General features: G+C 69.8%; 96 protein-coding genes, 1 tRNA gene, 1 other RNA gene and 2 pseudogenes (1 of these 100 only partly in view). 38 read left to right on the top strand and 62 right to left on the bottom strand.

Translation table 11 applies throughout. From position 1 onward, the window contains the following. The first annotated feature begins 99 nt into the window (after positions 1-99). From AB0G04_RS30470 to lepB, 6 genes are all read left to right on the top strand, one after another. The gene (locus AB0G04_RS30470) at positions 100-882 is read left to right on the top strand and encodes a prepilin peptidase (RefSeq protein WP_360989503.1); all 783 of its coding nucleotides are present in this window, start codon (positions 100-102) and stop codon (positions 880-882) included. Between the two features lie 38 nt (positions 883-920). Further along, positions 921-1,946: a type IV pilus assembly protein PilM gene (gene pilM, locus AB0G04_RS30465; RefSeq protein ID WP_360989500.1), complete on the top strand. Its 1,026-nt coding sequence runs from the start codon at positions 921-923 to the stop codon at positions 1,944-1,946. After that, positions 1,943-2,638: a PilN domain-containing protein gene (locus AB0G04_RS30460; RefSeq protein WP_360989498.1), complete on the top strand. Its 696-nt coding sequence runs from the start codon at positions 1,943-1,945 to the stop codon at positions 2,636-2,638. The genes pilM and AB0G04_RS30460 overlap by 4 nt, the downstream gene beginning before the upstream one ends. Then, positions 2,638-3,216, top strand: a complete 579-nt coding sequence (locus AB0G04_RS30455; RefSeq protein WP_360989495.1) for a hypothetical protein — start codon at positions 2,638-2,640, stop codon at positions 3,214-3,216. The genes AB0G04_RS30460 and AB0G04_RS30455 overlap by 1 nt, the downstream gene beginning before the upstream one ends. A gap of 129 nt (positions 3,217-3,345) precedes the next feature. Further along, complete coding sequence (locus AB0G04_RS30450; RefSeq protein ID WP_360989493.1) at positions 3,346-3,732, top strand: response regulator; 387 nt, start codon at positions 3,346-3,348, stop codon at positions 3,730-3,732. Between the two features lie 450 nt (positions 3,733-4,182). Further along, entirely contained in the window at positions 4,183-4,674 is a 492-nt protein-coding gene (gene lepB / locus AB0G04_RS30445; protein ID WP_360989492.1) for a signal peptidase I, read from the top strand. 418 nt (positions 4,675-5,092) lie between these two features. Here the strand turns inward: lepB and AB0G04_RS30440 are convergent. Beyond that, a tRNA-Ala gene (locus tag AB0G04_RS30440) sits at positions 5,093-5,165 on the bottom strand. Between the two features lie 77 nt (positions 5,166-5,242). Then, positions 5,243-5,791, bottom strand: a complete 549-nt coding sequence (locus tag AB0G04_RS30435; RefSeq protein ID WP_360989490.1) for a YqgE/AlgH family protein — start codon at positions 5,789-5,791, stop codon at positions 5,243-5,245. 121 nt (positions 5,792-5,912) lie between these two features. On the opposite strand from AB0G04_RS30435, the gene AB0G04_RS30430 reads away from it, so the two are divergent. Then, a complete protein-coding gene (locus AB0G04_RS30430; protein WP_360989488.1) occupies positions 5,913-6,719 on the top strand; it encodes an S-methyl-5'-thioadenosine phosphorylase in 807 nt (268 codons plus the stop codon). 69 nt (positions 6,720-6,788) lie between these two features. Here AB0G04_RS30430 and AB0G04_RS30425 read toward each other — a convergent pair whose 3' ends face one another. Further along, complete coding sequence (locus AB0G04_RS30425; protein ID WP_360989485.1) at positions 6,789-8,117, bottom strand: PHB depolymerase family esterase; 1,329 nt, start codon at positions 8,115-8,117, stop codon at positions 6,789-6,791. A 248-nt stretch (positions 8,118-8,365) separates the two neighbouring features. Between AB0G04_RS30425 and AB0G04_RS30420 the strand changes: the two genes are divergently transcribed. Beyond that, entirely contained in the window at positions 8,366-9,058 is a 693-nt protein-coding gene (locus tag AB0G04_RS30420) for a lytic transglycosylase domain-containing protein (RefSeq protein WP_360989483.1), read from the top strand. 277 nt (positions 9,059-9,335) lie between these two features. Here the strand turns inward: AB0G04_RS30420 and AB0G04_RS30415 are convergent, their stop codons facing one another. The 6 genes and pseudogenes from AB0G04_RS30415 to AB0G04_RS30390 form a co-directional block, all read right to left on the bottom strand. Then, on the bottom strand, positions 9,336-9,848 hold the full coding sequence (locus tag AB0G04_RS30415; RefSeq protein WP_360989481.1) for a hypothetical protein: 513 nt from the start codon (positions 9,846-9,848) through the stop codon (positions 9,336-9,338). Positions 9,849-10,159: 311 nt separating this feature from the next. Then, the gene (locus AB0G04_RS30410; protein WP_360989479.1) at positions 10,160-10,411 is read right to left on the bottom strand and encodes a Txe/YoeB family addiction module toxin; all 252 of its coding nucleotides are present in this window, start codon (positions 10,409-10,411) and stop codon (positions 10,160-10,162) included. Beyond that, entirely contained in the window at positions 10,408-10,713 is a 306-nt protein-coding gene (locus tag AB0G04_RS30405; protein WP_360989477.1) for a type II toxin-antitoxin system prevent-host-death family antitoxin, read from the bottom strand. The genes AB0G04_RS30410 and AB0G04_RS30405 overlap by 4 nt, the downstream gene beginning before the upstream one ends. Positions 10,714-10,960: 247 nt before the next feature. Next, positions 10,961-11,965 (bottom strand): hypothetical protein, encoded by a 1,005-nt coding sequence (locus AB0G04_RS30400; protein WP_360989524.1) that lies wholly within the window; start codon positions 11,963-11,965, stop codon positions 10,961-10,963. A 117-nt stretch (positions 11,966-12,082) separates the two neighbouring features. After that, a pseudogene (locus AB0G04_RS30395) lies at positions 12,083-12,229 on the bottom strand (zinc ribbon domain-containing protein); the annotation flags it as partial. 16 nt (positions 12,230-12,245) lie between these two features. Continuing rightward, positions 12,246-13,502, bottom strand: coding sequence for a M48 family metalloprotease (locus tag AB0G04_RS30390; RefSeq protein WP_360989475.1), 1,257 nt, complete (start codon positions 13,500-13,502; stop codon positions 12,246-12,248). Positions 13,503-13,652: 150 nt separating this feature from the next. Between AB0G04_RS30390 and AB0G04_RS30385 the strand changes: the two genes are divergently transcribed. From AB0G04_RS30385 to AB0G04_RS30375, 3 genes are all read left to right on the top strand, one after another. Beyond that, complete coding sequence (locus AB0G04_RS30385; protein ID WP_360989472.1) at positions 13,653-14,117, top strand: hypothetical protein; 465 nt, start codon at positions 13,653-13,655, stop codon at positions 14,115-14,117. A 330-nt stretch (positions 14,118-14,447) separates the two neighbouring features. Then, the gene (locus AB0G04_RS30380) at positions 14,448-14,699 is read left to right on the top strand and encodes a type II toxin-antitoxin system prevent-host-death family antitoxin (protein WP_360989469.1); all 252 of its coding nucleotides are present in this window, start codon (positions 14,448-14,450) and stop codon (positions 14,697-14,699) included. Next, positions 14,696-15,070, top strand: coding sequence for a type II toxin-antitoxin system VapC family toxin (locus AB0G04_RS30375; RefSeq protein ID WP_360989466.1), 375 nt, complete (start codon positions 14,696-14,698; stop codon positions 15,068-15,070). Before AB0G04_RS30380 ends, AB0G04_RS30375 begins: the two co-directional genes overlap by 4 nt. A gap of 322 nt (positions 15,071-15,392) precedes the next feature. Here AB0G04_RS30375 and AB0G04_RS30370 read toward each other — a convergent pair whose 3' ends face one another. Continuing rightward, entirely contained in the window at positions 15,393-16,028 is a 636-nt protein-coding gene (locus AB0G04_RS30370) for a hypothetical protein (RefSeq protein ID WP_360989464.1), read from the bottom strand. Between the two features lie 155 nt (positions 16,029-16,183). Between AB0G04_RS30370 and AB0G04_RS30365 the strand changes: the two genes are divergently transcribed. Both AB0G04_RS30365 and AB0G04_RS30360 read left to right on the top strand, forming a co-directional pair. Continuing rightward, positions 16,184-16,396 carry a type II toxin-antitoxin system HicB family antitoxin gene (locus AB0G04_RS30365; protein ID WP_282766798.1) on the top strand — a complete coding sequence of 71 codons (213 nt, stop codon included), beginning with the start codon at positions 16,184-16,186 and terminating at the stop codon, positions 16,394-16,396. Further along, entirely contained in the window at positions 16,393-16,617 is a 225-nt protein-coding gene (locus AB0G04_RS30360; RefSeq protein ID WP_360989461.1) for a type II toxin-antitoxin system HicA family toxin, read from the top strand. The genes AB0G04_RS30365 and AB0G04_RS30360 overlap by 4 nt, the downstream gene beginning before the upstream one ends. Before the next feature lie 642 nt (positions 16,618-17,259). On the opposite strand, the gene AB0G04_RS30355 is transcribed toward AB0G04_RS30360, so the two are convergent. From AB0G04_RS30355 to AB0G04_RS30315, 9 genes are all read right to left on the bottom strand, one after another. Further along, on the bottom strand, positions 17,260-18,657 hold the full coding sequence (locus tag AB0G04_RS30355; RefSeq protein WP_360989458.1) for a stress response protein: 1,398 nt from the start codon (positions 18,655-18,657) through the stop codon (positions 17,260-17,262). A 452-nt stretch (positions 18,658-19,109) separates the two neighbouring features. After that, positions 19,110-19,491, bottom strand: a transfer-messenger RNA (tmRNA) gene (gene ssrA / locus AB0G04_RS30350). Positions 19,492-19,516: 25 nt separating this feature from the next. Continuing rightward, complete coding sequence (locus AB0G04_RS30345; RefSeq protein WP_360989455.1) at positions 19,517-20,194, bottom strand: cellulose binding domain-containing protein; 678 nt, start codon at positions 20,192-20,194, stop codon at positions 19,517-19,519. A gap of 85 nt (positions 20,195-20,279) precedes the next feature. Beyond that, positions 20,280-20,756, bottom strand: a complete 477-nt coding sequence (gene smpB / locus AB0G04_RS30340; protein ID WP_360989452.1) for an SsrA-binding protein SmpB — start codon at positions 20,754-20,756, stop codon at positions 20,280-20,282. 22 nt (positions 20,757-20,778) lie between these two features. Continuing rightward, entirely contained in the window at positions 20,779-22,032 is a 1,254-nt protein-coding gene (locus AB0G04_RS30335) for a M23 family metallopeptidase (RefSeq protein ID WP_360989449.1), read from the bottom strand. Positions 22,033-22,150: 118 nt separating this feature from the next. Then, positions 22,151-23,026 (bottom strand): permease-like cell division protein FtsX, encoded by an 876-nt coding sequence (gene ftsX / locus AB0G04_RS30330; RefSeq protein ID WP_360989446.1) that lies wholly within the window; start codon positions 23,024-23,026, stop codon positions 22,151-22,153. A gap of 66 nt (positions 23,027-23,092) precedes the next feature. Then, the gene (ftsE, locus tag AB0G04_RS30325) at positions 23,093-23,773 is read right to left on the bottom strand and encodes a cell division ATP-binding protein FtsE (protein ID WP_106315361.1); all 681 of its coding nucleotides are present in this window, start codon (positions 23,771-23,773) and stop codon (positions 23,093-23,095) included. Between the two features lie 141 nt (positions 23,774-23,914). Next, positions 23,915-25,027 (bottom strand): peptide chain release factor 2, encoded by a 1,113-nt coding sequence (prfB, locus tag AB0G04_RS30320; RefSeq protein WP_360989442.1) that lies wholly within the window; start codon positions 25,025-25,027, stop codon positions 23,915-23,917. 50 nt (positions 25,028-25,077) lie between these two features. Beyond that, positions 25,078-25,593, bottom strand: a complete 516-nt coding sequence (locus tag AB0G04_RS30315) for a PadR family transcriptional regulator (protein WP_360989439.1) — start codon at positions 25,591-25,593, stop codon at positions 25,078-25,080. A 358-nt stretch (positions 25,594-25,951) separates the two neighbouring features. Here AB0G04_RS30315 and AB0G04_RS30310 point away from each other — a divergent pair, with 358 nt between their 5' ends. Then, positions 25,952-27,031: a hypothetical protein gene (locus tag AB0G04_RS30310; RefSeq protein ID WP_360989436.1), complete on the top strand. Its 1,080-nt coding sequence runs from the start codon at positions 25,952-25,954 to the stop codon at positions 27,029-27,031. Here AB0G04_RS30310 and AB0G04_RS30305 read toward each other — a convergent pair. Beyond that, positions 26,983-27,444 (bottom strand): hypothetical protein, encoded by a 462-nt coding sequence (locus tag AB0G04_RS30305; RefSeq protein WP_360989522.1) that lies wholly within the window; start codon positions 27,442-27,444, stop codon positions 26,983-26,985. The genes AB0G04_RS30310 and AB0G04_RS30305 overlap by 49 nt on opposite strands. Positions 27,445-27,660: 216 nt before the next feature. Between AB0G04_RS30305 and AB0G04_RS30300 the strand changes: the two genes are divergently transcribed. Further along, entirely contained in the window at positions 27,661-27,891 is a 231-nt protein-coding gene (locus AB0G04_RS30300) for a helix-turn-helix domain-containing protein (protein WP_360989433.1), read from the top strand. Positions 27,892-28,036: 145 nt separating this feature from the next. Then, the gene (locus tag AB0G04_RS30295) at positions 28,037-28,594 is read left to right on the top strand and encodes an Rv3235 family protein (RefSeq protein ID WP_360989520.1); all 558 of its coding nucleotides are present in this window, start codon (positions 28,037-28,039) and stop codon (positions 28,592-28,594) included. Positions 28,595-28,737: 143 nt separating this feature from the next. Here AB0G04_RS30295 and secA read toward each other — a convergent pair whose 3' ends face one another. After that, on the bottom strand, positions 28,738-31,644 hold the full coding sequence (gene secA / locus AB0G04_RS30290; protein ID WP_360989430.1) for a preprotein translocase subunit SecA: 2,907 nt from the start codon (positions 31,642-31,644) through the stop codon (positions 28,738-28,740). Between the two features lie 186 nt (positions 31,645-31,830). Between secA and AB0G04_RS30285 the strand changes: the two genes are divergently transcribed. Continuing rightward, on the top strand, positions 31,831-32,775 hold the full coding sequence (locus AB0G04_RS30285) for a GNAT family N-acetyltransferase (protein WP_360989428.1): 945 nt from the start codon (positions 31,831-31,833) through the stop codon (positions 32,773-32,775). On the opposite strand, the gene raiA is transcribed toward AB0G04_RS30285, so the two are convergent. The 13 genes and pseudogenes from raiA to nfi all read right to left on the bottom strand — a co-directional run bounded on the left by raiA (position 32,764) and on the right by nfi (position 46,813). Next, positions 32,764-33,381, bottom strand: a complete 618-nt coding sequence (gene raiA, locus AB0G04_RS30280; protein WP_106315367.1) for a ribosome-associated translation inhibitor RaiA — start codon at positions 33,379-33,381, stop codon at positions 32,764-32,766. The two genes, AB0G04_RS30285 and raiA, sit on opposite strands and share 12 nt — an antisense overlap. Before the next feature lie 277 nt (positions 33,382-33,658). Next, complete coding sequence (locus tag AB0G04_RS30275; RefSeq protein WP_360989425.1) at positions 33,659-34,369, bottom strand: phosphoribosyltransferase family protein; 711 nt, start codon at positions 34,367-34,369, stop codon at positions 33,659-33,661. Between the two features lies 1 nt (position 34,370). Further along, a complete protein-coding gene (locus AB0G04_RS30270; RefSeq protein ID WP_360989421.1) occupies positions 34,371-36,182 on the bottom strand; it encodes an LpqB family beta-propeller domain-containing protein in 1,812 nt (603 codons plus the stop codon). Continuing rightward, positions 36,182-37,747: an MtrAB system histidine kinase MtrB gene (gene mtrB / locus AB0G04_RS30265; RefSeq protein ID WP_360989517.1), complete on the bottom strand. Its 1,566-nt coding sequence runs from the start codon at positions 37,745-37,747 to the stop codon at positions 36,182-36,184. Before mtrB ends, AB0G04_RS30270 begins: the two co-directional genes overlap by 1 nt. Positions 37,748-37,863: 116 nt before the next feature. Continuing rightward, a complete protein-coding gene (gene mtrA, locus AB0G04_RS30260; protein WP_360989419.1) occupies positions 37,864-38,553 on the bottom strand; it encodes an MtrAB system response regulator MtrA in 690 nt (229 codons plus the stop codon). Between the two features lie 134 nt (positions 38,554-38,687). Beyond that, positions 38,688-38,897 carry a DUF397 domain-containing protein gene (locus AB0G04_RS30255; RefSeq protein WP_360989415.1) on the bottom strand — a complete coding sequence of 70 codons (210 nt, stop codon included), beginning with the start codon at positions 38,895-38,897 and terminating at the stop codon, positions 38,688-38,690. A 44-nt stretch (positions 38,898-38,941) separates the two neighbouring features. Beyond that, positions 38,942-39,790: a helix-turn-helix transcriptional regulator gene (locus tag AB0G04_RS30250; RefSeq protein WP_360989413.1), complete on the bottom strand. Its 849-nt coding sequence runs from the start codon at positions 39,788-39,790 to the stop codon at positions 38,942-38,944. Between the two features lie 55 nt (positions 39,791-39,845). Continuing rightward, positions 39,846-41,297 (bottom strand): adenosylhomocysteinase, encoded by a 1,452-nt coding sequence (gene ahcY, locus AB0G04_RS30245; protein ID WP_360989410.1) that lies wholly within the window; start codon positions 41,295-41,297, stop codon positions 39,846-39,848. A 549-nt stretch (positions 41,298-41,846) separates the two neighbouring features. Beyond that, a complete protein-coding gene (gene manA, locus AB0G04_RS30240) occupies positions 41,847-43,028 on the bottom strand; it encodes a mannose-6-phosphate isomerase, class I (RefSeq protein ID WP_360989515.1) in 1,182 nt (393 codons plus the stop codon). Positions 43,029-43,070: 42 nt separating this feature from the next. After that, on the bottom strand, positions 43,071-44,297 hold the full coding sequence (locus AB0G04_RS30235) for an SIS domain-containing protein (RefSeq protein ID WP_360989407.1): 1,227 nt from the start codon (positions 44,295-44,297) through the stop codon (positions 43,071-43,073). 191 nt (positions 44,298-44,488) lie between these two features. Next, positions 44,489-44,650: pseudogene (locus AB0G04_RS30230) on the bottom strand (Trm112 family protein); the annotation flags it as partial. A gap of 44 nt (positions 44,651-44,694) precedes the next feature. Further along, positions 44,695-46,074: a phosphomannomutase/phosphoglucomutase gene (locus AB0G04_RS30225; protein WP_360989404.1), complete on the bottom strand. Its 1,380-nt coding sequence runs from the start codon at positions 46,072-46,074 to the stop codon at positions 44,695-44,697. Between the two features lie 85 nt (positions 46,075-46,159). Further along, positions 46,160-46,813 (bottom strand): deoxyribonuclease V, encoded by a 654-nt coding sequence (nfi, locus tag AB0G04_RS30220; protein ID WP_360989401.1) that lies wholly within the window; start codon positions 46,811-46,813, stop codon positions 46,160-46,162. 47 nt (positions 46,814-46,860) lie between these two features. Between nfi and AB0G04_RS30215 the strand changes: the two genes are divergently transcribed. The 4 genes from AB0G04_RS30215 (at position 46,861) to AB0G04_RS30200 (ending at position 51,146) form a co-directional block, all read left to right on the top strand. Beyond that, a complete protein-coding gene (locus AB0G04_RS30215; RefSeq protein ID WP_360989512.1) occupies positions 46,861-48,129 on the top strand; it encodes a GAF domain-containing protein in 1,269 nt (422 codons plus the stop codon). Between the two features lie 38 nt (positions 48,130-48,167). After that, positions 48,168-49,691 carry an aldehyde dehydrogenase family protein gene (locus tag AB0G04_RS30210; protein ID WP_360989398.1) on the top strand — a complete coding sequence of 508 codons (1,524 nt, stop codon included), beginning with the start codon at positions 48,168-48,170 and terminating at the stop codon, positions 49,689-49,691. Positions 49,692-49,694: 3 nt separating this feature from the next. Then, positions 49,695-50,072, top strand: a complete 378-nt coding sequence (locus AB0G04_RS30205) for a DUF779 domain-containing protein (RefSeq protein WP_360989395.1) — start codon at positions 49,695-49,697, stop codon at positions 50,070-50,072. A gap of 270 nt (positions 50,073-50,342) precedes the next feature. Beyond that, positions 50,343-51,146: a polysaccharide deacetylase family protein gene (locus AB0G04_RS30200; protein WP_360989392.1), complete on the top strand. Its 804-nt coding sequence runs from the start codon at positions 50,343-50,345 to the stop codon at positions 51,144-51,146. Positions 51,147-51,311: 165 nt separating this feature from the next. Here the strand turns inward: AB0G04_RS30200 and AB0G04_RS30195 are convergent, their stop codons facing one another. Then, complete coding sequence (locus AB0G04_RS30195; protein WP_360989389.1) at positions 51,312-51,674, bottom strand: DUF3499 domain-containing protein; 363 nt, start codon at positions 51,672-51,674, stop codon at positions 51,312-51,314. Positions 51,675-51,970: 296 nt separating this feature from the next. Here AB0G04_RS30195 and AB0G04_RS30190 point away from each other — a divergent pair, with 296 nt between their 5' ends. Beyond that, complete coding sequence (locus AB0G04_RS30190) at positions 51,971-52,336, top strand: metallopeptidase family protein (protein WP_183223054.1); 366 nt, start codon at positions 51,971-51,973, stop codon at positions 52,334-52,336. Here the strand turns inward: AB0G04_RS30190 and AB0G04_RS30185 are convergent. From AB0G04_RS30185 to AB0G04_RS30175, 3 genes are all read right to left on the bottom strand, one after another. Then, on the bottom strand, positions 52,333-52,593 hold the full coding sequence (locus tag AB0G04_RS30185; protein WP_106315381.1) for a WhiB family transcriptional regulator: 261 nt from the start codon (positions 52,591-52,593) through the stop codon (positions 52,333-52,335). The two genes, AB0G04_RS30190 and AB0G04_RS30185, sit on opposite strands and share 4 nt — an antisense overlap. Positions 52,594-52,970: 377 nt before the next feature. Further along, a complete protein-coding gene (locus AB0G04_RS30180) occupies positions 52,971-55,472 on the bottom strand; it encodes a bifunctional FO biosynthesis protein CofGH (protein WP_360989387.1) in 2,502 nt (833 codons plus the stop codon). A gap of 90 nt (positions 55,473-55,562) precedes the next feature. Further along, on the bottom strand, positions 55,563-56,486 hold the full coding sequence (locus tag AB0G04_RS30175; RefSeq protein ID WP_360989384.1) for a hypothetical protein: 924 nt from the start codon (positions 56,484-56,486) through the stop codon (positions 55,563-55,565). Between the two features lie 91 nt (positions 56,487-56,577). Between AB0G04_RS30175 and cofD the strand changes: the two genes are divergently transcribed. From cofD to AB0G04_RS30160, 3 genes are read left to right on the top strand one after another with little or no spacing between them, the layout of a single operon-like run. Next, on the top strand, positions 56,578-57,528 hold the full coding sequence (cofD, locus tag AB0G04_RS30170; protein ID WP_360989382.1) for a 2-phospho-L-lactate transferase: 951 nt from the start codon (positions 56,578-56,580) through the stop codon (positions 57,526-57,528). Next, positions 57,525-58,610, top strand: a complete 1,086-nt coding sequence (locus AB0G04_RS30165) for a coenzyme F420-0:L-glutamate ligase (RefSeq protein WP_360989379.1) — start codon at positions 57,525-57,527, stop codon at positions 58,608-58,610. Before cofD ends, AB0G04_RS30165 begins: the two co-directional genes overlap by 4 nt. Next, the gene (locus tag AB0G04_RS30160; RefSeq protein WP_360989376.1) at positions 58,607-59,164 is read left to right on the top strand and encodes an NUDIX domain-containing protein; all 558 of its coding nucleotides are present in this window, start codon (positions 58,607-58,609) and stop codon (positions 59,162-59,164) included. The genes AB0G04_RS30165 and AB0G04_RS30160 overlap by 4 nt, the downstream gene beginning before the upstream one ends. 76 nt (positions 59,165-59,240) lie before the next feature. Here the strand turns inward: AB0G04_RS30160 and AB0G04_RS30155 are convergent, their stop codons facing one another. Further along, positions 59,241-60,341: a sugar phosphate nucleotidyltransferase gene (locus AB0G04_RS30155; RefSeq protein ID WP_360989510.1), complete on the bottom strand. Its 1,101-nt coding sequence runs from the start codon at positions 60,339-60,341 to the stop codon at positions 59,241-59,243. A gap of 40 nt (positions 60,342-60,381) precedes the next feature. Beyond that, a complete protein-coding gene (locus AB0G04_RS30150) occupies positions 60,382-61,527 on the bottom strand; it encodes a glycosyltransferase family 1 protein (RefSeq protein WP_360989372.1) in 1,146 nt (381 codons plus the stop codon). 181 nt (positions 61,528-61,708) lie between these two features. Between AB0G04_RS30150 and AB0G04_RS30145 the strand changes: the two genes are divergently transcribed. Beyond that, positions 61,709-62,434 carry a TIGR03089 family protein gene (locus tag AB0G04_RS30145; RefSeq protein WP_360989369.1) on the top strand — a complete coding sequence of 242 codons (726 nt, stop codon included), beginning with the start codon at positions 61,709-61,711 and terminating at the stop codon, positions 62,432-62,434. Here AB0G04_RS30145 and AB0G04_RS30140 read toward each other — a convergent pair. Together AB0G04_RS30140 and AB0G04_RS30135 are read right to left on the bottom strand one after the other, a co-directional pair. Then, entirely contained in the window at positions 62,415-64,379 is a 1,965-nt protein-coding gene (locus AB0G04_RS30140) for an acetoacetate--CoA ligase (RefSeq protein ID WP_360989366.1), read from the bottom strand. The two genes, AB0G04_RS30145 and AB0G04_RS30140, sit on opposite strands and share 20 nt — an antisense overlap. 20 nt (positions 64,380-64,399) lie before the next feature. Beyond that, on the bottom strand, positions 64,400-64,924 hold the full coding sequence (locus AB0G04_RS30135) for an acyl-CoA thioesterase (protein ID WP_360989364.1): 525 nt from the start codon (positions 64,922-64,924) through the stop codon (positions 64,400-64,402). Between the two features lie 45 nt (positions 64,925-64,969). Between AB0G04_RS30135 and AB0G04_RS30130 the strand changes: the two genes are divergently transcribed. Next, a complete protein-coding gene (locus AB0G04_RS30130) occupies positions 64,970-66,325 on the top strand; it encodes a hypothetical protein (protein WP_360989361.1) in 1,356 nt (451 codons plus the stop codon). Positions 66,326-66,416: 91 nt separating this feature from the next. Here AB0G04_RS30130 and AB0G04_RS30125 read toward each other — a convergent pair whose 3' ends face one another. The 5 genes from AB0G04_RS30125 to AB0G04_RS30105 all read right to left on the bottom strand — a co-directional run bounded on the left by AB0G04_RS30125 (position 66,417) and on the right by AB0G04_RS30105 (position 71,803). Continuing rightward, entirely contained in the window at positions 66,417-67,472 is a 1,056-nt protein-coding gene (locus AB0G04_RS30125) for a hypothetical protein (RefSeq protein ID WP_360989358.1), read from the bottom strand. Between the two features lie 50 nt (positions 67,473-67,522). Next, complete coding sequence (locus tag AB0G04_RS30120) at positions 67,523-69,364, bottom strand: RICIN domain-containing protein (protein WP_360989356.1); 1,842 nt, start codon at positions 69,362-69,364, stop codon at positions 67,523-67,525. A gap of 118 nt (positions 69,365-69,482) precedes the next feature. Continuing rightward, the gene (locus AB0G04_RS30115) at positions 69,483-70,475 is read right to left on the bottom strand and encodes a LacI family DNA-binding transcriptional regulator (RefSeq protein WP_360989353.1); all 993 of its coding nucleotides are present in this window, start codon (positions 70,473-70,475) and stop codon (positions 69,483-69,485) included. A gap of 101 nt (positions 70,476-70,576) precedes the next feature. Beyond that, positions 70,577-71,371 (bottom strand): endonuclease/exonuclease/phosphatase family protein, encoded by a 795-nt coding sequence (locus tag AB0G04_RS30110; RefSeq protein ID WP_360989351.1) that lies wholly within the window; start codon positions 71,369-71,371, stop codon positions 70,577-70,579. A 165-nt stretch (positions 71,372-71,536) separates the two neighbouring features. Further along, on the bottom strand, positions 71,537-71,803 hold the full coding sequence (locus tag AB0G04_RS30105) for a hypothetical protein (protein ID WP_360989349.1): 267 nt from the start codon (positions 71,801-71,803) through the stop codon (positions 71,537-71,539). Positions 71,804-71,998: 195 nt separating this feature from the next. Here AB0G04_RS30105 and AB0G04_RS30100 point away from each other — a divergent pair, with 195 nt between their 5' ends. Beyond that, complete coding sequence (locus AB0G04_RS30100) at positions 71,999-72,376, top strand: DUF2809 domain-containing protein (RefSeq protein ID WP_360989346.1); 378 nt, start codon at positions 71,999-72,001, stop codon at positions 72,374-72,376. A gap of 13 nt (positions 72,377-72,389) precedes the next feature. On the opposite strand, the gene AB0G04_RS30095 is transcribed toward AB0G04_RS30100, so the two are convergent. Then, positions 72,390-73,964: an MFS transporter gene (locus AB0G04_RS30095; protein ID WP_360989344.1), complete on the bottom strand. Its 1,575-nt coding sequence runs from the start codon at positions 73,962-73,964 to the stop codon at positions 72,390-72,392. Positions 73,965-74,208: 244 nt separating this feature from the next. Between AB0G04_RS30095 and AB0G04_RS30090 the strand changes: the two genes are divergently transcribed. The 5 genes from AB0G04_RS30090 to AB0G04_RS30070 all read left to right on the top strand — a co-directional run bounded on the left by AB0G04_RS30090 (position 74,209) and on the right by AB0G04_RS30070 (position 78,864). Further along, positions 74,209-75,795: an FAD-dependent monooxygenase gene (locus AB0G04_RS30090; protein ID WP_360989341.1), complete on the top strand. Its 1,587-nt coding sequence runs from the start codon at positions 74,209-74,211 to the stop codon at positions 75,793-75,795. Further along, positions 75,792-76,745, top strand: coding sequence for an aldo/keto reductase (locus AB0G04_RS30085; RefSeq protein WP_360989338.1), 954 nt, complete (start codon positions 75,792-75,794; stop codon positions 76,743-76,745). Before AB0G04_RS30090 ends, AB0G04_RS30085 begins: the two co-directional genes overlap by 4 nt. Before the next feature lie 11 nt (positions 76,746-76,756). Continuing rightward, on the top strand, positions 76,757-77,281 hold the full coding sequence (locus AB0G04_RS30080) for an isochorismatase family cysteine hydrolase (RefSeq protein ID WP_360989335.1): 525 nt from the start codon (positions 76,757-76,759) through the stop codon (positions 77,279-77,281). 69 nt (positions 77,282-77,350) lie between these two features. Continuing rightward, entirely contained in the window at positions 77,351-77,800 is a 450-nt protein-coding gene (locus AB0G04_RS30075; RefSeq protein WP_360989332.1) for a MarR family transcriptional regulator, read from the top strand. Positions 77,801-77,838: 38 nt separating this feature from the next. Beyond that, on the top strand, positions 77,839-78,864 hold the full coding sequence (locus AB0G04_RS30070; RefSeq protein WP_360989329.1) for a hypothetical protein: 1,026 nt from the start codon (positions 77,839-77,841) through the stop codon (positions 78,862-78,864). 179 nt (positions 78,865-79,043) lie between these two features. On the opposite strand, the gene AB0G04_RS30065 is transcribed toward AB0G04_RS30070, so the two are convergent. Continuing rightward, positions 79,044-79,805: an AfsA-related hotdog domain-containing protein gene (locus tag AB0G04_RS30065; RefSeq protein ID WP_360989326.1), complete on the bottom strand. Its 762-nt coding sequence runs from the start codon at positions 79,803-79,805 to the stop codon at positions 79,044-79,046. 368 nt (positions 79,806-80,173) lie between these two features. Between AB0G04_RS30065 and AB0G04_RS30060 the strand changes: the two genes are divergently transcribed. Then, entirely contained in the window at positions 80,174-81,205 is a 1,032-nt protein-coding gene (locus tag AB0G04_RS30060) for a ketoacyl-ACP synthase III (RefSeq protein ID WP_360989323.1), read from the top strand. Beyond that, a complete protein-coding gene (locus tag AB0G04_RS30055; protein ID WP_360989320.1) occupies positions 81,202-81,906 on the top strand; it encodes an HAD-IB family hydrolase in 705 nt (234 codons plus the stop codon). The genes AB0G04_RS30060 and AB0G04_RS30055 overlap by 4 nt, the downstream gene beginning before the upstream one ends. 190 nt (positions 81,907-82,096) lie before the next feature. Here AB0G04_RS30055 and AB0G04_RS30050 read toward each other — a convergent pair whose 3' ends face one another. Continuing rightward, entirely contained in the window at positions 82,097-85,465 is a 3,369-nt protein-coding gene (locus AB0G04_RS30050) for a CARDB domain-containing protein (protein ID WP_360989316.1), read from the bottom strand. Between the two features lie 370 nt (positions 85,466-85,835). On the opposite strand from AB0G04_RS30050, the gene AB0G04_RS30045 reads away from it, so the two are divergent. Beyond that, entirely contained in the window at positions 85,836-86,993 is a 1,158-nt protein-coding gene (locus AB0G04_RS30045) for an acyl-CoA desaturase (RefSeq protein ID WP_360989314.1), read from the top strand. Here AB0G04_RS30045 and AB0G04_RS30040 read toward each other — a convergent pair. The 6 genes from AB0G04_RS30040 to AB0G04_RS30015 form a co-directional block, all read right to left on the bottom strand. Next, positions 86,953-87,330: an ANTAR domain-containing protein gene (locus tag AB0G04_RS30040; protein ID WP_360989311.1), complete on the bottom strand. Its 378-nt coding sequence runs from the start codon at positions 87,328-87,330 to the stop codon at positions 86,953-86,955. The genes AB0G04_RS30045 and AB0G04_RS30040 overlap by 41 nt on opposite strands. Positions 87,331-87,480: 150 nt before the next feature. Beyond that, the gene (locus AB0G04_RS30035; protein ID WP_360989308.1) at positions 87,481-88,623 is read right to left on the bottom strand and encodes a GAF domain-containing protein; all 1,143 of its coding nucleotides are present in this window, start codon (positions 88,621-88,623) and stop codon (positions 87,481-87,483) included. Further along, a complete protein-coding gene (locus AB0G04_RS30030; protein WP_360989305.1) occupies positions 88,620-89,294 on the bottom strand; it encodes a GAF and ANTAR domain-containing protein in 675 nt (224 codons plus the stop codon). Before AB0G04_RS30030 ends, AB0G04_RS30035 begins: the two co-directional genes overlap by 4 nt. A 334-nt stretch (positions 89,295-89,628) precedes the next feature. Beyond that, positions 89,629-90,555, bottom strand: coding sequence for a HAMP domain-containing sensor histidine kinase (locus AB0G04_RS30025; protein WP_360989303.1), 927 nt, complete (start codon positions 90,553-90,555; stop codon positions 89,629-89,631). Continuing rightward, positions 90,441-91,658, bottom strand: coding sequence for a PAS domain-containing protein (locus AB0G04_RS30020; RefSeq protein ID WP_360989300.1), 1,218 nt, complete (start codon positions 91,656-91,658; stop codon positions 90,441-90,443). The genes AB0G04_RS30025 and AB0G04_RS30020 overlap by 115 nt, the downstream gene beginning before the upstream one ends. A 191-nt stretch (positions 91,659-91,849) precedes the next feature. Further along, positions 91,850-93,004, bottom strand: a complete 1,155-nt coding sequence (locus AB0G04_RS30015) for an acyl-CoA dehydrogenase family protein (protein ID WP_360989298.1) — start codon at positions 93,002-93,004, stop codon at positions 91,850-91,852. Positions 93,005-93,234: 230 nt separating this feature from the next. On the opposite strand from AB0G04_RS30015, the gene AB0G04_RS30010 reads away from it, so the two are divergent. Then, a complete protein-coding gene (locus AB0G04_RS30010) occupies positions 93,235-98,370 on the top strand; it encodes a hypothetical protein (protein WP_360989295.1) in 5,136 nt (1,711 codons plus the stop codon). A gap of 96 nt (positions 98,371-98,466) precedes the next feature. Here AB0G04_RS30010 and purE read toward each other — a convergent pair whose 3' ends face one another. From purE to mca, 6 genes are all read right to left on the bottom strand, one after another. Next, positions 98,467-98,964 (bottom strand): 5-(carboxyamino)imidazole ribonucleotide mutase, encoded by a 498-nt coding sequence (gene purE, locus AB0G04_RS30005; protein WP_360989292.1) that lies wholly within the window; start codon positions 98,962-98,964, stop codon positions 98,467-98,469. Continuing rightward, positions 98,965-100,107, bottom strand: a complete 1,143-nt coding sequence (locus tag AB0G04_RS30000; RefSeq protein WP_360989289.1) for a 5-(carboxyamino)imidazole ribonucleotide synthase — start codon at positions 100,105-100,107, stop codon at positions 98,965-98,967. A gap of 137 nt (positions 100,108-100,244) precedes the next feature. Further along, the gene (locus tag AB0G04_RS29995; RefSeq protein WP_360989286.1) at positions 100,245-102,224 is read right to left on the bottom strand and encodes a thioredoxin domain-containing protein; all 1,980 of its coding nucleotides are present in this window, start codon (positions 102,222-102,224) and stop codon (positions 100,245-100,247) included. Positions 102,225-102,249: 25 nt separating this feature from the next. Next, positions 102,250-104,733 carry a bifunctional diguanylate cyclase/phosphodiesterase gene (locus AB0G04_RS29990; protein WP_360989284.1) on the bottom strand — a complete coding sequence of 828 codons (2,484 nt, stop codon included), beginning with the start codon at positions 104,731-104,733 and terminating at the stop codon, positions 102,250-102,252. A gap of 232 nt (positions 104,734-104,965) precedes the next feature. Further along, the gene (locus AB0G04_RS29985; RefSeq protein WP_360989508.1) at positions 104,966-105,256 is read right to left on the bottom strand and encodes a hypothetical protein; all 291 of its coding nucleotides are present in this window, start codon (positions 105,254-105,256) and stop codon (positions 104,966-104,968) included. A 77-nt stretch (positions 105,257-105,333) separates the two neighbouring features. Continuing rightward, the gene (mca, locus tag AB0G04_RS29980; protein WP_360989282.1) at positions 105,334-106,215 is read right to left on the bottom strand and encodes a mycothiol conjugate amidase Mca; all 882 of its coding nucleotides are present in this window, start codon (positions 106,213-106,215) and stop codon (positions 105,334-105,336) included. A gap of 116 nt (positions 106,216-106,331) precedes the next feature. On the opposite strand from mca, the gene AB0G04_RS29975 reads away from it, so the two are divergent. Continuing rightward, a protein-coding gene (locus AB0G04_RS29975) for a DUF4307 domain-containing protein (protein ID WP_360989280.1) crosses the window boundary here: on the top strand, positions 106,332-106,708 show its 5' portion. Its footprint extends 43 nt past the window's final position; the window shows 377 of its 420 coding nt (coding positions 1-377); the start codon lies at positions 106,332-106,334; its stop codon lies beyond the right edge, outside the window.

Raw genomic sequence — 106,708 nt, 5'->3', positions numbered from 1 at the left:
GTGATGACGCGTACGACGAAACGAGGGGGCTGTTCTGAACGCCGTGTTCCGATCCCTGCAGGTCCCGACCCATTCCAGCGACAATCGAGGAGGACGGCCATGCCAGAGATCCCGCTGTTCGGCATCGTCGCACTCCTCGGGCTCGCCATCGGATCGTTCCTGAACGTCGTGATCCACCGGGTGCCCCGCGACGAGTCGCTGATCCACCCGGGCTCGCACTGCCCGCAGTGCGGCAACCCGGTCCGGAACCGGCACAACGTCCCGGTCGTCGGCTGGCTGATGCTCCGCGGCCGGTGCGCCGACTGCGGCACCCGGATCAGCGCCCGCTACCCGCTGGTCGAGGCCGGCACCGCGGCCCTGTTCGTCGCGGTCGCGGCCCGCTTCGGCTGGTCCTGGGAACTCCCGGCATACCTCTATCTCGCCGCTGTCGCGATCGCCCTGGCGATGATCGACCTCGACGTGATGCGTCTTCCCGACAAAATCGTCCTTCCCTCGTACGCCGTGGCCGCCGCCCTGCTCGTCCCGGTCTCACTGGCCGCCGGCGAGCCGGCTGACCTGCTCCGCGGATTCCTCGCCGCGGGCCTGCTCTACCTGCTCTACCGCGTGCTCGCGATCTGGGGCATGGGCGGCGGTGACGTGAAACTCGCCCCGCTGCTCGGCTTCTACCTCGGCTGGCTCGGCTGGAGCGCGGTCGCGGTCGGCGCCCTCGCCGGTTTCCTGCTCGGCGGAGTCGTCGGCGGGATCCTGATCGCGCTGAAGCTGGCCTCCCGCAAGAGCCGGATCCCGTTCGGTCCGTACATGCTGGCTGGAGCCTTCCTCGCGGTCTTCGCGGCGGCGCCGCTCGCCGGCTGGTACACGAATCTGCTCCTCCCCACCGCTTGACCCACCGCCTCGACCGCCACCAGAAGGAAGGAAGACCGATGGCTGGCTCAACGCCGATCGGGCTCGACATCGGCTCGTCCTCCATCCGGGCCGTGGAAGTCCGGCGCAACAAGGACGACTACACGCTCATCAACTTCGGCCAGTTCCCGCTCGAGCCGGGCACCGTCTCGGCCGGCGTGGTGCAGGACCCGGGCACGGTCACCGCCGCCCTCAAGCAGCTCTGGAACGCCAGCAAGTTCGCCAGCAAGAAGGTCACCCTCGCGGTCACCAACCCGCAGCTGGTGGTCCGCGAGACGTCGGTGGCGAACCTGCCGCAGAGCCAGATGCGCCAGGCCCTGCCGTTCCAGGTCAAGGAGCAGCTGCCACTCGCGGTCGAGCGCTCGCTGCTGGACTTTTATCCGCTCGAGCAGCCCGGCGACAATCCGACCGTGCGCGGCCTGCTGATCGCCATGCCCAAGGACGCGGTACTCACCATGGTCCAGGCGGTGCAGAAGGCCGGCCTCAAGGTGGTCGGCGTCGACCTCGCCTCGTTCGCCATGCTGCGCTCCGCCTCGCGGCTGGACGCCCAGGTCGAGGCCATCGTGGACATCGGCGCCAACATCACCAGTGTGGTGGTGCACGCGGACGGTGAGCCGCTGTTCGTCCGTACCCTGCCGCGCGGTGGCGCCGAGATCACCGAGAACATCGCCACCCGCCTGGGCCTGGACACCGTCGAGGCCGAGGCGCTGAAGTGCCGGTACGGCCTGCACGGCGACGGCAACCCGGACACGGTGGCCGCCCTGGTCGACGCGGTCCGCCCGCTCTCCAGCGAGCTGCGCAGCTCGTTCACCTACCTGGCCTCCGGCGAACGGCAGAAGCAGGTCACCCGGATCTCGCTCTGCGGCGGCAGCGCCCTGATGCCCGGCCTCGCCGAGCACCTGCAGGAGCAGCTCGGCGTCGCCGTGATGTACGCCGACAACGCCTCCCGCCTTCGCGACACCCGCAAGGCCCGGGAGCGCGGGTTCGACAGTTTCGTGCCGTCGGCCGCCGTGTCGATCGGCCTCACGCTCGGAGCGACCCGATGACCACCACCGCACTCATGCCCGTGGACCCGTCGGTCTCGCCGCAGCAGGCGGCCCGGGTCCTCACCATCCGCGCCGACCTGATGCCACCGGAGATCCGGGACGGCCGGCGGTCCCGGCGTATCCGCTCGCTGATCGTGTTCGTGGTACTCCTCGTGGTGGCCGCCGTCGGCGCCTGGTACTGGCAGACGACCGTCGCCAAGGCAACCGCCGACGAGGACTACGAGGCGATGTTCCAGACCTTGACCGATACCCGGGCGGACCAGCGGACGGATGAGTTCCGGACGCTGGTCGAGTATCAGGACGGCGGCGAGATACTGAAGACCGAACTGACCGCGGTCCTCGCCGACGACCTCTCCTGGACCAATCTGATCAACCTGATCGGGGACACGGCTCGCCAGGAGAAGGTCGGTCTCACCGAGCTGAACGCCGGTCTTGCGGAGAAGGCCGAGGGTGCCAAGGACCCCGGCGGAGCGGTCGGCACGCTGAACATCTCCGGCGTGGCCAAGGACAAGCACGTGATCGCCAACTTCGTCAACGAGCTCGGCAGTCTCCGGCACGTGACGAATCCGTTCGTCACAGCCGCGAACAAGGACAAGGAAACGAATTACTACAGCTTCTCCATCACCGTGACGATCACCGACAAGGCGCTCTGCGGCCGCTTCACCACCAAGTGCCCGAGTGGAGGCAAGTGATGACCGCGCGCCGCATCGATCAGATCTGGCTCTTCGGCGGCCTCGCCCTGACGATCATGCTCGTCGCGGGCGGCTGGTTCCTGCTGATCAAACCGCAGTACACAGCGATCGACACCGTCCACGCCGAGACCGCCGACACGGAGACTCAACTGATCAAGGAACAGAAGAGGCTGGCCGAGTTGAAGGCGGAACTCAAGAAGATCAACCAGTACAAGAAGACGCTGGTCACCAACCAGCAAGCCATCCCGCACGACAACTCGACCAACCGGATCCCGGAATTCCTGAAGCAGCTGCAGAGCCTCGGCGCCAAGTACAAGGTCGAGGTCAGCGGTTACAGCGCGACCAACGAGGAGCTGGCGAAGTCGCCCAGCACGGTGACCCAGCTACCGATCACCCTCAGCATCGAGGGCCAGAGTGTCGAGCGGATCCTCAATCTGGTGAAACACCTGCAGACGGAGCAGCCTCGAGCCCTCCTCATCGAGACCGCCCAGCTCGGCCAGGATGACGAAGGCTGGGAACTCTCCCTGACGCTCAAGGCCTTCATCACCTCGACGAAGACGGCGACCGTCAAGTCCTGACCGAACCGCATGAAAGCCCCTGCTCCCCTACGGGACAGGGGCTTTCGCCGCACCCGGATCGCACCCGCACGCAACTCTCGCCGTGGTTTCAACGGCCGAACAGGCAGGCGAGAGCTAGGAGGAAGCCGCATGAACCAGAACCTGATCCTGATCGCAGACGACGACTCCGACGTCCGTGACCTGCTCACCGTGACCCTCGAGTCGGCGGGTTACCGGGCGCTCGGCGCGAAGGACGGGAAGACCGCTGCCCGCATCCTCACCGTCGCCAAGCCGGTCGGCATGATCACCGACGTACGGATGCCGGCCATGAACGGCATGGAACTGTGCCAGCTGGCCCGCAGCACCCCGGCGATCCGCGACATGGCGATCCTGATGGTCTCCGGCAACAGCCACGCCTACGACGTCAACGCGGGCCTCGGCGCGGGCGCCGACGGCTACATGTCCAAACCGATCTCCCCGCGGGACCTGGTGACCAGGCTGCAGACCCTGATCGGCCGCCGCCACCTGGGTACCTGACTCGTCATCCGACCGGGCCGGCCCCGCGCGCCGCGCAGCTTCCGCTCGGCGAAAAGCGCTTTCCTGTGCGGTTGCTCTAGATCGCTGACAAACCCTCGCTTCTGTCCGAAAAGACGGTTATCGTTACGCCCGGCCCGTGCCGTTCCCCCCGTAACGGCACGGGTCCCGAATCCTGTCTCGTCACGCCGTCAGCCCGGCCGCCAGCGATCGGCCGGGCAGCCTCCCGCGGAGGGCGACGTGCCGACCCGGCTGCGGCCGGGATGGCTTCCAGGGCGAGCGCCGCGAGTACCGCACGCCGTCTGCCCCGGGCCCGGATCGCCCGGTCCGCCTCTCCCCGTAACTCCACCGGCCCGAGTAGACGGACCACGACGGACGTTCATCTCCCCCTCGATCGGCCCTTACGCCAGGGAGCCGGGCAGGAGAGAACAACGCGAATGCGACGATCGGCTCGTGCGAACTATCTCCCTGGCAGCCGTGCTGGCGCTGGCACTGGTGGCATCCGGCTCGTGCGGCTTCGACAACGTGAAGAAATACCGGATCAACTCACCGGCGATGAAGCCGACCCTCACCGAGGGCGACATCGTCACGGCCGACATGATCGAACCCGGGGAATACCGTCCGCACGCGGGCGACCTTGTGGTCTTCGATGCGCCCGGCAGCTGGGGCGCGGAGCCGGGTGACCCGCCCCGGATCCACCGCGTGATCGCGGTGCCCGGCGACACCGTGAGCTGCTGTGACCCGGCAGGGCGCGTGCTGCACAACGGCGCCGCCCTGAAAGAGCCGTACATCGCCGCGAACGGCGAGCCGCCGGTCACCTTCGACCCTCTCACCGTGCCGGACGGGCACATCTTCGTGCTCGGCGACAACCGCGGCATCGCCAACGACTCGGCATACAACGGCCCGCTGGCACTGACCGGCGTGATCGGCGTGCTGCGCACCTGACAGCGGACCCGGGTGGCCCATCCCCTCCCCGGCTGGGAAAGGGCAGGCGTGGCGGATCGGCCACGGTGAACGGCCGGAGCTCCGGATCATGAGCATCCGGTGGACGAACTCAGCCGTCGACATGTCGAACCGCTGGCAGGGTCCACCCTCCTGCTGCGCGACCACCGCGGCCGTCGACCTGGGCGGCGCGGATCGATCGGCGCGACTCAGCCGCCGGCCGGTGCAGCGTCGGGAAGTATCGCAACGAGCTGGCGGCCTACCGCTCTGGATGCTCCGACGATTCGTGGACTGTTCGACGCTTCGCCAGGACCCCCGCCCGGCGCGAGCTGGGATCCGGTTCCCCTACCTGTCCCCTACAACGAATCAGGCCCGGTCGACAGACCGGGCCTGAGCTGCACTGCTATGAGTTGTTCAAGGGTGGAGCTGAGGGGACTCGAACCCCTGACCCCCACACTGCCAGTGTGGTGCGCTACCAGCTGCGCCACAGCCCCTTGCTGGTCCCCGGCGGTTTCCCTCGGGCACGCTGGAAATACTACACACCTCGCGGGCTCCCTTCGAAGCACCCCCCTCAGTTGAGGGAGACGTCCGGCGGGAAGTGGGCGACCGCCGCGAGGATGTCGCCCTGGCGGCGCAGGACCATGGCCCAGAGGTCGTCGGGGCGCTCGACGAAGGGGTCGCCGGGCAGTGCGTCGAAGACGAACCAGGAGCCGGAGGCGATCTCGTCCTCGAGCTGACCGGCCGACCATCCGGAGTATCCGGCGAAGACGCGGATGCCGGCCACGCTCTCCCGCATCCGCTCCGGGTCGGCGGAGAGGTCCAGGGTGCCGAGCGCGCCGCTGACCGGGTGGAAGCCGGAGAGGCGCTTCTTGAACTCCGGTTTGGTACGGGCCAGGCAGATCGCCGACTCCGGCTGGACCGGCCCGCCCTCGAAGAGGACCGCGGGGTCGCCCGCGAGTTCGCCCCACGTGCCGAGGACCTCGGCGACCGGAACCTCGGTCGCGCGGTTGAGCACGACCCCCAGCGCGCCGCCCGTCTCGTGGGCCACCAGCAGCACGACCGTCCGGTCGAAGTTGGGGTCCTTGAGGGTGGGCGTGGCGACGAGCAGCTGACCGGTCATCGAATCCACCGACCGGCCTCCGATCCGCTGCTGCTCACCGAACACGTGTTTACCGCCGTCCGCTCGACGTAGCCATGTCAGCACATTAGCTTGGCTTTCCGGCCGCGGATAAGGTCTGGACATGAACCCGCCACCTACGGCAGCAGAGATCGGCGTCATCGGCGGATCGGGGCTTTACGCGCTCCTGGACAACGCCACCGAACATGAGGTCGACACTCCCTTCGGCTCTCCATCGGACCGGATCACCGTGGCCGAGGTGGGTGGGCGCCGGGTGGCGTTCCTGCCGCGGCACGGCCGTGACCACCGGTTTCCCCCACATCGCATTCCCTATAGGGCCAATCTGTGGGCGCTGCGTTCGCTCGGTGTCCGGCAGATCATCGCCCCGTGCGCGGTCGGCGGTCTGCGTCCGGAGCTCGGTCCGGGCACTTTCGTGGTGCCGGATCAGCTGATCGACCGGACGAGTGGCCGTGAGCAGACGTTCTACGACTCGGGCGCGGTGCACGTGTCGTTCGCCGATCCGTACTGCCCGGTGGGTCGTGCGGTGGTGCTGGATTCCGCCGAGCGGGTGAGTGCGGTGGACGGCGGAACGATGGTGGTCGTGGAGGGTCCACGCTTCTCGACGCGTGCCGAGTCGCGCTGGTTCACGTCTATCGGCGGCACGATCGTGAACATGACCGGTCACCCGGAAGCGGTACTCGCACGCGAGCTGGCGCTCTGTTACACGGCGATCGCGCTGGTCACCGACCTGGACGCGGGTGTGGAAGGTGAGCACGGCGTCACCCAGGAAGAGGTCTTCGCGGTCTTCGCCGACAACACGGCACGTCTTCGCGACGTCCTTCTCGATGCGGTCGTCAAGCTTCCGGCCGAGCGTTCCTGCCCCTGCCGGGACGCCCTGGCGGGCATCAAACTGCCTTTCGAGCTTCCTTGATCCGTACGGGGTGAGCACGGCGATCGGCAACGCGACCGGGGTGGGGAACCCGGTCGCGTCATCGGTGCCTCAGACGACGGCGCAGGCGGCACCGTTGAGGGTGAACGCGGTGGGCTCGGCGGCGCCGCCGGTGTGGGTGGCCTGGAAGCCGAACGTCTGTGACGCCCCGGCGGCAAGCGTGCCGTTGTAGGAGACGTTGGTGGCGGTGACGGCACCGCCGGCCGGGCTGACGGTGGCGTTCCAGGCGTTCGTCACGTTCTGTCCGGCAGGCAGCGTGAAGCCGAGGCGCCAGCCGTTGATCGTGCTCGTGCCGGTGTTGGTGACGGTGACGGAGGCCGTGAAGCCGGTGCTCCAGGAACTGACGGTGTACCCGACCCGGCAGCCGCCGATCGGCGCCGGTGACGACGGAGCCGGTGACGACGGAGCCGGTGACGACGGAGCCGGTGACGACGGAGCGGGCGACGAGGGGTTCGGCGTCGTGGTGTCGAGGCCGAGGAAGTGCACTGCCGCGGCGGCGTTGACGGGCAGGTTGTGGCTGACGCCGCTCATGCTGATCGCCTCGACCGGGGCGGTGTCACCGGTGCCGCCGTAACGGGTACGGGTGTATCCGCTCTGCGGCGTGTCGGTGAACGACGGGGTCTGGGTGAGCCCGTGGACGTTGGTCCACTGGTCGATCTGTTCACCGAAGTTGGGGTACCGCAGCACCTCGTCGTTGGTGCCGTGCCAGGTCTGCATGCGCGGCCGGCGGCCGGTGTATCCCGGGTAGGCGTTGCGGATCAGGTCTCCCCACTGCTGCGGGGTCTTCGTGACGAGGCCGTTGGCGCAGTCGCTGTTCCATTCGGAGCCGTTGGTGGTGGCGAAGCAGCCGAACGGTACGCCGGCGAACGCCGACCCGGCGCTGAACACGTCGGGGTAGAGGCCCAGCAGCACGTTGGTCATCATGGCGCCGCTGGAGACACCGGTCGCCACGATGCGGTCCGGGTCGACGGGGTAACGGGCCCGCACGTAGTCGATCATCGACTTGATGCCGACCGGGTCGCTGCCGCCGCCGCGGGTCAGCGCCTGCGGGGAGGCGACGTCGAAGCACTGGCTGCTCCGGGTCACCGACGGGTAGATGACGATGTAGCCGTACCGGTCGGCGAGCGAGGCGAACTGGGAGCCGCTGTAGAAGGCCGGCCCGGTGCCGGTGCAGTAGTGGACGGCCACGAGCAGACCCGGCCGGGGCGCCAGGTTGTCGGGCACGTAGACGTACATCCGCAGGTTGCTGGGGTTGGTTCCGAAGCCGGTGATCTCGGTGAGCGCGGCCGCGGCGGCGGGCTGGGGCATGCTGACCGCGGCGAGGGCCGCCATCAGCGAGGTGACGATCGCTGCGAGCAGGATCTTGAGTCTCGGTCTCATGGGGGATTCCTTGCGGGGGATCGTGAGGACGGGGACGCTTCAGCGCGGAGGACTGCTCCCCACGTCATCCCCCCGACACGAAAGCATCGACAAGTATGTATCGGTGTCGGGGGTCGCGCCAGCGGCGTCCCACGAGCCACACCCGCCACGGCTGCGGCGTATGATCCCTCCCACTTCACTGCACAGCGATAGGCCGGCGGACCGTCGTACTCCCCGAGGACGATCCATGGCCGTCGAAGGGACCCCCGGTGATCCGACCGCAACTCCTCAAGTCTGCCGGCGTACGAGTCGCCGCCGTGGCCCTGCTGCTGGCCGGTCTGGCCGGTGGCGTCCAGCTGGCACGGCACGCCGATGACCGGGACAGGTCGGCTGCGAGCACCGCACAGGCCGCGGCAGCCGCCGAACAGGCCGCGGTCCAGCGTGAGGCGAAGCACGCCGCCGACCGGGCGGCCCGCGCCGAGTCGGAACGCACCGCCGCCCTGAAGGCGTCAAGCATGGCCAAGACGGCCGCCGCCGACGCCCGCTCCCTGGAGGCGGCCCAGAAGAAGGCGACCGCCGAGAAGAAGGCAGCCGCCCAGCGCGCCGCACAGACCGGCCCGGTGCCCTACACCGGCACGATCCCGGCCGCCTGCAAAACCTTCAGCGGCAGCCGCGAGGTCGGGTGCGCCCTGATGATCAAGGCCGGGTTCGGGTTCGGCGAGTTCTCCTGCCTGAACAAACTGTGGGACCACGAGAGCGGCTGGAACTACAAGGCCACCAACCCCGGCTCGGGTGCCTACGGCATCCCGCAGGCCTACCCCGGTTCCAAGATGTCCTCGGCCGGCGCCGACTGGAGAGTCAGCCCGGCCACCCAGATCAAGTGGGGTCTCGGCTACATCAAGGGCCGCTACGATTCGCCGTGCGGTGCCTGGAACCACTTCCAGAACAACGGCTCCTACTGATCCGTCCATCGGCGGGGCTGCAGCGCTCCGCCAGACATGACGACCGTGGTGGCCGGCCCCCCGACGCTCGCGGATCAACTCTCGTGCAATCCCACCATGGTGGAGCTGTTGATCACTTACTCGGACCTTGACGAACGGGCGCAACCGCTGCGGAGGGCTGCCGCCGGGGCCTCCTGGTCATCGACACCGCTGGCCCTGGCCCGCCTGGCCACGTCGTTAACGACAAGCCGAGCATCTCGCCCTGTCCCCCCGCGCGTCCACCGCGCCAGGGACCGCCTCAGGTGTTACGGAACGTCCGGTGGTGGCGGGCCGCGACGGCACTGGTGGTCCGCACGATGCGATCCGCCGCCGCCGGTGCCGGCCAGAAGGCGAGAAGGTACCGGTCCAGCGGCGGCTCCCCGTCGCTGGACTCCTCGTCGAACCCCTCCTGCATGCCGGCGCCACCGAACCGCACCCGGTAGCCGCCGGGCGGCAGCGCGACCGGCTCCGGGTCGACGTCGTCCGGACCGCGCACCAGCAGACTCGGCGCGATCGACGCCCACGACACCTCGACGACGTCCTCCCAGTCGCGGTCCAGGGTGGGCTCGGCGTCGTGCAGCTCGATCCGCAGGCCCACATCCCCATGCCGCAGCCCGGTACGCAGCAGCAGGAACCCCGGCATCGCGGCACCGCACATCCCGTTGGCCAGCCCCCGGAATGCTTCCTCCCCGGCGACGAAGCCAGCCTCCGGGGCGGCGAGTTGCATCCGCCCGTAGCTGACTTCGACGAGTTGGTCCAGCAGAATCTCCACGGCAGCACTCCGGGTAGGGGCCGGACAGTACCGCGCGAACTCAGTGCGCCCCGCCCCGGGTCTGTCGATACTCGATCATGGCGTGGTCCGGGCCCCGCACGTCGGTTAGGTCATGCCGCCTCGCCACCGCCAGGGTCACGAGGTCTCCGGCTTTCTCAGTGCGGCCCGCTGACAGTGACCGCCGTGATGTGGGGCTTCCTGCGGCTCGGTCCCCCGAGCAGAAAACCGAACCGGGGGCCGCAATGCCGTGGAGATGCTACTCGCCTGCTTGAACCGAACGATCCAGGCCAAGCAGCTACGCGCAACTTTGATCAGTAATGGTAGCGGGCCTGCACGATGATCAAATTCTCGCCGCGCACGGTGTAGACGAGCCGATGCTCGTCAGTGATCCGCCGGGACCAGTAGCCACTGAGGTTCTCGGTCAGACGCTCCGGCTTCCCGATCCCCTCTCCGGGGTCACGCAGTGCCTCTTCGATCATCCGATTGATTCGACGAACCGTCTTGGGCTCACCCACCCATGACGTGTAGTCCTCCCAGCCGGTCTTGTCGAAGGCGATGTTCACGACGCCTGACGCCCCGGCTCCTCGGTACCGGAGATCAGCTCTTGACGCTCGAACTCACCGGCCTCCACCCGGGCCACGCTGTCCATCAGCCGCCTCGCATTCGCCGGTGACCTGAGCAGGTACCGCGTTTCCACCATCGATCGCCACAGACTCTCCGGCACGAGGAAGGCGGTGCCTGACTTCGAGACGATCTCCACCGCCTCCTCATCATCGTTGACCTGCTCAATTAGTGGAAAGAGTCGCTTTCGCGCTTCACTCGCAGACAGAGCCACAGCAACGCCCTTCAAGAGTCGTACCACCATCCGGTACAACTCTACCGGCCGACACCCCCATCACGGTCGCGAGTTGACGGGCTCCTCAACCTGGAACCGGACGCCTTCGCATCACTGCGGTGGCCGCGCATGACGTGACCAGCTCATCGGAACGCTCAGACGCGCCCGGTTACGTCGCCCGTTTACCTCGCCGGCCAGCACACGAGCGCCGCCCACGGTGAGTCGAAGACGGCGTCCATCGGCGGCATTCAGTTCTCCACCTCATCAGGCCTCGATCTCACTGAGGTACGAACGAGATCTGGCCTCCGGCAGCCGATACCGTTCCGGAAAGATAGAAGGTCACATCGTCGCGGTACGGGGACGTCTGGCTCGACCAGCTCGACACCTCGGTCCCGGTGACGGTCGCCTTGCCTGGCTCCTCGGTGCGGACGCGCAGGCTCCCGCCCTCCTCCATCAGGGTGTACTGCGGGTACTCGTCGATCGTCCAGTCCACCTTCCGTACCTCCTGCCAGCTGTAGGAGGAGAACGGGCACCCGGTCGGGCTGGTGGTGGTGGATTTGGCACAGCCGTCCAGATAAGCACGGATCCGCTCGTCGACGACTGAGCGCGCGCTCTCCTTCAGAGCCGGCTGGAGCACCGCCATGACCTCGCCGCCGCCCTCCGGTGCGGGCTGACCGCCCACCCGCGTGACGACCTGATCCGCCGACCACAGCGGATGCTCGGCGAGGCCAATTCGGTACGTTCCGGGATAGGCACCGAGCGCGATCCAGCCCTGCTCGGGATCCGGCGTCAGCGTGGTACCTGCCACGACGACCGTGTCGATGCCCGGCGCGGACACGGCAAGGTTCTCGACTCCGTTCATGATCCGCCAGCGCTGGAAGATCCCCGCCGAAGTGGCCTCATCCTGTCGCAGGTAGAAGACTTTTTCCGCGAGTTCCCCGCTCAGCCTGTACTCGACACGGACCGTCGCCATCTCCGCCGGGGTGTCGTCATAGGGATCCTCGGAGGGGGCCGCACCGCCTTCCGGCATCGTCGACTCCAACACCTTGATGTCGGTGGGCGGCTCGTACCCGGACGAACCGAGCACCTCAGAGGTCAGCAGGCTGACCTCGCCCGCGTCGCCCGGCACGAGCGTGTTCATGACCTCAGCGGCGTCCCGGTCAGCGAGCGCGGAGAAGTACGCCTCGACAGTGTTCGCCGGGTCGAAGAAGACACTCTGCACGGCTTTGACAGCGGACACACCGAGGAACAGCACCACGAGCACGGCGGCTGCGATGATCAACGGCCGGGGAGTCCGCAACGTGGTACTGACGAAGATCTCGTTCGCTCCGGCGGCCGCGGGGTCACCCGGTGACTCCGGCGGGGCAGCAGACGTTCCCAGACGATGCCCGCAGTGCGAGCAGAAGCGAGCCGCCACGGTGTTGGGATGGGCGCACTCCGTACAGGCTCGAACAGGGGCGTCGACAGGATGTCCGCAGCGCAGACATTCGTCGCGGCCCGGCAGCAGGGCGGTCCGGCAGTGCGGGCACGCAGCTGTCACGACCATGTGATCCGCCACCCGTTCAGACGCCGGGTTCGGTGACGATGACGGGGAACGGGAAGGCCGGGGCGTCCTCGTCCGGCAGTGGGTAATCCTTGCCTGGTTCCTCGATGGCCTCCAGCCGCAGCTCGTTCGCCGGATGGGTGGCGCAGATGGCGGCGTTCCAGCCATTGCGGCCGCCCTCGAAGGAACGGAGCCGGTTCAGAACCTTCCGCATGCCGGCCCGGTATCCGGCCAGTACGGCCCCCTCATCGGCACGGAACTCCGCCCGACGTGAATCCGAGGCCTGCATCGGCGCCACGAAATACTGCACGGTGACGAAGACGGGCCAGAGCGCGAGCCAGATCAGGAATCGCAGGAAGCCGTTCCGGGTCCGGTCACGCAGCCATCCGCCGCCCGCCTGCACGACATAGAGCGGAAACGCCACACCACGTACGAAGGCGGTCGAGACCGCGTCGGCGTTCCGCCAGTGGACGAGTTCGTGGGCGATGGTCGCGGCAATCGCGTCGGGCGTGTGGACGAAGCTGTCGATCATGCCCTTGTGAATGACGATGTGCCGGGTGTGGGCGTAGGCGGCCGCCTCGGCACTGTCGTGGGTCAGCACCTCCGGGTGGTTTCGGAGTCCCAGCCGATCCGCGGCACTGCGGACCAGCGGCAGCAGCAGGTCGGCTTCGCGGCGGCTCAACCGGCGCGCCCCGGTGACAGCGAGGATGCGGTGCTCGAACAGCACCCGATAGAGCGTGTAGAGCAGGCCGACCACGCACCCGATGATGATTGCGCCCACGACGGTCACCACCCCGTCGACGACACTCTCCTGGAACGGCCCGAGGAACACCCAGATCATCCCGAGCAGGAAACCGATCAGCGCGCCGAGCAGCACCGCGAGGACCGCGGCCTGGACACCGCTGGATTTGGTCAGCAGGTTCTCCATGGCGTCGCCGAGAAACGGCACCGACCGCACCGATTCCGGAAGGGTTTGCTCACCGCGCAGCCCGCTGTAGAGGTAGGCACCGATCCCACTGGAAACGGCGAGAACCGCAGCCGCGAACAGCGCACCGGGCACGTAGAGCCAGGCCGCGATGAACGCCGCGACGACACCGCGCCCGTTCCGCAGAATGCCGGCCCGGAGCCACGACGTGACACTCACGAAGTCCGCAGGGCGCCCGACGGTGAACCGGCTTGCCATCTTCCCGCCCTGGACGGGCATGGCCGGGGCGGCTGTCACCGGCGGTGTCGTCGCGGTGCTGGTCTGACCGCCGTCCTGGGTTTCCTCCGCCACCGATCCCCCTGACAATCATGCCCTTGAATAATGACGACAGTGAGTATGGTGCAACCGGGCCGTTTCGTGCTTCCCACTGTCGGCCACCATCCGACAGGACGGCAGCCGGTCCCGACCCACCGTTTTCCGCAGACACGAGGGGGCGACGCGGTGCGAATCACCGTGCGAGCAAGCGACCACCGAGATCTGGACCGGCAAGAGGGCGCCCTGGCAGCCTTCCTCGATCAGCAGCCGCCACTGCGGGGCCGCGTACACCTCGTCGGTGACGGCCAGCAGGCCGGAGGCATCAGCCAGTCAGTCGCCATGATCATCGTCGACCTCGGCCCCACCGTCCTGGGCACTTTCGCCGGCCTGGTGATCGCCTGGCTACGCCATCGAACAGGCACCACTCAGGTCACCATCACCCGAGCCGACGGCACGAAGTTGGACCTGCAGGCCCAGCGGGTGAAGAACCTGTCCGGCCCCGAACTGACAGCCCTGGCCACCGAACTGGGCAAGGCCCTCGACCCCCCGCCCCCCCGCCCCCGCCGTCAGCCCGGCCCAGCACCAAGACCCAGCCCCGAACCCCCGCAGCATCAGCGACCCACAAACCCCGTGACTCACCACAGGACGTGACGATGTGGAGTCGAGGTGGGATGAGTCGATCGAGATGAGCACGATGAATCAGAGCCGGGCGCCTTGACATGATCGACTGGCCGCCACGGGCAGAGCGGCACGCAACCACGGGCCGCGCCCCCGGGATGCGGGGGTTCCGGGGGCGCGGCCCCCGGAGCAGAAAACCGAAACGGCCCCCGGTTCGCGCCCTCCGCGAACAGGGGGCCGCAATGCCGTGGAGCTGATGACTGCTTACTTGAACCGCGGCGAGCGGGCCCCACAGCTGAAGACGGCCGTCGGCGGGTACCCGCCGGGTCTCGCCGGGCTAACCTCTTAGCTAAGGAGGTCGCCATGTCTGAAGCCCCCGTGCAGTTCAACATCCACGACGCGAAAACAAACCTCTCGCGGATCATCGACCGCGTCGAGCACGGCGAAGAGATCATCATCAGCAGGGCCGGCACACCCGTCGCCAAGGTGATCCCGCTCAACCGCAGGGTCGACAGGATCGGCAGAGGCTCCCTCGCCGGTCAACTCGTCGTAGCAGACGACTGGGACTCCACCGAGGTGAACGAGTCGGTCGCACATGATTTCGGCCTCGGATGAGCCTGCTCCTCGACACGCACGTCGTGCTGTGGTGGCTCACGGACGACCTCACGCTTTCCGCCGAGATCAAGGAACGCCTCGATCATGAACCGGACGTCTACCTCAGCCCGGCGACGATCTGGGAAGTAGCCATCAAGCAGTCGCTCGGCAAACTCGAGAAGCCAGCCGATCTCCCCGAACGCATCCGTGACAGCGGCTTCCGGCATCTGAACATCACCGCCGAGCACGGCCTCGTCGCAGGACGGCTCCCGCTGATCCACCGAGACCCGTTCGATCGGATGCTGATCGCCCAGGCCAAGGTGGAACACCTGACCCTCGTCACTCGCGACGCGCACATTCAGAAATACGACGTGTCCGTACTTCCCATCTGACGCGGCCGAAGCGCGACGCGGACCAGCCGCGACCCAACCGCCTGCCGCGCCCACCGTGATGCGGGGTTTCCGGGGGCTCGGCCCCCGGAGCAGAAAACCGAAACGGCCCCCGGTTCGCGCTTTCCGCGAACAGGGGGCCGTAATGCCGTGGAGGTGACAGCTGCTTACTTAAACTCGGCGAAGCAGGTGCATCACCTCCGAACCCGCTTGCTCCGCTAGCCAGCCGCCGGCTTAGACCGCCGCAGCCACCCCCGACGGGATGAGTAACGGCCCGGCTCATAGTGACCGCGCCTCGCCCAACTGCGCTGCGCCTTACCCTCGGCTACGCATTCGGGCGCATTGCGCGCAGCACCGTCATGCGGCGTCGCGACTCAGCAACCGCCGCCCGGAGCTCTCGGATGTTTGTCTGAGATCGAGAAACGCTCTCACGTTGGCTGACCAAGTCTGCCTCTAGGCCAAGACGCCTGGATTCAGCCCGCCACTCTGGACGGGCCGCGTCAAGCCAGGCTCGCGCTTTCGCGGCGATGTGACCTGCCCGGCTATAGAAGGGGGACTCGCTCTCGAAGGGCGCCCAAGCGACACCACCGGGCGCAAGGTCGTAGACATCCATAAAGATCCACGACCATTTACTCGTGCCGTTAGCGGCATTGGACGTTCGCTTGCCTGGCGGCTCAAATACGTGCTCCGTGCCCGGCACCACACCATGCGCAATCTGCTCGCCGGCCCACGCCCAGTCCCGGTCGCCCTGCCGATCCGGGCCTGCGTTGAGCACATAGCGACCATCGATGAGCTCAAGGGAACGGACCGTCGTCTGCTCGGTGAACTCCGGCTCAGCAGGATTCACGGCGCCCCGACCAGTGACCCAGGTTCGCCAGCTCACGCGCGCCGGCTCCACGGCGATGGACAGCCGATGACCTTCCGGGCTCGTCCAGTCGTAGACAGTTGCGTTCTTGGCCATGTGTGAATCCTCGCTCCCGACTGCGTTGCACATGATGCCTGATCGACGCGAGGAACTCCGAGCGGCGAAGCGCCTGCGCGGCAAGCTCGGACAACTGGACACCCTCGGCAACCGCCTAGAATAAAGAACCTGAGCTCACCATGCGGGAGACCTTGATGACCCGAACACTGACCGCCGCGGTGCACCAGGAAGAAGACTGGTTCGTTGCCCGGTGCCTGGAACTTGACGTGGCTAGTCAAGGCGAGTCATTGGATGAGGCTTTGGCGAATCTCCGCGAAGCGGTGGAGCTCTACTTGGAGCAGGTCTCTCAGCCCCAGATCGAGGCAACGCCGTTCGTTACCGCGTTCCAGGTCGCCTCGGCCGCATGAGCCCGGCTCTGGCCGATCTCCCTCTCCGCAAGGTAGTAGACGCCCTCACCCGGGCAGGGTTCGTCCACGTCCGCACCAAAGGCAGTCACGCGGTCTACCAACATCCGAACGGCCGGGTCGCAGTGGTCCCTCAGCACCCTACGGTCAAACGTGGAACGCTCGCCTCGATTCTTCGGCAGGCTGGCCTGACCACAGCCGAGTTTCTCCAGTTCCTGCGGTAAGACTCAAGCACTTCGCCTATTGCCGGTACCCGGCCCGCGCCTGGAGTTCCGGCCCCAAAGAGCCATCCGCCTACGGTGCTCGTCGCACCAGCGGAAACCCCGTACTCGCATAGGTCACCTGATGGGCGTCACCTCGGTTGGCCCCAGTCTTCCGACCGTCGCCGGCAGTTGGTGCGGGGGATGCAGCGCGGTCTGGGCATCGAAGCACCTGGCTGAACATCCGTTCACGTCTGCCTTCTGTTCTTTCATACCGAACCACGGCCGATACTGAACCCTGCTCTCAACTCACACGACCTGTACCGGCAGGCGCGCAAGGATCCGCGGCATGCTCGACCAAGCCGTCTTCCGAAGCAGTACCTCGACGACGAGGGGAACGGCCCGCATGTTGCGACCGATGAGCCGGCCGACCTCCTGTCTCCGCTGGTCGACCAGGCCAGAAACGAAAGCGGCACCGCCCTGGTGAGCGGTGCCGCTTCGGGTTCGGGTGAGAACCCTCCTCGTGGAAGTGATGAGCGCCTACTTGAACCGGGCAGAGTCAATACTGCAACTCAAAGCAGGTATCACCTGGCCCGTTAATTCCGAAGGTTCGAAGCCCTCCTGAACCTAGAAGTAGGAGGTGGGCTGGGTGATCCCCCGACGCCGTCATTGGGCGACCGACGTGGCGTCGGTCCCGGAAGACTCAGCCTCTGCATCACTCTCAAGTTGAGGGCCGTCCTGCGACGAGATCGCGGTTGAGATCAAGGCCGAAGGAACCTGCTCTGCCTCCACCACTCCGTCGGGGGACCGAAGCTTCGGAGGGGCAGGCATCCAGGGCTTGAGATTCTGGATCACCTGCTCGTAGAAGCCGTCAATCGCGGCAAGCACCGAGTCGACAAACGACCCTCGGCCGGTCCCACGTTTCGTACCGGCCGGTGAATTTGCTGCAACCCGAAACGTGCGCAGTTCCTTGCTCGGGTCGCCGATGAGGAGGCCCGGATTCTCGCGTACGGCCTTCAACAGCTCAGCATTGCCGGGCCCCCGTGAGTAGGCGGCCGAGGACTCCAGCCGCACCGTCTCTGGCGCTTCCTTCAGCTGCCGTACCAGCCAGTTGACGCGAGTAGTGGGACGACCTTCGCGCGGGGCGTCAACGTCCACGTGACACGTGATCTTGGTTGCCCGCAGGTCTGCCGTCACAAATAGGGCGCCCACAGCGCCAGGGATTCGTAGCGCAGCGGTCATGGTGCCGGTCATGCTGAGCTGTGAGACCAAAGCCTGGGTACGGACTGCTGGCTCCGACAATTCGCGACGACTGAGGCTCGGAACGATCTCCGTTCCAAGTCGCCTACCAAGCTTGAGACCGGCGAATCGGACAAGTGCGTCGAATCGGCCGGCAACTTCCGCGGCCGTCGCGTCGGTGGAGCGAAGAGTGCCGGCTCCCACCGACTCTCTCAAGGTCACCCAGCTGGGGCCCATGTCGCTGAACTCGAGCGCACCAGACCGTGGGTGCTCCAAGTATCGGATCAGTTCACCAAGAACCCACGCTTGATCCGGGTCCGCAACACCGCGGTACTCCTTCTGCATTACCGCAACGGTGAGCACCTCGGACCATGGCAGGTGATGCAGCGCAACCTTCTTGAGCTTCCGCTTGTCAACGGCAGTGGGGTGCTGGCCCGGGATGGGTGGAATCTCGTTGGAGATGGTGATCAAGGCATCGAAGCCCTGCTCACGGGCGATGTCCAGGTAGCGCTCAAGCTGCTCCGTCTGCAGTTCGTTGCTACCCGTCTTCACTTCGACCAGTGCGGTCCACTGGCGCTGTCCACGAGTCACCCGAATTAGCCCATCCGGGAAGTACTTCCCGTCCCCGAGCTTAAACGGCACCTCGATGAATGTCTCCACGGAGCCCGCTGGAGCACCGAACTGCTGCGTCAAAGCACGGCCGAACTCTCGTACTGCGCTCATTACCGCAAGCAGAGCCGAGGTAGCTCTGCGTTCTTGCTCCTCAGCACCGTTGATTCCGGAAGTCGGAATGAGGCGTGCAGCGAGCCAAGTCTCATCAGTCATCAGTCACCCCTTGTAACGCAGCCTTCACGCAGGCTACGCCGCACCGAATGTGGCGACCGTCCTAATTAGTTCACCGACTAGGCATGAGAACCTGACCAACCGTCCCGCCGTGGCGACTTGCAAGAAAAAGTTTCATTTCGACGCGGCCATCGCTGAAGGCAACGGAGCCAGCCACGCCAAGACCGTGGCACCGGCCGCTCCAGGCTGCACACCGTCGGGCGCTATATACGCCATCAGGAATGTCCTCCAGACGCGTGCCACTGGCACCTGGAACGCAGCAGCAAACGGTCTTCCCAGTGGGTCCGCAGCGGCCTGCCACGCCATCACGCCCTCGAAGTCAGAGTGTCGCCACCCCTTGGCCCACCCGCCACCGCGGATGGCGCCATGCGAAGAGCGCCATGCCTAACGAACCGGCCGCGCCACCCAAGTGGATGACGCGGCCGATGATCTTGCAGTGGAGGTGCCGGGAATCGAACCCGGGTCCTTCGTTGTTTTGTCAGGGCTTCTCCGAGCGCAGCTCACTATGCCTCTACTCGGCCCTCCGACTCACGTGAGCAAGTTCGGATGACGGGCCCAGTCGCTGATTGATCTCGCCGCCGGGTCCCCGCGACCGGGACCCATTGGCCAGCCTCCTAGCTGATGCCGGCAGCTGGGACGGAGGCGCTCCCAGACCGACAGACCACGCTACTTGCCTCAGGCGGCGAGAGCGTACTGGTCAGCGTCAAACTTATCGTTGGCGCTTATAGTTTTCCGACGACCGATTCTCGAGACGACGTCGGCTTCCTCGGCTCGCTTCCCCTGTCTCCACGTACGAAGTCGAAACCAGTCACCCCCATGTCTGTTTCACAGCGTGACAATCCTAGCTCATCCCGCAGGAGCCGCCACCGACGGCGCAGGTGACCGGTTTCACCACGGCGCCGATGTCTTTGGAGCCCTGGAAACCGGCGGTGATCGAGGCACCGGCGGCCAGTGAGTTGCCGCGGATGGTGACGGTGTCGCCGCTCGCGCTGACCGTGGCGTTCCAGCCACCGCGGACCTCGACGTCGGCACTGGACGGGTAGGTCAGAGTGACGGTCCACTCGCGCGCCGCGGAGCCGTTGTTGACGACCTTGACCGCGGCGATGAATCCGTCCCGCCACGCGGCGCTGGTGGCGTAGGTGACGGCCAGGGTGTTCGCGGCGGGTGAGGGCGAGGGCCGGGTACTCGGTGTCCGGCTGGGGGTCTTCGACGGCTTGGGCTTGGCCGAGGGTGAGAACGACGCGGACGCCGAGGGCGACTGCGACGCGGAGCTGCTGACCGAGGCGGACGGGGTCGGCGACGACGGTACCGGGGCCGACTCGGTGGACGGCGTGGTGGCCGGCAGCGGGTCACCGGCGGCCTGCAGCGCGGCGGACGGCTGGACCAGCAGCGGCTCCCCCGCACCGGCCGACCCGCCGGCGACCACCGCGACCCAGACGACCAGGGCGGCGAGCACCGCGGCAGCGGAGCCGAGGACGAGTCGGGCCAGGATGAACTGACGGACGGCGTGCTTCGCCAACGGGTGGCTCTCCCTCGCGACAGCAGAATGATCGACAGCGGCGGGCCAGGTGCGGATCATGGGGCCTGGCGGGCGAGAATACCCGTCAGTCCATGCCCTTCGCACGGCGGCCCATCGCCCGGTTGATCTCGCGCTGGGCGTCCCGGCTGGCCATGTCCTGCCGCTTGTCGTAGCTCTTCTTGCCCTTCGCGACGCCGATCTCGACCTTGGCGTACCCGTTGTGGAAGTAGACCGCGAGCGGGACCAGCGTGACGCCGTCGTCGCGCAGCTTGCCCAGCATCTTGTGGATCTCTTCGCGGTGCAGCAGGAGCTTGCGCGGGCGGCGCGGCTCGTGGTTGGTCCAGGTGCCCTGGGTGTACTCGGGAATGTGCATCCCGTGCAGGTAGATCTCGCCGCCGTTCTCGTGGCCGAACGCGTCGACGAGCGAGGAACGGCCGGCACGCAGCGATTTCACCTCGGTGCCGGTGAGGACCATGCCTGCCTCGTAGGTGTCCAGGATGGTGTAGTCGTGGTACGCCTTGCGGTTGGAGGCGACCAGCTTGCGACCCTGTTCACGTGGCATGAGGAAAAAGACTACCCGCGATTCAACAGAGGCAGCCGGGCAGGTAATTCAACGGATTCCGGGGTACGCCGCCGAACCGCGTCTCGAAGTGCAGGTGCGCCCCGGTCGACGCGCCGGTGTTGCCGACCCGGCCGATCACCTCGCCGCGCCGGACGTACTCACCGACGTGCACGTTGATCCGTGACTGGTGGGCGTAGCAGGTGGTGAAACCGTGCCCGTTCAGCCGTCCATGATTGATACAGGTGTACCGGCCGTAGCCGCCGTTCCAGCCGGCCTGGATGACCCGTCCGGAGGCCGCGGCCCGGATGGGGCTGCCTGACCCGGCGGCGAAGTCGGTGCCGGCATGCAACTGCCAGACCCGGTAGTACGGGTCGTACCGGTTACCAAAATTGCTGCTCTTCCACCCGCGGACCGGCATCAGGAGGTGGCCGCCGGAATATCGGCTGCCGACGCCGCCCCGGTTCTCCCAGCCGCGCATGGCCGACCGGGTCCGCTGTTCGTTGCGGACCGCGGCCCGGTACTGGGCCAGGACCGTGCCGCGTTGCGCTTCGGCGGCACGCAACGCGGTCTGCCGGGTCTGCACCAGTTGGTAGAGCGACTGCCGGGCGCGCAGCGCGGCGGTCTGGGCGGTCTGGGCGGCGCGGAGCTTGTCGACGGCGGTGCGCTCGGCGGCCTCGGCGTCGCGCTTGGCGGCGCCGGCCCGGTTCTGCGCCTCGCGCGCCTCGCGCCGGGCCGCGAAGAGGATACGAACCTCCTCCTGTTCCCGGTCGACGAGGTGCTCGACGAGCCCGAGCCGGTCCATCAGGTCCTGCGGACCGGTGGCCTGGGCCAGCATGTTGAACCGGGTGAGCCGGCTGCCCATGTAGCTGGTGCGGGCGATCTCGTCGACCCGGGCGCGGGCCTCGTCGAGCCGGGCCGCGGCGGCCGTGTAGTCGGCGGCGACCCGCTGGTACTCGCCGCGGGTGGTGTCGGCGTGGCGGCGGGCCACGTCGGCCTGGACGCGGGTGGCGACGACGACGCCGCGGGTGGCGGCCACCCGGTCCTGGGCGGCCGGGAGTGCCGCGGTGGCGCGGGCCAGGTTGCCGGCCGCCGTGCGGGCTGCGGCGCTCGCGTTCTCCAGCAGCGCCTCGGCGCGGCGGACGGCACGGGAGGCGTCGTCGTTGCGGTCCCCGGCGCCGGCGGGCCGCGGTCCGGTCAGGACGATTCCCACCATTGCCACGATGCCGAGGAGGCAGAGGCAGGCGGCGATCAGGCGATCAGGTCGGCGGTACCTCACCGGGCCACGCTACCGCGACCAATCAGCCGCAAAGCACCAAATCGCCCGATGGCCGCAACCCTGTCCGGATTGCGGCCATCGGCGTACTCACGATCGGGTGGGCTGACGCCCGCCCGCGTCAGACCTTGAGGTAGAAGCGCAGGGTGACCCAGGCGGTGACCGCGCTGACCAGGGCTCCGACGCCGGCCAGCAACGGCAGCATGAGCACCACGTTGCCGTTCGGGATCGGGGTCAGGATGGTGGCGAGCGCCTGGAGCTTGCCGTCCAGGAGCACCACCTTGGCGATGAAGAGCGCCACGAAGCCGAGGATCGCGCCGATCAGACCGGCGACCACCGCCTCCAGCACGAACGGCGCCTGGATGAACCAGTTCGATGCGCCGACGAGTTTCATGACCGCCACTTCTCGCCGTTTGCTGTAGGCGGCCACCTGGATGGTGTTACCCACCAGGAGCAAGGCGGCCACCGCCATGAAGCCCGCGACGATCAGTGAGGCCAGCTGGATCGAGTTGAAGATGTCGAAGACCTCTTCAAGGATGTCGCTCTGATCGATGATCTGCTTGATGCCGGGCAGCTTCTCGATCTCCTTGGCGAACGAATCGTAGTTCTCCGGGTTCTTCAACCGCACCCGGTACGACTCCGGCAGGCTCTCCGCGTTGATCGCGTTCACGAAGTCCGGGGAGTCGGCCCAGAGGGTTTGGAAGCGCTTGAGAGCGTCCGCCTTGGTCTCGAAGGCCTTGTCGGCGACCAGGCTGCTGTTGGTGATCGCCTGATCGATGGCGGCCTTCTCACCGTCGGTGATGCCGTCGTTGAGGAAGATCGAGACCTGGATGTTCCCGTAGTAGGCGTCCTTCATCAGGTCGACCTGCATGTAGAGAAGCACGCTGGCGCCCAGCATGGTCAACGAGACCGACATCGTGATGATCATGGCGATCGTCATCGTGACGTTTCGCCACAGGCCCACGAGGACCTCGTTGAGTACGTACTTCACGCGCATCGGGGGGATCCTTCCAGGACTCCGCGTGTCACAGGTTCAGCTTTCGTTACGTGGGCGGAGCCGGGTCTACCCGTAGACACCGCGCGCCTGGTCCCGGACGATCCGTCCGCTCTCGATCTCGATGACCCGGCGGCGCATCTGGTTGACGATGTTGGAGTCGTGCGTGACCATCACGACGGTCGTACCGGTCCGGTTGATCCGGTCCAGCAGGCGCATGATCTCGATCGACGTGTCCGGGTCGAGGTTACCGGTGGGCTCGTCGGCGAGAAGAATCAGCGGGCGGTTCACGAAGGCACGGGCCACCGCGACACGCTGCTGCTCACCACCGGAGAGCTCGTGCGGGTAGCGGTGCTCCTTACCGCCGAGGCCGACCAGCTCGAGAACCTCGGGCACGACGCGACGGGCGACGGCCTTGGTCTTGCCGATCACCTCGAGGGCGAAGGCGACGTTCTCGTACGCGGTCCGGTTCGGCAGCAGCCGGAAGTCCTGGAACACGCAGCCGATCGAGCGGCGGAAGTGCGGAACCTTCCACGACCGCAGGGTGGTCACGTCCTTGGCGTTCACCACCACCTTGCCACGGGTCGGCGAGACCTCGTGCAGCAGCAGCTTGATGATCGTCGACTTACCTGAACCGGAGGGGCCGATGAAGAAGACGAACTCACCCTTCTCGATCCCGACGCTGACATTGTCCAACGACGGCCGAGACGCCTTCGGATACGTCTTCGTCACGTTCTCGAGCTGAATCACGGGACTGGAGTCTACGCGGTGTAACGAAATCGCCAACCCCGCCGGGGTCGGGAATATTCACGACCTGCAGTAACGGTATATACGAGCACAACCACGCCTGACGGACCGTTCAGGCGAGGTTGCGCTCGGTCACCGAACCGATCAGGAGGCAACCTGGTTCTGCTTGCGCCAACGGATGCCCGCCTCGATGAACCCGTCCACATCGCCGTCGAAGACCGACGAAGGGTTACCGGTCTCGTACTCGGTGCGCAGATCCTTCACCATCTGGTACGGGTGGAGGACGTACGAACGCATCTGATCGCCCCACGAACCGGTGGTGTCCTGCCGCAGATCGTTCATCTTGGCCTGTTCCTCCTGGCGTTTACGCTCCAGGAGCCGGGCCTGGAGGACGCGCAGGGCGGCCGCCTTGTTCTGCAGCTGCGACTTCTCGTTCTGACACGAGGCCACGATGCCGGTCGGGATGTGGGTCAGCCGGACCGCCGAGTCGGTGGTGTTGACGCTCTGCCCACCAGGACCGGAGGAGCGGTAGACGTCGGTGCGGATCTCGTTCTCCGGGATCTCGATGCTGTCGGTCTGCGCGACCACCGGCATCACCTCGACGCTGGCGAAGCTGGTCTGGCGGCGGCCCTGGTTGTCGAACGGGCTGATCCGCACCAGGCGGTGGGTGCCGGACTCGACGCCGAGGGTGCCGTAGGCGTACGGCACCTTGACCGTGAAGGTCGCCGACTTGAGGCCGGCCTCCTCCGCGTACGACGTGTCGTAGACCTCGGTCGGGTAGCCGTGCCGCTCCGCCCAGCGCAGGTACATCCGCATCAGCATCTCGGCGAAGTCGGCCGCGTCCACACCGCCGGCGCCGGCCCGGATCGCGACCAGGGCCTCACGGGAGTCGTACTCCCCGGAGAGGAGGGTGCGAACCTCCATCTCCTCGACGGCCTTGGAGAGCTTGACCAGTTCGTCGCCGACCTCGGTGACCGAGTCGGCGTCTCCCTCGTCCTCGGCCATCTCGAGAAGCAGGGCGGCGTCGTCGAGGCGGGAGCGCAGGCGCTCCAGCTTGGAGATCTCGCCCGAGACGTACGCCAGGCGGCTGTTCACTTCCTGTGCGCGGGCCTGGTCGTCCCAGAGGTCGGGCGCGGAGGCCTGCTCCTCGAGGTCCGCCTTGTCCCGGCGCAGCTTGTCGACGTCCAGGACGTTCTCAATGTTGCGCAGGGTCGCGTCGAGGGACTTCAGTTGCTCGGGAAAGTCGGCAGCGCTCACGACACTCAAGACTACGCCGCCCGGCCAGATTGCTGGCCGGGGCGGTCCGTTCAACTTGTCGGAACTGCCTTGAGCCAGCTGAGAGCGGCCTTGTGATAGGCGACCGCGAACTCCAGCGCCGCCGCGCCGAACGGGTCACCGTTCTTCTTCGCCTCCTTGGCCTGCTCCTTCGCCATCGCCATGGCCTCCGCGTGGTACTGGTTGGCATGCGTGTACAGCGATTGCAACTGGTCGCCGGAGTGCTGCTGGCCGAAGGCGACCCGGAGAGCGACCGGGTTGCGTAGCGCATCACGGCCGGGGCTCTCGGCGAGCCACCTGGTGAAGGCCCGTTTCCCGGACGCGGTGATGGCGTAGGGCTGACTGGATCGAGGGCCCGGCTTTCCGAGGCGGACGTACCCCATTTCGGCGAGTACGGGCAGTTCGCGGTAGACCTGGCTCCGCGTCATCGACCAGTAGGGCCCGAGGCGGCGTTCGGCAGCCGCCATCAGCTGACCGCCGGTCATCGCCCCCTCGTGGAGGAGGCCGAGAAGGGCAGCCGCCGTTGGATTGATTTGGAAGTCGGGCATGCCTAATAAGCTGCCACTTTGTCGCGCCGCCGTCCAGGATTTAGCCCGATCCGTCCAGTTTGCGCCTCCACAAACGACTGTCCCGCACAGACAGTCCGACAACGAGCGTGCGGATGGGGCGTTTCGCCACTGTACGTGACGTTGACCAGGTAATATGGCGCAGGCAAACGGTCAGACGACATGTTGCGGGCAGGAAATTCGCGAAAACCCGCGATTCGCCATGCGAAACCAGACATTGGTTGCCAAGCGCCCCAACTCTCACCCCATGTGCAAATAGCGTCGCCGGCGCCGGGCTGACGGGCCTCCTCACGGGACGGCCGAGCGGGCGCGCAGGGGCCGTACGGCTACCCTGAGCCTCATGAGTGACCGCCAGACAGCCCCGGAGACCGTCGAGGAGTCCCGGCTCACCGTGGTGCTGCTCGCGGTGGCATCCGTCGGCTGGACCGCCGCGATGCTGTGGTCGGCCCGGGCCAGCATCACCAGCCGGGCGGACGCCGCGATGGAGGTGACCTCCACGGCGTACGCGTTGCCCGGCGCGGTCTCGGCGGCCCTGGTCGCCGGCGCGGCCGTGGCACTGCTCGCGCTCACCCTGATCGGCGGGCGCCGGTCGCTCGGCTCGACCGCCCGGTTCGCCGTGGCCACCGGAGCCGGTCTGCTCGTCGGCCTGGTCAGCGCCGTACCGGTCATCACGATCAACACGCTCGGCACGATCTACGCGGCGGTCGCCGGCACCGTCGCGGCGGCCGCGACCATCGGTGGCGCACTGGCCGGGCTGCGGATCCCCCGGGTGGTCGCGGCTGCCGCCGCGGCGTCGGTCGGGGTCTTCCTGATCGGATTCGTGCTCAACCTCTTCCAGGAGCCGGTGCTCAACGCCTTCGGAGCCGGCGACACCGCGTCGTCCGCCGACGCGGCACAGTGGTTCTCGTACAGCCAGGCCGCCCTCAGCGGTCTGGCGGCCGGGCTCATCTCCTACGTGCTGCTGCGCCGTGCCGGCACGGGGGTCCGCTGGCCGATGTACGCGCTTGCCGGAGCCGGCCCGGGCCTGCTGCTCGTGATCGGCGAGTCACTGTCGCGCACCGCCGGAGCGGAGGTCCTGGCCCTGGCCGGCAAGGTGAGCGAACTGGAGAAGACGGTCCAGGACCTGCTCAGCACGGCACGCCTCAACAACGCGCTGATCGTCCTCTTCGTCGGTGCGCTGACCGCCATCATCGCGGTCGGCCGGACACTGGGCCCGGCCGAGGACGAGGACGACGCCCCGGCGAAGGCCAGGGACGACGTCCCGGCGAAGGACGAGGGGAAGGACGAGGCGAAGGCGACGGAGGACACCCCGGCGGGGCCGAAGCCCAGCCCGGCGCGGGACGCGATCGCCGCGCGGGACGAAGGGGAGCCTCAGAGCAACTCGTCGAGCTCGGAGACCGCGTACCACTCCAACTCGTGATCCTCGGCACCGTCGACGGTGAACTGCGCGTCGGGGTCGCCCGCCAGCGCCTCCTCGACCACCTCGGCCGCGGCCGCCACCGACTCCTCGGCATCGGTGCCGTCGACATGAATGCTGGCCAGCTCGGTCACGCTGATCGCCTGCGGTAACCGGACGGTGCTCGAACCGAGCTCGGTGTCCTCCCGGACGAGGCCGGCAGCCGGCACGTCGGCCGAGATCACCACCCGGCGCCGTGGCGCGGCCGGGTCATGGCGCAGCAGTTGCAGGGCGCCCTGCGCGGCACGGGTGAAGGCCACGTACTCGAGCTCCTCCTCGTCACCCTCCGCATACCACTCCCGGAGCGCGGGGGTCACCGCGTGGGCGACCACTGCCTGACCGCCGAGGCGCCCCTCGGCCCGCAGCGACGCGAGCATCGGCAGCGTGGCCGGCACGTAAACCCGGACCAGATCGGTGATCGGCACGTCTTTCCTCCTGCACGCGGCACGTTCTGCGGTCCCGGACAGTACACCGTCATCGCGGCCGGGGAACGTCCCATTCCATCAGGCGTCTCCAGATCGTGGTGGCGCAGGGCCAACGCAACCAGGCCGCGGCAAACGGTGGCAAACTGATGCTGTCGATAGGAGGACCCCGTGCCCGAGCCTCGCTTCCTGCTGCTGTCCGAGGTGGCTGCCGAGCTCAACGTCTCGGACTCGCAGGTCTATCACATGGTGCGGGGCGGTGAGCTTCCCGCGATCAAGGTCGGTGGCCGCGGCCAGTGGCGAGTGGAACGCGCCAAGCTGGAGGAATACATCGCGGCCAAGTATGCCGAGACCGCTGCCTGGGTCCGTGACAACCCACTCTCCGAGCGTGACACTGATTGACCGGTCAGCGGCTTTTGCGCCTCTTCCCGCATCGATGACTGCCGCTTGCTGCATCGACGGCAACTGAGCCAATCTGGAGGCTGTCGGAAGCAAACGTAGGCAAACGCAAGGTTTGCTGCGGTGACGCAAGAGATTGGCGGTGGCGATGCGCTCGACCCTCGAGGCTGCACCCACCGGGCCCCGGCCGGCGATCCGCCTGCGCCCGGTCCCCCGGTTCGAACCCCCCTTCGACGACGAGGCGACGCCACAGGCGTGGGCCTCGTCCCGGCAACTGGCGCTGGACTGGCCGGCCGACGTCCCCGGTGCACCCGCGCCGCCGGAGGCCGCGCCACCCGTCGTCGCCGGTGCGTCCGGTGACGCGAAGCTCGCGGTGCGGCGGTTCGTGCGCCTCTGTGTCGAGGTCCTCAACGGATTCCGGCCCGCCGCCCACCTGCGCCGGATGGCACTGCCGGCCGGCGCGGCGGAGGTGGTGGCGCAGGGGCTGGCCGGCGCACGCCGGGTCACCGCACTCCGGAAAGACAGCGGCCGGCGGACCGCACGGCCGACGCCGGTGGCCGTTCTCAAGGTGATGCTGTGCGAACCCCGCTCCGGAGCGGTGGAGACGGCGGTGACGCTGGTGACCGGTGAGCGGACCTGGGCGATCGCCTTCCGCCTCGAACTGCACCAGCAGAGCTGGGTCGCGACCACCCTCGTGATCGTCTGAGACTCCCCGGGGCGTCCGGCAGCGAGCAGAGCGACGGCCGTCCCGGGGCACAGCACGCCGCACCGGCACGGGAGCCGGAAAAGCGGAACGGCCCGCGTGGCCCGGCCGGAGCCGGATCACGCGGGCCGTTCGGACAGGCTGGGTCAGACCGCCCCGGGCGCCCCGTGGCAGCGCTTGTACTTCTTGCCCGAGCCGCAGTAGCACGGCGCGTTCCGCGACGGGCCGTTCGACTCGGACTGACCGGCGGCGTTCCGGTTAGACCGTGAACCGGCACCGCCGTGTGCCGGGCTCGCCGGGACGGGCGACCCGCCCGGACCGATCGCGACCGGCGGCGGGCCCTGCTGCTGGACCTGCGGACCGCCGCTGCCGGCCTCACCGTCGATGGTGGGGGCGGTGTACTGCAGGTTCTGCGGGCGGCTCGGCGTGTTGAGGCCCTTGGCGTGCACCTCGACATGCTCCGGCTGGTCGTCGTCCGGCACCTCGCCGACCTTGGGCAGTTCGAAGGCCTGGCTCGGGTCCAGCGTGACGGTCGGCGCCTCCTCGACCTGGACCTCCAGGTTGAAGACGAGACCGACGGCCTCCTCCTTGATGCCCTCCATCATCTGGTTGAACATGTCGAAGCCCTCGCGCTGGTACTCGACCACCGGGTCACGCTGCGCGTAGGCCCGCAGGGAGATGCCCTCCTGCAGGTAGTCCATCTCGTAGAGATGCTCACGCCACTTGCGGTCGATGACCGAGAGCAGCACCTGGCGCTCCAGCTCGCGCAGCGCCTCCGGACCGAGCTCCTCCTCGCGAGTCTCGTACGCGGTCAGCGCGTCCTGCTGCAACTGCTGCAGCAGGAACTCCTGGTCGACCGAGTTACGTTCGCCGCCGGACTCCTCGACGATGTCGTCGATGGTGAGCGTGATCGGGTAGAGCCGCTTGAGGCTGGTCCACAGGTCGTCGAGGTCCCAGTCCTCGGCGAAGCCGTCGGCGGTCGCGACCCGCACGTAGTCGGCCACCACGTCGCTGATCATGCTGGTGATCTGGTCGTGCATGTCCTCGCCGTCGAGCACGCGCTTGCGCTCGGCGTAGACGACCTGCCGCTGCTTGTTCATGACCTCGTCGTACTTGAGGACGTTCTTGCGGATCTCCGCGTTCTGCGCCTCGATCTGGGTCTGCGCGTTGCGGATCTGCTTGCTCACCATCTTCGACTCGATGGGAACGTCCTCGGGGATGTTGAACCGCTCCATGACGGCCTCGACAGCGCCCGCCCGGAACCGCTTCATGAGGTCGTCCTGCAGCGACAGGTAGAACCGGGACTCACCCGGGTCGCCCTGCCGGCCGGACCGGCCGCGGAGCTGGTTGTCGATGCGGCGCGAGTCGTGCCGCTCGGTGCCGAGGACGTAGAGACCGCCGGCGGCCTGAACCTCGGCGGCCTCGCGCTCGGTGGCCTCCTTGACGATCGGGAGGACCTCCTCGAGCGCCTTCGCGTACTCCTCCGGGTTCTCCACCGGGTCGAGGCCGCGCTGGTGCAGCTCGGCCGCGGCGGTGAAGTCCGGGTTGCCGCCGAGGAGGATGTCGGTGCCACGACCGGCCATGTTGGTCGCCACGGTGACCGCACCCTTCCGGCCGGCCTGGGCGATGATTGTCGCCTCCTGCGCGTGGAACTTCGCGTTCAGCACGCTGTGCGGGATGCCACGACGGCGCAGCAGCGTGGAGAGGATCTCCGAGTTCTCCACCGAGACCGTGCCGACCAGGACCGGCTGACCGGTCGCGTGCCGCTCGGCGATGTCCTCGATGACGGCGTTGAACTTGGCCTGCTCGGTCTTGTAGATGACGTCCGGGTGGTCGATCCGGATCATCGGGCGGTGCGTCGGGATGCTCACGACGCCGACCTTGTAGACGCTGTTGAACTCGCCGGCCTCGGTCTGCGCGGTACCGGTCATGCCGCCGAGCTTCTCGTAGAGGCGGAAGTAGTTCTGCAGGGTGACGGTCGCCAGGGTCTGGTTCTCCTGCTTGACCTCCACCCCCTCCTTCGCCTCGATGGCCTGGTGCATGCCCTCGTTGTAGCGGCGGCCGTGCAGGATGCGGCCGGTGAACTCGTCGACGATCAGGACCTCGCCCTCGGGGCTGACGATGTAGTCCTTGTCGCGCTTGTACAGCTCCTTGGCCTTGATGGCGTTGTTCAGGTAGCCGACCAGCGGAGTGTTCACCGACTCGTACAGGTTCTCGATGCCGATCCGGTCCTCGACCTTGCCGACGCCGCGCTCGGTGACCGCGATGGTCCGCTTGGCGACGTCGACCTCGTAGTCGCCCTCGCCGTCCTTGCCGGGCTGCAGGCGGGCCACGATCTGGGCGAACTCGCCGTACCACCGGGCCGAGTGCTCGGCCGGGCCGGAGATGATCAGCGGCGTACGCGCCTCGTCGATGAGGATCGAGTCCACCTCGTCGACGATCGCGAAGTTGTGCCCGCGCTGCACCAGCTCGGTCTTCGACCACGCCATGTTGTCGCGCAGGTAGTCGAAGCCGAACTCGTTGTTCGTCCCGTACGTGATGTCGCACTGGTAGGCGGCGCGGTGCTCGGCGGCCGGCCGGTTCGGCAGGATCACGCCGACGGAGAGGCCGAGGAACACGTGCACCCGGCCGACCCACTCAGCGTCACGCTGGGCGAGATAGTCGTTGACCGTGATGATGTGCACACCCTTGCCGCTCAACGCGTTCAGGTAGGCCGGGAACACACCGGTCAGGGTCTTGCCCTCACCGGTCTTCATCTCCGGGATGTTGCCGAAGTGCAGGGCGGCACCGCCCATCAGCTGGACGTCGTACGCCCGCTGGCCGAGCACACGCTTCGCGCCCTCCCGTGCCACCGCGAAGGCCTCAGGCAGCAGCGAGTCCAGTGACTCGCCCTCCTGATAGCGCTCCTTGAACTGCTGGGTGCACTCGCGCAACTCGTCATCGGTCAGGTCGACGTAGTCGTCCTCGATCGAGTTGACCGCGTCCGCGATCGCCTTCAGGCGTCGCACCATGCGGCCTTCGCCGGCGCGGAGGATCTTTTCCAAAATCGACACGGGTCAACGCTCCCCTAGACAGTCTGCGGAACCATCGTAGGCACCTCCACCCGGTACCTGTGACCCTGGCCTCCGGTGAAACTCGCAAACAGAGCGAAAGGCACCGGGAAGTTCGCTGAGAGCGCAGCGCTTCGCCGCGTTCCAAACCTGTTTGGCGGTCGGGCGCGTCCCGGGAAGGATGGCGCTGTGGATCAGAACCCCGAAATCCGGCTCGAGGACGCGGGCCCCGGCTCCCGGACGATCATCGACGCGACCGGTGCCGTCCTCGGCGGCCTCACGCTCACCGGCGAACGGCTCGAGTTCCGGGTGGAACCGTGGGCCAGGCGCCGCGGCGCGGCGACCGCTGCGGTCCGCGAGTTCAGCCGGACCGCCCTGGCCGGTGGGCTGGACCGGATCGAGCTGCTGATCCCGTGGGACGCCCCCGCCGCCCAGCGGGTCGCGCTGGCCGCCGGTTACACCCGTGAGGGGGTTCGCCGGGGCGACCCCGAACTGCTCGTCTACTCCCGTCTGGCGGGCGACCCGGAAGAACCGGCCCTGCGGCTGCTGCCTGATCTGCCGGGCGGCGAGCTGTCCGACGGCGTGGTCACCCTGCGCCCGCTCGGCGAGCAGGACATCGACTTCTACACCGAGCTGCACAACGTGCCGGACGTGATCGCCACCAGCGTGCCGCCGGAGCCGAAACAGGCTGGTGAGATCCACCGGCGCTGCTCGCGCGCGGAGGCGCACTGGCTGGCCGGCAACCGGGCCGACCTGGTCATCGTCGAGACCGCGACCGGGGCACGGGCCGGCGAGATCGACCTGTACTACCAGGAGCCGCCCACCGGTCAGGCGATGATCGGGTACAGCATGCTCCCGGCGTACCGGAAAAGGGGTTTCACCTCGCGCGCCGCGCAGCTGCTCGCCCTCTGGGTCTTCGCCGAGACGGGCATCACCCGTCTGATCGCCGGCACGTTGCCGACGAATCTCGGCTCCCAGCGGGTGCTGGAGAGCGCGGGTTTCACGCGCGAGGCATACCTCCGGTCGCGGCTTCCCGGCCCGGCCGGCACACGCCTCGACGACGTGCAGTTCGTGCTCCTCGCCGAAGACCTGCTCGCGCAGGCCTCCGGCAGAGGAGCGGACTCACATGCCTAGGCTGAGAATGCCGTAGTCGTAGCCACGGCGGCGATAGACCACGCTCGGCCGGCCGCTCTCCTTGTCATGGAACAGGTAGAAGTCGTGGCCGACGAGCTCCATCTGGAAGAGGGCGTCGTCGACGGTCATCGGCTCGGCCGAGTGCTCCTTCTCCCGTACGATGCGCCACGGCTGGTCCTCGTCGTGCTCGGTCGGCTCGGTGTCGAGGGCCGGTTCGGTCAGCGTGGCTGTCCGTCCGTGCGTCAGATCGGTGGGGAGGTTCGCGGTGGCCGCAGCGACGGAGACCGGCGCGTGCCTTCCACGATGTACCCGGCGCCGGTCGGCGGAACGACGCAGCCGGGCGTCCAGTTTGTTGATGGCGCAGTCCAGGGCTGCGTAGAAATCCTGTGCCTGGGCCTCGGCGCGTACCACCGGCCCCTTGGTCATGACCGTGATCTCGACACGCTGGCAGGTGTCGGACTGTCGCGGATTGCGTTCGTGGAAGAGCTCCACGTCGGCCCTCATGAGCTTCTGGTCGTATCGCTCGACCTTGCTCAGCTTGTCGGCGACATGCTCTCGATAGTGGTCGGGAACCTCTACGTTGCGGCCCTTGACGACAATGTCCACTCGTGACCTCCCCCAACGTTGTGCTTCCGGACGCCGATTCGCGGCGCGGCCGGGCTACTGGGTGAAAAACACCGCATCAAGATCAACGATCGGATGCGGCCCATGAGAGTGAGACGACTCCTTTCCGGTGAGGCGGAATGCTCCCGGCGGCGGATAAGCCTGCGCGCTTACCCTCGTCACCTAGACGCTAACCCTCCTATGCCCGACAGTCACCCCTCGTTTGGGATACCGGAAGGCTGACCTTCGCCTCTATCGGCAGACTGGGGCAACTTCACAGTCAAATGCCGGGGCTGATCTTGCGCAACTCTGTCGCTGCGAGCACTGCGGCGCCCGTGACCTGCATGTCCGCCTCCTCAAGCCGACGCACCACCGCCGCCAGAGTGGCACCGGTGGTAACGATGTCGTCCGCCACCACCAGCGTGCCTCGGGATCTGTCGTCGCGTCGCAGAACGCCGATTCGGGATGTCATTCGCAGCGAATTGACAGCTACTGTCGCTCGTTCGGATGCATCCAGTGACGTTGAGTCAGGCCGCGGCAGTGCACGAAGCGGCTGCACCACGTTCACCCGGTATCCCGCGGTCCGTAACCGCCGGGCCGCGTGATCCGCCAGGCGGGCCATGTGGTCGCCGTACCGCTCCCGGCGGGCCGCCGAGGTCGACGGCACCGGCACCAGGGTCACCGGGCGGTCCCGCGGAGCGAGCGCCGCGACCGCACCGGCCAGCAGCGTCCCGAGCGGCCCGGCGAGCCGGTGCCGGCCCTTCTCCTTGTACGCCAGCAGGGCACCCCGCAACGGCCCCGAGTACGCCCCCACCGCGACGCAGGCCGGGAAACCGGGCGGCGGCGGGGTCGGCGAGGCCGTCCGCGGCCGCAACGACTCGAGCGCGGCCACACAGGGCGGGCACGTGCCGTACGTGAGCCGCACCCGGTCCGCCCCGCACCCCGCACAGGCGCTCGGCAGCACGAGGTCGGCGAGTTCCGGGAGAACCATGTCAGTTGAGGTAGAACGGCGCCTGGGGCACCACTTCGGGCCGCGGCTCACCGGTCTGCCCAGCCAGATCCTTCGCCAGTATCTGCACCGGCGAGGAGAGCGCCTCCCACGCGTTGGGACCGGTCGAGTAGAGCACCGTACCGACGTTGTTGCGCCGGGTGATCGGGTTGGCCGGGTAGGTGGTGAGGTAGGTCACCTTCTCCTCCTTGCCCATGTCCGCCAGCACCGGGCTCAGCAGCCCCCCGTCGATCGACAGGTAGGTGATCGAGATGCGCTGGTCGACCGGGAGCACACCGGCCACCGCGAGCCAGCCCTCGCCGCTGAAATCCACCGCTGTGACAAGCGAGAACGGCGAGAAGATCTGATTGAGGGCGGTGAGTGCCATCCCGTTGCCGCTGACGTTGAGCACCGCCCGGTAGAGCCGGCCGCCGACCACGAGGGCAACCCGGTGCCCGTCCGGCGCCACGGTGATCGCGGTGATCGAGCCGGACGGGCTGGACCACGCCACCTCCTGCGCCGCACCGCCCTTCGCGCTGAACCGCCACAGCCGGCCGCCCGCGATGATCAGCCCGAACGCCCCCTCGGCGCCCTCGGCCGGGGTGATCGCCCAGACCGGGTTGCCGAGACCGGCCGGCAGGCCGGGGATCTCGTTCAGCTTGGCCTGCGAGCCGACCGGCGCGCTTCCCACACGGAGCCGCTCGTTCTTGCCGGTGCCGGTGACCAGGGCCGCGAAGATGTGCGTGCCGGACGTGCCGAGGGCCGCCAGCGAGACGTCCTTGTTGGCCTCCGGAGCGAGGCCGGGCACCAGGTCCAGGTCGGGCCGGGACGATTCCGTCAGCCTCCGGACCGTGCGGTCGTAGATCACGTACCGCTCGGGGGTGGCTACCAGGCGGGCCGAGGAGTTGCTGGCGAGGAAGTCCTCATCGGAGTAGGTGCGGGCGTCCTGATGACCGACCACGAGTTCCAGGAACTCCGGCAGGCGGTTCCGCAGCGACCACTGGATCTGTTTGCGCAGCCGTTCCATGGCCTCGTCGGCGCCTTCGGTCGGCACCGCCTGCGCGCTCAGCCTGATCTCCAGCCGGTCGTCCCGGATGGCGGGCACCTTGCTCTCCAGCTTGGTGCCTTCCGGCAGGGGCTCCACGGCGTCCTGCAGCCACGGGGCGGGCCCGCCGATCAGCCAGTTCAGGATGATCGTCGGCTCCTGCTCGATCGGTACGTCGCTGAGCAGGTAACGGATGTCGGGCACCAGGCCGGTGCGCTCGGTGTTCCAGAAGTAGATCGTGCGCTCGTCGTAGAAGGTGTCCAGAGCCTTGTCGCTGAGCAGCAGGAACGGTGGCGCCTGGCGCACGTAGAGCCCCTCGCCGACGACCTCGTCGAGCTGGAGCTCGTACGTGTCGAGGACCTGCTCGGCCGACGGTTCCAGCAGGCCGTTCTTACCCAGCGTGCCGAGCTCCTGGTACGGGATCTCGACGGTGTCCCGGCCCGGCTCGACGACAAGCGATCCGGTCAGCCGGATCACGCGGGGCGCGGGCGGCGGCTTGAAGCCCTCCCGGGAGTCTGGCGCCATGAACTGCTTGACCCGTTCGACAGCACTGTCGTAGTCACCCGCCGCGGCGCTCAGGTAGTTGTTGACGAACTCGGTGCGGTCGTTGGTCGAGTCCCGGGCGATCCGGCTGCGCAGGCCGCCGCCGCCCGACGAGGTGCCGGTGGACGGGCCCGGACCGACCACGGCCACGTCCGAGTTGTCGGGGATGCCGCAGCCGCCCAGCAGCAGCAGGGCGATCGTGGCGCCGGCCATCGCACGACGGAACATCAGCTCACCTCCGCGGTCCGGTCCCGGGGAATCAGCGGCAGCGGCGCGGCCACCAGCCGGTCGCCCGCCCGCACCGGCAGGGTGAGCCGGAACTGGGCGCCCTCACCGGGTGAGCCCCACGCCTCCAGCCAGCCGCCGTGCAACCGGGCGTCCTCCACACTGATGGACAGCCCGAGGCCGGTACCGCCGGTCTGCCGGGCCCGGGACGGGTCGGCCCGCCAGAACCGGTTGAACACCAGCCGCTCCTCACCGGGCTTCAGGCCGATCCCGTGATCGCGCACGGTGACCGCCACCGCCGCGTCGTCGGTCGCCATGGTGATCAGCACCGGTTTCGCCTCGGCGTGCTCGACGGCGTTACCGACCAGGTTACGCAGGACCCGCTCCACCCGCCGCGGGTCGACCTCGGCGATCACCGGCGTGTCCGGCAGGTTGAGCTCCAGCTCGACGCCGGCCCGCTCGGCCAGGCCGGTGAGCCGCTCGGCCACCCGCTCGACGATCGGGACCAGGTCGGTGTGCTCGGCGTCGAGCGCGGCGAAGCCGGCGTCGAACCGGCTGATCTCCAGCAGGTCGGTGAGCAGCTCCTCGAAGCGGTCGAGCTCGGCCTGCAGCAGCTCGGCGCTGCGGGCCACCGCCGGGTCGAACTCCTCCCGCTCGGAGAAGATCAGATCCGCGGCCATCCGTACGGTGGTCAAGGGTGTCCGAAGTTCGTGAGACACGTCCGAGGTGAACCTGCGCTGCAGGCGGGACATCTCCTCGAGCCGCACGATCTGCCGCTGCAGGTTCGCCGCCATCTGGTTGAAGGCGGCCGCCAGCAGGGCCAGGTCGTCCTCGCCGTTCACCTTCATCCGCTGGTCGAGCAGGCCGGCCGAGAGCCGCTGCGCGGTCCGGGCCGCGACCCGGACCGGGGTGACGACCAGACGGGTCACCAGGCCCGCCACCACACCGAGCAGGATCACCAGGGCCAGGCCGGTGGCCAGCACGGTGGTCCGCATCAGGTTCGCGTCCTGGTCCTCGCTGGTCAGCGGAACCATGTAGTAGAGCTCGACCTGCCCGAACCGGGTGGGCACCGGTGACCCGTACACCAGGTATTTGGTGGTCTGGCCGTTGATCTCGGCGGTCCGGATCTGTTGCCGGACCCCGCCGCCCTCGCCGGAGACCGCCCGGATCATCTCCGAAGTGATCAGGTCACGCGGGTCGACGTTGTTCGGCACGGTGACCGCCGAGAGGTCGGGATAGCCGTCGGCGCGGATCGAGATCACCGAGTCGCCCCGGGACGAGGCCACGCCGCCGAACAGCTCGTTGACCAGGTCCTTGAGCGCGCTCGGCAGCTCCGGGTCACGGCTCTGCGGGTAGAGGGTGAGCTGATCCTCCGCATATCTGACCTTGGTCGTCAGCGCGGCGCGCGCCTCGTCCTCGGCGCGTTTCAGCAGGATCTCGGCACTGCGGTCGGCGATGAAGCCGCCGAACGTGCCGACCAGCAGGCTGGAGGCGACCAGAGTGATCGCCACCACCCGCAGCTGGAGCGAACGGCGCCAGGCCCGCCGGGCGGGCGCCGTGTAACGCATCAGGTGCCGGACGAGCAGGCGCCACCAGCGCCGCACCAGTCGGAGGGCACGGCGCAGGGGCATCGGAAGCCAGGCAGGAGCACGCATCTCGCGGCAAGGTTAGCCGCTCGGGGCGATCAGCCGGTGCCCGCCTTGTAGCCGACACCACGGACCGTCAGGATGATCTCCGGCCGCTCCGGATCCGGTTCGATCTTGGCGCGCAGCCGCTGCACGTGCACGTTGACCAGGCGGGTGTCGGCGGCGTGCCGGTAACCCCAGACCTGCTCCAGCAGCACCTCGCGGGTGAAGACCTGACGCGGCTTGCGGGCCAGGGCGACCAGCAGGTCGAACTCCAGCGGCGTCAGTTTCACCTCCTCGCCGTCCCGGGACACGGTGTGTGCCGGCACGTCGATGGTGATCTGGTTACCGGGTGGCCCTATGGTCAGCGTCTCCGGCGCGGCGTCCTCACCCCGGCGCAGCCTGGCCCGCATCCGGGCCACCAGCTCCTTGGGCTTGAACGGCTTCACCACGTAGTCGTCGGCCCCGGACTCCAGGCCGAGCACCACGTCCACGGTGTCGCTCTTGGCGGTCAGCATGACGATCGGGATGCCGGACTCGGCCCGGATCGCCCGTGCCACGTCGATCCCGCTCATGCCCGGAAGCATCAGGTCGAGCAGCACTATGTCGGGGCGGTTCTCCCGGAAGGCGGCCAGGGCTCGTTCACCGTCCGCCACGAAAGAGGGCAGGAAGCCTTCGCTTCGCAGGACGATGCCGAGCATCTCGGCCAACGCTGGGTCGTCATCGACGACGAGTACCCGGGCTCTCATGCGGTCCAATATTGCACTGTCCTCCCGGTCTTCGCGTTACCTGGGGGCCGATCTTGCCCCGGGAGCCTACTACTGGGACGGAAAAACGGGCGGTCCCGGTCCGGGACCGCCCGTGGCGTGCGATCAGGGTGTGATCACGCGCTGGGCCGGTCGAACTCCCCTGCACGGACTCCGGCGAGGAAGCCGGTCCAGTCCGGGGCTCCGAACCTGAGCACCGGTCCGGTCACGTCCTTCGAGTCGCGCACCAGCACCGTCGACGGCGCTCCGGCGACTTCGACGCAATGCCCGGCAGCGCCACTGCGGCTGCTTTTACGCCAGGTCAGCGTGATGTCCTTCATGATCATCTCCTTCCGTGGAATGCTTCTCCATTGGACCCCACGGCAAGGACTCAACGGCCGACCCGATCCCTCGTCTCAGCGATGGCCGTTCGGCTCTCTTCTGGCGACAATGAGCGTTCCTGCAGGTCATCGAAGGCGTCCCGGTACACGTCGATCTCCTCTGGCTTCACCCGGAAGAGGCCGCCGGTCAGCCCTTCGATGTGCACCACGGGCGCCCTGGTCCCCGGCGCGAATTCCAGCACCATGAAGGACTCGATCAGTCCGGCGTGCGCGCCCGCCTGGAACGGCAGGACCTGCAGGTCCACGCCGGGCCGGCTGCTCGCCTCGTAGAGCCGGTTCAGCTGCCGGCGCTGCACGTCCGGCCCGCCGATCTGGCGCAGCAGGACCCCTTCGTCGATGACGATCCGCAACTGCGGCGGCGGCACCCGGCTCAGCGTGTTCTGCCGGCCCATCCGCAGCGCGAGCCGGCGCTGGATGACCGCCGAGTCGTCGATGTCCGCGCCGGTCTCGATCACGGCGCGGGCGTACTCATCGGTCTGCAGCAGGCCCGGAACCACCTGCGCCTCCCACTCGAAGATCCGGACCGCCTCGGACTCCAGGGTCAGATACTCGTCGTACGGGTCCGGCACCGACGACCGGTACGGCGTCCACCAGGCCCGCGCCCGCCCGCGCCGGGCCAGGTCGCGCAGCCGCCCACGATCCTCGACCGCGACGCCGTAGAGGGTGAGCAACCGGTCCAGGTCCGGCTCGCTGATGCCGGTGTGTGCCGTCTCGATCCGGCTGAGCTTCGACTCCGACCAGCCCAGGGCCGTCGCCACATCGACAGCGCGGCGCTCACCGCGGAGCCGGCGCAGTTCACCGCCCAGCTCCCGGCGCGCTGTGGATGTCGGCCTCGCCACGCGAACAACCATATCTTTTGCAAGTTGCACAACGGTCTATGCACTTGCAGGTTTCTCAGTAACGGTAGTGCTCCGGCTTGTACGGTCCCTCCACCGCGATACCCAGGTATGCGGCCTGCTCCTTGGTGAGTTCGGTCAGCCTCACCCCGAGCGCGTCCAGGTGCAGCCGGGCCACCTTCTCGTCCAGCATCTTCGGCAGCACATACACCCCGACGGGGTACTCCTCGGTCTTGGTGAAGAGCTCGATCTGCGCGATCGTCTGGTTCGAGAAGCTGTTGCTCATCACGAACGACGGATGACCGGTCGCGTTGCCCAGATTCAGCAGACGCCCCTCGGACAGCACGATGATCGAGTGGCCGTCGGCGAAGCGCCACTCGTCGACCTGCGGCTTGATGACGATCCGCTGCACGTCACCCCGGCGGGCGAGACCTGCCATGTCGATCTCGTTGTCGAAGTGCCCGATGTTGCCGACGATGGCCTGATGCTTCATCCGGGCCATGTGCTCATGGGTGATCACGTCGAAGCAGCCGGTGGCCGTGACGAAGATGTCCGCGTAGCTCACGACGTCGTCGATCGTCGCCACCTGATAGCCGTCCATCGCGGCCTGCAGCGCGCAGATCGGGTCCACTTCGGTCACGATCACCCGGGCACCCTGCCCGCGCAGCGACTCGGCGCAGCCCTTGCCCACGTCGCCGTACCCGAGGACGACCGCCACCTTGCCGCCGATCAGCACGTCGGTGGCCCGGTTGATGCCGTCGATCAGCGAGTGCCGGCAGCCGTACTTGTTGTCGAACTTCGACTTCGTCACCGAGTCGTTCACGTTGATCGCCGGGAACAGCAGCGTCCCAGCCTGCTGCATCTCGTACAGCCGGTGCACGCCGGTGGTGGTCTCCTCGGTGACCCCCTTGATCCCGGCCGCGGTACGGGTCCAGCGCCTGCCGTCCTCGTTGAGGCTGCGCCCCAGAAGCCCGAGGATCACCGCGTACTCCTCGGAGTCCGCGGTCTCCGGTGACGGCACCGCACCGGCCCGCTCGAACTCGGCGCCCTTGTGCACCAGCAGGGTCGCGTCACCGCCGTCGTCGAGGATCATGTTGGGCGCCTCACCGTCCGGCCAGAGCAGGACCTTCTCGGTGCACCACCAGTACTCCTCGAGCGTCTCGCCCTTCCAGGCGTACACCGGCACCCCGCTCGGCTTCTCCGGCGTACCGTCGCGCCCCACGACGATCGCCGCCGCCGCGTGATCCTGCGTCGAGAAGATGTTGCAGGAGGCCCAGCGCACCTGGGCACCGAGCGCGGTCAGCGTCTCGATCAGCACCGCGGTCTGGATCGTCATGTGCAGCGACCCGGTGATCCGCGCTCCGCGCAGCGGCTGCTTCGCCCCGAACTCCGCCCGCAGCGACATCAGACCGGGCATCTCGTGCTCGGCCAGCTCGATCTCCTTGCGGCCGAACGCGGCCAGTGCCAGGTCGGCGACCTTGAAATCACCCTCGGCGAGCGTGGTGGTCATGGCGGGACTCCCGGGTTCTCGGCATCCGAAGCAGCGGTTCACTCTAAGCCGATCAAAGGCCGCAAACCCCTTGTTTCGTACGACCTAAGCGCCCTTCGAACGCACCTTCGCGGTCCCGTGCCGATCGCCCGCGACGAGCACGCGTCGGCTCACCCGGGCTGCCGCGCTCACCGCCACCCCGATCCCGTCCACTTCCGGCGAGACGTCCCGCGTTTCGCGTGGTCAGGTGCGGGGTGGAGCGGACCGCGAATCGCCACGCTGCTGGAGTTGTTGCCTGCGGTTCCGGGGCGCCGTGGAACTCAGGTGATGGTTCCGCGACTTCCGGCGGCCCGGGATAGCGAACGGGGCGACAGGTCGAAACCCGCCGCCCCGTTCATCCCCCCGGTTTGGTACCGCGCGCGTCCGTGGGACCCCCCGATCACCAATGACGCTGCGTACTCTTAGATTCACACTCCGCAACCATCATGTCAAGTTATTTGCAGAAATTTCGGGCACAAATGCTGGACAGACGGTTACGTCGGGCCACCGTGCGGGGCCGGCCCGGAGCTGTCAGGCAGGGACCGCCGCGACGAAGAGCCGACCGGTGCCGGCCACCTTGATCGCCCCGGCGCCGGCCGGCACGTACGCCGCCGTGCCCGGGCCCAGCTCGACCGGTGTGCCGTCCTCACTCTGACCGGCGAACACCGTGCCCTCGGTGCACAGGACGATGCGCGGGCCGCGGGCGGGCACCTCGATCGGCGGGCGCGTGCCGTCCAGCTCGATCCGGTAGAGGACGAAGTCACCCACCGGCACCGTCCAGGTTTCCACGCCCGGCTCCACCGTGGTGGCGGGCAGCAGCGGATCGTCAAGGACCTCGAAGCGTAGCACCCGCAGCAGCTCGTCGACGTCCACCCGTTTCGGGGTGAGCCCGCCGCGCAGCACGTTGTCGCTGGCCGCCATCAGCTCGACGCCGAGACCACTGAGGTACGCGTGCAGGTTGCCGGCCGGCATCCAGATGGCCTGGCCGGGAGCCAGCCGGACCAGGTTGAGCAGCAGGGCGACCAGTACGCCCGGATCGCCCGGGTAGTGGCCGGCCAGGTCGGTGGCGAGGCGGAACGAGTCGGCGTGCGCGTGCCCGGCCGGGATGGCACGTGCCGTGGTGACCACGTCGTCGATCAGCGCCTTCCGATCGTCGGAGGGCCAGGTCAGCAGGAGCCGGACCGCCTCGGCCAGGTCACCGCCGTGCAGGGCGGTCACCACGGGCTCGAGCCGGGGAAGCTTGAACTCGCTGATCACCGCGGCCGCGACCGCCGGGCTCCGGAAGCCGCAGAGTGCCTCGAACGGCGTGAGCGCCACCAGCATCTCGGGCTTGTGGTGCGCGTCGGTGTAGTTCTTGGGTGCGGCCGGATCGGCCTCCTGACGGGCGTACGCCTGTTTCGCGTACTCCGCGTCGGGGTGGGCCTGCAGCGACAGTGGTGCGGCGGCGGCCAGGACCTTCATCAGGTACGGCAACCGTGTCCCGAAGGTACGCACGACGTCGTCGCCGAGCTGTCCGGCCGGGTCACCGTCGATCAGCCGGATCAGGTCGATCGGCCCGTCCGGCCCCGGCACGGTGGACGGGTCGCCGGGATGCGCGCCGAGCCACAGTTCCGCCTCGGGCCCCTCGGTGGGGGTGGGACGGCCCTGCAGCCCGGCGATCGCGGTCCGGGAACCCCAGGCATACGGCCGGATGACTCCGGTCAACGGATACACGGTCATACCCGGCAAATTAGCAGTTGGCAGCCACTTCCGCGGTTACTGGAGGCCCTCCGGGACGGGGTTGGAGAGCTCCTTCATCTCGCTGATCGCCGGCACCGCCATCGGGTCGAGGCCGTGCGCGAGCGCCAGGTAGAGCGAAGCGTAGTCGGGCACCGCGACCAGCGAGGCCAGCCGCTCCAGCGACGAACCGCCCTCGGCCGTGAGCACGTCGCAGCGCACCCCACGCCGTTCGGCGAGCGTCTGGATGGCGTCGGCACGCCGCTCCTCGACGGCCACCGGCTCGTCCGCGTCGTCCTCCGGGTTGAGCCCGCCGTCCCGGAACACCACGAGCCGGAGCCGGGTCCGCTCCTCGTCGGCGTCGTCGTCCGGGTCGGCGAAGATGTCCCGCGAGGTCTCGGCCAGCCCGCCGAACACGCCGTCGAGCAGACCCACCCGTCCCCGGCCGGCCTCGCCGAGCGCGCCGGCCATCACCGGGTAGCGGGCGTTGGCGGCCAGCGTGTCGGCGAACCGCCGGGCGGCGACCGTGGCCAGCGGCGAGGAGCCCCAGACGATCGGCACCGAGCCGGCCAGCCCGAGGGCCAGCTCCTTGGCCGGGTTGACGAACGAGTCGGCCCCGGGACGGCACCGCTCCGCGTCGGCGTCCAGCCGCATGGCGGTCTCGGCGATGTCCGCCTCGGCCAGCTTGGCGAGGCCCAGCGCGCGCCCGGCGAACAGCACCGGGATGGTCAGGCCCCAGAGAGTGGCCCGGGCCGGGGCCCGGCGCGGGACACCGATGAACGGCGCACGGGCGCGTTCGGCAAGCGCTTCCAGGTCGGAACCCGGGTTGCCGATGGCGACCAGCCGGGCGCCGCGGCGGGCGGCTGCCTCAGCCGCGGCTAGGGCCTCCGGGCTGCGGCCGGAGGCGGAGACCGCGATCACGACATCGGCCGCACCGACCCAGCCGGGCACGCCGGCGCTGCGGTGGCCGATGATCGGTACCGGGCAGCGCGGGCCGGCGACGGTGGACAGGATGCTACCGGTGAGACCGGCGGTGCCGATGCCGGCGACCACGACGGCGCGTGGCCGGCCCTCGTCGGCGAGCATGCTGAGGTCGACCTCGGCGGCCAGCGCCGCGGCCTCGCGCACCTGGGCGCCCGCCGAGGCGGTGGCCCGCAGCATGCCGCCCGGGTCGTTGGCGAGCATCGACTTCTCGTCGTTGAGCAGCGACTCGTCGGCGATGCGGTGCCCGTTGACTCCCGCGGAGCCGCTCAGTGGGCCGGCCATCACTTGTTCTCCTCACCGGAAGTGGCGGACGAGCCGGCCGTGGGCGACGAGCCGGTTGTGGACGACGAGCCGGTTGTGGACGACGAGCCGCCGGTGGCGGAGGAGCCGGATGTGGCCGACGAGCCCGCGTCCTCCACGTCGGAAGTGGAAGTGGAGGACGAGCCGGCGGGGGACGACGCCGATCCCGGCTCGCGCGCCTCGTCGAGAAGCAGGATCGGGATGTCGTCCCGGATCTCGAAGATCCGGCCGCATTCGGTGCACGTCAGAGTCTGCGCACCCGCGTCGTATTCGAGGGGCGCGTGATGCGTGTCCGGGCAGGCCAGAATCTCCAGCAACTGCTGATCGAGCGCCACCGACGTACTCCTAATCACCGCGAGAGAACTGGGTCGAGGCGATCCTATCCACGAACGATGGCCAGAACCTCGTCACGCAGTTTCGCCATCCGGTCCGCGTCGGGGGCCTCCACGTTGAGCCGCAGCAACGGCTCCGTGTTGGACGCCCGCAGGTTGAACCACGCACCGTCGCCGACCTGCACGGTCATGCCGTCGAGCTCGTCCACCGCGGCGGCCGGGAACGCAGCCCGGACCTCGGCGATCTTCGCGGTCGCGTCGGCCACCGTGGAATTGATCTCACCTGAGGCGGCGTACCGCTCGTACTCGGCGGCGAACTCCGACAGCGGCAGCGGCTGCCCGCCGAACGCGGCGAGCACGTGCATGGCGGCGAGCATGCCGGTGTCGGCGAACCAGAAGTCCCGGAAGTAGTAGTGCGCCGAGTGCTCGCCACCGAAGACCGCGTTTGTCGACGCCATCTCGGCCTTGATGAACGAGTGGCCGACGCGGCTGCGTACCGGCTTGCCACCGTGCTCCAGGATGATCTCCGGCACCGCGGCCGAGGTGATCAGGTTGTGGATGATCGTGCTGCCCGGGAACTTCGCCAGCTCGCGCGCCGCGACCAGCGCGGTGATCGCGGACGGGGAGACCGGGTCGCCCTTCTCGTCGATCACGAAGCAGCGGTCGGCGTCGCCGTCGAAGGCGAGGCCGATGTCGGCGCCGTGCTCGCGGACCGCCCTCTGCAGGTCGACCAGGTTTGCCGGGTCCAGCGGGTTGGCCTCGTGGTTGGGGAACGAGCCGTCCAATTCGAAGAAGAGCGGCGTGATGGTGAGCGGCAGGGCCGGGAGCACCTGGTCGCCGAGAACGGCCGGGACGGTGTAGCCGCCCATGCCGTTGCCCGCGTCCACGATGACCTTGAGCGGCCGGATGCCGGACAGGTCGACCAGCGAGCGCAGGTGGGCCGCGTAGTCCTTGAGCACGTCACGCTGCTCGACCCGGGACGGGCCGTCGGCCTCCGCGTTCAGGTCGGCGAGCAGCTGCTGGGCGCGCTGCCGGACCACGACGAGTCCGCTGTCCTGGCCGACCGGGCGGGCGCCGGCCCGGCACAGCTTGATCCCGTTGTACTGGGCGGGGTTGTGGCTCGCGGTGAACATCGCACCGGGCAGGTTCAGTGAGCCGGAGGCGTAGTAGAGCTGGTCGGTGGAGGCCAGACCGATGTTGATCACGGCGGTTCCGGCCGCGTTCACCCCGCGGGCGAAGGCGGCGGCCAGCCCGGGGCCGGACTCGCGCATGTCGTGCCCGATCACGATCTGATCCGGCTCGTCGCCGGACTCCCGCAACATCTCGACGAACGCCGTGCCGATAGCCCGGGCCACCGTCTCGTTGAACTGGTCCGGGACGGTTCCCCGCACGTCGTACGCCTTGATGATCTGCGACAGATCAGACACTGCTCACCCCTGAAAGAAAGTCCCCTTTGGCCCGAGGGTAGCGGAGTGTCTGGTACCCCCAGGTTTTAACCGCGCGACCGGTCGGTCAACTCAGCAGATCCCGGCAGACACGGTCCGCGGCCCTCGTCGTCTCCGGCAGGCGATAGCGCGGGGTCAGCCGGAGCGTCAGCGCACAGGCCCGGTCCAGGTCGATCCGGTGCCCCACGGAGACGAAGACCGGCTTCACCCCCGACCGGGTACGCAGGACGGCTCCGACCGTCTCGCCCCCGTCGATCAGCGCCGAACGATCACCCCGCCGCTCGCCGACCGGCTCCCAGTCTCCCACCAGCCGGGTCTTCCCGACGCCGAACGCCGGGAGATCGGTCAGCACGCCGAGATGCGCCGCGAGCCCGAACCGGCGCGGGTGAGCCAGGCCGTGCCCGTCACAGATCAGCACCTCGGGACGGACGGTCAGCCTCTCGAGGGCGTCCATCAGCGCCGGCACCTCACGGAAGGCGAACAGGCCGGGGACGTACGGGAAGGCGGGCCGCCCACGGACCACGGCGGTGTCGGCGACCGAGAGGTCGGCGGTGTTCAGCACCACGACGGCAGCCGCGAGCCGGTCGTCGTCGGCCGAGTAGGCCACGTCGAGTCCCGCCACGGTCGCCGGCGCGACCGGGCCGCCCTCGAGAACCATGCGGGAACGCAGGACGTCCTGCACGGTCAGGGCTTCTTGTTCGGTACGGGGCCAGGGCTGCACGGCCCGAAGCGTAGTTACTGTTGTCTCTCGCGGTGACGCGGGTCACGATGGGGCAGGAGGTGCTGCCGGTGAACCCGTGGCTTGCTCTGACCCCCGGAGACGATCCCGCCGAACGGATCCGTCAGGTCGGCCGCGCCCACGAGAGGTTCCTGGCGGGTGAGCGGCGTCCGGGGCAGATGCGTCCGGTGGTGGCCGACTCCTGGGCCCGCTCGGCGGCGTTCGTCCGCGCCGACACCACTCCCCCGATCGAACTGGCCGACGACGACCTGGAGGCCTACCGGTCGGCGCACCCACTCGCCCGGGTCATGCCGATCTTCCGGGACCTGCTGGGTGGGCTGGCCGAGGACGGCGACCACATGATGGCGGTCTGCGACGCGCACGGCCGGCTGCTCTGGGTCGAGGGGCATCCGGCCACGCTGCGGGGTGCCGCGTCGATGAACTTCGTGCCGGGTGCCCGCTGGGACGAGGCACACGCCGGGACGAACGCGCCGGGCACCGCGCTCGCCGTCGACCACGCGCTGCAGATCTTCGCCACCGAGCACTTCAGTCATCCGGTGCAGCGGTGGACGTGTGCGGCGGCCCCCGTCCACGACCCCGGCACCGGCCAGCTGCTCGGGGCCATCGACGTCACCGGCGGTGACCATCTCGCCAACCCGCACAGCCTGGCGCTGGTCCGCGCCACCGCGCTGGCCGCGGAGGCGTACCTGCGCGGGGTGGTGGAAGTCCCGCAGAAACCGCGGGTCGCGGCACTCGGCCGGGACGAGGCCGTGCTCGCGTGGAACGGCCGCACCATCCGGCTCGGGCGGCGGCACTCGGAGTTGCTGGTGCTGCTCAGCGTCCATCCGGAGGGGCGCACCGGCGATCAGCTCGGTTTCGACCTGTACGGCGACGACGTGAACCCGGTGACGGTCCGCGCCGAACTGTCCCGCCTGCGCCGCATCCTCGGCCCGGAACTGCTCGACTCCCGGCCCTACCGGCTGCGCACCCACGTGGAGGTGGACTTCGGCACGGTCGGCCGGCTGCTGGAGCAGGGGCGCACAGCGGACGCTCTGGCGGCGTACCCGGGAGAACTGCTGCCGGGATCGGACGCGCCGGGGATCGCGCGGCTGCGACGCCGCATGGACGACCGCTTGCGTGCCGCCGTGCTCGCCGAAGGCGACCGGCGTCTGGTGCAGACCTGGCTGAACCGTCCATGGGGCGGCGACGACCTGGAGATGTGGGAGGCCTACGCGGCGCTCGCCCCGGCCGACCCGGTGGCCGCCCGCCGGGTCGCCGCACTGAACCGCGAATACGGGTGCAACGTTCCTGCAACGTGAACGTAACTAAGGTCCGCCCCGAATGAGGAGGCGAGACCGTGACCGTCTACACCCCGCCCGGTTCCGAGGGCTCGATCGTCAGCTACCAGTCCCGCTACGACCACTACATCGGCGGGGAGTACGTCCCGCCGGCCAAGGGCCAGTACTTCACCAACCCGTCCCCGGTGACCGGCCAGATCTTCACCGAGGTCGCCCGCGGCACCGCCGAGGACGTGGAGAAGGCCCTGGACGCGGCGCACGCCGCCGCTCCCGGCTGGGGCCGCACCTCCGCCGGGGAGCGGGCCAACATCCTCAACCGGATCGCCGACCGGATGGAACAGAACCTCGAGAAACTCGCCGTCGCCGAGGCCTGGGAGAACGGCAAGGCGGTACGGGAGACGCTCGCGGCCGACATCCCGCTCGCCATCGACCACTTCCGTTACTTCGCCGGTGCCATCCGCGCCCAGGAGGGCACCGCGGGGGAACTGGACGAGGACACCGTCGCCTACCACTTCCACGAGCCGCTCGGCGTGGTCGCCCAGATCATCCCGTGGAACTTCCCGATCCTGATGGCGGTCTGGAAGCTGGCGCCCGCACTGGCCGCCGGCAACGCGGTCGTGCTCAAGCCCGCCGAGCAGACCCCGGCCTCGATCCACTACCTCTTCTCGCTGATCGGTGACCTGATCCCGGCCGGTGTGGTGAACATCGTCAACGGGTTCGGAGCCGAGGCGGGCAAGCCGCTGGCGAGCTCGAACCGGGTCGCCAAGGTCGCGTTCACCGGCGAGACCACCACCGGGCGCCTGATCATGCAGTACGCCTCGGAGAACCTGATCCCGGTCACCCTGGAGCTGGGCGGCAAGAGCCCGAACATCTTCTTCGAGGACGTGAGCCGGGCCGACGACGAATTCTTCGACAAGGCGCTCGAGGGCTTCGCGATGTTCGCCCTCAACCAGGGCGAGGTGTGCACGTGCCCGTCCCGTGCCCTGATCCAGCAGAGCCACTACTCCGACTTCCTGGCCGCCGGCGTGAAGCGGGTGGAGAACCTGAAGCAGGGCAACCCGCTGGACACCGACACCCAGGTCGGCGCGCAGGCGTCCAACGACCAGCTCGAGAAGATCCTCTCGTACCTGGACATCGGCCGGCAGGAGGGCGCGCGTGCCCTGACCGGCGGCGCCAGGGCGGAGATGCCGGGCGATCTGGCCGGCGGGTACTACGTGCAGCCGACGATCTTCGAGGGCCGCAACAGCATGCGGATCTTCCAGGAGGAGATCTTCGGGCCGGTGGTCTCGGTCACCCCGTTCAGCGACTTCGACGACGCCATCAAGATCGCCAACGACACGCTGTACGGGCTGGGCGCCGGCGTGTGGACGCGGGACGGCAACCAGGCGTACCGGGCCGGACGGGCGATCAAGGCGGGCCGGGTCTGGACGAACTGCTACCACCTCTATCCGGCGCACGCCGCCTTCGGTGGCTACAAGCAGTCCGGCATCGGCCGGGAGAACCACAAGATGATGCTCGACCACTACCAGCAGACGAAGAACCTGCTGGTCAGTTACTCCCCGAAGGCGATGGGCTTCTTCTAGGCCATGACCGCCGCCACGAGGGTCGACGTGACTCCCGCGGCCGCCGACATGATGCGGCAGCTGCGGGAGCAGCACGGTCCACTGATGTTCCACCAGTCCGGCGGCTGCTGCGACGGAAGCTCGCCGATGTGTTACCTGGAGGGCGAGTTCCGTACCGGCGGATCCGACGTGCTCTTGCAGTCTCTGGCGATCGAGGGGGTGCCGGAGCCCATCACGTTCTGGATGTCGGCCTCGCAGTTCGCGTTGTGGAAGCACACACATCTGACGGTGGACGTGGTCCCCGGCCGCGGCTCCGGCTTCTCGCTGGAGGCGCCCGAGGGCGTCCGGTTCCTGATCCGCTCCCGCCTCCTCACCGAGGCTGAGCTGGCCGAACTGGGCTAATCCGTTCGAGGGGCGGTGTCCTGCCGGCACCGCCCCCAGCCGTGTAGACCTTTCGGACATTTACCTTCTTGACCGCACCCCATCGGTGACTGGCGATCGGCTTCGGGCGAAACTTGACGCATTACCGGTTTCGCGCCAAAGAAACACATCGATTGGCGATCTGCGGTGATCCGAGGCATCCTCGGCACTCGCGCAACCGACCCCGGGGAGGTCTCATTGATACGGCTGTCGCATACGCGGAAGGCTCTCGCGATCAGCGTCGCGCTGATCATGACGGGGCTCGTCGGTCAGGCGACCGCGGCGACCACCACCGCACAGCCGCCGGCCCCCTCGGTCGCACCACCGCCGAGCGCTCCCGCTCCGGCCTCCCCCTCGACGTCCGCGCCGGCCGCCAAGCCGTCCCCGACGACGCCGCGCACCGAGGGCACCTCGATCGCCCGGATCAACAACAAGCCGAAAGGCCGGACCGGCCCGGCCGGCAGCCTGCTGGTCACCGGCACCAAGGGAGTCGCCCTCACCTTCGACGACGGGCCCGACCCCGACCTCACGCCCAAACTGCTCAAACTCCTCGCCAAGGAGAAGGTGAAGGCCACGTTCTGCCTGGTCGGGACTCAGGCGCGGCGGCACCCTGACCTGGTTCGCGCGATCGCTCAGGGCGGGCACAGCTTCTGCAACCACTCCTGGAACCACGACCTCAAACTCGGCAAGCGGTCCCACCACGCGATCCGCGCCGACCTGGAACGCACCAACGCCGCCATCCGGTCCGCCGTCCCGGACGCCAAGATCCGGTACATGCGCGCGCCCGGCGGCAACTTCACCCCGGCTCTCGTCAGGATCTCCGCCGAGCTCGGCATGCACTCGATCTACTGGAAGGTCGACCCGCGCGACTGGGACCAGGCTCCCGGCGTCTCCCGCGAAGCCCAGGGCCAGAAGATCATCCGCTTGGTCAAGAAGCACACCGGACCCGGCGCGATCGTCCTCTCCCACGACTACGCCCAGCCCGCCACCATCGACGCCTACCGCGTCCTGCTGCCGTGGCTGCGCAAGCGTTTCCAGCTGGTCGCCCTCGTCTGACGGCACCCCCAGCCGCACTTCCCGCACCGCGGCGAGTTGCCGCACGCACCGCTTCCACGCCGGCGCACCCAGGGCGGCATACGTCTGGCGCGGCGTGGGGCGAGCGACCTGCCCGCGTCGCCTGACGCGCCGGAAGGGAACGAAGCCGCGCGAGGTGGCGGCTCGTCAGTGGGAGGGCGGAATCACCCGTAAGTGGCCACGCCGGCCGGTCTGGTGACCCGGCGTGTGGTCGGCCTCGTCCGGACGCGGGGTGATCGGGCGGGCCGCCTCGCGGACGGCCTCGGCAAGGGCCACGAGGTCGTCGGTGGTGGGGGGCGGGGGCGCGAAGTCACCGTCGTGGCGGACCAGTTCCCAGCCTCGCGGGGCGGTGAGGCTGCGGGCGTGCGGCTCGCACAGGTCGTACGTGTGGGGTTCGGCGAAGGCGGCGAGAGGGCCGACGACAGCCGTGGAGTCGCCGTAGACGTAGGTCAGCGTGGCGACCGCCTGTCGGGGACAGCCGTTCCGGGAGCAACGCCGTGGTGACCTCACGGCGGCAACTTATCTCCCCGTTCGCGATTCCGGGTCGTGTTGCGTCGCGACACGCCGACCGGGGCGTATCACGATTCGGCGATGTTCGTTGAACACGCCGCCTCGTTGGGGCGAATCCCCGGCGCGGACACACGGGGAGAACGGGCTGACCACGTCTGTCGCCCGGGTGGGGATACGCTGGCCGCGTGACCACCAGCCCCGAACGCCGCCGCACGGATGGCAAGGCGCCGCGCAAGCCCGGTCCGGGGCATCCCGCGCGCCGGGACCGGCACGGGCGCGGCCTGCGTGGCCGCCTGGTGCCGGCGACCGTTCCGCTGGCCCGCACGAAGGCCGAGATCTTCGACGACCTGGTGCTGGACACCGTCGAGAGCCTGGAACGCCGCTATGCCAAGGAGCTGGCCGGCGTGGAGTTCGCGGTCGAGGATGTGCCGCCGGAGCTGAACGTCTACGACTCGGACGTGCTCGAGGACGGCGAGGTACCCCTGGCCCGGCTGCTGCCGGGCCGTCCGGGGCGGCATGAGCTGCCGCCGCGGATCGTGCTGTACCGACGCCCGCTGGAATTCCGGGCGATGGATCGCGAGGACCTCGCCGACCTCGTCCACGATGTGATCATCGAGCAGGTTGCCAACCTGCTCGGGGTGGATCCCGACGAGTTGGCTTAGGCGACCCGCCGCTTCAACTTGCGACGTTCACGTTCGGACAGTCCACCCCAGATGCCGAAACGTTCGTCATGGCCGAGTGCGTACTCCAGACAGTCGGCCTTCACATCACAGCGGCCACAGATGCGCTTAGCCTCGCGCGTCGAGCCACCTTTTTCAGGGAAGAACGCTTCGGGATCGGTCTGTGAACACAGTGCCCGCTCCTGCCACTCGGGCGCGTCCCCGAGCAGGTCTACCCCTTCAACCTGCGTCGTTTCCATCGGCGTGCCTCCAAATTCCGCGCCGGTACGAATCCAGCGCTGACCCCCCACGCACGCGGCGTGTTTTTGTGGGTACGACGCCTTTGTGCCACATCGTCCCCACAACCCCACCAAAATTACACGCGTGTAAGACGTGCGTCGTCAAGCCGAACCTGCTAAATGGCCCCGTTTACCGCACGTGTGAGAACGGATCACGAGGCCGTTGCAGCCCTATCGCTTCAAGCCACCGGAAGGTAACGCGAAGCCCTGCCTTCGCGTCCAATTTAACCCGTTTTGTAATCTGGCGGCACCGGGTCCCCCGACCCGGGTCCGCCGAATGGATCATGCCCCCGGTGATCTTCCGTCAATCACGTCCCACCAGGGTGTAAGAAGATCGATCATCTGCGTCCGTACACCGTGGTGCGTTCCACCGCGGGACGACCGGCCGCCGCTGCCAGTTCCTTCAACTCCGTGACCGTCCGGGCGGAACCGTGCTCGGAGCCGGCCATCCGCGAGATGGTCTCCTCCATCAGGGTGCCGCCCAGGTCATTGCACCCGCCGTTCAACATCACGCGGGTACCCTCGTCGCCGAGTTTCACCCACGAGCACTGGATGTTGTCGATCCGGCCGTGCAGGAGTACCCGCGCCATCGCGTGCACGACCCGGTTCTCCCTCCAGGTCGGACCCGGACGGGCGATGCCGGCCAGATAGATCGGGGCGTTGGTGTGGACGAACGGCAGCCCCACGAACTCGGTGAAGCCGCCGGTCACGTCCTGGATGCCGGCCAGCACCCGGAAGTGCCCCAGCCACTGGCGGGGGTGATCGACGTGGCCGTACATCATGGTCGAACTCGATCGGATGCCGACCTGATGCGCGGTGGTCACCACATCGACCCAGGCGGAGGCGGGCAGCTTGCCCTTGGTGAGCACCCAGCGCACGTCGTCGTCGAGAATCTCGGCCGCGGTGCCGGGGATGGTGCCCAGCCCCGCCGCCTTCAGCTCGGTGAGCCACTCCCGCAGTGACACGCCGGCCTTCGCCGACGCGGTGACGATCTCCATCGGGGAGTACGCGTGGACGTGCATCCCCGGCACGCGCTGCTTCACGGCACGGACCAGGTCGGCGTACGCGGTGACCGGCATCTTGGGGTCGATGCCACCCTGCATGCAGACCTCGGACGCGCCGTCCCGCCAGGCCTCCTCGGCCCGGTCGGCGACCTGCTCGACGGAGAGCCGGTACGCGTCGGCGTCCTTCTCGCGCTGGGCGAACGCGCAGAACCGGCAGCCGACGTAGCAGACGTTCGAGAAGTTGATGTTGCGGTTCACGACGTACGTGATGTCGTCACCGTTGACGTGTTTTCGCAGGTCATCGGCGATCCGGGTGAGTTCGTCGAGGGCCGCGCCGTCGGCGTTGAACAACGCCATCGCCTTGTCCTCGTTCTTCTCCAGAAGAAGCGCACCGGGATCCTCGGAGGCCAGTTTGAGCGCCGCCACCACATCGGTCGGCATCGTCGCCGGCGCCGCCTTGACGTGCGCGGCCACCTCCTCCCAGTCGCCGTAGACGTGGTCGAAGTCGGAGCGCCGGTCCTCGGTGCGGCCGTCGGTGTCGATGCTCTTGTGGAGGTCGGTGCGGCCGCCGCCGAACGCGTCGTCGGGTTCCTGCCAGGGCAGGCCCACCGGCTTCACGTCGGCGCCGAGGCCGTCCTCGGTCGCCAGCGCCGTCACGTGGGCCTTCAGCCGGGGATCCAGCCAGCCCTCGTCACCGCGGCGGACGTACTCCGGATAGATCGTGAGCCTTTCCCGCAGGACGAACCCGGACTTCTCCGACTTCTCGGCGAGCAGGTCGATCTGTGGCCAGGGCCGTTCCGGGTTCACGTGATCGGGTGTCACCGGGGAGACGCCACCCCAGTCGTCGATGCCGGCCCGCAGGAGCAGGGAGAACTCGTCGTCGATCAGGTTCGGCGGGGCCTGGATCCGGGCCCGCGGCCCCATGATGATCCGCGCCACCGCCACCGTGGCGGCCAGCTCGCGCAGCTCCGCGTCGGGCATCCCGCGCATCGCCGTGTCGGGCTTGGCGCGGAAGTTCTGCACGATCACCTCTTGGATGTGCCCGAACTCGCGGGCCGCCCGCCGGATCGCGAACAGCGAGTCGACCCGCTCGGTCAGGTTCTCCCCGATGCCGATCAGGATGCCGGTGGTGAACGGGACACCGACCCGGCCGGCGTCGTCGAGGACCCGCAGCCGGACGGCGGGCTCCTTGTCGGGCGAGCCGTAGTGCGGGCCGCCCTTCTCCGACCACAGCCGGGTGGCGGTGGTCTCCAGCATCATGCCCATGCTCGGCGCCACCGGCTTGAGCCGCTGCAGCTCCGCCCAGTCCATCACCCCCGGGTTGAGGTGCGGCAGCAGACCGGTCTCCTCGAGCACGGCGATCGCGCAGGCGCGCACGTAATCGAGGGTGGAGTCGTACCCCCGCTCGTCGAGCCACTGCCGGGCGGCGGGCCAGCGCTCCTCCGGCCGGTCGCCGAGGGTGAACAACGCCTCCTTGCAGCCCTGCGCGGCGCCCTGGCGGGCGATCTCCAGGACCTCCTCGCGTTCCAGGAACGCGGCCGGCAGCTTGTGCGGCACGGTGGCGAACGTGCAGTAGTGGCATCGATCCCGGCAGAGCCGGGTCAGGGGAATGAAGACCTTGCGTGAGTACGTGACGACGCCCGGCCGGCCGGCCTCGCGCAGTCCGGCGTCCCGGATGCCGCCGGCGATCGCCAGCAGCTCGTCGAATTGTTCACCGGTCGCCGCCAGCAGCGCGGCCGCCTCGTCGACGTCGATCGCTTTACCGTCGGCGGCCCGGCGCAGTGCGCGGCGGATGCTCGCCTCGGTCGGTACGGGTTCCACGTTGACCTCTACCACGCAAAGCAGCCTAGGCCGGAATCGTTTCGGCTGCCGCAGTGGTCACGGGCCCGGAACGTGTCCTGGGACACCATCCCGGGCCCGGACGGGTCAGGAGCGGGGCGGATCCTGGTCGGCCGGACCGAAGCCGGGGCGGTCCTGCGGCAGCACCTCGGTACGGTCGGCGGGCGGTGGCGGCACCGGCTGCGTCGGCTCCGCGAACGGAACCGCCGGGGCTGCGGGCGGCGCGGAGTACGGCGTGGCGGGCGGTGCCGAGTACGGCGTGGCGGGCGGTGCCGAGTGCTGGGCCGCGGGCGGGGCCGACTGCGGCGCGTGGGGCGGGCTCGCCGCGCCCCAGACGGGCGGCGGGACGGACGGATACTGACCGTAGGGCGCGGGCGGCACGCTGAACGGCTGCGTGGCCACCGGCGGCGGCATCGGGGTACCCGGAGGTACCGGACCGGGAGCCGGGGCTCCGTAGGGCTGATGCTGGCCGTATCCGGGCGGCGGGCCGTACTGGTACGGCTGAGGCTGAGGCTGCCCGTACACGCCCGGCTGCGAGACCGGCCGAGGATAGACACCCAGCCATATCTGCAGCACGGCATAGGCCGTCAGACCGAGCAGCGCCAGCCAGGCGACCCGTACGAGCAGCGCGTTGAACGCCGCCGCCGCGTCGATGGCGGCGATCCCGCTCACCCCGAAGAGCAGACCGAAGATCACTCCGAAGAAGGACGCCACCGCGTACTCCCCCAGCGCGATCATGGTGATCAGCTTCGCCTTCGGGTGCACCGGCTTGACGCCGAGCGACAGGATCACGGCGGCGAACGGGAAGAGGATCGTCTCCAGATTCACGAAGGAGCCGAAGCTGCTTCGCGTCCGTGCGGTGAAGTCCTCGCCGAAGAGGCTGATCACCGCCACGAAGAGAAATACGGCCGACGCCGCGATCAGGGCGTATGCGGCCAGGTCGCGCAGGGGCCGCAGGTACTGCCCGATGGGCTTCTCGGCGGCCTGGTCAGGCTGCGATGGTGTGGTCACGGTAGCTCCCGTTGCGGTTGTTCGGAGTCGGCCCAGAGTAAACCCGCACCCGGCAACCGGTCCGTCGGCGCGGGTGCGCGAGGATGAGGGAATGCGGATCGTGGTCCTGACCGGGGGCATCGGCGGTGCCCGTTTCCTCGTCGGCGTGCGCGCGCACGCCCGTGCCATCGGCGCCGACGTCACGGCGATCGTCAATGTCGGCGACGACGTGCGTATGCACGGCCTTCAAATCTGTCCCGACCTGGACAGCGTCATGTACACGCTGGGCGGCGCCGCCGACCCGGAGCGCGGCTGGGGCCGGGTCGGCGAGACCTGGGTGGTCAAGGAGGAGCTGGCGAAGTACGGCGTGGAGCCGTCCTGGTTCGGTCTCGGTGACGCCGACACCGCCACCCACCTGGTACGCACCACCATGCTGAACGCCGGATACCCGCTCTCCGCGGTGACCGCGGCCCTGTGCGAGCGCTGGCAGCCCGGCATCACGATGCTGCCGGCCACCGACGACCGGCTGGAGACGCACGTCGTCGTGGACGTCGACGGCGAGCGGAAGGCGATCCACTTCCAGGAGTGGTGGGTCCGTTACCGGGGTGCGGTGCCGACGCACAACTTCGTCTTCCGCGGTGCCGACGTGGCGAAGCCGGCGGCCGGGGTCCTGGACGCGATCGAGGCGGCCGACGTGGTTCTGGTCGCCCCGAGCAACCCGGTGGTCAGCATCGCGCCGATCCTGGCCGTGCCGGCGCTCCGGGAGGCCGTGACGGCCGGCCCGGCACCGGTGGTGGGTGTCTCGCCGATCATCGGCGGCTCGCCGGTCCGCGGGATGGCCGACAAGTGCCTCGCCACGCTGGAGGTCGAGGTGAGCGCCGCCGGGGTCGGCCGGATGTATGGCCCGCGAGCCGAGGGCGGCCTGCTGGACGCGTGGCTGGTGGACACCTCCGACGAGGGCGCCCAGGTGCCCGGCGTGCGGACCCGGGCGGTCCCGCTGTGGATGCGCGACGAGGACGCCACGGCCCGGATGGTGGCCGACGCCCTGGAGCTGGCCCGATGATCGACGGCCTGGAGATCCTGCCGGTCCGCGGGATCGGCGACGTCACGGCCGGCGACGACCTGGCCGAGCTGATCACGAACGCGGCGCCCTGGATCACCGGCGGGGACGTCCTCGTGGTGACCAGCAAGATCGTCTCGAAGGCGGAGGGCCGGCTCGTCGAGGTGCCGGCCGACGGTCCCGAGCGCGAGGAGGCCCGGCAGCGGGCGCTGGCCGCGGAGACCGCCCGCGTGGTCGCCCGCCGCGGGCCCACCACGATCGTGCAGACGCACCACGGTTTTGTGATGGCCGCGGCCGGTATCGACGCGTCGAACGTCGACAAGACCCACCTGGTGCTGCTGCCCCAGGACCCGGACGCCTCGGCCCGGCGGTTGCGCGCCGCCCTCCGGGAACGCGGCCTGGACGTCGCTGTGATCATCTCCGACACGATGGGACGGACCTGGCGCAACGGCCTGACCGACGTGGCACTCGGCGCCGCCGGCATCGACGCGCTGCTCGATCACCGCGGCCAGCTCGACCCGTACGGCAACGAGCTGAGCCTCACCCAGATGGCCGTGATCGACGAGCTCTCCGCCGCCGCGGAACTGGTGAAGGGCAAATCCGATCGTGTACCGGTCGCCGTCGTCCGCGGCTTCCCCCGCCTGACCACCGACGACGGCCCCGGCGCTGCCGTCCTGGTCCGTGACGCCGACAGCGACATGTTCGGACTGGGTACGGCGGAAGCCCGCGCCGAGGGCCTGTGGGCCGCCGCGTCACTCCGGGAACTGCCCCACACCGGCGGACGCAGCCTGGTCAACCCTCCTCCGGTCGGCGCGGGGACCCCGCCGCCCGACGAGCCGCCGGCCGGTCCCCCGGCTGCCGTGACCCGAGCGCTGCACAGACTCGGCGATCTCCTCGTGTCGGATGTCCGCCTCGCCGGCGGCATCCGCCTGACCCCCACCACCGGCGGTCCCGCTGCCCTGATCCGCACCGGTGCCGAGGCCCACCGCCTGCGCGCCGCCCTCGCCGCCGAAGGCGTCCGCACCGAAGCCGTGATCGACGACGAGGGCGTCACCCTGATCTACATCGATGGAGCCCCGGCATGACCGCCCTCTACGAGAACGCCGTCGACGTCCTCTCCACCTGGACGGCCACCTCCGGCGACGCCGAACTGGCCCGTAAGCGCACCCTGGACCTGCTGGCCGACGGCCCGGTCGCGATGACCCGCGCCCACCGGGCCGGGCACGTCACCGCGAGTGCCCTGATCATCGGCACGGACGGCCGGATCCTGCTCTGCCTGCACGGCCGGCTGGGCCTGTGGATGCAGCTCGGCGGCCACTGCGAGGCCGGCGACGAGACGCTGGCCGCGGCCGCGTTCCGGGAGGCGACCGAGGAGTCCGGCATCCCCGGCCTGGTCCTCGACCCGACTCCGATCGACATCGACGTCCACGAGGTACGGTGCGGTGCGGCCGACGGTGCCCCGGCCGAGCCGTCGGTGCACTACGACGTCCGGTTCCTGTTGCACGCCCCGGCGGGCAGCGTCGAGCGGATCAGCGCGGAGTCCGCGGAGCTGGCCTGGTTCGACGCCGGCGCGCTGCCGTCGCCGCTGGCATCCGGCACGGTGCGCCAGATCGCCCCGGCCCTGTCCCGCCTCTCCTGACCGCACCTTTTCCGCGATCTCGTGGGCTCCGCCTCGGCGGCGACCGCAAACTCACAAGATCGCGGGAGGGCGGGCGTCAGATGTAACCGTGCTGGCCGAGTTCCTTCAGATGGTCGACCAGCTGCTTGACCTCCTGGGCGCGGTCCCGCGGGCAGACCAGGACCGCGTCCGGGGTGTCCACGATGACCAGGTCCCGCACGCCCATCGCGGCGACCAGACGGCCGGACGAGGGGACGACGACGAGCCCCTGGGTCTCCCGGAGCAGGACGGCGGGCCGCTCGGCGGCGTTCTCCGGCCCGACCACCACGTTGCCGGCCTGGTCGGCGGTGAGCACCTCGCCGAGGGTGTGGAAGTCGCCGACGTCGTTCCAGCCGAAGTCGCCGGGGACGGTGCCCACCCGGCCCACCGCGGCCGCGCCCTCCATCACGGCGTAGTCGACGGAGATCTTCGGCAGCGTCGGCCAGACGTCACCCATGACCTCCTCCTGGTCGGCGGTGCCCCAGGCCTGGGCGATCCGGCTGATACCGGCCGCGAGCTGGGGCTGCTGCCGGTGCAGCTCGGCCAGGAAGGTGTCGACCCGCCAGACGAACATGCCGGCGTTCCACAGGTAGTTGCCGGATTTCACGTAGCTCTCGGCCACGTCGTACGACGGCTTCTCCTTGAACTCGTCGACCTTCAGCAGCGGGCCGTCGCCGACCGCGGCACCGCACTGCAGGTAGCCGTACCCGGTCTCGGGCCGCGTCGGGGTGATCCCGAGAGTCATCAGCAGACCCTGGGCCGCACCCACCATGGCCTCCCGGATCACCGCGGAGAACGCCGCCTTGTCGGCGATCAGGTGGTCCGACGCGAACGACCCCATGATGGCTTCCGGGTCGCGGCGGGCGATCACCGCGGCCGCCAGGGCGATCGCCGCGCAGGAGTCCCGCGGCGACGGCTCGACGAGCACGTTCTCCTCGGGCATGGAGGCCAGCTGACGGGACACGGCGGCGGCGTGCGCCACACCGGTCACCACGAACACCCGATCGGGTGAGGCGAGAGTGTCCAGCCGATCCACCGTGGCCTGCAAAAGGGACGCCTCGGTCCCGGTCAGTGGGTGCAGGAACTTTGGATGACCGGCACGGGACAGCGGCCAGAGACGGGTTCCGGTGCCCCCAGCCAGCACGACTCCGTACAGCACAGCCTGTTGGTCGCTCATGCGCGGAGAGTTTAGTAGATGATCAAGATGCGACCCGGTTCCACGTTGTCACATGTACCTCCGCGCTGGACTCCCAGGTGAACTCTTTCGCCCGATCGAAGCCGGCCTTGGCGAGTGTCCGGCGGCGATCCTCGTCGTGGAGCAGATCGGCCAGGTCCGCCGCGATCCGGTCCGGCGTCTCGGTCGTGTACGCGACCGCGTCACCGCCGACCTCCGGCAGCGACAGGCGCGGGGTGGTGAGCACCGGGGTGCCGCAGGCCATCGCCTCCAGGATCGGCAGCCCGAAACCCTCGCCGAAGGACGGGTAGCAGGCCACCAGGGCGCCGCCGAGGAAGCCGGGCAGGTCCGCGTACCGCAGATAGCCCGGCCGGAGCAGCCGCAGGTGGGACGGGACCTCGGCCACCGCGCGGTCGATGTCGTCGTCGTGGCCCTGTCCCCCGGCGATGACCAGGGCCGGCGGGCGCGGCCAGTCGGTGACCGCCCGGGCCCAGCCGCGGATCAGGTTGGGCACGTTCTTGCGGGGCTCCTTGGCGCCGAGGAACGCCACGTAACCGGAGTCGCCCAGGCCGAGCCGGGCGCGGACCCTGGCCTTCTCGTCCTCGGTGGGGGCATGGAAGGCCGTGTGGTCGACCCCGTGGTACGCCACGTCGATCCGGGTCGGGTCGGCGTCGAGCAGGCGGATCAGCTCGTCGCGGGTGGCCTTGCTGGGCACGATCACCCGGGCCGCCCGGCGCAGCGACGTCTTGATCGCGCTGCGGAAGAAGGTCCGGCGCGTGTTGTCGTAATGCTCGGGCTCGGTGAAGAAGGTCGCGTCGTGCACGGTGACGGTGACGGGGCAACCGGCTCGCAGCGGGCACGTGTAGAACGGCGCGTGCAGCACGTCGGCGCCGACCTGCTGGGCGAGCAGCGGCAAGCCGGTCTGTTCCCAGGCCAGGCGCGCCGGCCGGTGCACGATCGCGGCCGGGCCGGGAATCACCTCGGCACTGGGAAGCATGCGGCGGTAACGCTCCGCATCCGCCCGTTGGGACACGACGGCGAGATCGATGCGGCCGGGGCTCTGCTGCTCCAGAGCTCCGAGGAGCCCGTCGACGTATCTGCCGACACCACCCCGGTCAGCGGGGACACTTGTGGCGTCGACGAGCACTCGCGGGGGGCGACCGGGGGTCACGAGGCATCTCCTTGGCGTCTCTGACGTACCGATGCGGTGGTCCGAACTACCTCTACGGCGGCGGAACCACCAACGGTTCGAGGGTACGCCGGGAAGGCTTCAGGGAGGTGTCCGCGACACCTCGATCGTTGCGGCCCTTCTGTGACCAATACTGTCCGTGACCCGCCTACGCTGTGAAGCGATGATGACGACGATCCCGCAGGTGTTCACTGACACGGTCCGGCGCGACCCGGCCGCACCGCTCCTGACCTGGTACGACGATGCCACCGGCGACCGGACCGAGCTGTCCGGGGCGACGCTCGACAACTGGGTCGCGAAGACCGCGAACCTGATGGCCGACGGGGTCGGTCTGGGCCACGGCGACGCGGTGGCCCTGCTGCTGCCGCCGCACTGGCAGACCGCGGCGCTGCTGCTCGGCGTGTCGGCGGCCGGCCTGGCCGTCGATCTCGGCGGCGACCCGCAGCCGGTGGAGGCCCTGTTCACCACGCCGGACCGGGTGGAGACGGCGGCCGGCTGGCCCACCCTCGACCGGTACGCGACCGGCCTGCTTCCGCTGGCCATGCCGCTGCGCACCCCGCCCGCCGGATATGTCGACTACGTGACCGAGGTCCGCAACCACGGCGACCACTTCCGCGGCGCACCGGTCGACCCCGCCGACCGCGCCCTCGCCGGGCCGATCGAGCTGAGTCACCACGACGTGCTCGAGGAGGCCGCCGAACGGGCCGCCCAGCTCGGCATCACGGCCGGCGCCCGGGTACTGATCGACACCTCGGCCCACCCGGACGCCACCGACTGGCTGCTGGCACCGCTGGTCGCCGGCGCCTCGATCGTCCTGTGCGCCAACCTGGACCCGTCGAGGACCGAGGCGCGCGCCGCCACCGAGAAGGTCACGCTGACGTTGGTCTGACCCGTTCGGCGTAAAGGTCGGCGAAGGCGGTCAGGGAGCCGGGGTTGGCCAGGGCGCCCTCGGCCGCCGCGGCCTCCACCGGGGTGCCGGTGAGGATTCTCTTCACGGGCACCTCCAGCTTCTTGCCGGAGAGGGTGCGCGGCAGTGCGCGTACCTGATGGGCGGCGTCGGGCACGTGCCGGGGCGAGAGTGAACCGCGCAGCTCACGGGCGATGCGCGCGCGCAGCGCGTCGTCGAGTTGCAGTCCTTCGGTGAGCACCACGAAGAGCAGCAGTTCACCGTTCGGGTCATCCGGCTTGTCCAGGTGTACGACAAGCGAGTCGACGATCTCCGGCAGCCCTTCCACCACGGAGTAGAACTCGGCCGTGCCGAGCCGCACCCCGCCCCGGTTGAGGGTGGCGTCGGAGCGGCCGGTGATCACGCAGCCGCCGGCGTCGTCGATCGTGATCCAGTCGCCGTGCCGCCACACGCCCGGGAAGACGTCGAAGTAGGCCTCGCGGTAGCGCGAGCCGTCGTGGTCGTTCCAGAAGCCGACCGGCATGCTCGGCATCGGCGCCGTGATCACCAGTTCGCCCAGCTCACCGAGGACCGGCTTGCCCTCCGGGCCGTAGGCCTCGACCCGGGCGCCCAGACTGCGACAGGTGATCACCCCGGCCCGGATCGGCAGCAGCGGGACACCGCCGACGAACCCGGTGCACACGTCGGTGCCGCCGGACAGCGAGAGCAGCTGGACGTCCGGGCTGACCGCGTCGTATACCCAGCCCCAGCCCTCGGCCGGCAGTGGCGCACCGGTCGAGCCGAGGCCCTTGAGGGAGACCCGCGGGGTGATCCCGGCCTTGCGGCACGCCAGCAGGAACGGCGCCGAGGTGCCGAAGTAGGTGATGCCGGCGGTGCCGGCCAGCTCCCACAGCGTGTTCAGCGAGGGCCAGCCGGGGTTGCCGTCGAAGAGCACGATCGCCGAGCCGACGGCCGGACCGCTGGCCAGGTAGTTCCACATCATCCAGCCGGTGGTGGTGAACCAGAAGAACCGGTCGCCGGGGCCGAGGTCGTGGTGCAGTGCCAGGATCTTCAGGTGCTCCAGCAGGATGCCGCCGTGGCCGTGGACGATCGGCTTGGGCAGGCCGGTGGTGCCGGAGCTGTACAGCACGTAGAGCGGGTGATCGAACGGCACCGCCTCGAACTCCAGCGGCTCGAGCTCGTCGCCGGTCAGCGAGTCCCAGTCGCCGCCCCCGCGGAGGTATCCGATGGTGATCACGTGCTCGATCGACGGGATCGCCGCCCGGATCGCGGCGATCTCGCCGGTCCGGTCGATGTCCTTGTCGCCGTAGCGGTAGCCGTCCGTCGCGACCAGAACCTTCGGTTCGATCTGGCTCCACCGGTCGATCACGCTGCGGGTGCCGAACTCCGGCGCGCAGGACGAGAAGATCGCGCCGAGGCTCGCGGTCGCCAGCATCAGCACATAGGTCTCCGGGATGTTCGGCGCGTAGGCGGCGACCCGGTCGCCCTTCCCGACACCCCGGGCCTTCAGCCCGGCACGAACCCTCCGGACCTCGGCGCGCAGCTCACCGGCGGTGAGGGTGACAGGTTCACGAGTCTGGGAGTACGCGAGAACGACCGGCTCGTCGTCGGCGAGGCCGGGCATCCGCAGCACGTTCTCGGCGTAGTTGAGGGTGGCGCCGGGGAACCAGCGCGCTCCCGGCATGGTGGTGCCACTGAGAACCGCGGTGGCCGGCTCGTGCGCGACGACCTCGAAGTAGTCCCAGATCGCGCCCCAGAAGCCGGTCAGGTCGGTGACGGACCACTCCCACAGGTCCGCGTAGCCGGCGAAGGACAGCCCCCGCTCGGACTCCAGCCACGTCAGAAAACGCCCGATCCGGGAGGTGTCCCGGACGTCCGCCGGCGGTTCCCACAGAACTGTGCCCGCCGTCACCCCACCTGTCGTCATCACCACACCTTAACGACGGATCAGCCGACCGACCGCTGATGGTCGGCCCGTGCTTTCTGGATGGCCGCCCGCCGTGCCAGACGGTGGTCCCGGCGGATCATCGCCTCGGTGAACCGGCGCTTGTCCTCGTCGTCGGCGGGCAGCACCGGCGGCACCCGGCGCGGGTTGCCAGCCGAGTCCACACCCACGAAGACCAGGTATGCCGTGGCCACCGGCAGCGGCTCCGGGCCGACCTCGTCCCAGCGCTCGGCGGCCAGTTTCACGCCGATCTCCATCGAGGTGCTGCCGGTCCAGTTGACCTGTGCGTACGCGTGCACCAGGTCACCCACCCGGACCGGCTCCAGGAAGACGATCTCGTCGATCGCCGCGGTCACGACGGTGCCGCCGCTGTGCCGGGCCGCCGCGGCACCGGCCACGTCGTCGACGAACTTCATCAGCACGCCACCGTGCACGGTCCCGTAGAGGTTCACGTCGACCGCCGTCATGATCCGGCTCAGGGTGACCCGGGACAGAGCCGTCGGACGGCCGGGATATAGATCTTCCATAGCCGGTACGTTAGTTCTTGCAGGTGCCGAGTACCGTGCCGGATCATGCGTCACCTCAGGTCGATCTTTTACGCACTGGTGCTGGCTCCGTGCATCTGGGTGCTGCTCGCCGTAGGTTTCACCGACGACCTGAGCAGCCGTGGGCGGGACTTCTTCGCCGCCGAGTCGATCAGCGGGCTGCTCCTGCTGCTCTTCTCCGGCATCCTCTTCTCGATCCTCGCCGCGGGACCCGTCTCCCCCGCCGGACCGGTGCTGGCCGGAGCCGCCTACCTGGGCGTGACCGTCTGGGCGTTCAACGCGCCGGAGGCGTACGCGGCGCTGTGGGCCCCGGAGGTCGCCAAGGAGGGCTTCGACCTCAGCCGGCCCGGCTACGGCCTGGCCGCAGTGCTGGCGATACCGCTGCTCGGCACGGCACTGAGCGCCCGCCGCTGGGCCCGCTACGAGCCGCCGGTGCTGCCCATCATCGGTGAGATCGGCCGGTTCCGGGGCGCCGCGAAGGTGGCCGGTACCCCGGTCGCCGCCGAGCAGACCACAGTGATCCGCACCGGCGTCCCCGCGGACCGGACCGTCGCTCTCGGCAACGGGCCCGCCGCGGACCGGACCGTCGCGATCAACAGCGGGCCCGCCGCGGACCCGACCGTCGCGATCAGCAGCGTCGCCGCCGGTCGTACCGCCGGCAGGCCGGACGGCGGCCGGACCGAGGCGGACGGCAACAACGACCGCACCGTCTTCGTGACCCAGCCGCAGTCCCCCGCCAGGCCGCCTGTCGCGACTCCCGCCACGCCGCCTGTCGCGCCGCCCGTGGCTACGACGACGCCGCCGGCACCGCCGGTCACCGAGGCGGAGCCGACCACGGTTCTGGCGATCGGGGCCGACGAGCCGACGATCGTCAGCGGTATGGGTCTGGCCGCACCCAAGCCTGCCGCACCCAAGCCCGCAACCAAGCCCGCCGCACCCACGCCTCCCGCGACCGAGCCCGCCGCAACCAATCCCGCCGCACCGGCCGCCGCGAAGCCCGCCGCCGAGAAGGACGAGGACACCGTCGCGCAGGTGTGGCCGGACGAGGACCGTATGGCGACCTCCGCCGACCCGGACGAGACCCGGCCTCTACTGATGCCGGCGAAGGCCTCGACCGAGACAGCGAAGGCGGCGCCTGCCGACGAGAAGACCGTCCCTGCCGGTGTCACGACGCCTGCCGACGAGAAGACCGTCCCCGCCGGGGTCACCACGCCGGCTGAGGAGAAGACCGTCCCTGCCGGTGTCACCACGCAGACCGGCGAGTCGGCCGTTCCCGCCGGGGTCACCGGGTCCGCGGACGAGAAGACGACCCCGTTGCATCTGCCGGGCGACCCCACCGCGGTGATTCCCGCGCAGCGCCGCCCGCCGTCGATCGAGTCTTGAGAACCTGACGCGGGCGGGCGCCACACGACGCCCGCCCTCGCTGTATCCGCTGGTCAGACACTCCCGGAACGGTGAGCGAAGGGCCTCCAGCTCAGACCGGCGGCAGGACGACCGAGCCCGGCTCGCGGGACAGCGCCAGCAGGAACCGCGTGGCCGACATCCGGTAGTGAGCCGAGAACCTCAAGGTCCGGTCCAGGGCGACGACCCGCCACTCGTCCGGATCCGGGCCGTACGGCATCCAGAACAGATATCCGCCGCCCTCCAGCACACCCCACAGGATCAGCCCGTTCTCCTCGGGGAAGATCGGGCCGAGCGGTCCGGTGCCTGCCTCCCGCTCGCCCGCGATCCGGGCTCGCAGACGTTCGGTCTCCGCCGCGAGCCGCGGCGGGGCGAGGAGGGTCGCCGGACCCGCTGTCACGGTGCCCACCTCGGCGACCAGACGCCGGTAGTCGCCGGGCAGCGGAAGAGCGTCGGCGCTGCGGTCCGCCGTGCCGGGACTCACGGTGAGATACGGCCGGAGTTCGGCCGCCGCGTCGACCGGCTCCGGCAGGGCACCGAGAAGCGCGGGATGCATCCAGAAGCCGGGCGACGGTGCGGGACGGCCGTCGTCCTCGTCGTCCCCGTCGTCCTCGTCGTGCTCGTCGTCCTCGAAGACGCCGAAGTCCGGCGGCTGCTCCGCCTCGGCGACGTAGGCGAGTCTCTCGATCGGGCACGGCACGATCAGCAGGGCGTGGACGAGTTCGGCGGCGGTCATCTCGTAGCGCGCCTCGGGCTCGTGGCCGTGAGGGCGGAACACCGCGACCGGCCAGCGGTCCGGGTCGTCGCCCTCGGGGATCCAGCAGAGCAGGTAGTCGAACTGGACCGTGCCCCACGGGATGACGCCGCCCGGCTTCGGATAGGCCCGGCACCTCAGCAGTCCCGCGTGGCCCCGGAAGGCGGCACGGTACTCGGCGGCGTCCTCGTACATGTCAGGGTGAAGGATCTTGAAGAAGCCCTGGAACTCACCGGGCGGGAAGGTTTCGGCGAGCCGCCGGAAGTCGGCGGGGAACCGGATGCCGGTCGCCTCGATGTGTGCCGGCCAGTCCGGGGCCGCTTCCGGGCCGTCCCAGCCGACCAGGTCCCGGATTCGCAGGACGACGTCGTCCACAGTGCTCTCCCTGTGTTGATCGATGGAGAGCACTGTAGACAGCCGATGTCCTAGTTGAGGGACCACTTCTGGTTGGCGCCGGTGCCGCAGGTCCAGATCTGCAGGCGGGTGCCGTCGGCGGAGTTGTTGCCGGTCACGTCGAGGCACTTGCCGGAGTACGTGTTGACGAGCCGCTGCGAGCCGTCCAGGGTCCACTTCTGGGAGGTGCCGGTGTGGCAGTCCCACAGGTGCGCGACCGTGCCGTCGGCGTTGCTCGGGCCGCTGATGTCGAGGCACTTGCCGAGCGAGCGCAGCGTTCCGTCACCGGGGCGGCTCCACTGCTGCGCGGCGGTGCCGTTGCATCCGTACAGCTGGATGGCCGTGCCGTTGGTGTTCACGGCTCCCGCCACGTCGACACATTTGCCGCCGAGGCCGGTGACGGTCCCGCCGGGTGCAGGCGCCGACGTTCCGGACCAGCTGAAGGTCGCGGTGGTACGGGCCGGCAGCGTGTAGACGAAGGACTGGCCGCCCCAGTTGACCCGTACCGACTGGCTGCCGGTGCCGCCGTTGTGGGCGATCAGAGCCTTGGAGCCGTCCGGGTTGCGCCACGCCACGTTCTGCACTGCGGTGTTGTTGGAGGCGATCCGTACCGCGCCGGGCTTGACGAACTTGGTGAGGTGGCCGGTCGTGTAGTACTCGACCGTGTAGTCGACCTGCCCGGCCCGGGAGCCGCCCTCCTGCACGGTGATCAGGCCGGTGCAGGTGCCGCAGCCACCGTTGTGCGGGCCCATGTTCTGGTTCAGCGCCAGGCTCCACTTGACCAGGCTGCTGCTGTAGTTCCGGGCGTAGTTGACGATGTCGGCCATGTCCTCGTTGTGCTGGTTCGTGATCCAGGTGCCACCCGAGTGCTCGGTGCTGAACTGCTTCACCGACGGGTACGCGTCGTGCACCTGGGTGCCGACGACCGGGTCACCGAAGTAGCCGTGCCAGGCGATGCCGCCGAACAGCGGGTCGTTGCGCACTCCGGCGTCGGCGAGGATGGCCGCCCCGAAGTTCGCGTAGTCCCCGTAGTTCCAGTCGTGGATCAGCACCTTGGTGTTGATGCCGGCCGCGCGGAACGCCGGGTAGACGAAGTTCTTGGTGAACTCGACGAGCCCGGACGGGTTCCAGCTCATGCCGGGGTAGTTCATCGCGGTCGGGTTCGCTGCCTGGCAGCAGTTCGGCTCGTTCTGCACCGAGATGTAGTTGATCGGCACACCCGCGGCCTGGTAGCTCTGGATGTACTTGACCAGGTACTGGGCGTACGTGGGGTAGTGCTCCCACTTGAGCCAGCCCATCTGGTCCATCCGGCCGTTGTCCTTCATCCAGCCGGGCGCGCTCCACGGGACCCCCTTGACGCGCAGAGCCGGGTTCAGCTGCCGGGCCTGCTGGGTGAGCAGGCGGACGTTCGTGTCGTAGCCGTTGGTGCCGAAGTCGTTCAGGTCGCAGCAGGTGTCGTCGAGCGACACGTTGCCGGGCCGGGACAGGTCGGAGGCGCCGATCGGGTTGCGGACGAAGGAGAGCCCGATGCCGTTGGTGGGGCTGAACAGTTTCGACATCACGGCGTCGCGGGTGGCCGCGCTGATCGGGCCGCCGCGCAACAGGTAGGCGGTGGTGTCGGTGATCGACGCGCCGCCACCCTCGAAGACCTGGTAGGTGGTGCCCTCGTCGACGTTGATGGTCTGGTTCGCGGTGCCGCCGGCCGGGCCGAACGCGATCGCGGCCTGCTGCTGCAGGCCGCGGGTCACGGTCCGGCCGCCGCTGTCCGAGGTGGTGGTGAGGTAGACGTTGACGGTCTCTCCGGCTGCGTAGGCCGGTGCGCTCAGCGAGGCGGCGCCGATGACGGCCGCCGCGAGCAACGCGGTCTTTCTCATGAGGGACTCCCTGCTGCACGGGGGACAGGTAACAGGAAGGAAACCTTCGACAATTTGTACGGGTCAATGGACTTGGGTTCCGGATTGCCGTGTTCCGGTTCCGGAACCGTGAAACACGTCAGACTCGTACCGGTCCGGTCGACTCCCGGACCACCAGCTCGGTGGCAAGTTCCAGATGTAACGCGTCGAGACGGTGGCCGCCGAGCATCCGCAGCAGCAGGTGCACCGCCATCCGGCCCATCTCCTCGAGCGGCTGCCGGACCGTGGTCAGCATCGGACGGCAGGCCTGGCCCAGCTCGATGTCGTCGAACCCGGCCACCGACAGGTCCTCGGGCACCCGCAGGCCCCGCTCGGCGGCCGCCCGCAGCGCCCCGATCGCCATCTTGTCGTTGAAGGCCACCAGCGCGGTCGGCCGGTCCGGCAGGCCCAGCAGCTCGACGGCGGCGCGGTACCCCAGCTCGGTGGTGGGCTCGGCGACGAACCGCACCAGCTCCGGCTCAGGCAGGACGCGCGCGTCAGCCAGCGGCGACAGGTAGCCGGCGAACCGGTTCTCGGAGGCCAGCCAGTCACGCGGACCGCCGATGATGCCGATCCGCCGGTGTCCGAGTTCGACCAGGTGGGCGGTGAGCTGCCGGGCGCCGGAGAAGTGCGCTGCGGAGACCGCGGCCAGGTTCCGGGGCGGCGCGGTACGGGGGTCGAGCACCACGAACGGGAAACCGCGGTCGCGCAGCCGGGCCAGTTCGGCACCCGGCTCGGGCGGCAGGATCAGCACCGCCCCGGTCACGTCCCGCCGCCCGGTGAGCGTCGTGAGCACGTGCTCACGCTGGGCGGCCACCCCGGCGTTGAGGATCACCTGCAGGCCGTGCGGCTCGAGCGCCTCGGCCACCGCGGAGACGATCAGTCCGAAGTAGTCGGTCAGCACGTACGGGCAGCGGACGTAGATGCCGGTGGCCCGTTCGCCACGCCGTCGCGGGGCCTTCTGACCCAGCTCGCCCATGGCGGTGAGCACCCGCTCGCGGGTGTGTGCCGCGACGTTGGCCCGCCCGTTCAGCACCCGCGAGATCGTCGCGATGGACAGCCCGGTCCGCTCGGCGACATCGCGAACCGTCACTCTTGTTTCATCGCCCTGTTTCATGGGCGTGTTTCTATCGCGCCGGGCGCGCCGTGGCTATCTCGGAACGGGAGACGTGGCCCTCCAGCCGGAACCTCGTCTCAGGACGGGACCACGGTGACCCGCCAGGCGACGTGGTCGGTGTAGGTCATCGCCAGGGACTGACTGGACGAGAAAGCCATGTTCGACGTCGTCAGGAAGTGCTGCACGGAACCGTCGCCCTTGCGGTACCAGCCCGCCGGCACGCAGCTCTGCGCGTTCGGCGATCCGCCGAAGCGAAGGTTGAGGTCACCGGCGACGACGATGGAGGCGGTCCCGCCGACAGCGGCCCGCACCGCCGGGACCTCGGCGTTCATCAACTGCCGGCACTGCTGGAGAGCGATGGTCCCCGAGGTGGACGCCAGATGGGTGGTACAGGCGATGTAGATGTCGCCGGCACTCGCGCACAGCCACGCCCGCATCTCTCTGGACGAGGTGTCCTGCTGGGGATAGAGGCCGCCGAACGTCCGGATCGGCACACTACCGATGGTCACCCGGCCGACGATTCCGATGCCGTACTCGTCACCGTTCCGGCATCGGTACGGCAGACCGCCCTGCGACCGATCACCGGCGGGCTGGAAATGGGCGAAGATCTGTTGTCCGGGAAACGTCTGAGCCATCGCATTCGTCAGGCTCGACACGACGTCGTTGCGGCACACCTCGTTCAGCGTCACCACGTCCGGACGCCGCACGGCGATCACCTGGGCGGCCTCCCCCACCGAACGGCCGCCGTTCCGGCTGTAACACGAGGCCAGGCCACTGTTGCACAGGTTCATCTGGATGGTCGTGAACGGCACCCCGGACGGCAGCGCAGCGGTCCGGGCCGACGACTCCGCGGCGTTCGCGGGGCCGGACAAGAGAAGTGGAGCAAGGACCAGAGCGGCAAGAACAGCGCGCGCACGAAGCCGGAAAACTGTCTTCTTCACAGCGTGCCCCCGATCCCGGCGGAGCCGGGCGTAGATGGTCACCGGAAATCGTGACCATCTGCACGCTAGTTGACGGGCATCAATGTGTGAAGGAGCTCAGGCCGATGTCGGGGACCCCGGGACGACGCTGCCCGCGGACACCGGCTCACGCCTGCGCCAGCGCACCACGGACCCGTAGAGGAACATCGCCGCGAGCACACCGGGACCGCAGTGCACGGCCAGCACCCCGATCAGGCTGGGGCCGCCCCAGTCGGCGGCGTAGGTGGCGGGGTCGGTCACGTCGATGACGAACGGCTCGGCCACCGCACGAACGACGAAGAACAGCGCCACAATCACGCCGAGCACTCTGAGCAGCAGCTTCATACCTCGACGTTAGGAACATGCGGTTCCGGGCCGCATCGGGTGGACCCCCGATGCGGCCCGTAAGGCGGACTCAGTTGCTCGCGTCGGCGAGGCTCGTGAACGGTGGCCCGGCCGGGCCTCCTCCGTCCCTGTCGGCGGCCCCGCCTCCCGGCTGAGCCGGTTCCCGCTTTTGACCGGGTCCCTACGATCGGCCGGGTGCGAATCCGGCTGATCATGATCATCGCCGCCGCCGGTTTCCTGGCCGCGGCGCTCGCGATCCGGGCGGTGGTGCCCCTCGGCAGCTGGTGGGAGCAGTCCTCCGGGACCGCCCTGTACGCCTCGACGACCTGGGCGGGGGTGCGGTTCCTGGCGCCGCGCCTGGCCCCGCTCGCCGCCGGCGGCATCGCGCTCGCCTGGTGCTGGGGAGCCGAGCTCTTCCAGCTCACCGGCGTGCCCGCGAGGCTCTCCGCGGAGAGCCTCGCGGCCCGGTTGGTGCTCGGCGCCGCGTTCGACCCGATCGACCTGATCTGGTACCCGATCGGCATCGTCCCGCTGGTGGTCCTGCACCACCTGCGCCGGCGGCCGGCCACGTGAGGCGCCGTGACGGTCAGGCGACCGGGTCGAGGCTGCGGGCGGCCGGCTCCGAGTGCAGTCCGGTGGCGGCGGCCTTGCGCTCGCGCAGCAGCACCCCGATCACCGGGGCCGCGAGCACGGTGGCGATAGCCAGCACCCAGAGTGCGGTGTGGAAACCGTCCGAGTACGCGCCCGCCGCGAAGTCGACGAATGCGGCCCGCGACTCCGGCGCGACCCGCTCGGCCACCGCGCCCAGGTCACCGGCGACGATCTGGCCGGCCGCCTCGGACGCCGACGGCGCCCCGGCCGCCTGGAAGCCACCGATGCCCTCGGCAAGCCGTGCCTGGGTCAGGCCGGCGAGCACCGAGCCCATGGTGGCGATGGCGACGACCTCGCCGGACAGCCGCATGGTGTTGAACATGCCGGCGGCCATGCCGGCTCGCTCCGGCTCCACGCTGCTCACCGCGGTGGCGTCCAGGATCGCCAGCGAGATGCCCATGCCGACACCGATGGTCAGCAGCGGCCCCGCGATCGTCAGCACACCGACCCCACGGTCGATCACGGTCAGCCAGGCGGCACCACCGCCCACCAGCAGCAGGGTGACGACCAGCAGGACCCGGGCCGAGACCCACCGGGAGAGGTAACCGGCGATCGACGGCATGATCAGGGTCGGCGCGGTGAGCAGGAGCAGGGTCACGCCGGCCCGCTGGGCACTCACACCGTCGACCGAGATCAGGTACGACGGAAGCAGCACCAGCAGGGTCACGAAGCCGAAGGCGAGCGCGACCGGGACCAGACAGGCGGCCACGTAGCGGGACTGCCGGAACAGCGACAGGTCGAACATCGGCGCGGCCTGACGCCGCTCGGCGAACACGAACGCCACCATGAGCAGGGCGCATCCCACGAAGAGGGCCACGGTGACCGGGTCGGTCCAGCCGATCTGCGGCGCCTGCACGACGGCCAGCACGAAGGCGAGCAGACTGCCGGAGAAGGTGATCGTGCCGAGCCAGTCGACCCGGGTGGCGGCCGCCGAACGCGACTCCGGCAGCAGCCGGCTGACCAGCAGCACCAGTAGCGAGACCGCGGCGTGCGCGGCGAAGACCGCCCGCCAGCCGCCGGCCGACACGAGCAGGCCGGACAGGAACGGGCCGAAGGCGAGCCCGAAGCCGAACGACGTACCGAGCGCACCGAACGCCTTGCCCAGCGCCGGGCCCTGGAAGGTCTGTGCCAGGATCGCGCTGCCGCTGGTCAGCACCGCGGCGGCGCCGACACCGGCGATGGCCCGCGCCACGTCGATGACGAGGATGTGCCCGGCTGCGGCGCTCACCGCGGAGGCCGAGGCGAACAGCACCGAGCCGATGACGAACATCCGCCGGCGCCCGAGCCGGTCGGCGAGCGAGCCAGCCGCCAGCATGAGGCTCGCGAACAGCAGGTTGTAGGCGTTGACCACCCATTGGAGGGCGGCCAGACCCGGCTCGAGGTCGGCGTTGATGCCGGGCAGGGCCATCGACGAGCCGGTCAGGGAGAGCGGCAGCAGGCCACCGGCCACGCAGACGGTGATCAGGGTGAGGGTGGGGCGCGACCTGGGCACGCCGGATTCCTCGGACATGGACGCGAGCTCCTTGCTCTGCGGGGATGCGCGGTCCGGGCGGCCGAAGCCGCTACTCAGAACCCAGACGCATATTCGAACTCTGATGGTCTAACGAATCCTGACGCTTATCCACCGAGCTGTCAAATGTCCGCCAGTACCACCCGGTACCCGCCCCGAGCCCCTCTGACTTAGGATGCGTATCAGAGCCCTTATGCTCATGCGAGAGCATCGGTTCAACAGAGGACAACGAAGGGTGGAAACGATGCCGGAGAACCATCCGGTGCTGGTGGTGGGCGCCGGTCCGGTCGGCCTCACGGCAGCCGCGATCCTCCTCGGACGCGGCGTGGACGTACGGGTGATCGACCGTGCTGCGGCTCCGAGCGAGTTCAGCAAGGCACTACTGGTGTGGCCGCGCACCCTCGAGGTGCTGCGCCGGCTCGGCGGCGGCCCGCACATCGCCGGGCACGGACAGGACGTCGCCGACTTCCGGTATTACTCCGACGGCCGGCCGATCCTGCGCATCCCGTTCGGGACGGCCACCCGCCCGAAGATCATCGTTCAGCCGGACGTGGAGGCGATGCTGCACGCCGCTCTCGCCGAGCGGGGCGGCAAGCCGGAGTGGCACACCGAACTGACCGTGCTGACCCAGGACACCGACGGGGTGACGGCCACCATCCGCGAGCCGGACGGCGTGGAGCGCACCCACCGGTTCAGCCACGTGATCGGCGCCGACGGGGCCGGCAGCACGGTCCGCGGGCTGCTCGGGCTCGACTTCGACGGTGCGACGTACCCGCAGACGTTCGTGCTCGGCGACACCGCGATCACCGGCACGGCCGAGCCCGCCTCGGTGCACTACTACTGCTCGCCGCGAGGCGTCCTGGTGCTGGTCCCGCTGCCGAACGGGCGGCACCGGGTGTTCACCGCCGCCCCGCACGAGCTGACCTCCGACGATGTGACCCTCGGCCTGCTGCAGGACCTGGTCGACGCCCGCGGGCCGGGCGGCCTGCGCCTGCACGACCTGTCCTGGGGCGCGGCCTTCCGGATCCACGCACGGCACGTCGAGCACCCGCGGTCCGGGCGGGTCTTCCTGGCCGGCGACGCCGCGCACATTCACAGCCCGGCCGGTGGCCAGGGCCTCAACACCGGTGTCACCGACGCGCACAACCTGGCCTGGAAACTGGCCGCGGTGTGGCACGGCGATCTGCCCGAGGCGATCCTCGACTCCTACGAGACCGAGCGCGCGGCCGTGGCCCGCTCGGTGGTCCGGCAGGCCGAGGCGCAGACCCGGGCCTGGCTGATCCGGAAACCGTGGCAGGTCACCGCCCGTGACCTGGCGGCCGGTGCCGCGGCGCGGGCCGGGCTCTTCGACCGGCACTACGTACCATGGCTCACCGGCACCCGGCACGAGTACCCGCACGGGCTCACGATCGCGCCGGAGACCCGTGGCCTGACCCGCCGGCCGGTCCGGCACGGCGCGCTCGTGCCGAACTTCGCGGTCACCACCGACGGCGAGGTCTGGCGGCCGATCCGCGACGTGCTGCCGGACGACCGCTATTCGCTGCTGGTGACCGTTCCGGACGGCGTGGAGCCGGTTCCCGGCCCGGCATTCGCGGCGCTGCTCCGGGCGTACCCGAGACTGATCTCCGGATGGACCCGGACCGGAAGCCTGCTGCGCCCCGCCGCGGGCCCGCCTGGCGGGGATCTGCCGGGCCGGACACCCGGTCGCCGGATCTCGGTGACCCTGATCCGCCCCGACCACTACGTCGCCGCGCACGACAGCGACCCCGCGCTTCCCACCATCACCCGCCACCTGGCCGATCTGACCCGGCCCGGAAAGGAAGAGAAGTGATCGACACCACCACGCTCGGCACCCACGGACCCGCGGTGGGCCGCATCGGCCTGGGGTGCATGGGCATGTCCTGGGTCTACGACGAGCAGGGCCGTGACGAGTCGACCTCGATCAAGGTCATCCACGAGGCACTCGACTCGGGCGCCACCCTGATCGACACCGCGGACATGTACGGCCCGTTCGACAACGAGTACCTGGTCGGCAAGGCCCTGGCCGGCCGCCGCGACGACGCCGTGCTGGCCACCAAGGGCGGCCTGATCGTCGACGGTGCCCGCAACCTGCACCGCAACGGCCGCCCCGAGCATCTGCGGGCCGCCCTCGACGCCAGCCTGCTCCGGCTGCGCACCGACCACGTCGACCTCTACCAGTTGCACCGCGTCGATCCGGCGGTGCCGCTCGCCGAGACCTGGGGCGCGATGGCCGAGCTGGTCGCAGCCGGCAAGGCCCGTGCCATCGGCCTCTCCGAGGCGGACCCGGCGCAGATCCGTGAGGCGCACGCCATCCATCCGGTGACGAGTGTCCAGTCCGAGCTGTCGCTGTGGACGAGGGACGCACTCGCCGGGGTACTGCCGCTCACCGAGGAACTCGGCATCGCGTTCATCCCGTTCTCGCCGCTCGGCCGCGGATTCCTGGCCGGCCGCTTCACCTCCCCCGACGACCTGCCGGCCGGTGACTGGCGGCACGGCAACCCCCGGTTCCAGGCCGACACCATGGCGCAGAACCGGCGGATCGCGGCCGTGGTCCGCGAGCAGGCCGGGCAGCTCGGCGTGACACCCGCGCAGCTGGCGCTGGCCTGGGTGCTGGCGCAGGGCCGGTTCGTGGTGCCGATCCCGGGCACCAAGAATCCGGTCTACCTGCGGGAGAACCTGGCAGCCGCGTCGATCCGGATCCCGGCCGGGGTGCGCGCCGTTCTCGACGCGCTGCCCGTCGCCGCCGGCCACCGCTACTGACGCGGTTGACGATGGAAGCGCTGGTTCTGATCGACCTGCAGACCTGGATCACCCGGATGCCGCTGTCACCGCGACACGGCGCTCAGGTGGTCGAGCGGTGCGCCGTGCTCGCCGCGGACGCCCGCGCGGCCGGTGTGCCGGTGTACTGGGTGCGTTACCTCGACGGCACCGGACCGGGCGCCGATCCCGGGGCCGCGCGCAACCGGATCGTTTCCGCCCTGGAGGTGCGGCCGGACGACCCGGTCATCACGAAGTACGGCCTGGGCGCTTTCGACGGCACGCCGCTCGCCGACCGGCTGCGGGCCGGCGGGATCACGCACGTGGTCCTCGCCGGCATCGCGCTCTCGCACGGTGTCGGCGTGACGGCCCGGGAGGCGGCGGCCCTCGGATTCCGCGTCACGGTGCTCGAGGACGCCACCAGCAGTCTCTCGGCCGAGGGACACCGGCAGGCCGTTCAGGTTCTGAACAAGCTGGTCACCCTGGCCACAGCAGCCTCATGGAAACCATCGGAGGTGGAACACACATCAGGGCCCTGATACAGTGGCCGCATCTTCTGACCACCCTCGCCGGCACCGGGAGGCGAGGCCGTTCCGGGAAGGCGAAGCGTGCGAACGACTACGCGACTGCCGATCGAGCAGCGACTCGGCAACCTGGTCAAACGAGCCGAGCAGGTGGTCATCGCCGGCAAGACGGCCGTCCTCCGTGACCTCGACCTGACCGTCCCGCAATACAGCGCCCTGCTCGTGCTCGGCGAACATCCCGGGATCTCCGGGGCCAACCTCGCCCGGCGCTGCATGGTCACCCCGCAGACGATGGCGACGATGCTGGCCAACCTGGAGACGCGCGGGCTCGTGGAGCGCCGCCGTTCGGAGGACCACGGTCAGGTCCTGGTCTCCCGGCTCACCCGAGCCGGGCAGACCCTGCTGCGCAAGGCCGACGAGCGAGCCGTCGAGCTGGAGCAGCGCATGGCAGACGCGTTCTCCGACACGGAGCGGGACCAGCTCCGGGAGTACGTGGAAAGACTCATCTCCGCGATCGAGACCGCCGGTCGGTGACCCGCGCGGTTCCGGCCGCGCCACCACGGGGGTTCACCATGACCAGGCACCATCTCCGCCTGCACGCCGCGACACTGGAACTGCCGGGTACCACCGACACCCTGGCCTCGGCGATCGCCGAGGGCCGGCTGCGGGGCCGCCACCCCGAGGCCGATCCGGCGACGACGCTGCCGGCCACCGACGGCAGCCCGGTCGATCTCGCCGCCGCGGCGGCCCGGACCACGCTGGACCGCAGCGGTCAGCCGGCCGCCGAGGTCGAGGACCTCTACTACGCCTGGACCTACTTCCAGGGCGCCCACTTCTGGTCGCCGGCCCACGCGCTCGCCGACCGGGCCGGGCTCACCACGGCCAATCCGATCGGCCTGCAGCAGATGTGCAACGGCGCCGGTGCCGCACTGCACCTGGCCGACCGGGCAGCCCGGGCGGGCACCGCGTTCACCGCGCTGATCTGCACCGGTGACGCGTTCCGCGGGCCGGGCTTCGATCGCTGGTCCGGCGACTACGGGGTGCTGTACGGCGATGCCGGGACGGCGGTGCTGGCCGTCCCGGCATCGCATCCGGCACCGCCCGGCGGACCGTCGAGCACGCTGCTGAGCCTGCACACCGGCGCGCTGCCGCATCTGGAGAGCATGCACCGGCCGGCCGCAGCGGCCCCGGAGGACTCCTGGCCGGTCGACGTCCAGGCGACCAAGCGCCGTTACCTGCAGGAGAACGGCAGCGAGGCGCTCGCCGAGGCGATGCGGGGCATGGTGGGCAAGCTGCTCGCCAAGGTGCTCTCGGACCTGGCCGAACAGGGCCGGACCGCGGACGGGGTGGTGTATCCGCCCCGGCTCATGAATGCGACGCTGGATTCGCTCTACGTGCCGGCGGTCGCCGCACTGACCGACCTGCCGCTGCGCCGGCTCGGCCCGATCACCGGACATCTCGGCGCGGGCGACCTGATCGCCAATCTGGCCGATGCCCAAGCCCGCGCCGACCGCGTTCGGACCGATATTTTCATCAGCGCCGGAGCCGGATTCACGATTAGCGTCGCAGCAATGGAGTCCGGCGTAAATTGTGTGTGAAGTCCGGGCGCATCAGACGCCCGGACTTCACACACAATTGCTGAGGGAATGCGTTCGACACGCATTCCCGGCGGCGTCATTTCTTTCGAACCGTTTCGACGGTACGGCACACGGAAAGGCGCCGCCGGGTGACACCGGCCGGGCCGATGTCACCCGGCGGCGCCGGGTTCCGCTTTCCGTCAGACGGTGACGAGTTCCTCCGCGTTGTGCCGGTCGAGGACGATGTCGATGGCCGCCTCGGCCCGCCGGGTCTCCTTGCCCTCCACCACCGAGGACTCGAAGGCGGTGTACTCGATCGCGACCGAGGCACAGCGCCGGCCGGCCTGTGACAGGTCGACCCGCACCGCCATGGCCAGCCGCTCCGGCCGGTCCACCTCGGCCCGCTCGACGTGCAGGTCGAGGGTCGCGCCGATCGGGAACAGGAAGTTCTCGAAGGTCACGTTCATCGAGTTCAGCACGTAGTAGTAGTGGTTCTGCGGCCAGACACTGGCGTAGTACCGCTCGGTCACGGCCAGAAACATCTGCCGCGCGGCCTCGACCGAGACCATGCCCTGCACGTGCTGGCCGGTCTGGTGGTCGAGCAGCAGCTCGTTGTCGTTGTGCACCCGCAGCGAGCCGGCGAAGTGCCCGTCGCCGACCCGGTGCAGGCCCGCCACCAGGATGTTCGTCTCCCGGTGCTTGTGCGCCTCGCCCCGGCGCACCAGCGGCTCGGTGCGCGCCTCGATGGTGATGCGATCCTCCAGGCCGCGGCGGGCGAGCGCCTCCGCCAGGTGGTCCCACTCGTACGGCCCGACGCCGTCCCCGGCGACCAGCACCAGGTTCTCGTCCAGCGTGTCCAGTGCTCCGCTGCCGAGGGACCGGGTGAAGCCGCTCAGCGTGCTGACCCGGTCATGCTGCTCCAGACCGCGGAAACGATCGCCGACGATACAAATCTTTCGCACGATGACTCCTCGCTGAAATAAACAAGTTACGACGCGGCCGGAAAGGCACGCCGAACCACCGGCCGGTCAAGAGACCGCCGGCGAACAGCAGAAGTCGCCCCCGATTTCCGCCGGGCCGCGCAGGATGCGGGCCACAGTCGCGTTCGGACTGAACGTAGTTGCTCGCTACTTTGAGTGTCAACACCATTGCACCGTCGCCGGGGTGACACTTCCAACAATGGGATGTGCGGGCGGTCACAATCACTTTCCGGACATCCGCATTGACCCCGGCCGAGGCCGTGGATACTTTCGAGCAGCCGATCACACAATTAGCAAAACAATCCGGTTGTTTGCGGCCGATAACAATTGATCTTCATTCGGGGGACATCATGAGCACCGCCATCGCCGTTCCGGCCCCGGCCGGCTCGCCATCGACCGGGCATCAGCCCACCGGCATCCTGGGCACCGGCTCCTACCTGCCGGAACGCGAGGTCAGCAACGACGACGTCGGCCGGCCTGCCGGTGTCGACCACGAGTGGATCATCGGCAAGACCGGGATCCGCAGCCGTCGCTGGGCGGCACCGTCGGAGGCGACCTCCGACCTGGCCGCCGAAGCCGGGCGCCGGGCCCTGGCGAACGCGGGCCTGACCGCTGCCGACATCGACCTCATCGTGGTGGCCACCTCCACCCCGGACCATCCGCAGCCACCCACCGCCACCCTGGTGCAGGCGATGCTCGGCGCGACCGGCGCGACCGCGTTCGACCTCAACGCCGTGTGCAGCGGCTTCGTGTTCGCCCTCGGCACCGCGGAACGCTTCGTCGCCGGCCGGGAGGGCTCCCGTGCGCTGGTGATCGGCGCGGATGTCTACTCCCGCATCCTCAACCCGGCCGACCGGCGCACCACGATCCTGTTCGGCGACGGGGCCGGCGCGGTGGTGGCCGGCCCGGTGGCACACGGCTCCGGAGTGCTCGCCCACCGCCTGATCAGCGACGGCGGCCGGGCCGGCCTGATCGGGGTGCACGGCGGCGGCAGCCGTTCGCCGCTGACCGTGGACGGCCTGAACGCCGGGAGTCAGTACTTCACCATGAACGGCCGCGCGGTCCGCGATTTCGTCGCCGCGCACGTCCCGGTGCTGGTCCGGCAGTTCCTGCGGGACAGCGGAATCGATCCGGCGGAGATCCGGCACGTGGTTCCGCACCAGGCGAACGGGCGCATGCTGGACGACCTGGCCACCGACCTCGGCCTGCCGGACGCGGTCGTGCACCGGACCGTGGACCGCTACGGCAACACCGGTGCGGCGTCGGTCCCGGTCACCCTGGACAGTGCGGTGCGCGCCGGTCACGTCGAACCCGGCGATCTGGTGTTGCTCGTGGCCTTCGGCGGCGGTATGGCCGTCGGGATGAGCCTGGTCCGGTGGTGAGCGCGGTGACAATCGCCTTCTTCGACGTCGACGAGACCCTCGTCGACACCAAGAGCATGTTCGACTTCCTGCGTTTCCACCTGGCGTCGCGGGGCGACGACGGCACCCGCTACGACGAGCAGGCCGGTGCGTTGCGCCAGGCCGCGTCGTCCGGGGTTCCGCGCAGCGAGATCAACCGCGCCTACTACCGGCTCTTCGCCGGCGAGAGCTGGAACGGGCTGCTGGCGGCCGGCGAGCGCTGGTACGCGGAGCTGCTCACCCGTCCCGCTCCGTTCCTCGCCGAGGGGATCGCCGCGCTCCGGTTCCATCAGGCGGCCGGTCACCAGGTCGCCCTGGTCTCCGGATCGTTCCGGCCCTGTCTCGGCCCGGTGGCCGCACACCTCGGCGCGGACGTGGTGCTCTGCACCGAGCCACTGATCGACGACTCCGGCCGACTGACCGGCGAGGTGGCGATGCCGATGATCGGGAACAACAAGCGAGCGGCGGTCCTCGGCCTGATCGCCCGGCGGGGCGCCGACCCGGCCCGCTGCTTCGGTTACGGCGACCACTCCAGCGACCTGGCGTTCCTCGCCGAGGTCGGCCATCCCACGGTCATCGGCCGCGACCCCGATCTGACCGCGGTCGCCGAGCGCGAGGGCTGGCCGATCCTTGCCGCGACCACCTGCGCCACGGTGGAGGCCCGGCCCGCGAGCCGTACCTGAGGCGGCCTATCGGCCGCGCTCAAGGTGCCGGAGCTACAGCTCACGGGTTGCCACCGGCGGACCCGCGGGCCTGCCACACCGCCGGCCCGCGTCTCGGCCGCCCCGGCGGACTCGCGGGCCTGCGGCAGCCGGCTGGGGAGGGTGCCCTGAGGGTGTGCGGGGACCGGACGGTCCCCGCACACCCCGTGGATCAACTGCCGGAGATGGTGAACTGGGAGCCCGGCTGGATGACGATGTTGCCGTCGGCCGAGTTGGTGATGGTCACGCCGGACAGGACCGCGTTGCCGCGTGCCCCGCTCATCGCCAGGATGCCGGCGCCGTTGTTCGACCTGTCGATGCGTACGTTCGTGATGGCGACGTTCGGCATGTTGCCGCCACCGTTCTTGAACTGGATGCCGTCGAAGGTCGAGTCGATGATGTCGGTGTCACGGATGGTGACGCCCGTGATGTCCTTCGTGGACGGGAACAGGGTGATCGCACCGAACTCCTGGTCCTCGTTCCAGAACGCGCCGCCGGTCCGGTACAGCCCGTTGTTGGCCAGCAGCGTGGTCCCGGAGAACGGCAGCGGGCTGTGGTCGGTGGCCAGCATGATGCCCGGGTAGTTCGCCGTGTCGTACACCAGGTTGTTCTGTGCGGAGTTGTTGTGACCGCCGTAGATGGCGATGCCGTTCGCCCGCCACGGCAGCTGGACGGTGTTGTTCAGGAAGTGGTCGTTGTTGTTGATGTCGACGTTCTGGTCCTTCACGTACGGGTTGGCCCAGATCGCCAGGGCGTCGTCGCCGGTGGTCCGGAACGAGGAGTTGAACACCCGCGAGTTACGCGTGCCGTTGGAGAAGTTGATGCCGTCGGCGTACGTGTTGCGGATCCGCATTCCGGTGAACTCCACACCGTCGCCCGGGTTCCAGTACGCGGGCGTGTCCGAGTAGTCGCGGCCGACCCAGGCACCGACGTTGACGTGCTCGATCCACACGTTGCTGATCTTGGTGTTCTTGCCGAACCGGCCGTTCAGCCCGTGGCCGCGGTTGGCCCGGTTCTGCGTGTTACCGAAGATCGCCAGGTCGGAGATCTGGGTGTTGTCGTCGATGTCGAATCCGACGTTGCCCTCGTGCGGATGGTTGATGTTGCCGCTCACCTGATGCGGCTGGGTGTTCGTGTAGAGCCGGGTGTGCCACATGCCGGCGCCGCGGATCACCACGTTGCGGATGCCCTTCTGGTTCCACTGGCCGCGCGTGGGGTCCGGCGAGAGGATCTTCTGCTCCTGCCGCCACTGGCCGGCCGGGATCCAGACGCAACCGATCACGCCGTTCTCGTCGTCGGTGACGGCGCGCTGGATGGCGGCCGTGTCGTCGAGCCCGTCGTTCGGCACCGCGCCGTAGTTGGTGATCGAGACGCAACCGGTCGGCTGGCTCAGCGCCGGGGCCACCTGCTCCAGGTCGATCGTGTCGATGATGTAGAAGCCCGCCGAGTCGCCCGAGTCGCGCTGCAGCTTGAATCGGGTACCCGCCGGGTACGACTGCCCGAGCAGCGCGTTCGACTCGTCGAAGAGCCGGCGCGCGTCGGCCTGCGGAGTGTTGGACAGCGACTCGGTGTCGTCGGTGGTGCCGTACACCCAGCTGTTGCGCGAGCTCAGAGTCAGCTTGCGGTTGAACACGTCGTTGACGTACAGGCTGATCGTCCAGTCCTGACCCCCGCCGCTCGCCGAGTCCGGCACCGAGTTGCGGACCACGATCGAGTTGGCCTGGTTCGCCGAGGTGAACTCCACGAACTGCCCGGTGCTGTTCAGGCGTACCGACTGCCGGCCGGAGGACTCGGTGGCGAAGTTCGTGTGCCCGAAGGTGCGCAGCGGATCGGCCTGCAGCAGCGTGCCCTGGTAACGGGCGGCCTCCGCCTCGTAGGAGACGTACGGTACGGCGGCGCCCCGTCCGACCACGATGGAGCGGGACAGCGTGTTGTTGTTCTCGTTGGTCTCCGCGACCGCACCCGCCGAGTCGGCCGTGGCCACGGCGGTGGCACCGCCGCTGGTCGCCGTCCACGTGCCGCCGATCGTCACGGTCGTGGTGGCACCGGCCGCGATCGCCGGGGTCGCCCCGGTCAGCGTGGCCGATCCGACGGCCACCCGGGTGGTGCTGGCGCCCGCGGCGCTGATGCCGCGGTTCTGCACGGCGACGGTGAAGCTGACCGCCGCCCCGGCCGCCGGGTTGGCGGGCGTCATGTTGATCGCAGTGACCTGCAGGTCCGGGCCGGGCGACTGGCCCACGACGAGCGGTGATCCGGCGGTGAAGGTGTTGTTGTCGTTGTTGGTCTCGGCCACGGCGTTCGCCGGGTCGGCCGTCGTCGAGACGGTGTAGCTGCCCTGGGCCCGGGCGCTCGCGCTGCCGGTCACGGTGGCCGATGCCCCGGCCGCGAGCGCGGGCACGTCGGCACTCGCCACGACGGTGCCGCCCAGTTTGAAGTCCACCTTGGACGCCGCCGCGGCGACGGTACCGGCGTTACGGACGACAGCGGTCAGCGTGATCGCGGAGGTCTCGTCCGGAGCGGCCGGGCTCCACGTCGTCGAGGTGACGACCAGGTCCGGCGCCGGCGCCCACGAGCCGATCACCTGGAGCTCGGCGACCTGGCCACCGGGTGCGCCGTTGTTGCTGAAGAACTGCAGCCGTACGTCGGAAGCCCGCCCGCTGACCGGGACGGTCACCGTGTTCTGGTTGCCCGACGGGTTGAAGCCGTAGTCGGCGCGAGGCTTCAGCTCGGTGAAAGCGGTGGCCGTACCGGCCCGGCCGAGCACCTGGAAGTTCTGGGTCCGCGGGCCCCAGGCCGGGTCCGGGTTCAGCTTGACGACGATGCCGGTGACGTTCGCGTCGGCGCCCAGCTTCACGGTCAGCGTGGACGGGAAGCCCGCCGACTCCCAGTAGCTGTTGAGGTTGCCGTCATTGGCGTTGGCCGCCACGAAGTTGAACGTCGTCGAGGATGCCTCGATCGCCTTGCCACCGGCCAGGTTGGCGCCGGTCGGCGGGTCGGGATCCGGGTCCGGGTCGACCGGGCCGGCCACGCCGTAGATCTCGAACTCGGCCAGCTGCCCGGCCGGCCAGCCGGTGTTGGCGGTGATGTGCACCCGTACGTAGCGGACCGTCGCAGCGGCGAAGTCGATGGTGACCGTGTTGCCGGTCGCCGGGTTGAAGACGCGTCCGGCAGAGGCGGAAAGAGTGCTGAACGTCGAGCCGTTGGTGCTGCCCTGCACGCTCAGCGTCTGCGTGCGGGTGGCCCACGCGGACGGCGGCGGCAGCTTCAGCTTGACCTGGTCGATTGCGACACTGCTGCCGAGGTCGACCTGGACCCACTGCGGGAAGACGTTGTTCGGGCTCTCCCAGTAGGAGTTCTGATTCCCGTCGTTGACGGCGGACACCGGCTGCGCCCCGAGGGCGCCGCTGGCGGTGACCGCCTTACCTGTCGCGAGGTTGGGGCCACCGGCCGCGTGGGCGGCCACCGGCGAGAGGCCGAAGACGGCCAGGCCGGCCGCGAGCGCCACGCTGACCAGTCTTCGGCTGAGGATTGTCGGCTTCATGGGAGTCCGTCCTGTCGGACCGGCGCGGGGCGCCCACTGAAGCGGGCGCCCCGCACCGAGGGGAGCGGGAGGGGGAAGGTGCGCCGAGGTGCGATTTTCCGGCGTGATCACGCAAAATTTCGTCGAGCTGCCAACTTTTTGCGAGCCGGGGGATTCAATGTTTCAGATATGTCATTGGTTCGTCAACGTTGTGCGTCCAGTCCCTGCACCGGGCCGCATCCGAACGCAAAGAAAGCCGACCGGCGATCCGGTTTGCCCGTACCCTGCGCGGGTATTGATGCCACCGCGCTGCCCAGACCCTTGCAGCCCTCGTCCTCAACCTCGCTCCCACCCCGATCGAGTCGGGAGCACACTGCAAGGGAGTCGCGGAATGAGCATCACCGGTTCCTCTTCCACCGGGTCACGACGGTCCACCGGCGCGGCGCCACCCCGCGACCCGGCGTACGCCGGAGAACATCCGAAGGCCGCCGGCAGCGACTTCGCCGTACTGAACCGGCGTATCACCGAGGCGGGGCTGCTCGAACGGCGCCCGGCCCACTACGCCGTACGGATGAGTGTCGTGGGATCGATGTTCGTAGCCGTGTGGCTGGCGTTCTTCCTGATCGGACCGTCGTGGTGGCAGCTGGTCGTCGCCGCGCTGATGGGGCTCGTGTTCTCGCAGGTCGGCCTGCTGGCGCACGACGTCGCCCACCGGCAGGTCTTCCGGACCAGGAGAACCAGCGAGCTGGTGGGCCGGACCGCCGGCAACGTCGCGATCGGGATGAGCTACGGCTGGTGGGCCGAGAAACACACCCGGCATCACAACAATCCGAACCATGACGATCTCGATCCGGACGTGCAGCCGGAGGTGCTGATCTGGGCGACCGAGTCGGCACTGGGCCGGCGCGGACTGAAGGCCTTCGTCGGCCGGCACCAGGCAGGCCTGTTCTTCCCCCTGCTGACGTTACTCAGCATCGACCTCCGGATCTCCAGCATCAAGGCACTCGTACGCCCCGGGATGAAGCAGCGCGGGCTGGAGGCCGGCTTGCTGGCCGTGCACCTGGTGACTTACGTGGCGGCCCTGGTCGTAGTGCTGTCGCCCCTGCAGGCGCTGGCGTTCCTGGTGGTGCACCAGGCGGTCTTCGGGGTGTACCTCGGCATGACGTTCGCCCCGAACCACAAGGGCATGCCGCATCCGACCGGCGACGAGGACTACCTGCGCAAACAGGTGCTGACCTCCCGCAACGTCACCGGGGGGTGGCTCGTCGACACGCTTCTGGGCGGCCTGAACCACCAGATCGAACACCACCTGTTCCCCGCCATGCCGGCACCGAACCTGCGCAAGGCCAGGCCGATCGTCAAGGCGTACTGCGCGCAGGTGGGCGTCCCGTATGTGGAGACGAGCCTGGTCGAGTCGTACCGGCAGGCCTTGCGTCACCTGCACGAGGTGGGCAGCCCGTTGCGGGCCGCCGCGGCGGAGCGGAAGGCATCGCCCCCGGACGACGGCGTCAGGACCGGGTCGGGCCGGGAAGTGCGGTCGGGTCGGTGACGATCAGCTCGGCGACCACGGTGAGCCGCTGATTGTTGTTACGGGCGTAAGCCCGGATCACGCGGAACGCCTCATCGACGCTGATGTCGCGGACCTGGGCGAGAGCGCCTTTGGCCTGCTCGATGATGATCCGGGTGTTCAGGGCTCCCTGCAGCTGCTCGGCGAGCGCCTCGCTGCGGCGGATGGCGCGTTCCTGCATCAGGCCGATGGTCGCGACGTCGGCCAGCGCCTGCATGACCGGCACATCCGTGGGCTCGAAGGCTCCGCCGGTGGAGTTGCCGAAGATGTTCAGGGCGCCGATCACCTGCGTACGCAACCGCAGGGGAAAGGCGTGCACGGACCGGAAGCCCGCCTGCACCGCATGCACTGCCTCCCGGTGGCACCTGCCCCAAGCAGCCGCTCGTCCGTTGCCGCCGTCCCCTCCTCGCCGGCAGGTCGACCAGCGGGACCGCATCCATCATGACCAGCCGGTGACGTTCTCGGAAGGTTAATCGTCGCCCGCCGATGGAGCGCCGCTCCCGGCGGTTCGAACGGGCGACGGACGGCGCAGCAGCAGTCTGGTTCCGCGGGCGCTGCTGGTGATCTCCAGATCGGGGCAGATCCGCCGGATGAGCCACAGTCCGGCCTGATGCCCGTTGGGGTCCGGAGGCCCGCTGGGGATCTCGAAACCGGCGGGCATGCCGGGACCGTCGTCGCTGACCTCACACCACACGCTGCCCTGATGAGTCCAGAGCCACAACCGGCCGTTGACGGCGTGTTGCTCCGCGTTGACCGCGGCCTCGTGGACGGCTCTCAGAAAGCTGTCGAGTGCCGAGCCGGACAATCCCGCACCGAGCAGCCACGGCCGCACACGCGAGCGCAGCCCCGCAAGCGAATCCATGGTGATCGGCTGCACCAGCAGGGGCGACGTGGCGCCGTTGTCCCGGCCGGCGGTGGGGAGGCAGGCCACCACCTCCCGGGCGGCAGCCCGCAGGCTCCGGCCGGTGCGGGTGGCATGGCGGTCCAGCTCCCGCAGTGCGGTGTCGACATCCACGCCGAGGATCTCGGCCAGAATGCCCCGCGCCTGTTCGATCGCCACTCGCCCCGTCAGGACCGACTGGGACTGGGCGGCCAGGGTCGTGCGGTACCCCGCGTCGCGCTGTACCAGCAGCCCGACCGTGGCCACGTTCGCCAGCGCCCGCATCAGGCGCAACTCCTCGTCGGTGAAACGACCGGGCCGGTGCCGCAGCACACTCACCACACCGATCACCTCGTCACGGACCCGCATCGGCACCGCTGCCACCGACCCGAACCCGCTCATCCGGGCCTGCGCGGCGAACACCGCCCACCGGAGATCGGGAACGTCGAGGTCGACGTCGAACATCGGATCCCCCGTGACGAAGCACCAGCTGGCCGGCGCGGACGGCGCCTCGAACAATTCCTCGCCCGAGATGTGTACGGGTGCCGCGGCCAGCAGCCGCAGAGTTCCGCGTTCGTCAGCGACCATGAACCCGGCCGCCTGCGCGGTCAGGAGGCGTACACCCCGCTCGGCCACCCAGTGCAGCAGCCCACCGGTATCCAGGTCGGCGACCAGCGTGTCGGACATCTCGACCAGGAAGTCCATCATCGCCGCATCCTCAGATGCGCTCACCGAAACTCACCCGCCCTGTCGTCGTCGTCCAGCTCGTTGAACCGCAGCCGGCGGGCCACCACGTCGGCGGCCACCTCGTCAAGCTCACGGCCGGTGGCGAACGTGTACGCCCGCAGCCGGGCCAGCGCATCCTCGACCGGCACCGCGAGCTGGACGCTGGTCATCCCGGTGGCCTGATGCACCGCCGCCCGCTGCAGCAGATATCCGCCGGGCCCCTCGGCCAGCACCGGATCGCCGTCCCCGCCGGCCAGAGTTTCGGCAAGCAGCAACTCGGTGACCGCGTCCGCGAGGACCAGCGCGTCGGCGAGAGTCTGTTCGGCCAGCCCGCCCGCGGTGTCCCGATAAAGATCCAGAACTCCGACGCGTGCCGTACCCACGCGCAATGGCAACGCGAACACCGCCTGCGCGCCGGCCAGTACCGCCGCCGGCGCGAACGCCGGCCACTGCTCCTGCCACACCGGTGCCTGCAGATCCTCGGCCAGCACCGGATCGGATCGCGTGTACGCGTCGCGGCACGGCCCCTCGCCGAGAAGGAATTGCAACTGTTCCACCCGGGCGCTGATCGGGTCACTCGCGTAGCGAACCTGCCGGGTGTGGGGCGCCATCACCGTCACGCCACCACCGCGGACCCCACCGAGACCGGAGAGACAGGCGTTGCACAGACTGTCCATCGGGGCCGTGGTCGGCCACCAATCGTTGCACCCGTAGCCGGCGCTCCGAGTCATCCACAGAGATCACGGCCGACTCCGAGCGAGCGCACGCACCGGTCCACCATGACGGAACCCTCCGCCCCCACCCCGAGGCATTCGATCGGATTCGGATCCAGCACCACGAACTCCTGGCATCCCGCCGAGAACACCGCCGGATACAGCAGATCTTAGAACCTACGCCGGGATCGAGCGATCAGCCGCATCGGTCCCGCCGGCAGTACACCTCGGCCGGGGCCCGGCCGGCGTGCTGTCGCAACGGTCCCGTTCCGTCCGCCCGGGGGGGGGGGGGTGGCTGTCACTGCGCCTCACCGGCGTGGCGGGGCAGCCAGATGGTGAACGTCGTCGTGTCCGCGTCCGGTTCGCTGACGGTCAGAGTCCCCTGGTGCTGTTCCACGATCGCCCGGGCGAGCGTGAGGCCGAGACCGGAACCGGGAACGCCGCCGTGGCGCAGCTCGTCACTGCGGTAGAACAGTTCGAAGACCCGGGCGTGCTGGTCGGCGGGAATTCGCGGACCGGTGTTGGAGACCGCGACCACGGCGGTGCGCTGATCACCGTGAACCGTGATCCCGATGCTGCTGTCCCGGGGCGCCCAGGTTCGTGCGTTGCGAAGCAGCTCCTCGATGGCGGTGCGGATCCGATCGGCGTCGGCGTCGGCGTAGACCGGGCCGGATGCCGGGGTGTCGAGTTCAACGGTGGCGGCCGGGCCGTCCCGGACGCCGGCGGCGGCCCGGACTATCTCGACGAGATCGACGCGGCGGCGCCGCAGGGGTATGTGCCCGGCTCTCATGCCGGCCACGTCGAGCAGGGTCGCGACGAGCCGGTTGAGGTCCGCCGCACGCCGATGGATCACCTCCAGCATCTGCTGCCGGTCGGCGGCCGGCATGTCGGGTTCGGCACGCAACATCTCAGCGTTTGCCTGGATACCGGTCAACGGGGTGCGCAATTCGTGACCGACCAGAGTGATGTACTCGTCACGGCTCTGTTCCAGCGCGGTGAAGGACTCGTCGGCGCGACGCCGTTCGAGGAACTCACCGAGGTGCGCGGCGATACCGACCAGAATCGCCGTACGCATGTCGTCGGGCGTCTCGTGATGGTCGCTGTAGCAGATCAGTACGCCGAGGACCGATGAGCCGCTGGGAATCGGCACGGCGAGTGCGGCACGCAGCGGGCCCCAGTCCGTCTGGGCGGCGGTGAGCGGATCGGCGCTGAGTCCGTCACCCACACCGGTGTCCTGCTCAGCCAGGCGCGACCGGCCAGACCCTCACCCGCGAGGAGACCGCCGATGCGGTCGAGGCCGGCCACCGCGCGCCCCTGTGGCTGCCAATGGCTGCGCCGCCGGATCACCTCGCCGACCGCGTCCGTGCTCCAGAACTCGGAACCGGCCCAGCCGAGCATCACACCGACCAGGTCGACGGCGCTCGCAAGGATGAGTTCCGACGGTCCCGGCTTGCCGAGGAGCTCGGAGACGGCGACCTCGCAGTCCTTCAGCTGTTTCGCCCTCGTCAGCAGCGTGACGTCATGGAAGGCCACCACCGCGGCGAGCCGCCCCGCCCCGTGCACCGGAACGCCGTGGGCCAGAAAGGTCCTCGGCGGGCTGCCTTCCGTCCGTACACACACCTCGGCATCCCGCACGGATTCCCCCCGCAGCACCCGGGCCATCGGATCCTGCTCGACGCCGACCCGCCGGCCGCCGACATCGAGGAACGCCATCCCGGTGCGCCCCGCCTCGCCGGTTCCGGCCGGTTCGCCCACCGCGTCGACGAGGCGTTCAGCTGCCGGGTTGACCAGGATCGCCCGGCCGTCGTGAGCACAGCCGAGCACCGCCAGGTCGAGATTGTCGAGGACAGCCCGCAGCTCGCGGTTCCGCTCGGCCAGGTACCGCCACCCGCCGCCCGCGGGGATGTCGTCCTCGCCGGCGTCGCCGCGCAGCTCCCGCACATCAGGCGGGACCTCGTCGGCCCGGCACACGATCCACGCCAGTCTCCCGGACTCGTCGAGCACCGGCACGTTGACCGGCGCCCAGTAGCGGACCCCCTCGCCCGCGGCCGCGTACTTCTGGACCGGCATGACGTCGGCCACCAGGCCGTCGGCGACCCGCCGCAGCGAGGCGGCCCAATCGCCACCGCCGGCCGTCCCGGGCTCGTGCGGATCATCGGGGAACACCGCGAGGACCGACCGGCCCAAGATCACTTCGCGCCGCGTCGTCGTCACGGCCAGGAAAGCGTCACTCGCCTGCCGGATCGTCAGATCGGGATCCATCACCAGCAGCGCCACCGGTGCGCTCTCGAACAGGCGCCGGAAGTCCGGCTCCCCCGCCGCGGTCACGACGGGCCCGCCCCTCCGCACGACGACATGCGGCCCGCCGCTGTCGCGTGCTGACGGGTCGGAGCGCTGACCCACGCCGGAGAACCGGCGCGGGAGAGGTGTCAGCTGAACCCTGACATAACGGGAAAAGTGAATCACGGGGCCGACCACCGGCGTCGGCCCCGTTCCGAAATCTTGACGAACCGGGTTCGTCAGCCCTTCAGGAGCTGCCTCGCCATCACGATGCGCTGCACCTGGTTGGTGCCCTCGTAGATCTGGGTGATCTTGGCGTCGCGCATCATCCGCTCGACCGGGTAGTCGCGGGTGTAGCCGTAGCCGCCAAGGATCTGGACCGCGTCGGTGGTGATCTCCATGGCCACGTCGGAGGCGAAGCACTTCGCGGCCGCGCCGAAGTAGGTGAGGTCGGCGTCGCCGCGCTCGCTCTTGCCGGCCGCCGCGTAGGTGAGCTGGCGTGCCGCCTCCAGCTTCATGCCCATGTCGGCCAGCATGAACTGCAGGCCCTGGAAGTCCGCGATCGCCTTGCCGAACTGCTTGCGCTCCTTGGCGTACCCCAGAGCGAAGTCGAGCGCGCCCTGCGCGATGCCGATGGCCTGCGCCGCGATGGTGACCCGGGTGTGGTCGAGGGTCTTCATCGCGGTGGCGAAGCCGGTGCCCTCCTCGCCGATGATGCGGTCGGCGGGGATGCGCACGTTGTCGAAGTAGACCTCGCGCGTCGGTGAGCCCTTGATGCCGAGCTTCTTCTCCGGCGCGCCGAAGCTGACGCCCTCGTCGGACTTCTCCACCACGAAGGCGGAGATGCCGCGGGACCGGGCGGACGGGTCGGTGACCGCGAAGACGGTGTAGTACTCGGAGACGCCTGCATTGGTGATCCAGCGCTTCACGCCGTTGAGCACCCAGTGGTCGCCGTCGCGGACCGCGCGGGTGGTCATCGAGGCGGCGTCCGAACCGGCCTCCGGCTCGGAGAGGCAGTAGGAGAACATGCCCTCGCCGGCGGCGACCTTCGACAGGTACTTGGCCTTCAGCTCCTCGGAGGCCGCGATGATCAGCGGCATGGTGCCGAGCTTGTTGACCGCGGGGATCAGCGATGACGAGGCGCAGGCCCGGGCCACCTCCTCGATCACGATCGCGGTGGCGAGGGCGTCCGCGCCGGCACCGCCGTACTCGACCGGGATGTGTGGCGCGTGGAAATCCGCGGAGCGAAGGGCGTCGTACGACGCCTTGGGGAACTCTCCCGTCTCGTCGGCCTCGGCGGCGTGCGGGGCGACCCGCGCGTCGCAGATCTCACGCACGGCGGCGCGGATCGTCTCGTGGTCCTCCGGAAGCCGGTAGACGTCGAATTCAGCCATGCCCTTAACCTTCCCTAAGGTCGTCCCGGGGCAATGTTACCGGTGCGTAGCGTGCCCTGGGCAACACTCCGGCGTGTGCCGAATATCGCCGCCCCATCAGGGCATGCTGGGAAACCGCCGGGTTCGGGGTCGTTTCCACAGATCTCCGCCCGCTTGAGACTGTTCTAATGAGGTGTCTGAACGGCATGCTCTAACTGCAGAGAGCGGCCTGGGGTGGTCGAGGAGGTCCTGTGGCGGAGGCTGACGAGCCCGACGACTACGTTGACGAACAGCTTGCTCGTATCGACGCCTCCATAGCGGACCTGAAGATCCGGGACATGCAGGCCGCTGCCGAGCGGACCAAGATCGCGAGCAAACTGCAGGCCGCGCTGTTCCAGCGGGACATCCTCGCGCACGCCTCGAAGCAGCAGAAACAGAAGGGCACCAAGAGCCGGCGCACGCCCACCACGCGCCGCCGGCCGCCGGAGGACTTCCCGCCGCCACCGCCGCCCGGCGCCCCGCAGGCCGACCAGCCGGAGGAGCGCCGGCCACCGCGACGGCAGGCGCCACCACCCGACTGGGCCGAAGCCGGCACCGCACACACCGGGCCGCCCGGGGTCGCAACCGACGGCGTGGCCGTCCTGGTCGACGACCCGCCCCCCACCGAGAAGGTCGAACGGCCCACCCCGCCGCCGCGCCGCCCGCCGCTGGCCACCATGGAACACCCGCCGGAGGCCTCCACCCAGTCGGTGCAGAACATCCTGCTCGTCCTGGGCGCGCTGCTGCTCGGTGTGGCCGCCGTCGTGTTCGCCACGGTGGCCGTCACCAACCCGTTCGGGCGGGCGCTCATTCTGGCGCTGTGCACCGGGATCGCCCTGTCGGCGGCCCCCGGGGTGGCCAAACGCGGACTCAGCTCGACCGGTGAGGCGATCGCCGCGATCGGTCTCGTCATGCTGCCGATCACGCTCTACGCCCTCGAGGGCAGCCCGCTGACCGGCGGCGACGTGCCGACCGCCCTCTACCTCGGCATCACCTTCGCGCTGACCGCGGTGGCCGCCTTCCTCTACGCCGCGGTGACGCGACTCACCGCCCCGCGGTACGCGACCGTCATCGCCACCCAGCCGGTCGCGCCCCTCCTGGCGTACCCGATGATTCAGAGCCCGGCCGGCTGGGGCCTCGCGCTGACCGTCGTGGCCCTGCTCGACCTCCTGCTTCTCACCCGCGTGATCCGGGCCGGACGGCTGGTGCCGAAATGGCCGCTCGGACGGCCGGTCGGCGCCGACCGCGTGTCGCTCGCCGAAGCGGACGCCGACGGTGAACGATTCGCGCGACGCGACGGCGCCCCCGATCCGGCGGACCCGGCGGCGTACGCGGCGGACGCCCCGCCCCGGCCGGAATCCCGCCCCGAAGAACCGGACCTGATAATTCCGGGGCTGAACCGGCCGCGCCGCCGCTGGCTGCCGACCCGGATCTTCCCCGGGCCCCGGCCGCAGGGCGCCCCGCCCGCCGGTTCGATGCCGCTGCCACCGCCGGCCTCCCCGCCGTCCGCGGACTGGCTGCGGGAACTCACGTTCGCGCTGCTCTGCTTCGCCTGCGCGGGAGCGCTGCTCTACTCGTCGGTGGCGTTGCTGCAGGCGGAGGTGCTGGGCGACGCGGTGCGGTCCGGCCTGATCCTGATCGCCGCGGCCCTCACCGGGGTGGCGGCCGCCCGCCTGCTCAAGCAGCCGACCGCGATGAACGTGGCCGGTGCCGTGCTCACCCTCGCGGTGATCGGCGCGATGGCCCGGATCGCCGGCGTGATGTCGCCGAACTGGAGCGTGGTTGCGGCCGCCGCGACGGTGGCGGCCGCCGGCGCGGTGATCGGCATGCTGCCGGAGACAACGCGGCGCGGCCCGCAGTACGCCTCGACCGTCGCGCTCGTGCTGCTCGGCCTGGTCGTGGGAGTCGACGCGCTCCGGGCGGCGGTCGCCCCGGTCGCCGCGGCGCGGCCGATCTGGAATGCGGACACCGCGGCGTACGCCCAGAAGCTCGCCGACGCGGTCGGTGACTCCGGCTGGCTGCTGGCATTCAGCGCCCTGCTCATGACGATCGCCGCGGCTCTCGCGCTGCCCGCCTCGATCCGGCACGAGGGTGCGGTGGCCGGCATCGCCGTGACCGCCCTGGCCGTACCCGCCTCGCTGGGTCTGCCCTGGTCAGAGGCGCCGTGGCCGCTCGTGCTGGCGGCCATCGGCCTGGGCGCGGCCGGTCTGTGGGCGAACACGCGGCGGACCGCTGTGGCGCACGTGACCGCGGCCGGGGTGGTCGGCCTGTTCGGCGCATGCGCCGCGCTGAGCGCCTCATGGCTGACCGCGGCCGTGCTGACCGCGCTGGCCGGGGCCGGTGTGATGGTCGCCATCGCGGCCCGGCAGATCCCGGTGCGGCTGTTCGCCTGGGTGATCGGTGACTGGGCCTCGGGTGCCGCGGCGCTGGCCATCCCGGGTGCCGCGGTGACCGCGGCGCTGGCCGTCTCCGACCCGGGCGGCGGCCCGCCACCGAACGCCGGTTCCACCGTTCCGGCGCTGGCCGCCGGATTCCTCGCGGTCGCCGGCACGCTCAGCTACGCGGCCGTCTTCCAGGTGGCCCGCCGCGAGATCAGCCTGCCGATGACCGTCGGTACCGGGCTGGGCGCCGTCGCGATGGCGCTTGCCGCCCTCTTCGCACCGGGCGCCGCCGCCCCGGACGTCTGGGTGGGTGCTCTCCTGCTCGGCGCGGCGGCCCTGCTCTTCTTCGCCAAATCCATCGACAACCGGGGGCGTACGGACCGCGTGCTCGACGGTCCGGACATCGCCGCCGCGGCCGCCACCGTGGCGATCTGCGGTGCCCTGGCCCGGGTCGCCGCGCTCGCCTTCCCGGACGCCCCGCTCGCGGTCGCCGCTGTGATGGTGCTCTTGGTCGGCATGGGCGTCACGATCCTGCCCGGCGACTGGCGGCCCGGCCCGGCCCGCGGACTCGGCATCGCCGCCCTGGTGGTGGGCGTCATCGCCGGCTGGATGGCCCTGGTCGGCGGGCTCAAGGTGCTCTCGCTGCCGGGCCGGTTGTGGGAGGCCGACCTGTCCGCCTACCCGGCCGCTCCGGAGGCGGGCGCGTGGCAGGCCCCGTTCGCGCTGGTCATGGTCGCGATCACGGCCGCGATCGCGATGCCCCGGCCCTGGTCCCCGTACGCGTCCGGACTGGCCGCCGCACTCGCCACGATCGGTACCCCGTACGCCCTCGGCATGCCGTGGTGGTCGCCCCTGGTCGTCGGTGCCGCGGTCGCGGTCGCGTACGCGCTGGCCGCCGTCGCCACGGCCGACGCGCACGCCGCCCGCGCCCGGGCCGGCGTGGCCGCCGTGGTGATGCTGCACGCCGCCGCGGCCGGTCTGGCCCGCCCCTGGTCGACCGCGCTGGCACTGCTGACGATCGTCCTGCTCGGGGTGCTGGTGGCGGCCGCCGCCCGGATCCCGGTGAAGGCGCCGCCCACCTCGTTCGAGGACACGGCCGAGCTGGACGAGACTCCCGCGACCGCCCCGGACGGGCTGCTGCCGGCGCACCGCGCCCAGATCGGCGGGGCGGCCACCGCCTCGGTGCTGCTGGCGCTGCCCGGTTTCCTGGCCGCGCTCGCCGCCAGCCGTGGCCACGGCCTCGAGGTGGTGCTGACCGCCGCGCTGGCCGGTTCGACGCTGGGCCTCGCGATCCTCGCCGCGGTCGGCCGCTACCTGCCGCAGTACCTGCCGTGGGCCACCATCGGCGTCGTCCTGGGCGCCACGATCACGGCGCTGGCCTGCATCCCGACCGACTACCCGACGGCCCTCTACGCTGCCGCCGCCGCCCTGGTGGGGGTGCTCGCCGAGATGCTGCGCGGCGCGGTACCGCCCCCACCGTCGCCGGTGCCCCGGGTCGCGCCGTTCGACGACAGCCCAGCCGCGAGCCGGTACATGCGTATCCGCCGCTCGGGGTGGGGTGAGCGCTGGCTCGCCGACCCCGCTGCCGGCGCCGTCATGCTCGCCCTGCTGCCCACCCTGCTGGCGCTGTTCTCGCTGGCCCCGGCCCTGCGCGCGGCCCTGGTCGACCCGCTCGGGCAGCTGAGCGCCATCTGGGACGGGCCGATCCCGGCCCTGGCCGACCCGGCCACCGGCAACGTCGACGGCACCAGCGCACTGGCGGCGGTCCTGCTCACCGGGGCGGCCGCGCTCGCGGTGGTCGGCTTCGGCGGCAAGACCTCCGAGGCGGTTCCGGTCATCCTGCCGGGGCTCGCGCTGACCCTGCTGATCACCCCGATCTCTCTGCACGCCGGCTACCCGGCGGCCACCGGTGCGGCGCTCGTGGTGTTCACCATCTCGATGCTGGGGCTGGCGCTCACCCCGCCCCCGGTCGCGCATCGGGCGCCGCTGCTGCGCACCACTCGCGGGATCGTCTTCGCGACCGGTCTGCTGGCCGGCGGCGCGGGGCTGGCCGGCAGCCTCGCCCAGGAGTCGCTGACCCTGTTCACACTTGGCAGCGCGGTCGGAGTCGGCCTGGTGGGGGCGCTTGCCGGGCGTACCCAATCGGCCCGGTTGCTGGGTTGGCTCTTCACCGCGTTCATGGGCCAGATGTTCGTGATGGCGGTGGCCATCTCGGCGGGCCTGGAACGGCACTGGGCGTCTTTCGGCGTGCTGGCGGTGGGCGCGATCCTGCTGTCGCTGGAGGCGGCGCTGCCCCGGCTCGGCCTGCCGCAGTACCGCGCCGAGGCGATCACCGTCGAGTGGAGCGGGTACGCGTCGGCGGCCGTCGCCGGTGTGCTCGCCATCGACTCCCCCGCGCATCTGGCGGCGCTGCTCGCGGCCTGGGGCGCGGTGCTGGGCCTGACCGCGTCGCGGCCGGACCGCACCCCCAGCCAGCGGCGCACGATGTTCTGGGTGGCCGTCGGTTTCGAGATCGCCGGCTGGTGGCTGTTCATCTCGCTGGCCGAGGTGGGGCTCCCGGAGGCGTACACGCTGCCGTTCGCGGCGCTGGCCCTGGCGGTCGGCGTGGTGGAGGCGCACCACCGGCCGGATCTGAGCAGCTGGGCGGCGTACGGCCCGGCGCTGCTCGCCGCGTTCGTGCCGACGATCGGGATCGTGCTCGCCGGCAACGGCGGCGACCTGCGGGCGGTGCTGCTGCTGCTCGGAGCGGTGGCGACGCTGATCATCGGCTCGCGCAGCCGGCAGCAGGCGCCGGTCGTGGTGGGCACGGTGGCCACGGTGGTCGCGGCGCTGGCGTTCGCGTTCACGCTGGGCGGCCCGTGGCTGATGCTGATCCCGGTCGGTGTGGTCCTGCTCTTCCTGGGCGCCTCGAGCGAGAACCGGCGGCGTACCCAGGAGTTCCGCGAGGTCCTCTCCAAGATGCGCTGACCCCCGGCCGGCCCGCACCGCTGTCTCAACCCCACCAAGACAGCGGTACAAGCCAGCCCCAAAAATCCGGCTGGCCCCCACCCGCTGGGCGCGGGGTCAGCCCATCAGGCGGTCGCGCAGTGCCGCGTCCTTCTCCGCGACCAGCTTCTCCAGGCCCGCCTGGAACTCGGTCATCCGCTGCCGTATCTCCGGATTCGACGCGCCGAGGATCCGGACCGCGAGCAGCCCGGCGTTGCGTGCCCCGCCGATCGACACGGTGGCCACCGGCACACCGGCCGGCATCTGCACGATCGACAGCAGCGAATCCATGCCGTCCAGATGCTTCAGCGGCACCGGGACACCGATGACCGGCAGCGGGGTCAGCGCCGCCACCATGCCCGGCAGGTGCGCGGCTCCACCGGCGCCCGCGATGATCGCCCGGATGCCGCGGTCGGCCGCCGACTCGGCGTAGTCGACCATCTTCCGTACCGTCCGGTGCGCGGAGACCACACCCACCTCGAACGGGATGTCGAACTCGGCGAGAGCGACCGCTGCCGCCTCCATGGTGGGCCAGTCGGAGTCGCTGCCCATGATGATGCCGACGACGGGGTTCATCTACACGCCTTCCTGAAGCCACTTGGCGGCACGAACTGCCCGCGCCCGCACCTGTGCCAGATCGTCGCCGAGCACCGTGACATGACCGATCTTGCGACCGGGCCGGACCTGCTTGCCGTAGAGGTGCACCCGCGCCCCCGGATCCGAGGCGAACAGGTGGTGCAGCCGCTCGTCGATGGAGATGCCACCGGGCTCGCCGCCGAGCACGTTCGCCATCACCACGAACGGCGCCGTCAGCGCGGTCGAACCCATCGGATAGTCCAGCACGGCCCGCAGGTGCTGCTCGAACTGCGACGTCCGGGCGCCCTCGATCGTCCAGTGGCCGGAGTTGTGCGGGCGCATGGCCAGCTCGTTCACCACGATGCCGGTGTCGGTCTCGAACAGCTCGACCGCGAGCAGACCGACCACGCCCAGCGAGGTCGCCAGGTCGATGGCCAGCTGCTGCGCCTCCAGGGCCCGTTCCTCGGACAGGCCGGGCGCGGGCGCGACCACCTCGACGCAGATGCCGTTGCTCTGCACGGTCTCCACCACCGGGTAGGCCGCGACCTGCCCGAACGGCGAGCGCGCCACCAGGGCGGCAAGCTCGCGCCGGAGGGCCACCTTCTCCTCGACGATCAGCGGGATGCCGGTCGACACCAGATCGTCGGCGGCCTCACGGGACTCGACCATCCAGACGCCGCGTCCGTCGTACCCCCCTCGGGTCGCCTTGGCCACGATGGGCCAGGACCCTCGGGCGAAGGCCTCGATCTCCTCGCCGCTCGTCACGCGGGCCCACCGCGGAACCGGCGCGCCGAGAGCCGCGAGGCGCTCCCGCATCATGCCCTTGTCCTGGGCGAAGACCAGCGCCTTCGAGCCGGGGAAGATCTTCACCCCCTCGGCCTCGAGCGCCTCGATGTGCTCCGTCGGCACGTGTTCGTGGTCGAAGGTGACGGCGTCGCACCCCTTCGCGAACTCACGCAGAGCAGCGAGATCGGTGTGCGTACCGATAGGGACGTCGGCCGCGACCAGCGCGGCGCTGTCATCGGACTTCTCACTGAGCACGCGCAGTGACTGGCCGAGAGAAATGGCGGCCTGATGGGTCATACGGGCCAGCTGCCCGCCTCCCACCATGCCGACTACAGGCAGACCGGTTCGGGTATCCATCGCGACGCCAGCCTAGCGACGCCGCAGATCAACCCCCAAATCAACCCCGTCCGGCGGTACGCCCAAGCACGCCCGAACCCAGCTGGTCCCCACCGCTGTCTCAACGCGCCCGAGACAACGGTGAGGGCCAGCTGGGGTCAGGCGGGACGGAGGAGGTTCAGCAGGTCGGCGGGGGTGGTGACCGGCCGCTCGCAGACGAAGCCGCGGCACACGTACGCCGTGGCCGCACCGCCGGTCAGCGGACGATCTGCCAGCAGCGGCACGCCCGGATGGCCCGGGGTTCCGACGACGATCACCGAACCACCCGGCGCATGCCGGTGAACGGCCTCCACCAGCGGATCCGCCGGGTCCGTGGTGGCGACGGCGATCTCCAGCGGACCGGCGAGCGCGGCCTCGGCAACGGTGGCCGAGTATCCGGAGAACCGCGGATGGCCCTCGATCAGCGGGCCGAGCGTGGCCAGCGCCGCGTCGGCGGCCTCCCGATAGGACGTCTCACCGGTCAGCGCCGCATAGGTGACCAGGGCGGCACACAGCGCCGACGCACCCGACGGGGTGGCGTTGTCGGTCGGGTCAGCGGGCCGCGCAACCAGTTTCTCGGCGTCGTCGGCGGTGTCGTGGAACCCGCCCGCACCGTTGCCGAATCGGGCCAGCGCCACGTCCAGCAGTCCCCGGGCCAGGTCGAGCCAGCGCGGCTCGGCGGTCAGCTGGTGCACGGCCAGGAACGCCTCGGCCACACACCCGTAGTCCTCCAGCACCCCGGCCGGTTCCCCGGCCACGCCGTCCCGGGAGACGCGGCGCAGACGGCCGTCGATCAGATGCCGGTCGGCCAGCACCTCGGCCAGCCGGATCGCCGCCGCAGACGACTCCGCCGTCCGGTGCTCGGCCAGGGCTGTGATCGCCAGCCCGTTCCAGGAGGCGACCACCTTGTCGTCGCGGGCCGGTTGCGGGCGCTCGTTGCGGGCGGCCAGCAGCCGCTGCCGGACGTCCCGCCAGCGCTCCACCAGTGACGGGTCGGCCTCGTCGATGTCGCGGGCCAGCACCAGGACGCTCCTGCCGTGCTCGAACGTGCCGGCCGTGGTGACCCGGAACAGGTCGGCGGCCCAGACTCCGTCGTCCTCGCCGAGGACCCCGATCAGCTCGGCGGGCGTCCACGCGTACGTCAGCCCCTCGACGCCCTCGGTGTCGGCGTCCAGCGCCGACGCCAGACCACCCTCCGGAGTGCCGAGGTCGCGGAGCAGGAACGCGGCCGTCTCGTCGGCGATCCGGCGAGCGAGCGCGTCACCGGTGAGACGCCACAGCTGGGTGTACACCCGGAGCAGCAACGCGTTGTCGTAGAGCATCTTCTCGAAGTGCGGCACCGTCCAGGTGGCGTCCACCGAGTACCGCGCGAAGCCGCCGGCCAGCTGGTCGTAGATGCCACCCCGGGCCATCTGCTCACACGTGTGCCGGACGATCTCCAGCGCCTCCGCGGAGCCGGTCCGCTCGTGGTGCCGCAGCAGGAAGAGCAGGTTCATGTGCGGCGGGAACTTCGGGGCGCCACCGAACCCGCCGTACATCTGGTCCTGCTCCGCGGCGAGGCCCGCGACCGAGGCCCGCAGCAGTTCCGCCGAGATCGGCGCCGTCGGCCCGCTGGTCAGCTGCGCGCCGCCGACCGCCTGGACCACCGCGGCGCCCTGCTTGACCACGTCGTCCCGCTGGTCGCGCCAGGCCGTCGTCACCGAGGTGAGCAGCTGGGCGAAGTGCGGCTTCGGGTAGTAGGTGCCGCAGAAGAATGGCTCGCCGTCGGGGGTGGCGAAGACGGTCATCGGCCAGCCGCCCTGCCCGGTCATGGCCTGGGTGGCGGTCATGTAGACGGCGTCGACGTCGGGCCGTTCCTCGCGGTCCACCTTGATCGCCACGAACCCGTCGTTGAGCTGGGCCGCGATTCCGTCGTCCTCGAACGACTCGTGCGCCATCACGTGACACCAGTGGCAGGCCGCGTAGCCCACCGAGATCAGCACCGGCACGTCCCGGCGCCGGGCCTCGGCGAAGGCCTCCGGCGACCACGGCCACCAGTCGACCGGGTTGTCCTTGTGCTGCAGCAGGTACGGGGAAGTCGCGCCGGCGAGCCGATTCACCGGACAACCCTCTCACAACACCCACTCACATGGCGTCGTCGGCGCGCAGCTGGGTGACGTTGGCGGGGGCGGATCGGGCCAGCTGGGTGAGGGCCTGCACGATCCGGTCGGCCGGCATCGGTTTGCAGAAGTGGTAGCCCTGTGCGGCCGGGCAGCCGAGGGCGATCAGCGCGGCCCGCTGCTCGATCGTCTCGATGCCCTCGGCGACCACGCGGAGGCCCAGCCGTACACCCAGTTCGACCGCGGCGCGTACCACCGCACCGGCCGCCGCCGAGTCGATCATCTCGTCCACGAACGAGCGGTCGATCTTGATCTCGTCGACCGGCATCCGGGTCACCGAGGACAGCGAGGAGAAGCCGGTGCCGAAGTCGTCGAGGGACACCTGCACGCCCGACGACCGCACCCGGGCCAGCACCTCGTCGACGATCTCCTGTTCGCTGACCGCGACCGACTCGGTGATCTCCAGCACGAGCCGGGACGGCGGGGTCCGGTGCCGTCGCAACGCCTCGGTGACCTGGGCCGGGAAGGTCGGGTCGGTGAGGCTGCGAGCCGACACGTTCACCGAGACCGGCACGTCGATGCCGTGGGCGGTCCAGTCGGCGGCCGCGGCGAGGGCGAGGTCCAGAACGCGCCGGGTGAACGGGATGAGCAGCTCGCTGCGCTCGACCGCGGGCAGGAACTCGGCCGGCGAGAGGTGTCCGCGCCGCGGGTGCCGCCAGCGGACCAGTGCCTCCACCCCGGTCGGTGCGGCGGTCACCAGGTCCACCTCGGGCTGCAGGTGCAGGATGATCTGGTCGTCGGCGGCGAACGCGTCCTGCAGGTCGGCGAGCAGGGCCAGCTGGTCGGTGCTGCTGGCGTCCTGGCCGCTGTCGTACGTGCCGATGGTGAGGCCCAGCTCCTTGGCGCGGCCGACAGCGATCGACGCCCGGCGCAGCAGCTCGGCCACCCCGGTCTCGCCGGCCGCGCCCACCGCCACCCCCACGGTCACCTCGACGGACAGCCGGACGCCGGCCACCTCCAGCGGCAGGCGGAGCTGTTCGACCAGCTCCCGGGCCCGGCGCAGGGTGCCCGGCAGAGCCAGCGTGGCCACCGGCAACAGCAGGGCAAATTCGTCATCTCCGGTACGCGCCACGAGCTCCCCGTCCCGGGCGAGCGCGTTGATCCGTCCCCCGGTGAGCCGGAGCACCTCGTCGCCGCCGTCGTGGCCGAGCGTGCTGTTCACCTCGCGGAAGCCGACGATGTCGAGCAGCAGCATCGCCACCTGCCGGCCCCGGTCGAGCGATCGCAGCAGCGGGTCGCCCTCGCCGGCCAGCGCTATCCGGTTGCCGAGCCCGGTGAGCGGATCGTGCAGCCGCTCGTAGACGGCGTTCGCGTCGAGGTCGGTGATGCGCTGGTGCGCGGCCGCGTCGTGCAGGGCCCCGGCCAGCGCCTCCCCGTAGGCCGCGATGGCCGCCTCGTCGCGCGGCCCCGGGAGCCCGCCGTCACCGAGCCAGACGGTCAGTTCGCCGACCTGACGACCGGCGACGACCATGGTGCGGGTGACCGCGGGGCCGGACCGGGTGCCGGCGACGCCCTCGAGGCCGGGTGCGTCCTGGGCGTACCGGCGCCGGCCGAGCCCGGTGTGCACCTCGAGCTCGGCCCGCTGGGCGCCGAACACGTCGAGGGCTCCGCGCAGGCCGGCCCGGGCCACCTCGGCCTCGCCCGCGCCGGGCAGCCGGACCGTGGCGGCCGCGAAGGCCTCCCACATCCGGCGTTCCTCGGCGGCGCGCAGGTGGAAGCGGTAGGTGCGGTGCAGCAGCCAGAGCACCGGGCCGAAGGCGAGGAGCCAGAGCGGTTCCCGGATGAGCGCGTACACCGCGGTGATGCCGACGATGACGTTGCCGATCGACATCGGCAGCTTGGCGTAGAGCACCCGCGCCGCGACCTGGCCGGGCTGGGCGTCCCGGTGCAGCATCAGGGTCAGCACGACCAGCCCGAACGTGATGATCAGGTAGGTGCCGGCGCCGGCGACCAGGGCGAGCGGCAGCCGGGCGCTGCGTACCGGCACGTCTCCGGCCAGCAGGGAGGTGACCAGGGCGGCGCCGGCCACGCCGAGGGTCATCGAGGCGACCAGGTGGACTATCTCGGCGACGTTGCGGATGCCGGTGAGCCAGGCGAGCAGCAGCCAGGCGGCGCCGGTACCGGCGAGGGTGGCCGCGGGCAGCCAGCCGGCCGGGGCGACCACGAACCCGACCACCACGGCCGCCTCGGCCCAGCTGACCGAGACGGCGTCGGGGCCGAGCCGGAACCGCAGACCGGCGAGCTGTGCGATGGCGGAGAGGACCGCGGCGACGCAGACGCCGTTGACCGGCGACAGCGGACGGCCGTCGACCACGACGACAGGCTGGAGAGCGCCGAGGATCACGGCGGCCGCAGCGGCGACCACGACGACGGCGGTGAGGACCCGCACCGGGCGGGGCCGGCCGACCGCACTCGTCGCGCTGGTCCAGGAGTCGCGGACGGTTCTCACGGCGACATCCGCGGACGCACGAACTGATGCACGTGCAGATCAGTTACTGAGAGTCGGCGCCGGACAAGTGTCATGTCGGCGCCCCCTTCCGCGCAGGGTCCCTGAGGCCGAACGGCCCCCGGCGGAAGGCTAAATCAATCCCGATGAACGCAACAGGGCTTGACGGGATCGAGACGGGCACACTCGGCGCCGCAAGGGTGAAAACACGCGCCGGGGCTGAATGCCGTCAGGATCAGGCGCGGTCCGCACCACCGCGCGGACCTGCCTCGTCCGGTTCGTTGCGCACGCCCGCCACCTCGGCTTCCTCGGCTTCAGCCACCGCGATCGATCGATCCGGCTCGACCTCGCCGCCCGCCGGGGCGCCTGATCGCCCGGCCTCGGCATCGGCGCGGGCGATCTTTGACACACCATCACGCTCTCCCGCAACAGGAAAACTGTCGGGAAGCCGACGGATCCGCTTGTTCATGTTTCGAATCAACAGAACCGTCGCCACGCACATGAGGACGATCAGGAACAGCCCCATGGGGCCGGCCAGTCCGCCCGACCGGGTGTCACCGAAGTTGTTGACGGCCAAGATGTCCACGCCGCCAGCGTACTGCTTCAGTAGGTGTCGACCTTCTCCCGGATGCCCGCGAACAGGTCGGATTCCGGCTGCGGGCTGTCGACGAGTGAGCGGGCCAGCTCGAAGTCCTCGGTCGGCCACACCTTCTGCTGCATCTCCAGCGGGATGTGGAACCAGAACCCGTCCGGGTCCACCTGGGTCGCGTGCGCCCGCAGAGCGTCGTCACGCACGCTGAAGTACTCCCCGCACTCGACCCGGGTGGTGATCTTGTCACCCCGGTCGTCCCGGTCGGACCACTTCTCCAGCCACTCCGCGTACGGCGACTCGAGCCCCGCCGCCAGCATCCCCTCGTGCAGGGCCAGCATCCGGGCCCGGGTCCAGCCGGAGTTGTAGTACAGCTTCAGCGGCTGCCACGGCTCACCCAGCTCCGGGTAGAGGTCCGGGTCGCCGGCCTGGTCGAACGCGACCACCGAGACCTTGTGGCACATGATGTGGTCGGGGTGCGGGTAACCGCCGTTCTCGTCATACGTCGTCATGACGTGCGGCCGGAACTCACGGATCAGCTTGATCAGCGGTTTCGCCGCCTCCTGCGGGTCCTGCAGCCCGAAGCAACCCTCGGGCAGCGGGGGCAGCGGGTCGCCCTCGGGCAAGCCCGAGTCGACGAATCCGAGCCAGGCCTGGTCGACACCGAGGATCTCGCGCGCCCGGTCCATCTCGGCGCGACGGATGTTGGTGATGTCGGCCAGCACCTCGGGCCGGTCCATCTTGGGGTTCAGGACACTGCCACGCTCCCCGCCGGTACAGGTCGCGACGAGCACCTGGACGCCCTCGGCGACGTATTTCGCCATGGTGGCGGCACCCTTGCTCGACTCGTCGTCGGGGTGCGCGTGCACGGTCATGAGACGCAATTGCTCGGCCACGGTTGTTGAGATCCTCTCGACCAGGCCTGCCGCGGGCGGGCCGGGATCGGCTGCGAAGATGGAACCCTGCCATTCTGGCCGATCCCCCCGACAACAAACGCACGAGAGGTGGTCAGGTGAGCGAGACGCACGCCACAGCCCCCGTCTTCCCGCCCGGCCGGTACGGCCGGCGCCGTGCAAGCGGGCGCCGTCGTCTCGTGCCGATCGTCGCCACGGTGGTCTTCGGGCTGGGCCTGGCCGGCCTCACCTATGCCTACTACGAGAAGTTCGGCCAGACCGACTACACCGCTGACATCATCGGATGGGACGACCCGTCGGACGCCGAGATGGTGGTCGAGTTCCGGGTGCGGGTGCCGGAGGGCGGTGCCGCGATGTGCATGGTGCGGGCCCGGGATTACGACGGTTTCGAGGTCGGCCGCAAGGCGGTGACGGTCCCGGCACCGGACGGTGGCGGCTCGGTCGAGGTGCGCGAGTCGGTGCCGACCGAACGCCG

The organism is Actinoplanes sp. NPDC023801 (genome assembly GCF_040639655.1).
GTDB lineage: Bacteria > Actinomycetota > Actinomycetes > Mycobacteriales > Micromonosporaceae > Actinoplanes.
The sequence above is the reverse complement of the archived record's forward strand: the minus strand, read 5'-3'. Positions and strand labels throughout refer to the sequence as shown.

What these genes read in the sequence shown, in the direction of transcription:
- AB0G04_RS30470 (WP_360989503.1), top strand. Translation starts at nt 100, where the DNA reads ATGCCAGAGATCCCGCTGTTCGGCATCGTCGCACTCCTCGGGCTCGCC.
- pilM (WP_360989500.1), top strand. Translation starts at nt 921, where the DNA reads ATGGCTGGCTCAACGCCGATCGGGCTCGACATCGGCTCGTCCTCCATC.
- AB0G04_RS30460 (WP_360989498.1), top strand. Translation starts at nt 1,943, where the DNA reads ATGACCACCACCGCACTCATGCCCGTGGACCCGTCGGTCTCGCCGCAG.
- AB0G04_RS30455 (WP_360989495.1), top strand. Translation starts at nt 2,638, where the DNA reads ATGACCGCGCGCCGCATCGATCAGATCTGGCTCTTCGGCGGCCTCGCC.
- AB0G04_RS30450 (WP_360989493.1), top strand. Translation starts at nt 3,346, where the DNA reads ATGAACCAGAACCTGATCCTGATCGCAGACGACGACTCCGACGTCCGT.
- AB0G04_RS30435 (WP_360989490.1), bottom strand. Translation starts at nt 5,791, where the DNA reads ATGACCGGTCAGCTGCTCGTCGCCACGCCCACCCTCAAGGACCCCAAC.
- AB0G04_RS30430 (WP_360989488.1), top strand. Translation starts at nt 5,913, where the DNA reads ATGAACCCGCCACCTACGGCAGCAGAGATCGGCGTCATCGGCGGATCG.
- AB0G04_RS30425 (WP_360989485.1), bottom strand. Translation starts at nt 8,117, where the DNA reads ATGAGACCGAGACTCAAGATCCTGCTCGCAGCGATCGTCACCTCGCTG.
- AB0G04_RS30405 (WP_360989477.1), bottom strand. Translation starts at nt 10,713, where the DNA reads ATGGTGGTACGACTCTTGAAGGGCGTTGCTGTGGCTCTGTCTGCGAGT.
- AB0G04_RS30380 (WP_360989469.1), top strand. Translation starts at nt 14,448, where the DNA reads ATGTCTGAAGCCCCCGTGCAGTTCAACATCCACGACGCGAAAACAAAC.
- AB0G04_RS30375 (WP_360989466.1), top strand. Translation starts at nt 14,696, where the DNA reads ATGAGCCTGCTCCTCGACACGCACGTCGTGCTGTGGTGGCTCACGGAC.
- AB0G04_RS30370 (WP_360989464.1), bottom strand. Translation starts at nt 16,028, where the DNA reads ATGGCCAAGAACGCAACTGTCTACGACTGGACGAGCCCGGAAGGTCAT.
- AB0G04_RS30365 (WP_282766798.1), top strand. Translation starts at nt 16,184, where the DNA reads ATGACCCGAACACTGACCGCCGCGGTGCACCAGGAAGAAGACTGGTTC.
- AB0G04_RS30360 (WP_360989461.1), top strand. Translation starts at nt 16,393, where the DNA reads ATGAGCCCGGCTCTGGCCGATCTCCCTCTCCGCAAGGTAGTAGACGCC.
- AB0G04_RS30355 (WP_360989458.1), bottom strand. Translation starts at nt 18,657, where the DNA reads ATGACTGATGAGACTTGGCTCGCTGCACGCCTCATTCCGACTTCCGGA.
- smpB (WP_360989452.1), bottom strand. Translation starts at nt 20,756, where the DNA reads ATGCCACGTGAACAGGGTCGCAAGCTGGTCGCCTCCAACCGCAAGGCG.
- ftsX (WP_360989446.1), bottom strand. Translation starts at nt 23,026, where the DNA reads ATGCGCGTGAAGTACGTACTCAACGAGGTCCTCGTGGGCCTGTGGCGA.
- AB0G04_RS30315 (WP_360989439.1), bottom strand. Translation starts at nt 25,593, where the DNA reads ATGCCCGACTTCCAAATCAATCCAACGGCGGCTGCCCTTCTCGGCCTC.
- AB0G04_RS30310 (WP_360989436.1), top strand. Translation starts at nt 25,952, where the DNA reads ATGAGTGACCGCCAGACAGCCCCGGAGACCGTCGAGGAGTCCCGGCTC.
- AB0G04_RS30305 (WP_360989522.1), bottom strand. Translation starts at nt 27,444, where the DNA reads ATGCTCGCGTCGCTGCGGGCCGAGGGGCGCCTCGGCGGTCAGGCAGTG.
- AB0G04_RS30295 (WP_360989520.1), top strand. Translation starts at nt 28,037, where the DNA reads ATGCGCTCGACCCTCGAGGCTGCACCCACCGGGCCCCGGCCGGCGATC.
- AB0G04_RS30275 (WP_360989425.1), bottom strand. Translation starts at nt 34,369, where the DNA reads ATGGTTCTCCCGGAACTCGCCGACCTCGTGCTGCCGAGCGCCTGTGCG.
- AB0G04_RS30270 (WP_360989421.1), bottom strand. Translation starts at nt 36,182, where the DNA reads ATGTTCCGTCGTGCGATGGCCGGCGCCACGATCGCCCTGCTGCTGCTG.
- mtrB (WP_360989517.1), bottom strand. Translation starts at nt 37,747, where the DNA reads ATGCGTTACACGGCGCCCGCCCGGCGGGCCTGGCGCCGTTCGCTCCAG.
- mtrA (WP_360989419.1), bottom strand. Translation starts at nt 38,553, where the DNA reads ATGAGAGCCCGGGTACTCGTCGTCGATGACGACCCAGCGTTGGCCGAG.
- AB0G04_RS30255 (WP_360989415.1), bottom strand. Translation starts at nt 38,897, where the DNA reads ATGATCATGAAGGACATCACGCTGACCTGGCGTAAAAGCAGCCGCAGT.
- ahcY (WP_360989410.1), bottom strand. Translation starts at nt 41,297, where the DNA reads ATGACCACCACGCTCGCCGAGGGTGATTTCAAGGTCGCCGACCTGGCA.
- AB0G04_RS30235 (WP_360989407.1), bottom strand. Translation starts at nt 44,297, where the DNA reads ATGGCCGGCCCACTGAGCGGCTCCGCGGGAGTCAACGGGCACCGCATC.
- AB0G04_RS30215 (WP_360989512.1), top strand. Translation starts at nt 46,861, where the DNA reads ATGGGGCAGGAGGTGCTGCCGGTGAACCCGTGGCTTGCTCTGACCCCC.
- AB0G04_RS30205 (WP_360989395.1), top strand. Translation starts at nt 49,695, where the DNA reads ATGACCGCCGCCACGAGGGTCGACGTGACTCCCGCGGCCGCCGACATG.
- AB0G04_RS30200 (WP_360989392.1), top strand. Translation starts at nt 50,343, where the DNA reads ATGACGGGGCTCGTCGGTCAGGCGACCGCGGCGACCACCACCGCACAG.
- AB0G04_RS30185 (WP_106315381.1), bottom strand. Translation starts at nt 52,593, where the DNA reads ATGGAAACGACGCAGGTTGAAGGGGTAGACCTGCTCGGGGACGCGCCC.
- cofD (WP_360989382.1), top strand. Translation starts at nt 56,578, where the DNA reads ATGCGGATCGTGGTCCTGACCGGGGGCATCGGCGGTGCCCGTTTCCTC.
- AB0G04_RS30165 (WP_360989379.1), top strand. Translation starts at nt 57,525, where the DNA reads ATGATCGACGGCCTGGAGATCCTGCCGGTCCGCGGGATCGGCGACGTC.
- AB0G04_RS30160 (WP_360989376.1), top strand. Translation starts at nt 58,607, where the DNA reads ATGACCGCCCTCTACGAGAACGCCGTCGACGTCCTCTCCACCTGGACG.
- AB0G04_RS30145 (WP_360989369.1), top strand. Translation starts at nt 61,709, where the DNA reads ATGATGACGACGATCCCGCAGGTGTTCACTGACACGGTCCGGCGCGAC.
- AB0G04_RS30140 (WP_360989366.1), bottom strand. Translation starts at nt 64,379, where the DNA reads ATGACGACAGGTGGGGTGACGGCGGGCACAGTTCTGTGGGAACCGCCG.
- AB0G04_RS30135 (WP_360989364.1), bottom strand. Translation starts at nt 64,924, where the DNA reads ATGGAAGATCTATATCCCGGCCGTCCGACGGCTCTGTCCCGGGTCACC.
- AB0G04_RS30130 (WP_360989361.1), top strand. Translation starts at nt 64,970, where the DNA reads ATGCGTCACCTCAGGTCGATCTTTTACGCACTGGTGCTGGCTCCGTGC.
- AB0G04_RS30120 (WP_360989356.1), bottom strand. Translation starts at nt 69,364, where the DNA reads ATGAGAAAGACCGCGTTGCTCGCGGCGGCCGTCATCGGCGCCGCCTCG.
- AB0G04_RS30105 (WP_360989349.1), bottom strand. Translation starts at nt 71,803, where the DNA reads ATGAAGCTGCTGCTCAGAGTGCTCGGCGTGATTGTGGCGCTGTTCTTC.
- AB0G04_RS30095 (WP_360989344.1), bottom strand. Translation starts at nt 73,964, where the DNA reads ATGTCCGAGGAATCCGGCGTGCCCAGGTCGCGCCCCACCCTCACCCTG.
- AB0G04_RS30090 (WP_360989341.1), top strand. Translation starts at nt 74,209, where the DNA reads ATGCCGGAGAACCATCCGGTGCTGGTGGTGGGCGCCGGTCCGGTCGGC.
- AB0G04_RS30080 (WP_360989335.1), top strand. Translation starts at nt 76,757, where the DNA reads ATGGAAGCGCTGGTTCTGATCGACCTGCAGACCTGGATCACCCGGATG.
- AB0G04_RS30070 (WP_360989329.1), top strand. Translation starts at nt 77,839, where the DNA reads ATGACCAGGCACCATCTCCGCCTGCACGCCGCGACACTGGAACTGCCG.
- AB0G04_RS30060 (WP_360989323.1), top strand. Translation starts at nt 80,174, where the DNA reads ATGAGCACCGCCATCGCCGTTCCGGCCCCGGCCGGCTCGCCATCGACC.
- AB0G04_RS30050 (WP_360989316.1), bottom strand. Translation starts at nt 85,465, where the DNA reads ATGAAGCCGACAATCCTCAGCCGAAGACTGGTCAGCGTGGCGCTCGCG.
- AB0G04_RS30045 (WP_360989314.1), top strand. Translation starts at nt 85,836, where the DNA reads ATGAGCATCACCGGTTCCTCTTCCACCGGGTCACGACGGTCCACCGGC.
- AB0G04_RS30030 (WP_360989305.1), bottom strand. Translation starts at nt 89,294, where the DNA reads ATGGACAGTCTGTGCAACGCCTGTCTCTCCGGTCTCGGTGGGGTCCGC.
- AB0G04_RS30015 (WP_360989298.1), bottom strand. Translation starts at nt 93,004, where the DNA reads ATGGCTGAATTCGACGTCTACCGGCTTCCGGAGGACCACGAGACGATC.
- purE (WP_360989292.1), bottom strand. Translation starts at nt 98,964, where the DNA reads ATGAACCCCGTCGTCGGCATCATCATGGGCAGCGACTCCGACTGGCCC.
- AB0G04_RS30000 (WP_360989289.1), bottom strand. Translation starts at nt 100,107, where the DNA reads ATGGATACCCGAACCGGTCTGCCTGTAGTCGGCATGGTGGGAGGCGGG.
- AB0G04_RS29985 (WP_360989508.1), bottom strand. Translation starts at nt 105,256, where the DNA reads ATGGGGCTGTTCCTGATCGTCCTCATGTGCGTGGCGACGGTTCTGTTG.